Annotated in this window: 104 protein-coding genes, 1 tRNA gene and 1 pseudogene (1 of these 106 running past the window's edge); 96 read left to right on the top strand and 10 right to left on the bottom strand. The window is 42.6% G+C overall.

The window, feature by feature from the left end; translation table 11 throughout:
- The 11 genes from nrdD to DUK53_RS06140 all read left to right on the top strand — a co-directional run.
- Positions 1-1,951 carry the 3' portion of an anaerobic ribonucleoside-triphosphate reductase gene (gene nrdD, locus DUK53_RS06190; RefSeq protein WP_036090327.1) on the top strand. The gene continues 200 nt to the left of window position 1, outside the view, so only the last 1,951 of its 2,151 coding nucleotides appear in the window; the start codon falls outside the window, past its left edge; it ends in the stop codon at positions 1,949-1,951.
- A complete protein-coding gene (gene nrdG, locus DUK53_RS06185) occupies positions 1,944-2,492 on the top strand; it encodes an anaerobic ribonucleoside-triphosphate reductase activating protein (protein WP_036090329.1) in 549 nt (182 codons plus the stop codon). Before nrdD ends, nrdG begins: the two co-directional genes overlap by 8 nt.
- Before the next feature lie 206 nt (positions 2,493-2,698).
- Positions 2,699-3,646 (top strand): N(5)-(carboxyethyl)ornithine synthase, encoded by a 948-nt coding sequence (locus DUK53_RS06180; protein WP_036090332.1) that lies wholly within the window; start codon positions 2,699-2,701, stop codon positions 3,644-3,646.
- Positions 3,647-4,033: 387 nt separating this feature from the next.
- Entirely contained in the window at positions 4,034-6,460 is a 2,427-nt protein-coding gene (locus DUK53_RS06175; protein WP_036132607.1) for a metallophosphoesterase, read from the top strand.
- Positions 6,461-6,625: 165 nt separating this feature from the next.
- Positions 6,626-7,744 carry a M20/M25/M40 family metallo-hydrolase gene (locus tag DUK53_RS06170; protein ID WP_036132609.1) on the top strand — a complete coding sequence of 373 codons (1,119 nt, stop codon included), beginning with the start codon at positions 6,626-6,628 and terminating at the stop codon, positions 7,742-7,744.
- A gap of 87 nt (positions 7,745-7,831) precedes the next feature.
- Positions 7,832-8,671, top strand: a complete 840-nt coding sequence (locus DUK53_RS06165; protein ID WP_036090339.1) for a YitT family protein — start codon at positions 7,832-7,834, stop codon at positions 8,669-8,671.
- A gap of 35 nt (positions 8,672-8,706) precedes the next feature.
- Positions 8,707-9,870 carry a hypothetical protein gene (locus tag DUK53_RS06160; protein WP_124892629.1) on the top strand — a complete coding sequence of 388 codons (1,164 nt, stop codon included), beginning with the start codon at positions 8,707-8,709 and terminating at the stop codon, positions 9,868-9,870.
- A 117-nt stretch (positions 9,871-9,987) separates the two neighbouring features.
- A complete protein-coding gene (locus tag DUK53_RS06155; RefSeq protein WP_052164985.1) occupies positions 9,988-10,716 on the top strand; it encodes a pyridoxal-dependent decarboxylase in 729 nt (242 codons plus the stop codon).
- 288 nt (positions 10,717-11,004) lie between these two features.
- Positions 11,005-11,077 (top strand) — tRNA-Asp (locus DUK53_RS06150).
- A gap of 218 nt (positions 11,078-11,295) precedes the next feature.
- Positions 11,296-14,022: a toxin Cry1Ac domain D-VI-related protein gene (locus tag DUK53_RS06145; RefSeq protein WP_036090344.1), complete on the top strand. Its 2,727-nt coding sequence runs from the start codon at positions 11,296-11,298 to the stop codon at positions 14,020-14,022.
- 241 nt (positions 14,023-14,263) lie between these two features.
- Positions 14,264-16,510 (top strand): SpaA isopeptide-forming pilin-related protein, encoded by a 2,247-nt coding sequence (locus DUK53_RS06140; RefSeq protein WP_036090348.1) that lies wholly within the window; start codon positions 14,264-14,266, stop codon positions 16,508-16,510.
- Between the two features lie 57 nt (positions 16,511-16,567).
- Here DUK53_RS06140 and DUK53_RS06135 read toward each other — a convergent pair whose 3' ends face one another.
- Positions 16,568-17,506 carry an L-lactate dehydrogenase gene (locus DUK53_RS06135; protein ID WP_036090351.1) on the bottom strand — a complete coding sequence of 313 codons (939 nt, stop codon included), beginning with the start codon at positions 17,504-17,506 and terminating at the stop codon, positions 16,568-16,570.
- A 261-nt stretch (positions 17,507-17,767) separates the two neighbouring features.
- Between DUK53_RS06135 and DUK53_RS06130 the strand changes: the two genes are divergently transcribed.
- The 50 genes and pseudogenes from DUK53_RS06130 to DUK53_RS05890 all read left to right on the top strand — a co-directional run bounded on the left by DUK53_RS06130 (position 17,768) and on the right by DUK53_RS05890 (position 64,709).
- Positions 17,768-18,397 (top strand): 50S ribosomal protein L25/general stress protein Ctc, encoded by a 630-nt coding sequence (locus DUK53_RS06130; protein WP_036090354.1) that lies wholly within the window; start codon positions 17,768-17,770, stop codon positions 18,395-18,397.
- Positions 18,398-18,640: 243 nt separating this feature from the next.
- A complete protein-coding gene (locus DUK53_RS06125) occupies positions 18,641-20,401 on the top strand; it encodes a right-handed parallel beta-helix repeat-containing protein (RefSeq protein ID WP_036132611.1) in 1,761 nt (586 codons plus the stop codon).
- Positions 20,402-20,792: 391 nt separating this feature from the next.
- Positions 20,793-21,071, top strand: coding sequence for a hypothetical protein (locus DUK53_RS06120; RefSeq protein WP_036132613.1), 279 nt, complete (start codon positions 20,793-20,795; stop codon positions 21,069-21,071).
- Between the two features lie 207 nt (positions 21,072-21,278).
- Positions 21,279-22,625, top strand: a complete 1,347-nt coding sequence (locus DUK53_RS06115; protein WP_036132615.1) for a hypothetical protein — start codon at positions 21,279-21,281, stop codon at positions 22,623-22,625.
- Between the two features lie 7 nt (positions 22,626-22,632).
- Complete coding sequence (locus DUK53_RS06110) at positions 22,633-22,869, top strand: hypothetical protein (protein WP_036090367.1); 237 nt, start codon at positions 22,633-22,635, stop codon at positions 22,867-22,869.
- Positions 22,870-22,880: 11 nt separating this feature from the next.
- Positions 22,881-23,441 carry a DUF3885 domain-containing protein gene (locus DUK53_RS06105; RefSeq protein ID WP_036090368.1) on the top strand — a complete coding sequence of 187 codons (561 nt, stop codon included), beginning with the start codon at positions 22,881-22,883 and terminating at the stop codon, positions 23,439-23,441.
- A 472-nt stretch (positions 23,442-23,913) separates the two neighbouring features.
- On the top strand, positions 23,914-24,150 hold the full coding sequence (locus tag DUK53_RS06100) for a CxxH/CxxC protein (RefSeq protein WP_338087317.1): 237 nt from the start codon (positions 23,914-23,916) through the stop codon (positions 24,148-24,150).
- A gap of 56 nt (positions 24,151-24,206) precedes the next feature.
- Entirely contained in the window at positions 24,207-24,686 is a 480-nt protein-coding gene (gene rlmH, locus DUK53_RS06095) for a 23S rRNA (pseudouridine(1915)-N(3))-methyltransferase RlmH (protein ID WP_036090372.1), read from the top strand.
- Between the two features lie 349 nt (positions 24,687-25,035).
- The gene (locus DUK53_RS06090) at positions 25,036-27,045 is read left to right on the top strand and encodes a glycosyl hydrolase family 28-related protein (protein WP_036090375.1); all 2,010 of its coding nucleotides are present in this window, start codon (positions 25,036-25,038) and stop codon (positions 27,043-27,045) included.
- A 29-nt stretch (positions 27,046-27,074) separates the two neighbouring features.
- Entirely contained in the window at positions 27,075-27,851 is a 777-nt protein-coding gene (locus tag DUK53_RS06085) for a hypothetical protein (protein ID WP_036090378.1), read from the top strand.
- The gene (locus DUK53_RS06080; RefSeq protein ID WP_036090381.1) at positions 27,841-28,623 is read left to right on the top strand and encodes a LicD family protein; all 783 of its coding nucleotides are present in this window, start codon (positions 27,841-27,843) and stop codon (positions 28,621-28,623) included. The genes DUK53_RS06085 and DUK53_RS06080 overlap by 11 nt, the downstream gene beginning before the upstream one ends.
- A gap of 154 nt (positions 28,624-28,777) precedes the next feature.
- Entirely contained in the window at positions 28,778-30,151 is a 1,374-nt protein-coding gene (locus tag DUK53_RS06075) for a lipopolysaccharide biosynthesis protein (protein WP_036090384.1), read from the top strand.
- 103 nt (positions 30,152-30,254) lie between these two features.
- Positions 30,255-30,560 carry a TIGR04197 family type VII secretion effector gene (locus DUK53_RS06070; protein ID WP_036090387.1) on the top strand — a complete coding sequence of 102 codons (306 nt, stop codon included), beginning with the start codon at positions 30,255-30,257 and terminating at the stop codon, positions 30,558-30,560.
- Positions 30,561-30,570: 10 nt separating this feature from the next.
- Positions 30,571-30,933, top strand: coding sequence for a DUF3958 family protein (locus DUK53_RS06065; protein WP_036090390.1), 363 nt, complete (start codon positions 30,571-30,573; stop codon positions 30,931-30,933).
- Positions 30,930-32,504 (top strand): T7SS effector LXG polymorphic toxin, encoded by a 1,575-nt coding sequence (locus tag DUK53_RS06060; protein ID WP_077917816.1) that lies wholly within the window; start codon positions 30,930-30,932, stop codon positions 32,502-32,504. Before DUK53_RS06065 ends, DUK53_RS06060 begins: the two co-directional genes overlap by 4 nt.
- A 17-nt stretch (positions 32,505-32,521) precedes the next feature.
- Positions 32,522-32,995, top strand: a complete 474-nt coding sequence (locus DUK53_RS06055) for an SMI1/KNR4 family protein (RefSeq protein ID WP_036090393.1) — start codon at positions 32,522-32,524, stop codon at positions 32,993-32,995.
- Between the two features lie 318 nt (positions 32,996-33,313).
- The gene (locus DUK53_RS06050) at positions 33,314-34,519 is read left to right on the top strand and encodes a recombinase family protein (protein WP_077917817.1); all 1,206 of its coding nucleotides are present in this window, start codon (positions 33,314-33,316) and stop codon (positions 34,517-34,519) included.
- The gene (locus tag DUK53_RS06045; RefSeq protein ID WP_036090396.1) at positions 34,500-34,925 is read left to right on the top strand and encodes a hypothetical protein; all 426 of its coding nucleotides are present in this window, start codon (positions 34,500-34,502) and stop codon (positions 34,923-34,925) included. Before DUK53_RS06050 ends, DUK53_RS06045 begins: the two co-directional genes overlap by 20 nt.
- A gap of 106 nt (positions 34,926-35,031) precedes the next feature.
- Positions 35,032-35,328 carry a hypothetical protein gene (locus tag DUK53_RS06040; protein ID WP_036090398.1) on the top strand — a complete coding sequence of 99 codons (297 nt, stop codon included), beginning with the start codon at positions 35,032-35,034 and terminating at the stop codon, positions 35,326-35,328.
- A gap of 44 nt (positions 35,329-35,372) precedes the next feature.
- Positions 35,373-35,708 (top strand): hypothetical protein, encoded by a 336-nt coding sequence (locus DUK53_RS06035; RefSeq protein WP_036090402.1) that lies wholly within the window; start codon positions 35,373-35,375, stop codon positions 35,706-35,708.
- Positions 35,692-35,991: a DUF960 family protein gene (locus DUK53_RS06030; RefSeq protein ID WP_036090403.1), complete on the top strand. Its 300-nt coding sequence runs from the start codon at positions 35,692-35,694 to the stop codon at positions 35,989-35,991. The genes DUK53_RS06035 and DUK53_RS06030 overlap by 17 nt, the downstream gene beginning before the upstream one ends.
- Before the next feature lie 129 nt (positions 35,992-36,120).
- Entirely contained in the window at positions 36,121-36,408 is a 288-nt protein-coding gene (locus DUK53_RS06025; RefSeq protein WP_036090406.1) for a Mor transcription activator family protein, read from the top strand.
- The gene (locus DUK53_RS06020) at positions 36,405-36,785 is read left to right on the top strand and encodes a hypothetical protein (protein ID WP_036090409.1); all 381 of its coding nucleotides are present in this window, start codon (positions 36,405-36,407) and stop codon (positions 36,783-36,785) included. The genes DUK53_RS06025 and DUK53_RS06020 overlap by 4 nt, the downstream gene beginning before the upstream one ends.
- A 9-nt stretch (positions 36,786-36,794) precedes the next feature.
- Entirely contained in the window at positions 36,795-37,229 is a 435-nt protein-coding gene (locus DUK53_RS06015; RefSeq protein ID WP_052164986.1) for a hypothetical protein, read from the top strand.
- Between the two features lie 129 nt (positions 37,230-37,358).
- Positions 37,359-38,840 (top strand): TIGR02677 family protein, encoded by a 1,482-nt coding sequence (locus tag DUK53_RS06010; protein WP_036132616.1) that lies wholly within the window; start codon positions 37,359-37,361, stop codon positions 38,838-38,840.
- Positions 38,841-40,025, top strand: coding sequence for a TIGR02678 family protein (locus DUK53_RS06005; protein ID WP_036090414.1), 1,185 nt, complete (start codon positions 38,841-38,843; stop codon positions 40,023-40,025).
- 16 nt (positions 40,026-40,041) lie between these two features.
- A complete protein-coding gene (locus tag DUK53_RS06000; protein ID WP_036090416.1) occupies positions 40,042-44,169 on the top strand; it encodes a TIGR02680 family protein in 4,128 nt (1,375 codons plus the stop codon).
- On the top strand, positions 44,162-45,445 hold the full coding sequence (locus tag DUK53_RS05995; protein WP_036090420.1) for a DUF2399 domain-containing protein: 1,284 nt from the start codon (positions 44,162-44,164) through the stop codon (positions 45,443-45,445). The genes DUK53_RS06000 and DUK53_RS05995 overlap by 8 nt, the downstream gene beginning before the upstream one ends.
- Position 45,446: 1 nt before the next feature.
- Positions 45,447-46,523 carry a threonine aldolase family protein gene (locus tag DUK53_RS05990; protein WP_036090423.1) on the top strand — a complete coding sequence of 359 codons (1,077 nt, stop codon included), beginning with the start codon at positions 45,447-45,449 and terminating at the stop codon, positions 46,521-46,523.
- Between the two features lie 166 nt (positions 46,524-46,689).
- Entirely contained in the window at positions 46,690-48,369 is a 1,680-nt protein-coding gene (locus tag DUK53_RS05985; RefSeq protein WP_036132617.1) for an alpha/beta hydrolase, read from the top strand.
- Positions 48,370-48,448: 79 nt separating this feature from the next.
- Positions 48,449-49,120 carry a response regulator transcription factor gene (locus DUK53_RS05980; RefSeq protein WP_036090429.1) on the top strand — a complete coding sequence of 224 codons (672 nt, stop codon included), beginning with the start codon at positions 48,449-48,451 and terminating at the stop codon, positions 49,118-49,120.
- Positions 49,117-50,166: a HAMP domain-containing sensor histidine kinase gene (locus DUK53_RS05975; RefSeq protein ID WP_036090431.1), complete on the top strand. Its 1,050-nt coding sequence runs from the start codon at positions 49,117-49,119 to the stop codon at positions 50,164-50,166. Before DUK53_RS05980 ends, DUK53_RS05975 begins: the two co-directional genes overlap by 4 nt.
- 142 nt (positions 50,167-50,308) lie before the next feature.
- The gene (locus tag DUK53_RS05970; protein WP_052164987.1) at positions 50,309-50,821 is read left to right on the top strand and encodes a hypothetical protein; all 513 of its coding nucleotides are present in this window, start codon (positions 50,309-50,311) and stop codon (positions 50,819-50,821) included.
- Between the two features lie 29 nt (positions 50,822-50,850).
- The gene (locus DUK53_RS05965) at positions 50,851-51,444 is read left to right on the top strand and encodes a hypothetical protein (protein ID WP_124892627.1); all 594 of its coding nucleotides are present in this window, start codon (positions 50,851-50,853) and stop codon (positions 51,442-51,444) included.
- 214 nt (positions 51,445-51,658) lie between these two features.
- Positions 51,659-52,675 carry a zinc-dependent alcohol dehydrogenase gene (locus tag DUK53_RS05960; RefSeq protein WP_036090438.1) on the top strand — a complete coding sequence of 339 codons (1,017 nt, stop codon included), beginning with the start codon at positions 51,659-51,661 and terminating at the stop codon, positions 52,673-52,675.
- 82 nt (positions 52,676-52,757) lie between these two features.
- A complete protein-coding gene (locus DUK53_RS17775) occupies positions 52,758-53,135 on the top strand; it encodes a hypothetical protein (RefSeq protein WP_236637274.1) in 378 nt (125 codons plus the stop codon).
- Positions 53,128-53,553 (top strand): AAA family ATPase, encoded by a 426-nt coding sequence (locus tag DUK53_RS17770; protein ID WP_236637273.1) that lies wholly within the window; start codon positions 53,128-53,130, stop codon positions 53,551-53,553. The genes DUK53_RS17775 and DUK53_RS17770 overlap by 8 nt, the downstream gene beginning before the upstream one ends.
- Before the next feature lie 15 nt (positions 53,554-53,568).
- Positions 53,569-53,853, top strand: a complete 285-nt coding sequence (locus tag DUK53_RS05950) for a hypothetical protein (RefSeq protein ID WP_036132619.1) — start codon at positions 53,569-53,571, stop codon at positions 53,851-53,853.
- 14 nt (positions 53,854-53,867) lie between these two features.
- A pseudogene (locus DUK53_RS05945) lies at positions 53,868-54,041 on the top strand (GNAT family N-acetyltransferase); the annotation flags it as partial.
- Between the two features lie 44 nt (positions 54,042-54,085).
- On the top strand, positions 54,086-54,589 hold the full coding sequence (locus tag DUK53_RS05940) for a hypothetical protein (RefSeq protein ID WP_036090440.1): 504 nt from the start codon (positions 54,086-54,088) through the stop codon (positions 54,587-54,589).
- Complete coding sequence (locus DUK53_RS05935) at positions 54,586-55,095, top strand: hypothetical protein (RefSeq protein WP_036090443.1); 510 nt, start codon at positions 54,586-54,588, stop codon at positions 55,093-55,095. Before DUK53_RS05940 ends, DUK53_RS05935 begins: the two co-directional genes overlap by 4 nt.
- Positions 55,096-55,117: 22 nt before the next feature.
- Positions 55,118-57,031 (top strand): BglG family transcription antiterminator, encoded by a 1,914-nt coding sequence (locus tag DUK53_RS05930; RefSeq protein ID WP_036132622.1) that lies wholly within the window; start codon positions 55,118-55,120, stop codon positions 57,029-57,031.
- 312 nt (positions 57,032-57,343) lie between these two features.
- Positions 57,344-58,639, top strand: a complete 1,296-nt coding sequence (locus DUK53_RS05925) for a PTS sugar transporter subunit IIC (RefSeq protein WP_036132626.1) — start codon at positions 57,344-57,346, stop codon at positions 58,637-58,639.
- A 12-nt stretch (positions 58,640-58,651) separates the two neighbouring features.
- On the top strand, positions 58,652-58,957 hold the full coding sequence (locus DUK53_RS05920) for a PTS sugar transporter subunit IIB (RefSeq protein ID WP_036132628.1): 306 nt from the start codon (positions 58,652-58,654) through the stop codon (positions 58,955-58,957).
- A 4-nt stretch (positions 58,958-58,961) separates the two neighbouring features.
- Positions 58,962-61,232, top strand: coding sequence for a glycoside hydrolase family 3 N-terminal domain-containing protein (locus DUK53_RS05915; RefSeq protein WP_036132629.1), 2,271 nt, complete (start codon positions 58,962-58,964; stop codon positions 61,230-61,232).
- Positions 61,233-61,541 carry a PTS sugar transporter subunit IIA gene (locus tag DUK53_RS05910; protein ID WP_036090452.1) on the top strand — a complete coding sequence of 103 codons (309 nt, stop codon included), beginning with the start codon at positions 61,233-61,235 and terminating at the stop codon, positions 61,539-61,541.
- 119 nt (positions 61,542-61,660) lie between these two features.
- Positions 61,661-61,993, top strand: a complete 333-nt coding sequence (locus DUK53_RS05905; RefSeq protein WP_036059077.1) for a PadR family transcriptional regulator — start codon at positions 61,661-61,663, stop codon at positions 61,991-61,993.
- Positions 61,994-62,011: 18 nt separating this feature from the next.
- Positions 62,012-63,004, top strand: a complete 993-nt coding sequence (locus DUK53_RS05900) for a pentapeptide repeat-containing protein (protein ID WP_036090454.1) — start codon at positions 62,012-62,014, stop codon at positions 63,002-63,004.
- A 14-nt stretch (positions 63,005-63,018) separates the two neighbouring features.
- Positions 63,019-63,951: a daunorubicin resistance protein DrrA family ABC transporter ATP-binding protein gene (locus tag DUK53_RS05895; protein ID WP_036132634.1), complete on the top strand. Its 933-nt coding sequence runs from the start codon at positions 63,019-63,021 to the stop codon at positions 63,949-63,951.
- On the top strand, positions 63,948-64,709 hold the full coding sequence (locus DUK53_RS05890) for an ABC transporter permease (protein ID WP_036090458.1): 762 nt from the start codon (positions 63,948-63,950) through the stop codon (positions 64,707-64,709). The genes DUK53_RS05895 and DUK53_RS05890 overlap by 4 nt, the downstream gene beginning before the upstream one ends.
- A gap of 46 nt (positions 64,710-64,755) precedes the next feature.
- On the opposite strand, the gene DUK53_RS05885 is transcribed toward DUK53_RS05890, so the two are convergent.
- On the bottom strand, positions 64,756-66,285 hold the full coding sequence (locus DUK53_RS05885; protein WP_036090460.1) for an AMP-binding protein: 1,530 nt from the start codon (positions 66,283-66,285) through the stop codon (positions 64,756-64,758).
- A 181-nt stretch (positions 66,286-66,466) separates the two neighbouring features.
- Here DUK53_RS05885 and DUK53_RS05880 point away from each other — a divergent pair, with 181 nt between their 5' ends.
- The 3 genes from DUK53_RS05880 to DUK53_RS05870 all read left to right on the top strand — a co-directional run bounded on the left by DUK53_RS05880 (position 66,467) and on the right by DUK53_RS05870 (position 73,716).
- The gene (locus tag DUK53_RS05880; RefSeq protein WP_036132635.1) at positions 66,467-71,647 is read left to right on the top strand and encodes a DUF4011 domain-containing protein; all 5,181 of its coding nucleotides are present in this window, start codon (positions 66,467-66,469) and stop codon (positions 71,645-71,647) included.
- Positions 71,648-71,716: 69 nt separating this feature from the next.
- A complete protein-coding gene (locus DUK53_RS05875) occupies positions 71,717-73,366 on the top strand; it encodes a DUF2075 domain-containing protein (protein ID WP_124892624.1) in 1,650 nt (549 codons plus the stop codon).
- Positions 73,366-73,716 (top strand): nucleotide pyrophosphohydrolase, encoded by a 351-nt coding sequence (locus DUK53_RS05870; protein WP_081964451.1) that lies wholly within the window; start codon positions 73,366-73,368, stop codon positions 73,714-73,716. The genes DUK53_RS05875 and DUK53_RS05870 overlap by 1 nt, the downstream gene beginning before the upstream one ends.
- 44 nt (positions 73,717-73,760) lie before the next feature.
- Here the strand turns inward: DUK53_RS05870 and DUK53_RS05865 are convergent, their stop codons facing one another.
- Positions 73,761-75,173, bottom strand: a complete 1,413-nt coding sequence (locus DUK53_RS05865) for an MFS transporter (protein ID WP_036132639.1) — start codon at positions 75,171-75,173, stop codon at positions 73,761-73,763.
- Positions 75,174-75,285: 112 nt separating this feature from the next.
- Between DUK53_RS05865 and DUK53_RS05860 the strand changes: the two genes are divergently transcribed.
- Entirely contained in the window at positions 75,286-75,675 is a 390-nt protein-coding gene (locus tag DUK53_RS05860) for an ester cyclase (RefSeq protein WP_036132640.1), read from the top strand.
- A gap of 181 nt (positions 75,676-75,856) precedes the next feature.
- Here DUK53_RS05860 and DUK53_RS17915 read toward each other — a convergent pair whose 3' ends face one another.
- Both DUK53_RS17915 and DUK53_RS05855 read right to left on the bottom strand, forming a co-directional pair.
- Positions 75,857-75,967 carry a putative holin-like toxin gene (locus DUK53_RS17915; protein WP_221640900.1) on the bottom strand — a complete coding sequence of 37 codons (111 nt, stop codon included), beginning with the start codon at positions 75,965-75,967 and terminating at the stop codon, positions 75,857-75,859.
- Between the two features lie 199 nt (positions 75,968-76,166).
- Positions 76,167-76,886 (bottom strand): YebC/PmpR family DNA-binding transcriptional regulator, encoded by a 720-nt coding sequence (locus DUK53_RS05855; RefSeq protein ID WP_036132641.1) that lies wholly within the window; start codon positions 76,884-76,886, stop codon positions 76,167-76,169.
- Between the two features lie 479 nt (positions 76,887-77,365).
- Between DUK53_RS05855 and DUK53_RS05850 the strand changes: the two genes are divergently transcribed.
- The 12 genes from DUK53_RS05850 (at position 77,366) to DUK53_RS05795 (ending at position 92,519) form a co-directional block, all read left to right on the top strand.
- Entirely contained in the window at positions 77,366-82,141 is a 4,776-nt protein-coding gene (locus DUK53_RS05850; RefSeq protein WP_052164988.1) for a SpaA isopeptide-forming pilin-related protein, read from the top strand.
- 137 nt (positions 82,142-82,278) lie between these two features.
- Positions 82,279-82,599, top strand: coding sequence for a hypothetical protein (locus DUK53_RS05845; protein ID WP_036092184.1), 321 nt, complete (start codon positions 82,279-82,281; stop codon positions 82,597-82,599).
- Positions 82,596-82,919: a type II toxin-antitoxin system RelE family toxin gene (locus tag DUK53_RS05840; protein WP_052164989.1), complete on the top strand. Its 324-nt coding sequence runs from the start codon at positions 82,596-82,598 to the stop codon at positions 82,917-82,919. The genes DUK53_RS05845 and DUK53_RS05840 overlap by 4 nt, the downstream gene beginning before the upstream one ends.
- Before the next feature lie 43 nt (positions 82,920-82,962).
- Positions 82,963-83,301 carry a zinc ribbon domain-containing protein YjdM gene (locus DUK53_RS05835; RefSeq protein ID WP_036078022.1) on the top strand — a complete coding sequence of 113 codons (339 nt, stop codon included), beginning with the start codon at positions 82,963-82,965 and terminating at the stop codon, positions 83,299-83,301.
- Positions 83,302-83,320: 19 nt separating this feature from the next.
- Entirely contained in the window at positions 83,321-83,509 is a 189-nt protein-coding gene (locus DUK53_RS05830) for a hypothetical protein (RefSeq protein ID WP_036092185.1), read from the top strand.
- Positions 83,510-83,649: 140 nt separating this feature from the next.
- On the top strand, positions 83,650-84,639 hold the full coding sequence (locus DUK53_RS05825) for a LacI family DNA-binding transcriptional regulator (protein ID WP_036092188.1): 990 nt from the start codon (positions 83,650-83,652) through the stop codon (positions 84,637-84,639).
- A gap of 185 nt (positions 84,640-84,824) precedes the next feature.
- Positions 84,825-86,105: an ABC transporter substrate-binding protein gene (locus DUK53_RS05820; RefSeq protein WP_036092191.1), complete on the top strand. Its 1,281-nt coding sequence runs from the start codon at positions 84,825-84,827 to the stop codon at positions 86,103-86,105.
- A 90-nt stretch (positions 86,106-86,195) separates the two neighbouring features.
- Positions 86,196-87,053, top strand: coding sequence for a carbohydrate ABC transporter permease (locus DUK53_RS05815; RefSeq protein ID WP_036078035.1), 858 nt, complete (start codon positions 86,196-86,198; stop codon positions 87,051-87,053).
- Positions 87,050-87,874: a carbohydrate ABC transporter permease gene (locus tag DUK53_RS05810; RefSeq protein WP_052164990.1), complete on the top strand. Its 825-nt coding sequence runs from the start codon at positions 87,050-87,052 to the stop codon at positions 87,872-87,874. Before DUK53_RS05815 ends, DUK53_RS05810 begins: the two co-directional genes overlap by 4 nt.
- Positions 87,875-87,892: 18 nt before the next feature.
- Positions 87,893-89,881 (top strand): beta-galactosidase, encoded by a 1,989-nt coding sequence (locus DUK53_RS05805; RefSeq protein WP_201740716.1) that lies wholly within the window; start codon positions 87,893-87,895, stop codon positions 89,879-89,881.
- A 15-nt stretch (positions 89,882-89,896) separates the two neighbouring features.
- Positions 89,897-92,086 carry an alpha-galactosidase gene (locus tag DUK53_RS05800; RefSeq protein ID WP_036132643.1) on the top strand — a complete coding sequence of 730 codons (2,190 nt, stop codon included), beginning with the start codon at positions 89,897-89,899 and terminating at the stop codon, positions 92,084-92,086.
- A gap of 76 nt (positions 92,087-92,162) precedes the next feature.
- Positions 92,163-92,519, top strand: coding sequence for a DUF805 domain-containing protein (locus DUK53_RS05795; protein ID WP_036092195.1), 357 nt, complete (start codon positions 92,163-92,165; stop codon positions 92,517-92,519).
- Positions 92,520-92,569: 50 nt separating this feature from the next.
- Here DUK53_RS05795 and DUK53_RS05790 read toward each other — a convergent pair whose 3' ends face one another.
- Entirely contained in the window at positions 92,570-92,935 is a 366-nt protein-coding gene (locus DUK53_RS05790; protein WP_036132645.1) for a MerR family transcriptional regulator, read from the bottom strand.
- Positions 92,936-93,031: 96 nt separating this feature from the next.
- Here DUK53_RS05790 and DUK53_RS05785 point away from each other — a divergent pair, with 96 nt between their 5' ends.
- From DUK53_RS05785 to DUK53_RS05775, 3 genes are all read left to right on the top strand, one after another.
- Positions 93,032-93,799 carry an SDR family NAD(P)-dependent oxidoreductase gene (locus tag DUK53_RS05785; RefSeq protein ID WP_036132647.1) on the top strand — a complete coding sequence of 256 codons (768 nt, stop codon included), beginning with the start codon at positions 93,032-93,034 and terminating at the stop codon, positions 93,797-93,799.
- A gap of 63 nt (positions 93,800-93,862) precedes the next feature.
- Positions 93,863-94,093, top strand: a complete 231-nt coding sequence (locus DUK53_RS17995; protein WP_368656503.1) for a type II toxin-antitoxin system HicA family toxin — start codon at positions 93,863-93,865, stop codon at positions 94,091-94,093.
- Positions 94,094-94,105: 12 nt separating this feature from the next.
- Positions 94,106-94,516 (top strand): type II toxin-antitoxin system HicB family antitoxin, encoded by a 411-nt coding sequence (locus DUK53_RS05775; RefSeq protein ID WP_201740715.1) that lies wholly within the window; start codon positions 94,106-94,108, stop codon positions 94,514-94,516.
- Between the two features lie 43 nt (positions 94,517-94,559).
- Here the strand turns inward: DUK53_RS05775 and DUK53_RS05770 are convergent, their stop codons facing one another.
- The gene (locus DUK53_RS05770) at positions 94,560-95,423 is read right to left on the bottom strand and encodes a hypothetical protein (RefSeq protein ID WP_052164991.1); all 864 of its coding nucleotides are present in this window, start codon (positions 95,421-95,423) and stop codon (positions 94,560-94,562) included.
- A 575-nt stretch (positions 95,424-95,998) separates the two neighbouring features.
- Here DUK53_RS05770 and DUK53_RS05765 point away from each other — a divergent pair.
- From DUK53_RS05765 to DUK53_RS05745, 5 genes are all read left to right on the top strand, one after another.
- Positions 95,999-96,982, top strand: coding sequence for a mannose/fructose/sorbose PTS transporter subunit IIA (locus DUK53_RS05765; protein WP_036132650.1), 984 nt, complete (start codon positions 95,999-96,001; stop codon positions 96,980-96,982).
- Between the two features lie 25 nt (positions 96,983-97,007).
- On the top strand, positions 97,008-97,814 hold the full coding sequence (locus DUK53_RS05760) for a PTS mannose/fructose/sorbose transporter subunit IIC (RefSeq protein ID WP_036092207.1): 807 nt from the start codon (positions 97,008-97,010) through the stop codon (positions 97,812-97,814).
- 22 nt (positions 97,815-97,836) lie between these two features.
- Positions 97,837-98,754, top strand: a complete 918-nt coding sequence (locus DUK53_RS05755; RefSeq protein WP_036092210.1) for a PTS system mannose/fructose/sorbose family transporter subunit IID — start codon at positions 97,837-97,839, stop codon at positions 98,752-98,754.
- A gap of 117 nt (positions 98,755-98,871) precedes the next feature.
- Positions 98,872-99,261, top strand: a complete 390-nt coding sequence (locus tag DUK53_RS05750) for a DUF956 family protein (protein WP_036092212.1) — start codon at positions 98,872-98,874, stop codon at positions 99,259-99,261.
- A gap of 153 nt (positions 99,262-99,414) precedes the next feature.
- Positions 99,415-99,744 (top strand): DUF2200 domain-containing protein, encoded by a 330-nt coding sequence (locus DUK53_RS05745; RefSeq protein WP_036132717.1) that lies wholly within the window; start codon positions 99,415-99,417, stop codon positions 99,742-99,744.
- Positions 99,745-99,809: 65 nt separating this feature from the next.
- Here the strand turns inward: DUK53_RS05745 and DUK53_RS05740 are convergent, their stop codons facing one another.
- Positions 99,810-101,027 carry an RtcB family protein gene (locus DUK53_RS05740; protein WP_036132651.1) on the bottom strand — a complete coding sequence of 406 codons (1,218 nt, stop codon included), beginning with the start codon at positions 101,025-101,027 and terminating at the stop codon, positions 99,810-99,812.
- Positions 101,028-101,115: 88 nt separating this feature from the next.
- Between DUK53_RS05740 and DUK53_RS05735 the strand changes: the two genes are divergently transcribed.
- From DUK53_RS05735 to DUK53_RS05720, 4 genes are all read left to right on the top strand, one after another.
- Positions 101,116-102,360, top strand: coding sequence for a WYL domain-containing protein (locus tag DUK53_RS05735; protein WP_036092214.1), 1,245 nt, complete (start codon positions 101,116-101,118; stop codon positions 102,358-102,360).
- Positions 102,347-103,276 (top strand): WYL domain-containing protein, encoded by a 930-nt coding sequence (locus DUK53_RS05730; RefSeq protein WP_036092216.1) that lies wholly within the window; start codon positions 102,347-102,349, stop codon positions 103,274-103,276. The genes DUK53_RS05735 and DUK53_RS05730 overlap by 14 nt, the downstream gene beginning before the upstream one ends.
- A 92-nt stretch (positions 103,277-103,368) precedes the next feature.
- Positions 103,369-104,871 carry a phosphohexomutase domain-containing protein gene (locus tag DUK53_RS05725; protein ID WP_036132652.1) on the top strand — a complete coding sequence of 501 codons (1,503 nt, stop codon included), beginning with the start codon at positions 103,369-103,371 and terminating at the stop codon, positions 104,869-104,871.
- Between the two features lie 22 nt (positions 104,872-104,893).
- A complete protein-coding gene (locus tag DUK53_RS05720) occupies positions 104,894-105,655 on the top strand; it encodes a tyrosine-protein phosphatase (RefSeq protein ID WP_036092219.1) in 762 nt (253 codons plus the stop codon).
- A gap of 378 nt (positions 105,656-106,033) precedes the next feature.
- On the opposite strand, the gene DUK53_RS05715 is transcribed toward DUK53_RS05720, so the two are convergent.
- A complete protein-coding gene (locus tag DUK53_RS05715; RefSeq protein WP_036132654.1) occupies positions 106,034-106,264 on the bottom strand; it encodes a hypothetical protein in 231 nt (76 codons plus the stop codon).
- A gap of 82 nt (positions 106,265-106,346) precedes the next feature.
- On the opposite strand from DUK53_RS05715, the gene DUK53_RS05710 reads away from it, so the two are divergent.
- From DUK53_RS05710 to DUK53_RS05680, 7 genes are all read left to right on the top strand, one after another.
- A complete protein-coding gene (locus DUK53_RS05710) occupies positions 106,347-106,937 on the top strand; it encodes a hypothetical protein (protein WP_036132655.1) in 591 nt (196 codons plus the stop codon).
- A 428-nt stretch (positions 106,938-107,365) separates the two neighbouring features.
- Entirely contained in the window at positions 107,366-107,920 is a 555-nt protein-coding gene (pth, locus tag DUK53_RS05705; RefSeq protein WP_036132656.1) for an aminoacyl-tRNA hydrolase, read from the top strand.
- Between the two features lie 233 nt (positions 107,921-108,153).
- Complete coding sequence (gene mfd / locus DUK53_RS05700; protein ID WP_036132659.1) at positions 108,154-111,699, top strand: transcription-repair coupling factor; 3,546 nt, start codon at positions 108,154-108,156, stop codon at positions 111,697-111,699.
- A gap of 38 nt (positions 111,700-111,737) precedes the next feature.
- A complete protein-coding gene (locus DUK53_RS05695) occupies positions 111,738-113,309 on the top strand; it encodes a putative polysaccharide biosynthesis protein (protein ID WP_036132661.1) in 1,572 nt (523 codons plus the stop codon).
- Between the two features lie 243 nt (positions 113,310-113,552).
- Positions 113,553-113,816, top strand: a complete 264-nt coding sequence (locus DUK53_RS05690) for an RNA-binding S4 domain-containing protein (RefSeq protein WP_277619741.1) — start codon at positions 113,553-113,555, stop codon at positions 113,814-113,816.
- A 69-nt stretch (positions 113,817-113,885) separates the two neighbouring features.
- Positions 113,886-114,596 (top strand): sirohydrochlorin chelatase, encoded by a 711-nt coding sequence (locus DUK53_RS05685; protein ID WP_036132662.1) that lies wholly within the window; start codon positions 113,886-113,888, stop codon positions 114,594-114,596.
- The gene (locus DUK53_RS05680; protein WP_036132668.1) at positions 114,593-115,051 is read left to right on the top strand and encodes a precorrin-2 dehydrogenase/sirohydrochlorin ferrochelatase family protein; all 459 of its coding nucleotides are present in this window, start codon (positions 114,593-114,595) and stop codon (positions 115,049-115,051) included. Before DUK53_RS05685 ends, DUK53_RS05680 begins: the two co-directional genes overlap by 4 nt.
- Here DUK53_RS05680 and DUK53_RS05675 read toward each other — a convergent pair.
- The coding region (locus DUK53_RS05675; RefSeq protein ID WP_143813220.1) for an IS3 family transposase at positions 115,048-115,343 on the bottom strand (296 nt) is incomplete at its 5' end. The two genes, DUK53_RS05680 and DUK53_RS05675, sit on opposite strands and share 4 nt — an antisense overlap.

Here is a 115,343-nt window from a genome sequence, read left to right as displayed (position 1 = left end):
TCAGCATGTGGTCGAGAATCAGCTGATGAAATCTACATATCCAGATGTGGCGCGGGCTTATATTGAGTATCGGCATGACCGGGATTCGCAGCGGGCGAACATGACGGACTTAACGACGAGTGTGCAGAAGTTGCTGGATCGGGATAAAACGGTGGTGAACGAGAACGCTAATAAGGACGCGACGGTTTTTAATACGCAGCGGGACTTGACGGCGGGCGCGGTGGCGAAAAGTTATGCGTTGAAATATATGCTGCCAAAACATGTGGCGAACGCTCATTTGAAGGGGGATATTCATTTTCACGATCTGGATTATAGTCCGTATCACGCGATGACGAATTGTTGTTTGATCGATATTGCGGGGATGCTGGCGAACGGTTTCACGATTGGGAATGCGAACGTGGAAAGCCCGAAATCGATTCAGACGGCGACGGCTCAAATAGCGCAAATTATCGCGAATGTGGCGAGTTCGCAGTATGGTGGTTGTTCGGTGGATCGGATTGATGAAGTTTTAGCGGCGTATGCGAAACGGAATTATGAGAAACACGAGAGCGAGGCGGAAAAATGGGTTTTGGCGGAGCGCCGGGAGGAATTTGCGCGGGAACGGACGCGAAAGGATATTTATGACGCGATGCAGAGTTTGGAGTATGAGATTAATACGCTGTACACGAGTAATGGCCAGACGCCGTTCGTGACGCTGGGCTTTGGGCTTGGCGAGGACTGGTTTGCGCGCGAGATTCAGATGGCGATTTTGAGGGTTCGGCTTGGTGGGATTGGCAAGGATAAGCAGACGGCGATTTTTCCAAAATTGGTTTTCTCGGTGAAACGGGGGACGAATTTGGACGCAGAGGACCCGAACTACGATATTAAGCAGTTGGCGCTGGAATGTTCGGCGAAACGGATGTATCCGGATGTGCTGAATTATGATTCGTTGGTGCGCTTGGCGGGTGATTTCAAGGTGCCGATGGGTTGTCGTTCGTTTTTACCGGCGTGGCAAGATGCGGATGGTGAATTTGTGAATGCTGGGCGGAATAATTTGGGTGTTGTGACGCTGAATGTGCCGAGAATTGCGATTCAAAGTGGCGGTGATAAGGAACGATTTTGGGAAATTTTCACGGAAAGGATGCAAACGATGAAGGACGCGCTACTTTTCAGATTGGAACGGGTTCGGGAGGCAAAACCGGAGAACGCGCCGATTTTGTATAAGCATGGGGCGTTTGGAAAGCGGCTCGATGATGGGCAGGATGTGGATCAGCTGTTCAACAAGGAGCGGTCGACAATTTCGATTGGTTACATTGGCTTGTATGAGGCGGCGACAATGTTTTATGGCGGTGAATGGGAGACGAATCCTGAAGCGAAGGCGTTCACGATTGAGATTTTGCGAGAGTTGAAGGAATACGCGGATGCTTGGAAGGCGGAATATGGCTATTGGTTCAGCGTATATTCGACGCCGAGCGAGAGTTTGACGGATCGCTTTAATCGCTTGGACCGCGCTAAATACGGCGATATTAAAGACATCACAGACAAAGAATACTATCAAAACTCGTTTCATTATGATGTCCGCAAAAAAGTGACGCCGTTTGAAAAGCTCGATTTTGAGATGGAATATCCCGAATATTGCTCTGGTGGCTTTATTCATTATTGTGAATATCCGAAGTTGACGCATAACCTGAAAGCTTTGGAAGCCGTTTGGGATTATGCATATGATCGTGTCGCTTATTTGGGAACGAATACACCGATTGATCGTTGCTATGAGTGCGATTTTGAGGGCGAATTTGCGCCGACCGCGGAAGGGTTTAAGTGCCCAGCATGCGGAAATACGAACCCAGAAACGGCGGATGTGGTGAAGCGGACGTGTGGATATCTTGGGAATCCGATGAAACGGCCAATGGTGCATGGCAGACACGAGGAGATTACGCAACGGGTGAAGCATCTGGAGTCTTCCGATGAATAATCCGAAACCGCAAGAATGGCGCGCTGAGGACATGTCCGCAAACTATGTCGCTGATTATAAGCCGTTTAATTTTGTCGATGGCGAGGGCGTGCGTTGTAGCTTGTATGTATCTGGTTGTCCATTCCATTGTGAAGGTTGCTACAACAAGGCGGCGCAGTCATTTCGCTATGGCACGCCGTACTCGGAGGAGCTCGAGGACCGGATTATCGCGGATTTATGGCATGAAAGCGTGCAGGGTTTGACGCTGCTTGGCGGGGAGCCGTTTTTGAATACGGGTGTGTGTTTGCCGCTCGTGAAGCGGATTCGGACGTTGTTTGGCGATGCGAAGGATATTTGGTCGTGGACGGGTTACACGTGGGAAGAATTGATGCAGGAAACGCCGGATAAATTGGAGCTGCTTTCTTATGTAGATGTCCTTGTCGATGGGCGTTTTGAACAGGATTTATTCGATGTAAAACTCGCATTTCGAGGCTCGAGTAATCAGCGGATTATTGACGTGAAGGCGTCTTTGAAAGCAGAACAAATCGTTATGTATAAGTGAACAAAGAAAGTGGCCTGAAAATAGGAGGGTCGCTTTTTTGTTTGTAAAAATTTCACATAAATTAGCATCGTATCATTTTTATGTGTTACTATTAAGTAGCAAGGAATATTGCAGACATCACACGGATTATTAGTCGGAAAAGTCGGTATAAACAAAAAAATGCTGGACTAAACACCTATACCACAAATACAATGGAGGTAAAAAAAATGTTAGAAATGAAGAAAAAGACGATGGGTTTTGTCAATAGTCATAAGGAAAACGAGAAGAGAATTGCGTTGTTACCTGAACATATCACGACTATTACGAATGCAGATCAGCTTTTTTTCGAAACAGGGTATGGTGAGGTTTTGGGGATAGAAGATGGGGAATACATGGCGCTTGGCTGTCATGTTCAGTCGCGAGCGGACGTGCTCCGTCAAGATATTATTTGCGAGCCGAAGATCGGTGACTCCGAATTTCTAAGCCAATTACAAAAAGGTCAGACGATATTTGGCTGGGTGCACGCGGAACAAAATAAGGATATCGCGAATAAATTGGTGGAATCAGGGGTGAAAGCCTACGCTTGGGAGAATATGGACTACATGAATCGCCATTGTTTCTGGATCAATAATGAGCTGGCAGGCGAGGGTGCGATTATGCATGCGTACCAACTGATTGGCGAGATGCCTTACAATACAAAAGTGGCGATTTTGGGGCGTGGTAATGTATCTCATGGTGCACAGAAAATACTGCAAAACTTAGGCGCCGAAGTTCATATTTATAATCGTAATCAAGAAGCCTTATTTCAAGAGGAATTACCGCAATATGATGTGATTATCAATGCGATTTTATGGGATTTGAAACGAACAGATCATATTATGTATCGAAAAGATTTACAGCGTTTGAAGAAAAATGCAATTATTATCGATGTGAGTTGTGATCGGGCGGGCGCCATTGAAACGAGTATTCCAACGACGATTGCGAATCCGACATATACGGTCGACGGGATTTTACACTATGTAGTCGATCATACGCCGAGCCTACTTTACAGAACCGCGTCGCATTCGATTTCCACAGAAATAGCGAAATATGTAGATGATTTGATCGAAAGTAGAGCCAATGCCACGCTTGAAGCTAGTGTTGTTACGGTGGTGATGGACTCAATTTATAGATAAATAAATGCATAAACCCCGATTATAGGCCCTGATTCATAAGGTGGGCGTTATAGTCGGGGTTTCTGTTTGTTTTGATTAGCCAGCACGGTTAACTTCCTTAGCCATTTTTGCAGGGTCTACAAGTGTCTCGCCAATCGCTGTAATTACTTGCCAGAATTTTTTCATATTCAACAGCTCCTTTCCTAATTCCATTATAGCCTGTGCGCATGGGAGTTTCCCGCGATTTAAATAACAATTTACTAAGAATATCTTACAGTTTTATCATAATTATTGTAAGGATTGAAAATTTACATGCAAAATACAGGATCGATACACATTCTCAAACAACGCTTAACATTGCTGCGCTAAACTGGTGTGGTAAGTGAAATGGAGGGGGATTGAGAAACGGTGAAAAAGTGGAAATCAGGGTTTGTTTATTTATTGGTGGCGCTTATATTGGTTCAAATCGGGGTTAGTTATATCCCATTTGGAAATGTGGTGAAGGCGGAGGGCGTTGCGGGAGAGACGCTTATCGCGAAAGAATCTAGTTGGAAATATTGGGATCAGGGTACATATCCAGGTGATACGTGGCGTGACGGGACGTTTGATGATACTGCTTGGAAATCTGGAAAAGGGGCGCTGGGTTACAATCCGAAAAATGCGGATATTAAGATAAATACAACGATTTCTTACGGTACGGATGAGGACAAGAAATATCCAGTTTCCTTTTTTAGAAAGAATTTTGAGGTGAAGGGTTCGGACAAGTACTTGCGTGCGAATTTGGCGCTGAAAGCTGATGATAGTGCGGTTGTTTATATGAACGGGAAAGAAGTGAAGCGGGTGCGACTCGCGGATGGAGCGATTAATTTCGTGGATTATTCGGGGCAGCAGAGTTCGGATGCGGTGGAATATGAGGGAATTAAGCTCGGCGCGATTCCGCTTGTGGAAGGGACGAACACGATTGCCGTTGCGGTTTTTCAGCAGAAGGGAACGAGCTCGGATGTGACGTTTGACGCGGAGTTGACGGGATTTGTGACGCCGGATGAGGTTGTGGCGGACGCGGATTATACGCCGAGCAAGATTGCGGTGACGTTCTTCGGGAACACCCAGACGCAAAAAGGTGTGACGTGGCATACGAAATCGGACGCGGGCTCGGACTTGCAATATGTGAAGGCGGTCGGGACGGGGGTTCCGAGTTTTGCGGGAGCGCAGACGGTGACGGGTAAAAGTGAGGCGAATGACGCTGCGATCGGCGGGTTCTCGCATCAAGTCGCAGCGAAGTATTTGGATTCGGGCACCACGTATTGGTATCGTGTCGGTGATAAGACGCGGGATAAATGGAGTGAGCCGGCCAAGTTTACGACGCAGAAACGGAATACGAAGGCTTTTGATTTTTTATATGTGACGGATTCGCAGGGAAGTAGTGAGGAGGAGTATAGTTGGACGGACGCGACGCTGAATAAAGGTTTCGCGATGTATCCGAACGCTGAATTTATTCTGCAAACGGGGGATTTGGTGAATACGTCATCGAGTCCAGCTGAATGGGGCTGGTTATTTGGCACATCGCAAAAGTTGCTCAGCAATACGACGATAGCGGCGGCGACGGGGAACCATGACGCGTTCAACAATTCGTTCCGCCAACATTTCTACTATGATCATCCGGCGAATGCGAATAATTTGAATAAAGGCGTGTACTATTCGTTTGACTATGGTCCGGCGCATTTCATGATGCTAAACACGAACGATCAGGATTCGCGGGCGCTTGATCCGACGCAACTTGCTTGGCTGAAAGAGGATGCTAAAAAAGCGCGTGCGGACGGTGCAAAATGGCTGGTTGTCGCGTTTCATAAAGGGATTTATACGGTGGCGAGTCACATGACGGATACGGAAATCGTGACGCTGCGTGATCAATTAGCGCCAGTTTTTGATGAGCTGGGTATTGATATTGTGTTGCAGGGCCACGATCACAGCTATTTCCGTTCGCAGCAAATGGATGGTAAGATGCCGATCGCGACGGATACTATTGGCAAAGTGGAGGATGACGGGATTTCGCGCGATGTCGATCCGGGCGGACAGAGCTACCATGTCATCAATACGAGTGGGTACAAGTTTTATCAGCCGCAATCGGAAAGTAATATGAGCGCTGCGGGCGTGTATCCAGCGAAGTACGCCCAACCGATGTTGCAAATGTTTGCTGGGATTAGTTTTACAGAGGATCGGTTCACGTATAAAGCCTACACGTATGACGCGAAATCGGCTCAAACTGCTCGTGCCACAACTGATGCGACGCTTTTCGATACGTATGGCATTTTGAAAACGGACAAGGCGCAGGCGGTCACCGCGGAAATCGATGCTTTGCCGACGACGATAGCGCTCACAGACGAGGCAGCCATTTTAGCCGCAAAAGCTGCGTACGATAATCTGGACGCGACATTGCAAAAATACGTTACGAATTATGCCGTTTTAACTGCAAAGTTGGCTGATTTGGAGGCCTTGAAAGTAGAGGAACCAACGCCGGAGCCGGAGCCGGAACAACCAGATCCAGACCCAGAAATTCCGACGCCAGAAAAACCGGTGAATCGGGAGCAACCAGAAATCCCGACATCACCAGAGACACCAACTGCGTCAGAGCAACTGACCGTCGTACAACCATTACCAAATCAAGTCGGCGCGGAATCTAAGCCAGTTGAGGCTAGCGCCGTTTCTGATGGCGATGCGAGTGAGCCCAATTTACCAACGACGGGAGATACAGACACGATGTGGGCACTTGTGGTCCTCGGCGGAAGCCTCCTCGTTTTAGGCTCAGCGATTTTATGGCGACGCAAATTAAAATAAGGATAAATCAAGAGTTGGCGCCGATTGTGGTCTGCCAACTCCTTTTTTAATACTAATAAATGTAAAACTAGGTTTAAGGCAAAAATATAACGGGAAAATCTCAAGTATATATCAAATTACCTATTTTTAATGATCGACAAAATCAGCAAAAGGGAGGAATCAACAATGGTGAACAGCAAACGATTAGTGGACACGTTTATCGAGCTTGTCCAAATCGACTCAGAAACGAAACATGAAGGGAATTTTCAAGCATTTTTAAAAACACGATTTCAGTCGCTAGGCCTTGAGGTAAAAGAAGATGACACGATGTCAAAAACGGGTTTTGGCGCTAATAATTTAGTATGCCGACTACCTGCGACTACCGACGCCGACGCGATTTTCTTTTCTTGTCACGTGGATACGGTTACACCAGGCGTGGGTATCAAATCGCAAATCAAAGATGATATTATTTATTCCGATGGCACGACGATTTTAGCGGCCGATGATAAGGCTGGTATCGCGATTATGCTGGAAACCATCCAGTTAATCAAGGAAAATAACACCCCCCACGGCACGCTCGAATTTGTGCTGTCAGTCGGGGAAGAGAGCGGTTTAATCGGCATTAAAGCCTTTGATATGAGCGCACTTACCGCGAATTATGGTTTTGTCCTTGACACAGGTGGCCCGGTCGGAAGCATTACAGTTGGCAGCCCGACGCATGCAGGCCTGGAAATCGAGATTCACGGAACCGCGGCACACTCTGGAATCGAGCCTGAAAAAGGAATCTCAGCCCTTGAGATCGCCGCAAAAGCAATTTCTCAGATGAAACTAGGCCGTATCGATTTTGAAACGACCGCAAATATTGGTATAATTAAAGGTGGAACTGCGACGAACATCGTGATGGAACACGTGCGGATGGTTGCAGAAGTTAGGTCGATCAACAGCAAGTCCTGCGAGACGCAAATACAGCACATGAAAGACTTATTCGAAAAAACGACCGCAGATTTGGGTGGCGCGATTACAATAAAAGTAGAGATGAAGTACGGCGGTTACCACTTCGATGCCGAAACGAACGTCGTCAAAATCGCAACGCAAGCGATGGCAACGCTCGGTATGACAGCAAAGCACGAAACAAGCGGTGGTGGCAGTGACGCCAACATTTTTAACGAACAAGGAAAAGAAACAACCAACTTATCGATTGGCTATGAAAAAATTCACACCGTTCACGAGTATATTCCTATTCGCGAACTAGAAAAAGCGACGGCATTAGCATACGAAATTGTGAAACACGTGGCATCGAAATAATTGCCCACAAGCTAGGAAGTCGCGACATAAACAGCACCTTTCATAGACGAAAATCACGGTAAGACTAATCAGATAGAAGGTGTTTAAATGAAACATTTAGTGAAACAATTTTTACTCGTAGCAGTTTCCATTGCGCTTATCGGTGCAAGTATTAATCTTTTTCTCGCGCCGCATCATATCGCAGCGGGTGGCGTGACGGGTATCGGGATTTTGGCCGAACAAGCACTTGGAATTCCAATCGCGATGACCGTACTCGTTCTAAACGTCATCATGCTTATCCTAGCCTTTATTTTCTTAGGACGCGCCGTATTTGTCCGCTCATTCCTTGGAAGCCTACTTTTGCCACTATCCTTGGCAGTTATTCCAGAAGTTATGCTAGCGCAAGATCGCCTGCTATCCGTTATTTTCGGTAGTATGATTTTTGCGATTGGTGTTGCGATTCTGTACCGCATCGAGGCTTCTAGTGGCGGGACAACGATTCCACCGCTGATTCTCAAGAAATATTTTAATCTGAACACATCGCTTGGCCTCTTTTTAGTCGATACGATTATTGTTATTTTCAATATTTTCATATTCGGCGTCGAAGAGTTTCTATTCGCCATACTCTCACTTATTTTAGTTGCCATTATTATGAATTATTTAGAAACAGGCCTCAAGAAACGCAAAGCCGTGATGATTATGAGCGATCACAAAATAGAAGAAATCAAGGAAGGCTTGCTAAAAGAAATGGGGCGTGGTGTCACTGTTTTCAATGTGTCAGGGGGATACAGTGGTAGCGAAAAAACGATGCTGATGGTCGTTTTGGAAACACGCGAATATCAAACCATCCTGAAAGTTATCAATTCTTTAGACAAGAAAGCTTTTGTCATTGCTTACACGGTATCTGAAGTACACGGACTCGGCTTCAGTTATCATACAATTGAATAAAAACTAAGTGTATAACAAAACGGGGGGGATTAATCATGAATCCAGTTACAGCTTTTACGATTATTATGCTCATTTGGGCGATCAGTGATTTCGTTTCCAAAAAAACCAAGTCACTTATTTCATCACTACTTGTAGCATCCATCATTTTCTTGGTGGGCTTTAAAACAAATATATTTCCAGAAGACCTACTTAGCAGTTCATCACTACTCGCGCTAGGCCAGACGGTTGTCGGATTTATCATCGTTCATATCGGAACCATGATTAGCCTCGACGAACTCAAAAAACAATGGAGAACCGTTGTGATTGGCGTCGCTGCAGTACTTGGTATCGCCGCATTCCTTTTCCTCATCGGCTCGTTTTTCTTAGACGAGAACTTCGTCATTGCTGCCATTGGTGCGATCAGCGGCGGAACCATTTCGGTCATTATTGTACAAGAATCCGCGCTAGCATCAGGCTTACTACTTGTAGCCGTTTTCCCAGTTCTGATCGCTGCGTTCCAGGGCTTAATCGGTTTCCCGCTGACATCCCTTATTTTGCGCAAAGAAGCCAACCGTATCAAAGGAGAATATCGGGCTGGGAACATTCAAACAGAAAAAGCAGAAGTCCATCATGATGAAGCGAAAACGATGATGCCAAAAGCGTTACAAACAACGGCAGGAACCCTATTCGTAGTCGGCGTTGTCGTGATGCTGTCCATCTACATTGATACCATCACAAACGGCGTTCTAAACACGTTCGTAGTCGCGCTATTATTCGGTATCGCCCTACGCGCATTCGGCGTCATCAAACCAAACATCCTAAGCGGCATCGATGCATACGGCCTAATGATGCTGTCCATCCTAATCATCATTTTTGGCCCACTAGCTACATCTTCCGTCGATGACCTCGTTGCCCTTATTGGCCCACTTTGCATCGCATTCGCAATCGGCGTAAGCGGGAGTGTCGTATTCTCAGCTGTCATGGGAAAAATCCTTGGCTACAGCGTTTCGATGTCGATCGCAATCGGCCTCACGACGCTATACGGCTTCCCAGGAACCATGATTTTGAGTCAGGAAGCCGCGAGAAGTGTTGGTGAAAACGAACAAGAAATCGCGGCAATCGAAGGCCAAATTTTACCGAAAATGATCATCGCAGGTTTTTCAGCAGTAACGATAACCTCCGTCGTGCTCACAAGTATTCTAGCGGAACTGATTCACTAAACACCCAAAACAGAGAAGGCCACGCGGTTCTTCTCTGTTTTTACGTACTAATTAAGTTTGCCAGCATCCAAAAGAGGCTATGGTGCAAAGAATATATTAAAAAGAAGTTGGATAAAAATGGCGTTACTTGGTGGTAATAAAAAAGACTCGAAGCACGATGGAATAGGATTATTTTACGGAGAAGGATTATCCGAACAGTCACTTCCGCGTTACGTAATACCAGCAGATACGATAGACGAGAACGCCGATCAACGCGACGAATTCATCGGTACATCGACAGTCGGTTCCTCCGAAGCCTGCATGCTAGGCGGAATGGCCGCACTTTTTCGTTGGAAACAACAAGCCCGCAATCTCGGCTTAGATATGAGCAAGCGTCCAAACATGATTATTTCATCCGCATATCAAGTCGTTTGGGAGAAATTCGGCGTCTACTGGGATATCGAATTACGCAAAGTTACAGTGACCAAAGAATGCCTCGCGCTCGATCCCGATAAAGCAATAGCTCTCATCGATGACTACACCATCTGCGTCGTCGGCATCATGGTTTTGACTTATACCGGCCGTTACGATGACATCAAAGCGCTAGACGCCGCAATCACGACCTATGATAAAACAAGTAAGGTAAAAGTCTATATCCACGTGGACGCCGCGTCAGGAAGCTTATACACCCCGTTCATGGAAGCAGAGCTAGAATGGGATTTCCACCTCGATAACGTCAAATCCATCAACACATCCGGCCACAAATACGGTCTCGTTTACCCCGGCGTTGGTTGGGTAGTGTGGAAAGACAAAGCATGGCTATCAATTTTTAACGTCCAGCCATTCTCATCGTCGCTTGGCCCCTAAAAGAAGGCACCGATGTCAAATGGGACTTATACGATCTATCCGATTTCCTACGGCTTCACCCACTAAGCGCCCAGCAGCCTGATAAATACTCATTAGCGTCGTTAAAAGTTCCGCTCCGGTACTCGCTTTTGCCTAGCTACTAAGCATTTGTCGGGCTGCTGGGGTTAGGTATTCCAAATCAGGATTTTATAAGGAGTCGTGTTTTTTTGAGAAAAAACTCGAAATCGCTTGACGCGGGGGCTGAAACATGTTTTAATAAGGGAGTGCCAAAAATGGTGCAGCTTGAAAGGTTCCGTGGTGTAGGGGTTAACATGCCTGCCTGTCACGCAGGAGATCGCGGGTTCAAATCCCGTCGGGACCGTCAAATAAGAATCGCGTTTTGTTTAGGATTTCATATCCTAGACAAGACGCGATTTTTTATTATGCCAACGTTTAAAAGACACAAAATGTTCAACTGGATGCCGTGAGAATTCCGTATTTATAGAACATTAGCCTAAATTTCTGCTTTATACTTGCAATTAAGCAGTTTGGTTGAGATATGCGAACCATCCTGTAAACTTAATGAGAGTAGGAATAGAATTGAAAAACAAGAAAGTAAAGAAGTTAGTAAGTGTATTAACTATTGCAACAGTACTAGGAACAAGTGTAGTAACACCGCTTAATACGATGGCTACACCAACACAAGCAGCGACATCAGCGACAGCTCCAAAATACGTGGCGCCAGGGTATACAACATTATACATGTCAAATATCAATGCATATTTTCCTTCAGCATCACTCGACGGGAACTACCTAGTTATTGATATGATAAAAATACACAAGGGTTACGGTATAGATGTTCTATTTCCAAATGGGCAAAAAATTCAGGTATATAAGCAACTTGCTTCCAATGTTGCTGAAACAGCTCGGATTTATGTAGGAAATACGAATCTTCAGTCCGCACCTTATCGGGTTTTCTATGTAGATAAAATTAACCCAAATGGAACATCATATCTTAGCGGTAAATATTCATTTCAAGTAGATACGTCCAGATTTTATAAATACGATACCAACTTTGGACAAGCGGTATACAATTTATTTACTAGCTCAAGTTTGACAACAATCGGTGCAGAAGTAACGCAAGCGGACATTGATATTGCAAAAAATACTGCGAAAAACGCTGTAACTTCTCCAGAAAAAACAAGATTGGAAAATTTAATTAATCAAGCACAGACGCAGCTAACAAACAATACAACTGTGAAAGAAACAGAAGCACGCAATGCCGTCAATGCTTTATTCAGTAATAACGATCCAAAATCGGATGCAATTAAAGCTACAACCGATCAAGCGGCGATCGATGTGGCGCAAGGACTTGTTAATTCAGTCAGTAACCAGACGATACGAGAAGAACTACAAAAGGATTTAAACAAAGCCCAAGAATTGCTAAACGCACGTCATGCAGCTGAATTAGAAGAAGCCGCCAATAAATCAGTCAAAGAATTATTCGTAAACGACACAGTAGCAAGCAATGCAATCAAGAACGCAACGAACCAAAAAGCCATTGATGATGCACAAAAAACAATTGACATCGTAACAAATGGAACGGTAAAAGATGCACTACAAGCCGATTTAAATAAGGCGCAAGAATTACTAGATGCACGTAACGCAGCCTTAGAAGCGGATAAAAACCAACAAGTTATTGCAGATCATCTAGTAAAGCAACTTTTCGTAAATAACACGCCAACAAGCGATGCCATTAAAGATGCAACGAACCAAGTGAAAATTGATGAGGCACAAGAACAAGTAAGTTTAGTGAAAGACCCGACAGTCAAAGCAACGTTGCAAGCCAATCTAGACCGCGCTCAAGAATTGCTAGATCTACGCAACAAGACGGACCAATCTGCCAAACAAGCTGAGGCAGAAAAAGCAGTAAACGAGCTATTCACAAACAACAATCCAGAGACAGGCACAATCAAGGATACAACTACACAAAAAACAATTGATGATGCGCAAAAATTAATAGATGAAGTAACCGATGCAACTAAAAAAGCAGAATTGCAAGCGAGCTTAGACAAAGCCCAAGAACTTTTAGATGCTAAAAACGCAGCAATCCAAGCGGAGAAAGATCGCCAAGTTGCAGCAGAAAAAGCAGTAAATGAGCTATTCACAAGCAACAATCCAGCGATAGATAAAATCAAAGAAACAACCACACAAAAAGCAATTGATGATGCACAAAAATTAGTAAATACAGTAACAGACGCAGCGAAGAAAGCCGAACTACAAAAAAACTTAGATCGAGCGCAAGAACTTTTAGATGCTAAAAACGCAGCAATCCAAGCGGAGAAAGATCGCCAAGTTGCAGCAGAAAAAGCAGTAAATGAACTGTTCACAAGCAACAAGCCAGCAACAGATAAAATCAAAGAAACAACCACACAAAAAGCAATTGATGGTGCGCAAAAACTAGTAAATACAGTAACAGACACAGCGAAAAAAGCCGAACTACAAAAAAACTTAGATCGAGCGCAAGAACTTTTAGACGCTAAAAACGCAACAACAGGAAAAATCACACCGAATGATTTTACCATTGGTACAGACAAATTTATTACAGGTAGCTACACAGGAGACGTTGCCAAAGTATCCATCGTCCGAGGTTTTGACGAATACACTGGAGCAACAGTCAAAAATGGCGAATTTAGTTTCTATACAGTCGGCAAAGCAATCAAGAAAACGGATCAAATTTATGTAGTAGCATACGACAAAAATGGCAAAGAGTTATCACGTGAACTAGTGAAATTCGTTGTCGTGACAGAAGGAAAAATCACACCAGTTGAAATGACTATTCCAGGTGACAACAACATTACAGGAACTTACACAGGAGACGTATCCCGCATTGAAGTAAGTGTGAACGATGGCGAATTCAAAAAAGGCGGAACAGTAGCCAATGGAACCTTCAAATTCTACTCTTATGGCTTGGTAACGAAAGCAACAGATAAAGTAGTTGTGAAAGCATACGATAGCGCAGGAAAACTACTCGACACAAAAACTGTTAAAATCAAAACAACCATTCCAACTGCGGGAACAGTTACGGTGGCAGATTACACGCTAGGCACAAGTAACATTACAGGTGTTTTTACAGGTGATGTGAAGTCGCTTAAAGTAACAGTAGGCACAACCGTTTACAGCGGTGGAACAATCAACGGCGATGGCACATTCAAATTTTACATCCTAGGTAAAATCGCATTTGTAACAGACACAGTAAGCATTGCAGCATACGATAAAACGGGTAAATTCTTAGATAGCAAAGTTATTACCGTATTACCAAAATAAATAACGAAAAAAGATGGTCCGCGCAATGCGAGCCATCTTTTTCACGTATGAGATTAGGAAACATTTAGTTAAAGAAAAATTAGCACGTCATAAAATTGTCACAAAATAGTGGTGAAAAACAAATATTTCGTGAATTGAGACTCGTTATCCATATGTTATAGTCAAAAATAGCGTTGCTTGAATGAAATTATATGCTGTACAGAAGTAAATATTTTTATAGAGAAGAAAAGGGGATTAGTTGATGAAGATAAAGAAATATACGGCAATTTTTATGATTATGTTACTGAGCGTACAATTAGGAATGTTATTTCTAATTGTAAAAAAGGATCAGGTTATGGCTGAAGGCACAGGTGTCAACACAACAATATCAGTGGCTTCAGGTACGATAAAAAGTCGCCAAGAAGTCAACTTACACGTCAATGTTTTTGGCAGTGCAGGGGATTTTTTGGGTGAACATGGGAAAATCATTGTGACAATACCGAGAGAAATCGTTTATAATGTGAATGATTTTGATACTAAGATGCTTATTCCAGAGCCGTTTAAGTATGAAGGGATAGAAAGAGATACTACAAATTTTAAACTTACTTTCTCAGTAGATACCAAGCTGATTGGCGAAAATGATGCATTTAACGGTTTATTCCAAATAAAATTTGGAGCTCCAATACTAAAAGTTGGCGGAGCGCAAGCGAGTATTCAAAATTTCACAGTAACCTATGCTGGTAAACAACAGCAAACAAGTGCTGAAATCCAGAGACAAAATACGCTACATTTACCAGTGTTTGATAAATGGTATAAAGGGGATTTTGATCAGAATGGAGTCGCCAATTTAAATACAATGGCACCCGAAGGAAATCGCTTTCAATTGGTGGTGAACTACCGCGGCGTAGAATTAAAGGATGTTGTTGTTTCGGACACGTTACCTCAAGGGACCAAACTTATTCCGGCGGTCAGCAGAGTTTCAACCCCTGGGAATCCGATGACAAAAGATAACATTCGGATTTTAAAGGTCACCGATTTTGATGAGGAAGGAGAGGCGATACGTTATGCGTATGTGACGGAAGAATTCAAAGATAAGATTGCATATAATGACGTAACCAAGCGCTTCACCGTGGACTTTGGGGATATCGCAGCTGACACGACCTATTTTGTGGAGTATGCCCTAGAAATAGAGGACACCAATCTAGGAATAAAGGCGAATGTGGCGAATCTGACGGCGAGTAATCGACAACCTATCGAAAAAACAGTCTCCGTGCAGGCGATTAAGCACTATGGAACAAGCTATATTTTAAATAAAAGTGTCGATAAAACAGCCTTAAATTATGATGAAAATGAATTGACATATACGTTGCGTTTGGTACCTTTAGATGGTGACGCGATTCCAGCGGGCACCGTTGTTACAGATCCATTAAGCGAAAAAATGGTAGCTCCTGAAATTGGCGCTTACGACGAAAAAAAGTTTGATATAAAGGTAGAAAACAATAAATTGGTCATCAAAATGTTGCAAGATTTACCAAAAGGCGACTTAGCAGAATGGCATTTTAAAGTTAATGTTGCGAGCCTGAAAATGGGTGAGACGCTATCCAATCAAGCATTTCTGATATTGCCAAACGATATGATTTACTCCAATTCGGTTTCAACCAGAAAATATGACGGTAGAATTCAGATTAAAAAAGTAGATAATCTGAATAATCCAGTTTCTGGTGCGATGTATGAGATTTTGAACGATAAAGATGAGCGCGTTTTTGAAGGAATAACAAATGCGAAAGGTCTCCTCGTTTCGAATGCGTTACAATTAGGAAACTATACAGTGAGGGAGGTCCTGGCACCAGTGGGATATATATTGGATAACACACCTCATTATGTGGTCGTAAATGATGGAGACACGGTGCCGATTATTCTGGGGACCGAGAATATGCTTCGATCAGGAACGATAGAGCTGACAAAAGTAGATGCAGATAATCCTTCGATGACGCTAGCCGACGCTATTTTTGAGTTGCGAGATAATGAGGGAGAGATTCTGCTCCAAGACATGACGACGGATATCAATGGAAAAATAGTCATTTCGGGACTAATTCCAGGCAAGTATTCCTTTATAGAAACAAAAGCACCAGCAGGGTATATACTAGATAACACACCAGTTCTAGTTACGGTTGAAATTGGAGAAAATGACACACAAGTTCAGGTCATCAAGGAAAACCGTCGCGAAGTATCAGTGGCACCAGAAAAACCACCAGTTCTTCTCGATCCACCAGATAGAATCCCGGAAATCACTTTACCGGAAACCCCGGTTACGACTCCAGTGAAAAAATTAATGAAAATCCCTGTCAATCCAGTGATAAAGCCTATAACTAATACGGTAGAAAAAACAACACCACCCCAAATAAAATTGCCGAAAACAGGAGATAGTCTAGCGAATCAAGCTGTTTTTTACGGGTTGGGTATGCTGTTGCTAGGTGTAGTATACCTCGTTAGAAGAAAAAGTGCATAAATAAAAAAGTGATGGGCTTCCTGAATCGGAGGCTCATCACTTTTCCTACGTTATAGATTAATAACCTTTCATCGCATCATCCAACACTTTTTTCAAAGTTGCTGAAGAATGCGCCATTTGTTCTTTCTCTTGATCATTCAGCTTCATCTCAACAACATGACGAACACCTTTCCGGTTCACGACAGCCGGTGCGCCGATATACACGTCATCCAAGCCATAATGCCCATCCATATACACAGACAATGGCAAAATCGCGTTTTCGTTGTTCAAAATCGCTTTTGTAATCCGGGCAAGTGCCGCTGCAATCCCGTAAAACGTTGCGCCTTTTTTGTTGATGATTTCATAGGCCGCGTCACGAACACTCACGAAAATCGTATCCATCGCGCCTTGCTCGTCTTCCTCGATCCATTCCATGATTGGCAGTCCACCAACCGTTGTATGGCTCCAAGCCGGGAATTCCGTATCGCCATGCTCACCAAGAATGTAACCATGCACATTACGCGCATCGACTTTCAAGTAATCCGCAATCGACATCCGGAAACGCGCCGTATCAAGACTCGTACCAGAACCAATCACGCGCTCTTTTGGCAAACCGGAGAATTTCCAAGTTGCATAAGTAAGAATATCCACAGGGTTCGACGCCACCAAGAAAATACCGTCAAAACCGCTCGCCATAACCTCGTCCACAATCGATTTCATAATACGTATATTACGGCTCACAAGATCAAGTCTAGTTTCACCAGGTTTTTGCGCCGTACCAGCCGTAACAACAACGATATCCGCATCGTGACAATCACTATAATTCGCTGAGTAAATTTTCTTAGGCGCTGAAAAAGGTACCGCATGGCTTAAATCCATCGCGTCCCCAATCGTTCTGTCCTTATCTATATCAATGATTCCGAATTCTTGCCCGATATTTAAATTCACACAAGCAAATGCATAACTAGAACCAACTGCTCCGTCTCCAACCAAAATGATTTTTTGATGATCTTTCATTTTTAAATTCCTCCTTCAAAAATACGATCTACTAGTACAGTATAACACGTAATCTTCATTTGTGAAACCTTGAACTACTTGAATTTAAAAAAGTGTTATACTAAAAACATGTAAGCGTTATGATACAGTTTTTACTAAAAAGGATTTCTCCTATCTTTAGCCTTAAATAGCGCAACGTAAACCCTTATTGTTTCATTTTTTTTCGGAAAGGGTATATGATGGAGGTGTACAACATAAATTGAATGAGTGGAGTGATTTTTTATGGCAACAACATTAGAGGTCCAGAAAAGAGAAACAAAACCGCATTCGAACATAACGTCTATCCGTAATGCAGGTAGAATTCCAGGTGTTATATATGGTTACAAGGCAGAAAACGTGCCAGTTTCCGTAGACTCTTTAACATTTATTAAAGCAGTTCGAGATAACGGCCGAAATTCCGTATTTTCAGTATCGGTTGACGGAGCAAAATTAAATGTACTATTACATGATTACCAAATAGACCCGTTAAAAGGGGACATCGAGCACATCGATTTACTAGCGGTAAACATGTCTGAAGAAGTGGAAGCAGCGGTGAGTATTAACCTTGTCGGCGAGTCCAAAGGCGTTAAGCTAAGCGGCGTACTGCAACAAGTTCTTTATGAAATCACAGTTTCTGCAACACCAGACAAATTACCAGAAGTAGTCGAAGTTGATATCACAGATCTTGATATCGGTGACGCGATTACGGTAACAGATATTCCTAAAAATGGCGACTACGAAGTGATTACCGATGGCGAAGAAGTCATTGCGACAGTTTCTGCACCGCGTACTAGTGACGAGCCAGAAACAACAAGTAGCGCAGTAACAGAACCAGAAGCGTTACATGGTTCAGATGAAACTCCTGACAAATAAATTTTAATATGACGGAAACCGAGTAATGAGGGCGAGCGATTCGCCTCCACTGCTCGGTTTTTTTGTCGTGTTCACAATTTCGACACATTTGTTCACAATTACACGAAGGTTTACATAAGTTTTGGAACGGGGAAATAGACTTAAGTAAGAAGACAAGCCGTTTTAAGAAAATGTAAGGAAAAAATTAGAAGTATGAAAAAAGAGGTTAAATTCACGTTTTTAGAAAATTAGGGGGTAGTGAAGATGAAAAAAAGAATTTTACTGCTTCTCAGTTTTGCGATGGTCTTGATGGGCGGATTACTTATCCAAGGCGCGAACTCAAAAGCAGCGACATTAAATCTGAAACCAGGGGCAACGACGGAAATCAAGGCTCATAATACACAAGCCCTTCAAAACGCAATCAATACGTCAAAAACACCTATCACGATTCCAAAAGGGAATTTTGAAGTAGTGGGAAGTATTATTTTGAAATCAAATGTCACGTTGGTTGGAGCAACTACGAACCCAGCCGATTCCAAAATCACGCTCAATAACGGGCCGATGACGACGGAAACAGGCAAGGGCGTAACGACTGTGAACAACCTGCAACTGCGGAATTTCACGCTACAATATAACGCTAATATGCCAAAATACGATTTTCAAAAACATAATGTACACGTGTACCAAAGCAATTTACTCGAAATCGGCGCGGTACCAAAAGCAGAAGCTGGCGCAAATTATCACGCGGTGTACAAAAAGCCGACAAAAAACAATATTCAGGTTCAAAACATGATTTTAAACGCTAATCAAGTAGGTTCCGCGGCATTAAGTATCGCCAAGGCGACGAACGTAAATATTGCTAATAATCAAATACTTAATTCAGGACTACAAAGTGGAATCACTGCAAGTTATACAGACGGACTACGAATCGATGGCAATACGGTGAAGAATTCCGGACGTTCTGGCATCAGTTTGTACCAAGGAAACGGCTCAGCCAAAGCCCCAGTGTACATTCGCAACAACAAAGTCATCGATTGGATGGAGCGCTTCGGCGGTTATCACTATAACGCGGCCAAAGCAGCTAAAATCGCGCCCGACATGATGCTTGACGGCGGAATCGACAGCTATGGTCCGGCCAACAACTACGTCTACACTATTGGCAACACTGTCTCCCTACAAAAAGAAAACAATAAACGCATCGCTGACAACCAAAAAACCGAACAAAAATGGGGTGTGAAAAACGCGCGTTACGTTGGCTACACAGGCATTCGAGGCAGCGGCATCGCGCACGCCGTCTACCAAAACAATACCGTCACCATCAACAGTCCCGACGCGATCTCCTTCATGACCTTCAACCTGCGACTCCGCAACACGTACACCGCACCAAAATACATTTTAGTCGAAAAAAACAAATTTACCGCCCAAAATATCAGTTTTCCGATACGAATTTTCGGCGGAGAGAGCGACGGCAGTTTGGCATCCGGCATTACAATCCGCCAAAACACGTTCACGATTAACGGCGACATCCCAACCTACTACAAAACCCTGATCGACGTCCGCGAGAAAACCGAGACCATCAGCGGCAAACTAACCTATTTCGGCACATCGCTCGTGACAGTCACCGGCAACAAGATCACCAGCAAAAACGTGAAGCAAATCGTCGCCGGCACCCCGATCCGCAAGCTACCAGTCGTGGATACACTATACATTGGCCAAAATACGCTCAACGCCAAGCCGTTTCAAAAAATCGGAGGCTATCTCGACACCGTGATTCAGCTCCCGACGTATAAAAAAGGCATCATCAGCGGCGGCATCATGCGTTCGTTCACCGACACAGCGACCAAGACAATTCAGCTGAGGGACACAGCCGGAAAAGCCCTAACAAAGCCAATCACGCTTAAAAAAGGCCCCCTAGTGAATTTCGTGCTGAAGCCAATTTACAGTCCAAAACCGAAAGTTCTGTGGATTACGAATAAAGTCGGAACGAAGAGCGTGACGAAGAAAGTACCGTTGTATTTGTTTTAGAAATAAGTCATGAAAAGTAGAACCAGGAATGCGTCGCGATGCATTTCTGGTTTTTTCATTGTTTTCGGGACGCGGTTTTATGTTAGAATTTGAGAATGGGGTGGGATCTATATTTGGCGAATACATACACGATAGAAGAAAGTCAATATCTCCGCCAAATCGATAAAAGGCTATTTGCGCTGGTGGGTGTGGTTATAATTATCATCGGAATTCAATATGTATATCAAGATTGTATAACAGGAACAATCCTCAAAAGCTGTCTTGTTATCATTATACTATGCAATATATCAAAGTTCGCGGAGATTGCAGAAGACTTTGGCTTTAAACGGATTTGGCGCCATTATCATATCACTTCTACTACTCTAAATACATAGCAAAGGCGGCGAAAATTTTGTCTTCAAAAAAGGATCAGGAAAGAAAAGAGAATCGTTTTAAATACATCCTAATCAGCATTTTTATAGCTGTGCTAGCGATACAGTTTTTCTTCCAAGATTTTATAACGACCGGAGTTCTTGAAGTTGTAGTAGGCGTCGCGGTGTTTGCTAATATATTTTTCATGATTGAGCTAGTTGAAAAATTAAAGCTACGAAAACCGTGGAAAGAGGGACTTCAAACGTTGAGCATCGTGCTGTTAGTGTTAGCGATTGTCACATCGTACTTATTATACTGAAAAGGAGAGGATTGCCAAGTGTTACTAATTTTATTAGCATTCAATATCGTCATACTAGTTTGCCTGATACTCCTAGGAAAACGGGCGAAAAAGACCCAATATAAAAAATTATTTACCGTCGTTGGACTATTATTAATGCTTGCTTCGTTCGATAGCTATGTATACTACGCGATTGTTGAATTATTCGCGAGCTAAGGGGAGAATCTCATGAAGAAAAACTGGACGGAAACCCAAGAAACAAACTCGAATTTCAAACGAATCGCGATAAATGGCACGCATTTAGAGGTTGGAAATACAGAATATCCGAGTTATTGCATCGATGAATTGAGCCGAATTTTGCCGTCAGAGCTGCATTATTTTGCACTGATAACGCGTGAAGTTGAATTCCCGACGCGGATTGATTACTACCGAAAGTTGTGGAAGGCTTATGGAGATGTGTTGCCATTTCAGGATAGCATTTTATCGAGAGAATACGTAGAACAAGCGGGGCACACGACTTTCTATGGCGTTATCGAGTTCAAAGCAAACATCGCCAGCCATATTTTTGATATTATCAGCCAATTTCCAGAAGCCCTTGTATTCGGCGATGAGAGGCCACTTGATGCGTTGGATATCCCGAGTATTTTCAGGCAACACAAGGCCGATCCCGCGATAACCAATGGCCAGCACCCGATTCAATTTCGATTTCTCGACGCTGGTTTTGAAGCGTGTCTGTATGTTGTGATTTCCGAGATGAGTAAAGTGAAAGCGATCAACTTTCGAAAAATTGGCGAGCTGGAACCAAACGGATTTCTAATTCCAACTGATGGCTCGGTGATGATTGCGAGCATGTATTTAGAAGAGAACCAATGCATTATCAAAAGCGAGACGCGGCAGGCGATTCGGAATCTAGATTTTATCCCAGAAGTTTGGCAGTGTATCAGAATAGCCGAAGACGCGCTACTTCTCTGGGTTTGCCCGTTTGTCATGGACAATGAAGAGAAGAACATCATCATAATCAAAAATAGCCTAGCAAAGTTTGCATTTTGGGGCGATGGACTGGCAGGAATAGAGCAAGTCGGTGACGATTTCTGGCTACTTTTTCATGAAGAAGCGACTACCGATACGACTAGTAATGAAGGTTTAGCGGTAATTGAGAAAAATGGCACGAGGCGTTTTCCATTGCACCAAACGGCGAGTGGACTTATTTTTGACGGTACGGCGATAGCTTATGATAGCCAGGCCAAGGAGATTTGGCTTTTTCAATATTCGTGGGAAGGCAAAAATCAGTGTATTTGTATTGAGCCGAGTGGCAGCATTCAGAGGATTATAAATTGCGGCTACAGCCCAGTTACCGCGACGATAACGGGCAACATTATATGGAGTTGTAATCATAAAAACGTCATACGGCATGATGTGATACAAGAAACGGTGAATCAATTTGCGATCACAGATGAGAACGGTAAAGAAATAGAAGTTCAGCATTGTTACGCGTTTGATGGGAAAATCGCAGTAGTGAGCAAAGAAAACATCGTGTATTTATTTCAAACGGATAATATACACAGTAAGGGGTGAAAAAGTAGTGAAAGCTATTCAAAAAAACTTATTATACTATGTTTTAGAGCGTTATCAGAGAGGCCAATATATAGAAATTATTGAAAAACAAGGCGAAGATGCACTAGATTCTGAAGCTGTCGAGGATATATTAGATGTGCTGTCATCTCTTTTTATGGAGATCGGCCTAAAATCGAATGACGAACCTAACAAAATCGGTCTAGATTTAGAGGATTTGATAGATATTATTAACGATGCCGAGTAAGGAGGAAAAACGTGAGCAAAAGCTTTGAGACCTATTTCAGTCATAATTTTGGGAAATTACAATTAGAACCACCACTTTTCTATCATGCTCCTGTTGGAATTCGTTTTGAATTAGGTGATCCAGCAGAAATGGATGAGGAAATCTACTTCAAGCGGGTAAACTACCGAGCAAAACGACTTTTTCAAGAGATATTCGAACCCAGCGACCTGATTTATTTAGTTGTGGATAAAGATACAGACTCCATTCGACGCTATTTGAAAAATAAAAACTTGAAATACAGCCTGAGTATGGATTCAAACAGCAGAATAATTCTGAAGTGTAAAATAGAAGATTTACGTTGTATCCGGATGCTACAAGCCATTTTGAATGTAGATTTAATTCGCAAACCGCGATTGCGAGGTCAGTGCTGGTTTATTAATACGAGGACAAATATTATTTTTCATGCATATGATGACAGAGGCCTCGATATTGTGGGCAACGAGGCGAGTTTGCTTAGATCACTTTATACACAATACCAAGACTGGATATTAGATTATGATAGAGCGCAAATAGATCATTATTTTATAGAGTGAGCTTTATTGAAAAAGTTATCCACAGAAAAATGAGTGGTTGTGAATAAAATTTAAATAAAGATAACTAGATAACTCATTATGTATTGCAATATAAGGATTTGTTGATAAGTTTTCAATAATAATGATATTTAAAAACATGTGGATAACCTGTGCATAAGAATATTAGTGAATATCAATATGTCGTAGAGAACGTGTATTCGGACACGAAATGTAGAAATGCTTGTGGATATATATATTAAAGATGGGGATAACTTGTGTGTAACAACTTAAAAATCTGGGGATAAGTTAAAAAGTAAAAAATTATAGCTGAAAACCGAAAAAATAAGGATTAAAATATACAAAAAATAGATATTTGGCTAAAAATCGATAAATAAATTAGAAAAATTCGAATTAAATTGGATGTTGGTTGACGCCCAACCGGATTACACCTATCATAATAAGTAATGTAAGTGGATAAATACATACACAAAGTGTGGTTATCCACAGTTTGTGTCATAAGAAAGAAGGAATAGCAGTGGGAAAGCCAATTTATAGTTGTGAAGAACATATCGAAGAAGCGCTAGATGACTGGGTTTACGGAGTGGAAACGGTTCCTGAGTTCACGCTAGTGGATAAGTCGGAAAATCTGTGGATAACCTGTGGATACTGTGAAAATAGAGCGATATATATGGTAGGGAACGAATGTTCAGACACAAAATGTAGAAGTTGATTGTGGATATGTGGATAATTTCTGTGGATAAAATGTGAGTAAGGGGTGGATAAGCTATGAATATACAGATTTTAACGGTAGGAAAATTGAAAGAGAAATACTTGATTCAAGGGATTGCGGAGTATACCAAGCGTTTAGGTCCGTATGCCAAGGTGACGATTGTAGAAGTGCCAGATGAGAAAGCTCCAGAAGTGTTGAGTGATGCCGAAATGGTGCAAGTGAAGAACAAAGAAGGGGAACGGATTTTAGCGAAGATTGCGGATGATGTTCATGTGATTGCGCTGGCGATTGACGGGAAGCAGAAGAGTAGTGAGGAATTTGCAGAAGGCTTGGATCGATTGGCTACATATGGAAAGAGCAAGGTAGCGTTTGTGATTGGCGGTTCGCTGGGGTTGAGTGATGCGGTTTTGAAGAGGAGTGATGAGAAATTGTCATTTGGCAGACTGACTTTGCCGCACCAGTTAATGAGATTAGTTTTGGTGGAGCAGGTTTACCGGGCGTTTCGGATTAATCGTGGGGAACCGTATCATAAATAATGATATTTTTTTGATGGGAATGGCTTTATAGAGCTGTTTGCGGAAGTAGGTATTTAGATTCGTTTTTTCGGGGTTAAGTGAGGCTGTATCGGGAGTGACTGGTACGCCTTGTTTTTGTGTTCTCAGAATGTAGTAGACAACCAGTATGCAAATGATATCAAATACTAATCTAAAAAAAGATTGTCCCTTTTTCGAGAATTTGTGTATAATCTATCAAAGTTCATAAATTTGTCATATTTAAAACCTGAATAGTCAAGATATATCAGATTAGACGACAACTAAAATGCAAAATTATATGCTAGACTGTCCTTATCGCATAAAAAAATTTAATTTAAAGGAGAAAAATATAATGATAGAGATGAAAAGAAATAACGTAAAAGATTTTGGTGCGTTAGGTGACGGAAAAACAGATGATACATTAGCTATACAGAAGGCGATTGATGATTTGTACAAATCACCGATTGAAGGTAATTCCAATTTGTTCAAGGAGGGTGGAATTGTATATTTTCCTGCAGGACAATATGTGGTTAGCAAGACGATTTACATAACAAAAGCAGGGGTTTCTTTGGAAGGAGATACGGCTACTACAAGTGCAATTATTCCAAAAGGTGAGCTTAAAGATCAAAAAATTTATTTTGATAATAAATTAACAGGAAATTCAGTATTTGATTTTGTCTACTATAATATGGCTGGAACGACAGGAAGCAGAAGTTTTATTCGTAATATTAGTATGAAAAATTTGAGTTTTAACTTGTCAAATATAGACAAAACAACAATAATACGCATTTTAAGACCATATGATTTATGCATATTTGAAAGTCTAATATTCACTAATATCAGAGGTACAGCAATCGAAGCTATTAGTGAATATCCTGATAATCCCAATCCTCCAGCAAAAGGGTTGGGACAAGGCCTTATATTACGGGATATTCATGTAGATAATAGTAGTACAGTATTAGACTCTTTAAAAGATGGAAATTATGTCACTTTTAATAAATTACTAGATAAAGGGCGTCCACAAGATGCAGAGGCTCCTGTTATCCATTTAGAAAATATAAATGAAAGTAGTTTGACCAACGTTAAAATCATTACTTGTGGTGTAGAGGTTGATTTAGAAGGAAACGTAGTGAGAGAGGATGGGAAAACTAAAGTTGCTCACACATCACGTATAGGTGTTTTAACAGAAGGGTGTCAAGGAATTACAATTAAAGAATCCGCCTTTGCTCAATTTTCTAAACCTAGTATTCAAATTCAAAGAGGAACGTACGGTAAACAACAGGCTAGCTTATTTCACTTTATTCAAGGAAATACATTTGAAGAAATAACAGGTGGTGGAATTAAGATTGATGGGGGAAACGAGTCGGGAAGGAAAGGCGTCAGCGAAATAACCATTTCTGAAAACAGGTTTCTAGGCAATAGCAAGTCACAGTATTTTTATATGATTGACAACTGCGATTTAATAACCATCCGTGATCGTTGTTCTGTTTTTATTGGAGAAGGTGCTATGAATACTACGGTATATGCTGTGGATATCAATCGCTTAGAAGATGATCCTAAAATATTAGACAAAGGTATCCGTAGTATTATTATGGGACGTAAATATAATTTTATAGATGGCACGGATGCCTATACTTTTTCTACAAGGGTAGTGCCAAATCGATTTACTGTTCCAGTGATTGAAAAAATGTTGCTCATGAGAGAGGAATCACAAAAAATACTGGGAGATATGGTACTCATTCAAGATAAGCAAAAAGGGACAGAGCAGTTAGCTGTATTGAAAACTTGGAAAGATGGGTCTTTAAGATGGGTAAATATGCAAGACGAATTAATTTTCGCTTCCAAAATTGTTAGTATAAACGATTTCTATGCGACTGCTAATTCTATTAAGGGTTCATGTAATGGAATAGAGAATATCGCAAAATTACGTATTACAGCCCACTATAGAAGTGGTAAAGAATCAACAATTGTGTTAGGTGGGAATATCAATCTGGATGGGGTCTTTGATTTTTATATTTTGGGTAAAGGAATTGATGTTCTTGATTGCTCTTTTTTGATACTAGACGTCTTGGATCGTGATAACAATATTTTGGATAGCAAGGAAATACAAATACAATTCAATGAAAGCATTACAGTAGATCCCTATTCTTTTAAAACCTCATATATCACAGGAACTTACTCAAGCCTCATCAAGTCAATAAAATTAGTATCGACAAAAGTTACAGCAGGAGGAACGCTAACAAACGGTACATTCAAATTCTACGCGATTGGCAATATGGACAAAGCTGTTACATGTGTTATAAAAGGTTATGATGCTAACGGAAATGAACGTGCTAGTACGGTTGTACCAATAGTAGATTAGTTACAAATGGTTTTAACAGGGGGGAAATTATGAGAAAATTACTTAGAGCAAAAGTGAAAGATCTTTATTTCACTTTTGCTCAAAGGAAAAAGAAAATGTCAAATGGAATAGAATTAACCTATTTACATCAAGGAAGACACTCTAGTAAGCAATTGATAGTGGTTTTTAGTTCTCTAACTAAAGAGCGTAAATATACCTTTAATTACATTCGAACACTAAAGAATGTTCCTTGTCAGCGCTTGTTTATTCTTGATAACTTTGGCTTGGATAAGAGAGGTGTATTCTATCTTGGAGAAAATGGAAACATGGAGGTAAGAGATGCAGTAGAAGAATTGATTCGACAAATTATAAGAAAGAATAAAATCAAAAACACCGCCTTCTCAGGATCATCAAAAGGAGCATTTGCAGCGTTATACTTAGGTATACGTATGGGTGTTCAAAATATTATAGTGGGCTCTCCGATTGTGCATATTAGAACATTTTTAGAAGGAATTGCAAATGAAAAATCCCTGTTTAGAGTTATGTCACAATCACAAAATAAGTTAGACATGTACGATAAATTGTTAATAAACACTATTGCTAATTACGATTATAAAGGTAAGGTTTATTTGCAGTACTCATTGAATGAAGAGATTTATAAATTGCATATTCAAGGTCTGATAACACAGTTAAAGCAACATGATTATGAATTAGTATTAGACAAACAAGCCTATCCTATGCACGAGGATGCACGTCTATTTTTTCCTGATTTTCTCAAAGAAAAAACAGAAATATGCATCAATGGAGGGGGATTACATGATTCATAAGATTAGAAAAGTCCAATTGGAAATTTTAGATGAAATTATAACTATATTAGAAGAGCATCAACTAGTTTATACTCTAGACGGGGGAACTCTTTTAGGAAGTTTTATCAATGAAGGATTTGGGAAGTTTGACGATGATATAGATATAGCTATGCCAAGAAAAGACTATGAAAGATTAGTGGAAATATTTCATGGGGTGGTTAGCTCAAATCTTTATGGGGAAGAACAGCGACTGGTTAAAGGATATCATTTGGTTTTTATGAAAATAAGGAAGAGAAATACCCATTATACACTAGATGATTTTGAAACAGCAGAAGAAATATTTATCGATATTTTTCCCTTAGATTATGTTTCATCAGATAAAGGTTTATTACTAAAGTTCAAGCAGTTTGTTGTACAAAAATTGAAAGCAATCATTTTCTTTAAAAGAAGCAGCAAGTTGAGTTTTGGCTCCAAGAAAAGGAGAATGAAGCAGATTGCTGTGAAAATACTAGTACCAATGAGTGCTTTCGCAGCATATAAACTATTTCGAAGGATAACCATTAGATGGGAAACTGGATTTTTCACTAATTATGCTGGTAAGAAAGGTAAACAAGGAGGTATCCCTTTTTCTATTGATGATTATTTTCCATTAAAGAATGGATTATTTGAAGGGAAAATCTATAAGATTCCTGCTAACTCCCAAAGAGTGATAGAAAAAGTCTATGGTTCAAAGGGTATACAGTCGTATCGAGAAAAATATAAATACCAACATTTAAACAATAAAATAGATTAGGCGAGTGAATGAAGATTTGATATTTTGGGAGAACGTATAGAGCCGACTATGCAAGCGAAGCTTGTTCAAGCAAAGAGAAATAGGTTATACCAACCAATTTCAAGAAAGGCAAGCCAAAGACTGTTGGTAATAAACAAACCTTGGCGGTGATATAATGAACAAAGACATGAAAAAAAACATACTTATCGGCGTCGGGATGCAGAGTGTATATTTGTTAGCATCTTTTGGAATTCGGACTTTATTTATTCACACACTAGGTGAGGTATATGTGGGAATGGACAGGTTGTTTTCCAATATTCTAACCTTGCTTTCTTTCGCAGAGCTCGGAATTGGCGAGGCGATTATATTCCAGTTGTACAAGCCTGTTGTTCAAAAAAATTATGATAAGGCTAGGGATTTCCTACTTTTTTATCGGAAAATTTATCGATGGATTGGGAGCCTTATTTTTGTTTTGGGATTGTGCTTGGTTCCTTATATTATGAGTCTCTTTTTACTAGGTGAGGCGGGAAACGTTGAGGTTGGGCTAATCTTTATCCTATATGTTGCTAATACAAGCCTTAGCTATTTCTTTACGTACCGGAAAGCCTTGTTTTTAGTACAGCAGCAAGAATATATTAATGTGCTCTATAAACAAGGCAGTTTTTTAGTTCAAGCTGCGTTGCAAGGGGGTTATTTGTATGCGACACACGACTTGATTGGCTTTTTGGTTATTCAAATCTTGTGTACTTTGTTGTTTAATGTATTTCAATCTATGTATGCTTATCGAAAGTTTCCAGAGTATTTGGAGGGGCGACCAAATCTGCTTGAAAAAGTAGAAATCCAGGCTATTGTGGAGAATGTGAAAGGGATAGTTCTTTATATGGCGAGTGGTGCTTTGGTTCTTGGTACGGAGAGCATTTTTATCACGTATTTTTTAGGGTTACAAATGACGGGGATATACTCAAACTATACACTTATTTTTACTGCGGTTGTAAGTATTCTTGCAAAGGCTATACGAGGCTTGCTCGGTTCCCTCGGACAAATAAATGCTAAAAATGACTTGGCGCAATCGTATCGTATCTTTAATAAGTTATATTTGGTAATTGGACTTGTCTATGGTGTGATAGGGTTATTGCTGTTCTTCCTTGTGAATCCGTTTATTGAACTGTGGATTGGAGAAGGCTTTATTTTACCGCAATATGTGGTGCTTGTCCTTGTCATTCAATTTTTTATCAATGGTATGCAGTATCCCGCGTATTTATACAGGACAACGCTAGGGTTATATACGAATGGGCGACTCTCACCCGTGTTCTTAATTTTAATTTATGGGGCATTATCAGTCTTGTTAATACCGCAGATTGGTGTGGCTGGGAGTGCGATGAGTATGTTCGTAGCACGGCTATGCACGACGACGTGGGTGGATCCATATCTTGTGTTCCACGATTTTTTCAAACGCAAAAGTGGTAGATTTATAGGGCGGCATTATGGTATTATCATGGGAAGTGTGGTTATTTTTGGTTTGCTGACAATCACTATTTGGGGTATATGAGAGTGTATTGAGAACGATTGGTGCGCTCTTTTTTGTGTTGAGAGGCTGTACACTTGGGGAAATATTGCATATAATAGAAGAATACAGATATGGGAGGGGTTACATGAGTCAGATAAAAAGTAATCTTGGACGGGCGAATCAGGTGGCGACTTCGATGGGACATGCGGGAGATGCGATGCGGCAATCGGGTTCGAAGCAAGTGCAATTGGCGAATCGGACGAGTGTGAAGGTGAGTCATGACGCCAAACAGAGCTCGGATAAAGCTAAGCAATTGATGATGCAATTGGGTAAGAGTTTTGGGCGAGACGTGGCGCATATTCGTTCGGTCGCGCAGGAGTTTGAACGGGTGGATCGCGAAGTTGGGAACGGGCTTGATTTTTCGGGGACAGCTCCACGTATTGGGAAATGAGGGATGGCAGATGCATGATAAGGACAGAGAAATAGATAGTTGGAATCAGCGGTTGCGGAATGTCGCAGATGACCAGTATGCGAAGGAACGGGAGATTCGAAGGCAGAAGCAATTGTTGGATGAAGTGGACTATGTACATAATCGGAACAATCGGTTGTTTCATGAGCTTGGTAGTACATGGCATCGAGACCGAGAAATGGCGGTATTTTTGGATACGCAGCGACATGAATATCAGCGGCAACATTTTCATGTGGTGGATGGCATGGAGGAAGAACAAACGAGAATGGAACGTGAGAAGCGTGTATTGATAGAAAAGGAATCGGACTATTATGCGGCTCGTCGAAAAGTAGAGTTAGGCGGTGAGCAGGGATGAGTTTGAATGTCTTTTTGGGTGAAATCGAAGCGCAATCGGAGAGCATGGTGGCGTCGTATCATGATATGATAGAGGCAATGGAAGGCTTGATGCGTGCGGTGAATGAGTTTGCGTTTGACCAGGAGTTGCAGGGGAAGACGTATGACAGCGCGAAACAGTATTTTGCGGCGACGTATCGACCATTGGCGCAGGGCATGATTTGTTTGTGTGAGGAATTGATACGGCAAAATCAAGCGTTTCCGAGGCAGTTCCAAGCCGATGTGGCGACGACGGATGTGATAGAAGATGAAATTCGGAATCAGATTCGGCAATTGGATGGGCAGATTCAGGATATCGAGAGGTTGAGCAATAATGTTGTAGGGATGGCGTTAATCACGCCGATCTTTGTGGATTTGAAGCGGAAATTGCAGGAGAAGTTAGAGGCTTTATATCGGTTTGATGCGGAAACAGCGACTTCGTTTGATCGTGCGATGGATTTGACGGCGAATATTGTTCGAGGGCTGGCGGAAATCGATAGTGATAAAGCCTTCCAAGCCAAAACTGGAACTTTTCATATGATGGGCTTGAATATGGCGTGGCGTTCGGCATTGCAGAAACAATGGACAGCGCGTGAAGAAGCGATGGCGAAGTTGGCGAAAGATAATGAGACGGCAAGACTGATTAAAGCAGCAGAAGATGGGCCATTACCCGTGATACCAGAAGGCAATGTGGCTGGATTTGTCACGAAAGACGGGAAGCTAGATGGGAAAGCGACTTATGACAATGCGAAATGGCAACAAGCGCATGTGTTGGCAGGGATGAAAAATGCGATTTTTTTGATTGATATGGTGACGCCTATTTTTGATATCTATCGTTGGAGGACGGGACTTGATCCGATTACAAAAGAACAGCTAAGTGAATTTGAGCAATCGACAGCAGCTGGATTCACAGTATTGAACTTCATTCCGTTTGGTAAGTTAGGGAAAGCGGCTAAAGCTATTAAAGCATCTACGCGAACAGATGAGTTCAAGTTTATATTTGAAGGTGTTGGCGAAATTAAGCAAGCAACGAATACGGGCAAACTAGGAGAACGAGCGAGTAAGTTAACTTTTAAGAATATTGAAGGATATGTAAAAGGAAGTAAATCATTTGATAGTGTTATAGATGATTATGCTAAAGTATATGCAGATAAGATACAATCGAATCAACCATGGTCTTGGGGAGAAGATATTGCTGGTTCTGAGGCTTTAACACTTAAACAAAAGAGGCTTATCAAAGAACAGGCAACAGCGAATGGCTATATACCAAAGGTTGAAGTAGTGAAGACCGATGGACTTAGATATGGGTATGCTGATTTTGCTAAAGCGGGAGTTGTAGAGAAAACAGTATATTTGCCAGAAGACCTATGGAAAATGTCAGATAGAGAACAATTTCAATGGTTGGATAATTCAATTGGTGGGCATAGAGAAGGTGTAACATGGCACCATACAGAAACTCCAGGGAAAATGGAGTTGGTGGAATACGGAATTCATAATATAACTCCTCATAATGGAGGACGAACAACAGGTATGTGGGCTGATGCGCCTAGATAAAAATTAGGAGGGTAAAAATGTTGATTCAAAAAGATACAATAGTTTTTCCATTGCCAACGGAAGAGTTATTCAAAAGAAAAGAAGGATTTTGGAGAGTAAGTTTACCGCTGGATTTTGTCGAATTTTTAAAAGAGAATAACGGTGGCATTCCAGTAGATGGAGCGTTCGTTTGCAATAATCATGAATACGTTATTGACAGATTTTTATGTTTACTAGATGTGCCTAGGGACAATGAATTTGGAATATATGATATAGATGTGACACTGACACAGTTGGAAGATAGGTTGACCGATAATGAGGAGCTAATTGGTGCGGATATTCTTCCCGTTGCTGTTTTGTTTGCTGGAGATTTTCTGTGTTTGGATTTCAGAGAAAATAGAGAAAAGCCTGTAGTGTGTGTGTGGAACCACGAAGAATCTGGGGAATTAGATCCAGAGACCTATTTTGTAACAAATACATTCGAAGAGTTTCTCAATATAAATAGAAGATAATAATTGAGTAGTATTCACAGAACGATGAAAGAGCTTAAGACATTTTGCTGTCTGGGCTCTTTTTTTGAAGAAACAATTTTAAAGTTCGCAAGTAGGTTTTAAGTTCAGGGTCATTAGATAGAAAAAAATAAATTTAGTAGTAAAAAGGTCTAGCGAAAAGGCTGTTAATAGTGTTAAAGTATAATGCGGAGGTGGTAGTATGTCTGAATGGATATAAATTATAGAGAATTAGTAATAATGTATCGGATTTAGGTGTTTGTAAGTGACTTGAATTCACTAGATAAAATGCTTAAAAAATAAATGGAGTATGAGAACTAGATGGATAAATTGAAGCACATCAAGGTGGACAAGTGGTCAAAAAAGAAAAATGTGGTTGCGAAGAATAAGCGTGAAGCAATCCGAGAGGCATTTGCTAGTGATCTGCAAGTAGAAGTGATACCCGCAATAAATACTGAAAATCCATTAGTCCATAAGAAATTGAGAGTAGCGGCTTATTGCCGAGTCAGTACTTTTGAAGAAGCACAAGCTGGGAGTTTTGAACTGCAAATTCAATCCTATAGTGAAAAAATTAGGAAGAATTCTAAGTGGTCGCTAGTTGATATTTATGCAGACCAAGGCGTATCAGGGACGTCGACGAACAAACGAGAAAATTTTAATCGTATGCTAGAAGATTGCCGTATGGGAAAGATAGATCTAATCATTGTGAAAAGTATTAGCCGATTTTCAAGAAATCTACTGGATTTTACATCTATCAATAGAGAATTGAAAGCACTGGACAAGCCTGTAGGGATATATATAGAAGATGTTAATCTGAATACCCTGGATAGTAACAGTGAGTTGTTGCTAGGCTTAATGAGTCTGATTGCACAGAGTGAGAGTGAACAAAAAAGTGCGTCAATAAGATGGGCGCTTATTGAAAAATTCAAAAAAGGAATTCCGATATTTCCTACACATAATCTTCTGGGCTACACAAAGAGCCAGTTTGGGAAGATAGAGATAGTGGAGGAAGAAGCGGAGATTGTTCGTTATATCTATGACGGTTACTTGGCAGGAAATACGGTAAAGGAAATTGCGCAGGCACTAACAGATGCTAGTATTCCTACCGTTATGGGGAAAGCAACATGGAGTTCTGCGAGTATCTATAGTATTCTCAAAAATGAAAAGTATTGCGGCGATATCCTTATGCAAAAGACCTATACCGTAGACTGTTTCACACATAAGACTCGTAAAAACACGGGGCAAAGACCACAATATCGAGTGACAGATGGAATGCCAGCTATAATTTCTAGAGGAAATTGGGACGCAGTACAGAAACAATTAAAAGAACCACATAAAAGAAGAGCGAGAGCAGATATCAAACCTGTAGAGAAAAAAGTGCATATTAGAAGAATAAAATCTGGCTTTTTCAAAGATTTCATGGTTATTAATACAAAGTGGACAAAAGAAGAATTGCAAGAAGTATACAAATTAGAAGGTATTATCAGTGAAAAGGAGACGGAGAAAGATGGAAGAAATGAATTTTGATGATTTTGATTTTGAGGTAATTACAGTTGAATCGATGGGAAACCCTTCCATGATGGTCAATTTGAATGGAACTACGTTTAACAGAATATTGCTGGAAATAATGGGGTACCCAGCATATGTCGCGCCACTTATATCAAAAAAGCGTAATGCATTTGCTATACAAACCTGTAAAGCTGGTGGGGAGAGAGCTATTAAATTTTCAAAACCTAAAAATCAGCAGAAAGGTGGAGTAAAACTTAGCTCTACTGTAATAAATGACTATTTGCGTTCTATCATGAAGGATGAGTGGAATGAAAAAAATAGATATCAAGTAGAAGCGGTATATCATCCTGATAAAAAAGCGATGGTATTCGATTTAAATTCAGCTACAGAATTTGAGCCATTTCGGATTAATAGTAGGGATTGATTTTAAGCATCCGTGAAACAAATCGTATTATAAATAAATATTATATTCAAGAGTCAATGTCTCACACAGGCATTGGCTCTATTTTTATTTAGAAAGGAGGAAAACTATGTCGATTTTCACGAAAGAACGCTTTCAAGAAACATTGTGGTTAGAGGGCATAGGCGCTATTCCAGAAGAAGCGATACAAGAGCGGATGCAGTTGCTACATCGTCAAGCATTGGACAACAACTACAGCCAACATCTTCCTGAGAAAAAGCTACCAGACTTGCTCTTTGTCCGAACGTGCCAGTATGAAGCATGGAAAATGGTTGTCATTTCAGATGGAGACACGGATAGCCCGCTCTATTCCTTGCTATTTCAACATCAAAAATTACACAGCTTCACAGATTTGGAAGAAAACTAAATATATCACCAAATTCAAAAGGAACATAGAAAAGAGGGGAAAATATGCAAGAAAACCTGCATTGGTTTCAAGAACAAATGAAACAGCGCTATCAGCTTTCTCTTTCTATAGAAGAGATTGGTTATGAATCAATCATGTTAGCTCTGGAGGAAACGATACCTGAGATAGCGAGAAGCTTCCAAGAGCTACAAATGACAGCACACGAAATCAGTTTTCTAACCATGCAATACCTACAAAATGACATGGAATACACCGCCAGTATCAGTCAACATCCAGAAACGCAGAAAAATGATCTCGTAATTTGGCAAGTGAATGGCGAAGTCGAAGCTATTTTGCCATGGAAAACGAAGGGAGAGTCACAAGATGCCACCGAAGTATAGAACCAGAGCTATCGATGCAGAAATTCCATTTGAGATTCAAGACATTCTCTGGCAACTTTTCACGATTCTGAAACAAAGTCAAAAACCAATCGACTATCTCCATGTATTTGAACTAAGCATCGAGCCGGAAACACAAAGACAAACCATCTATCATCGTCAAGAGGTACCAGCCTATAAGAAAACGGTGCATGCGACATTGACAACGACCAAGCCAATTCATCACACCATCTGGATTATCGAAGAAGCAGACTACCTTATGATGTTGTTCCCATCCGATTATTAGATCGCTAGAAGCGATGATTTTTCATAGTATGTCAAAGTACACGCAAATTTCGTGTGACACGCCTTTGGAATAGTTTTCAAAAATTGGTAAGCTAAGGAAGTAGGTGACAAGGGAGGAGTGAAACGAACGATGTATCCACAACAACGCATTCACCAGGACTGTTTGGCGGAGGTCTACAAAGAGATGGTGGAGGCTGTAGGAATTGAGAGCATGCTGAAACTGTATCCACTTTTGCGTGGGCAACAAATCAATTTTCCAGTCCGCTTATATGCCAAAGACAAAGTCAGCATGAAAATAAGCCAAGAATATAATGGGAAGAATGTGCATGTCCTATCGCGAGAATACGGTTATAGTTCACGTTGGGTACAGAAGATTATTAAAGAGAACCAAGAATTAGAGGGAGGAGAAGTGACATGAAAACATTTTTTGTGAAAGATTTGGATGGGTGGCAGCGGGTGCAAGAGGAATTGCTTTTGTTTTGTCAACGCTCCAATATGCAAACGAAAATTATGGAAGAAGAAAATCTGTGGTGTATCAAAATGAAGCGAAAAGGTATCACAAAATCAACGCTAACCGTCCGCATGACATTACTGGAAGACAGCATGCTGGTAGAGGTAGGTAAAACAGCTTGGAAAGGCAAGCTAGCAACACTTGGTATATTGAGTGTTCCCATATGGAACGTTATCTATATTGGGGGCGCAACGGTAGGTGGGATTGTTCAGGTAAAAATGTATCGAAAAGTAGCTCAGATGGTACAAGAACATTTAGAAAAACAAAAAATACAGGGATTGTGAGGATGAAACATGAAGAAACTAAGTCTAGTCGTATTAAGCTTCCTACTTTTGTTAGCGGGTTGCGGACAAGCGGATACGGAGGATGCGTATAATACAGCGATACAAAAAGGGCTCGATGCGATTGCCAGTGAAAACTATGACAAAGCAGAAGCGGCTTTTGAATTAGCATTGGAAGATAAGAAATCCGATGACAAAGCAAAGGCTTATCTTGTGCAAACAAAAGCTATGCAAGAGGCTACAGATGCCTACGCTAAAAAAGACTATAAGAAAACCAAGAAAGAAGTAGCAAATGTTATCCAAGAGAAAAAAGGATCAGACGCGCTTGTTCAAAAAGCAACGGAACTACAAGCAAAAGACTATGACACAGCATCCACTTTACAGATTTGGAAGAAAACTAAATGCATCACCAAATCCAAAAGGAACGGCGCTATCTGGATTGATTGAAAAACTATAATGTACATTTCTAATGTTATCTTCGTTTGAATAGGTCCAAATATGTTATAATTAGTCACAAGAAGTCATGCTAAGTTATTGAGGAGCAGACCCAAAATAAGCTAGAAGAAGGGATATTTGATGAATAATCAGGACTTTTCCAAGTTGAGTGAAGCTACCTATGTAACAGCGGAAAATTACAAGCGATATCGGCTAATTATGAGGTATTTTTATGACCAACATCGTAGTATGAATGATTTATTGTATCGTGGTGATATTCTTAAATTTATGCAAGAAGATATTAAATTCCCAAACTACCAAGAAAAAGAATTGGATCAGGATTTAAATAGTTTGATTTCGTGGGGGAATCTCGAGCAACGCCAAGAAATGAGCCAACCTAAATCCATTGAGGAATATAAAAATCGGCATTTTAGATATCAAATTTCGGAGACAAGTGTTGTGATTGAAGATATGCTAGAAAACATCGCAAACCTACATAAAGGAACTCGTGGCTCGCTAGATAAAAATATATTTGAACGATTATTAGTTTGCCTTACAAGATTAGAAAAGGAAACGCCAGAAGGACAACAATTGTTGGATATTTGGGAGGATACGGTTACACATTTTAGCAGAATTAGCAAGAATACGACAGACTATATTGGATATCTAAATAGTGAAAAATCTGAGCTTCAAATGCAGACGGAAGTTTTTTTAGTATATCGTGACAAGTTTATTAATTATTTAAGGGATTTTATTATCGCCATGCAAAATAAAGCCTATCAAATCCAACATAGCTTTGAAAACGTTTCGGAGGCTTGTTTGGAGCGAATTTTTCAACAGATTTTAAAGAAGGAAAAAGAAATCCCTCGTTTAGAAATACTGACTATAGATGAAAATCAAGTCAGAAAAGAATTTTTTGAGAAGTGGAACAATATGAAATCATGGTTTATTGATCAACCTCATAAGGCGAGTGAATATAGTTTATTGCTAAATCAAACGAACCATGCTATTCGAAAAATGACACACTTGATGCAGCGGTTTAGTGATCAAATGCAACAGTATCATAGTCGGAAAAAGGATTATATGCTGTTGGCGAAATGGTTTTTAGATTGTGAAAACTTAGATGAAGCGAATGAATTATCGGCGTATTTGTTTGGGTTTGAAAAGACGAAGCATTACTATGTGAAACCGTGCTCTTCTGATAATAAATATGAGGATATGTGGGAAATAGATCCGACTATTCATGAAACAGTACCAAGAATAAGGTCGTATTCGAGGAAAACCAAGTCTGATTCATTTGAGAGAAAGCAAGCCGAAAAAGACGAGTTGCGAAATAAGCATTTGCGGGAGAATAAGCAACTAGAAAACGGGATATTAAGTTACATTAAAGATAATAAAATTGATTTGAAAGATGTGGGATTTGTAGAAAAAGATGTGCGAAAAATTCTATTAAAGTGGCTAAGTCTATCTTTCCAAAAAGAGGATAATATCATTCAAACGGAATTTAATATGTCCATTAAAATAACGGTGGATACGGCTGAAATAATAACACTTTGCTCGGAAGATGGCGAACTAACAATGCCTAGGGTAGTATACAATATCCTGAAAAAGGAGATAAGTTAAATGGTTGCTAGCAATGAGGAAATAGCTGAGGCAGTTGGTGTTTTATTTGAAAACTATTGGATTGTTCGAGAACGGCAAAGGTATGAATATCATTTAATAAAAAGCAATGAGCGTGAATTGATAAGACATTTGATGGAGAACTATGGTTTAAAACTCATTGTACGTAGTCATTTTATCAAGTTAGAAAAAATTCCGATTCAAGCGAAAAGCTGGATGGGGATGGCGGATTTTAATACTTTGATGGAATATGCTCTCTTTTGTTGCGCTATGGCCTATACGGAGGAAAAAGGAGAAGGCGAGCCATTTCTGTTAAATGAGTTGGTAGAGGAGATTGAGCTTTTTTATCCTGAAAAAGAAGGGCTGGATTGGACTAATTATAGACATCGAAAAAGCTTGGTCAAAGTATTAAATAAAATGGTGGATTTGCAACTGATTGAAATAATAGAAGGAAATACGAATACTTTTGCGGAATCGAAAGAGCAATATGAGGTACTTTATAGGATTAGTAAATACAGCAGATATTTTATTCGAACATACCCAGAGGATTTTCAAATTTATAATAGTGGTAGGGACTTTATTTCGAATGAAAGAAGAGAGAAGCTGGCGGATTATGAAAATAGAGTGAAAATTTTCCGAACCTTATTGATGGAGCCAGCTATTTTAAGAAATGCAGATAATGAATCCGAATTTTATTATTTACGAAATCAGGAGGAGAACATACGTCATTTTTTTGAAAAATTCACACCATTTTCTTTTGAATTAACAAAAAATGTGGCGATGTTGACTCTCCATGATCGAAAAGCACAATATGATACATTTCCGTCGCTAAAATCACTAGATGACTGCTTTCTTCAATTGGTAGACTACGTTCGAGGAGATGGGTTGGAGTATAATGCGTATGGAGAAATGATATTGACTTCAAATCAGTGGAAAACATTAGTTGGAGATCATGCTGCTAGAAACAGAGGTGGATGGTCAAAAAAGGATCAGGAATTATCGTTGGATAAACTTGCGGCTGTGTTATTAGAAATCGGAAAAACGTGGGGAATGTTGCGTGAAAATAAGTTGGGGAATATAACTATTATGCCTAATTTTGCTAGAAATATAGGGCGTTATCCAGCAGGTTTTGACTCGTTGTATCCAGAGGCATATAAAGAAAAGATGAAAACTCAAATTGATGACTAACAACGGAGGTAATAGTATGGCGATTAATGATTCGAAATGGGAAGTCAACCGAGTAGGCTTGATTAATTTTTGGTATTATGATGAGGAATATTTTGAATTTGCTGATGGAAAGATGCTTTTAAGAGGATCAAATGGTTCGGGGAAATCTGTTACAATGCAGAGCCTGTTTCCTGTATTATTGGATGGGAAAACTATCGCTAATAGACTGGATTCATTTGGTAGTCGTGCCAGAAAAATGGAAGAGTATTTGCTAGGTGAGGAAAATGTTACGAAATTAAATGATCGGACAGGTTATTTATTTATTGAGTACAAGAAGAAGGACCATGATATCTACATGACGACAGGTATTGGTTTGAAGGCAAAGCGTGGAGGAGTCTTGACTAAATGGTATTTCGCTTTGATAGATAATCGCCGAATTGGGCATGATTTTAGTCTTTTTGACGAGGTGAGTGGGGATAAGCTACAGCCACTTTCTAAAAGGCAACTTATCAATCGAGTGGAGAGCGGCGGAGTTGTGCTAGACACACAAAGAGAATATCAAGAGCTGGTCAACCAAAGAATTTTTGGTTTTGCTACAATCAGTGATTTTGATAATTGTATAAATTTGCTTATTCAACTGAGAAGTCCAAAATTGTCAAAAGAGTTTAATCCTACTGTTATTTTCGGGATATTATCTAATTCATTGCCGACATTAAAAGAAGATGATTTACAAACGATTTCTAATACATTGGATCAGATTGATTCGAGTAGAATGAGATTAGAGCAGTTTGAACGGGAGAAACAGGCATTAGAAGGCTTAAATAGTGTATATACCGATTTTTATGATGAAAAATTGCGTATTATTGCAAAAAAATGGCTAGACAGTATAGAGTATACTAAGATAAAGCGAATAGAGCTTGAGCAACATCAAGCCGAGCATTTAATTTTGAAAGAAAAACTACTGGATTTAGAGTCAGAAGATCATGATTTGGATATGAACTTGGCCGTTTGGCGAGATGAAAATGAGGAATTGAGTCATCACAAGGATTTTCAGTTAGTTGCTCAGGGGCAAAAAACAAAGGAACATTTAGAAAAACAGTCTGAGGTAGTGAAAAAGCTTCATAGCCAATTGAAAGCAAAGGAGAGTTACATCAAGGAAATTAAAGGCCGTTTGCAAGAACTGGAAGTGGAGCATGATAATCTGGAGAAAGAGAAGCATGATTATTTGGACGAGATGGTTGATCATGCCGAGTCTGGCGGATATGCTATCAAACACTTGCTACATTTAGATAGTAGTAAGCGGCAGGATGAGAAGTTGGTATTGAATTTTTGGAGTGCGGATATTAAGGCATATGTAAGCCATTTACAAGAAGGGATCGAGCGTTTAAAAGAAATTCATCGTGAGCAGATATATTATTCAAAATTAGATAGTGAGCTTGGTGAATACTTGGAAAACCGTGATTTGCATCAGAAAAATCAGCTTCATTGGCAACAGACTTACAGAGAAGAGCGTGAAAAACTAGCAACGAAATTGCATGAATGGAAAAATCAGTTGCCATTCTTTCTAGATGTAGATGTTTTTAAAGGCGTATTACGTGATTTAGAGGGACTATATGATGAAGTGACTATATTTGAATTTGCAATAGAGCCTTTGTACCGGGCTGTAAAATTAGAAATAGAAAGACTGGATAGATCGTTATTGCCACTTGAAGCTGAAATGAACAGTTTGGAAGTTGAGATAAAGCATCAAGAGTCAGAGCGACAAGCATGGCAGGAGCAACGCGAGCCTGAGCCACTAAGGAGCATTGCTAGTACTAAGTTTCGAGAACAGTTAGTTGCGAATGCCTCTCCATTTTATGATTGTGTGGATTTTAGGGAGGAGCTTTCGGAGGAGCAACGGAATAGAATAGAGGGCGCATTATTAGACAGTGGAATACTGGATGCATTAGTGACGGAGGATTTTTTAGCTTTGGAAGGAGATCGGCAACTGATCCCTGTCCCGTTAACGCCTGATAAGAAGGCTTTAACAGAGTATTTAGTGGCGGATTGTGATGGGCTAAGTCGACATAGTGATTATATAACGCAGATTTTACGTTCTATCGAGGTCTCGGATGATTGTAATAATGACGTAGGAACTTGGAGGATTAGTACGGAAGGTAATTATCAGATGAACTTACTACGAGGTGTAACGGCGAGTGATTACAAGGCGATGTATATTGGGAAGGCTAGTCGGGAGCGTTATCGAGCAGAGCAGATAAATAAGATTAATAACGAGTTAGATTTATTGAATGGGGAATATATGAATTTAAAAGAAAATAAAATGATATTAGTGAAGAAAGTGGAAGACGCAGAGCAAATGGTGAATAACTTACCAAGAGATGATGAGTTGAAAACCACGTATGAGGAGAGTAAGAAGGAAGGGAGAAACGTGCAGGAATGGAATGAGAAATTATCTAAAAAACAGGAAGAGATGAGAGAAAAAAAGAAACATATGGATAGCTTAAAGTGGGGATTAACCCAATTTACAACGGAGGATGATCTTGAGTTGAATCTAGAGAGTTACGAGGGTGCGTACAAGGAGATGATAGATTATCAAGACGCTTTTTCTGACTGGAAGGATCGGTTGACAGGATTACAATATGTGATGGCAAAACAAAAAGATCAGCAACAGCAACTAAGCATTCAAAGCGAGGAAATGGATGAGAAGCAGCTGGAATCTGATGAGGCTCAGGATTCTCAGGATCTTTTAGAAAAACAGTATGATTCTATAATGGCACGACAAAAGTTGAGCAAGTTAGATGATATTAAAGCCCAGATTGGGCAAGTTAAGTTGAACATTCAAGAAGGTGAGAAGCGCAAAAAAATGATAAGTAGGAGCACGCTTGAGTCTCATGGACGTAAGGTTCAAGTTGAGTCTAAGATAGAACAGTTAGCTGGGAAACTGGATTTTGATGTTATATTTGAACAACTGTTAGCGAGTACTTTTACTCAGGAGTTTAAGCGTTATCGGGTAGTGAATAATGAATTGGAGATGGAGGATGAGGCAAAAGGGATGATTCAGGGTTGGGAGTATAATGATAGCCATTTATATCAATTTGAAAGGAAATTAGATAAAGTATTTTCTGTATCTGAAAGTAATCTTCTAGAGTATCGGCCATCCGTGAAGAGAGCTGTTATCTTGTCTGAACCGGATTATTTGGAAACTTATACGGATGAGAGCGATATGTCTATGATTGAAAATTGGCGAACATTAAACCAACAAAAAATTCTGGAAGTGAACTCGGAAGGCGCTTGGATTCATCCGCAGTTGCTGATAGATCGTTTGAATTCTCAGATTGAACAGGCCAATTTGATACTGCGAGAGAGTGATGAGGAACTTTTTGAGCAGATTATTTTTCATTCTGTAGGCAAAATAATTAGACAGCTCATTCAAAAGGCGCAACGATGGGTGATACAGATGAACGCAATTTTAAAGGATCAGGATAATTCGTCTGGACTAACGTTATCGATTAATTGGGTTCCGAATACTGGTGATAGTGATGATGAGCTATCGACGAAGGAATTAGTGCGACTGTTGAAGAAAGATACTTCTATTTTAAAAGAGAGTGACACGGAGTTAATGAAAAGGCATTTCCAGGCAAAAATAGCACACGCGAAAAAAGAACAGAAAGAGGAAGATAGCGGGGATAGCCTGTACCAGATTTTGCAACAAGTATTGGATTATCGGAAGTGGTTTCAATTTGAAATGAAGTATCACAGGGTGAATGAAGGAGTGTCTAAGCTAAATAATAATGAGTTCAATAAATTTAGTGGCGGTGAGAAGGCTATTTGTATGTATCTCCCTCTTTTCACGGCGGTATATTCGAGATATGAGGATGCGAGCGCTAATGCACCCTATATTATTTCGTTAGATGAGGCTTTTGCAGGGATTGATGAATTAAATATCGCGGAATTATTTAAGGCGACGGAACAATTGGGCTTCAACTACATCATGAATTCGCAATCTTTACAAGGAGAATTTGCTACTGTTTCCAGTTTGAATACGTATGAGTTAATTCGACCAAGAAATGCCGCAGTGGTAGGGACATTGCAGTATCATTGGGATGGATATACAAAGAAACTTATTTTGCCTAAAAATGGTGACGAGGAACTAGTGCATGAATAGGAATGAGTTATATGAAGATGCTATTCATTATTTTAATAATCGTGTAGCTTTAAAAATCTTTTTTGAGGAAATGGAGCGGAAATATAAATCTTATGGTCGCTTTCAAGGAAATGTTTCGAAAAAGGGATTTCATAATGTTGATGTGGAGCCGTTGTTGCAGTTTATGGGGATAGATCCTTGGGAATGGGATGAGGTGAAACATATTAAAATTGCTACTTTCATTAAACATTATGAGAGTAGTAAGTTTGAGGAAATCCCTTTAAAGGATGTTGTGGAGGCAGTTTTAGGGCGGAGATTGGTGTCGAACAAAGAGAAGCAAGAGCGTGAAGAAGAGTTGTTGCAAATTTTTGTGAGTACGGTAGAGAATATTTCATCTGTCTATCTGGAAATCCCTTTAAAACCTTTTTATAAGTGGTATTTAATAGATGGAATTGATTGTTTGAACGGTTTTTCTCAAGTTAAGGAAGCTTTGGGAAACATGCCAAAAGAATACACGAAACTCCCGGTATTCGCATATCAGCAGACAGGGAATCCGCACGCTTTTGATAGTACTACGTACAGAGGTCAGCTATTATTGGCGGTACTAGGAGTGTTATCATTAAATAAAGAACAGATTTATACGTCGCGAGTAGAGAGAGAAAATGAAATATATGCTGGATTTCACTTGATTAAAGATGATATTATGAATTTTGCAGCGATAAATGGTTTGGTTGCTTTTAAGAAGAGCGAACCAATGGCGATGTGGCGGAGTGCGTGCGAGAGTAATAGTCCGTGGAATGTTCCTGTGAGGCAACTAATCGAGATTACCACAATCAGGCCGAATAAGGGGAAGAAAATTATACTGATAGAAAATTCAGGTGTTTTTTCAGTGTTACTAGATAAATTTCCAGATCTACCTATTATTTGCACAAATGGTCAATTTCGATATGCGATTTGGCTATTGTTAGATAGGTTAGTGAATCATGATGTTCAACTGTATTATTCGGGTGATTTCGATCCTGAGGGTATTGAGATGGCATCCAAATTAAAAAGTCGATACCAAGATAAGGTCTTTTTTTTAGCGATGGATGCAGTAGCTTATTTGGAGAGCAAACCAAGTGTGCCACTGGATGGAGACCGTTGTAAGAAATTGCGAAACGTTATTGTTGTGAATGAATTAAATGATGTTAAAGAGAAGATATTAGAGCTCGAATTGGCAGGCTATCAAGAGGGAATAATTGAGCGTATAGCTACAGAAATTAGGCAGAAATTTTATAATGATAAGGGGTTATTATGACATGGTAACAAATAGATTATTAAAGGATTCATTCAAAAAAACGACGTACAAACTTTCGCAACATGGGCCGCGTAATGCTAGTGTTTTGAAAGAGGCTTTTGAATCGGTTGATGCGGATTTGGAAAGTGATATTTACGGGGAAGGTGCAGTTATCGAGAATTTTCAGGACAAAATCGCGGCGTTTTTAGGGAAGGAGACGGCTGTGTTTTTCCCAAGTGGGACGATGGCGCAGCAAGCTGCATTGCGGATTTGGGCGGACGAGAAGGGGAACAATAAAATCGCGTATCATCCGCTTTCTCATCTCGAAATTCATGAGCAGGATGCCTTGAGGGAGTTGCAATCGATGGAGCCGTTATTGCTCGGGAAGGCGGACCGTGTGCCGACGCTGGATGATATTCGCAATTTAAATGAGCCGGTTTCGTGTATTTTACTTGAGTTGCCGCAACGTGAAATTGGTGGGCAGCTGCCAACGTTTTCGGAGTTGGAGGAGATTTCGGCGTATTGTCGCAGCAATGGGATTAGGCTTCACCTTGATGGCGCGCGGTTGTGGGAAGTCACGCCGTATTATCAGAAGTCGGAAAAAGAGATTTGTGCGCTGTTTGATAGTGTTTATGTTTCTTTTTACAAAGGACTTGGCGGTATCGCGGGTGCTATTTTGGCTGGCGATGCGGATTTCACAAAAGAGTCGAAGGTCTGGAAACGCCGTTATGGCGGTGATTTGATTAGTCTGTATCCGTATATTGTGTCGGCGGATTATTATTTCGATAAACGAATTGGCAAAATGGGGCAGTATTATGAGGCGGCGAAGGATTTGGCGCGTCGATTTAATGCGTGTGATGGTGTGCGTACGGTGCCGGAAGTCCCTGTTTCCAATATGTTTCATGTGTATTTTGAGAAATCGGCAGAAGCCATCGAACCAATTTTAGCAAAAATTCATGCGGAGACAAATGTTGGGTGTTCTGGATACTTGCAGGCGAAACCGGTTGATGCGTGTGGGTTTGAGCTGTCGATTGGGGATGCAGTGGCGGAAATTCCTGCTGAAAAACTGGATCAAGTCTTTGAATTGTTACAAAAATAGTTAAATAAGTGGAGACGGGTCAATGCTGCGAAATCAGTATTGGCTCTATTTTCATGGAGAAATTTTGCGAGATATTAATAAAACGCTTTATTTATCGTAATATTTGTATTATAATTGTAATATAAGAAATGAATAAGAAACAAATCTATTGAAAAAGGAGAACAAGATGAAAAACAAAAAAATTATCCCGTTGTTTTGTGTCGTAGTAGCAGTCATCATAATCATCATTATCTGTATATTCCCAATGTCCGCAAAAGGTCCGCAAGCTATGGTGTTACCAACGACGAGCCAGCAATCGATGCCAATCCAAAAAACACCGATAACCACGGTAGATTACAATTTAGGCAAAGGATTCTTAAAAACACCAGGAAAAGTGGATATGCCCTATATGAAGCAAGGCGTACTCTCAATCCCAACAGGAAAAGGTGGTCCATATCCGCTCGTTGTTATCATTCATGGACGCCACGGCATCCGAGATTATGAGCATATATCAGAAGCTGAAAAGTATTACAAGGGCTTTACTTACTTGACCCAGTCACTAGCAAAAGAGAAATATGCAGTCATTAGCATTGATGTGAACCCTGAGCAATACGAGGTTTATAAAGAATCAATCGAGGATGGCGCTATTGATTATGGTAATTCTAAAAATTATGAGCGTTTAATCAGCATCTACAAAGCGCATCTTAGCGGATTAGCCAAGGCCGTGAAAGGAGAAACTTCGAATTTTAAAGTAGATTTGAAAAATAAGATTAATCTTAATGACGTGACACTTATTGGTCATTCGCGTGGTGGGCAAGGCATTGATTTTCTTGCTACAAGTTTGAAAAAAGAAGGGAATAAATCGATTAAGGGCATGATTTCGCTGGCACCATCGAAGAATCTGCCAAATGCGCCGTATACGGATGTTCCTCATGGTTTTATTATTCCAGAGTACGATTTTGACGTGGATACATTGGAGGGGCAAATTTCTTTCGACGAACTAAAGGTGAAAAAGGGCCGCAAGTCATGGGCGAATGATGTTTTTTTAAGAGGCGCGAACCATTATTACTTTAGCAGAAAATTGGACTTGGGCTTCACGCCGAATGTGCCTAGTGACAACGTTTTGGATAAAAATACAATCAATAGAAAACAGCACGAAACTTTTCTTACAAATTACGCGGCTGAGTTTCTAGGTATTATTCACGGTAAGCAGAAGCCAAAAGCTAATTTTAACGCGAATGGTGTGGCTCCTCAAAAAATGTACGGATTGAAAGTAATGAGCTCCATGTATACCCCGAAAACAAAGCAAATATTCACGGCGGATAAGAAGATTCAGGTGAAAACATCGGACATGAAGAGTAAATATGTCGTGGAATCTGTGGATAAGAAGCGAAATACAGCGGGTTATTTTAAACATCCGATTGAGACAGAGTTCAATTTGAATGGGCCGAATTTGAATTTGCTCAATATGCAGTGGACGAATAAAAAAGGAAAAGCAACGTTACCAATGGCTACAAAGGACTTTTCTAAATTCAGAACAGTGCGTTTGCTGATAGCGCAAGATAGTACCAATAAAATAAATCGTGGAAAGGATCAGGCGTTTACTCTTGTTTTCACTGATAAAAAAGGAAAGCAAGCAAGAATTATTCTGAGCAACAATACACCGGCGCTTAGTTATTTATATGGGGTTGAAGAAACGTCATATACAACAGAGCCGTTTTGGTTAGGATACACGCCACTGATGGATGTGAGAATTCCGCTCGCTTTGCTAACAAATGTGAATAAGAGTGAGATTCAAAGTATTGGTTTTGAATTCAATCAGACGAATGCAGGCTCGATTATGCTACGGGAAATGGTGTTGCAATAGGGAAATTTTTTCTAATAGAAACAATTTATCAACATTTTAGGTGTATAATATAATCAAAATGGTGAGGGAGTTGCGGATTTTGATTAATATATTAGTGGTGGAGGACGATGCGAAATTGAATCATATTACGTGCGCGTATTTGGCTAGCAATGGTTATGCGGCGAAAGGGTGCGCGGGGCCACAAGAGGCGTATGATTTAATGTATAGCAATCGATATAGTTTAATTATTTCGGATATTATGATGCCAAAAATAGATGGGTTCGAATTCGCGGAGACGGTGAGGACGCTGGATAAGGATATTCCGATTTTATTCATGTCGGCGAGGGATGATTTGGCGGCGAAACAGCGCGGTTTTCGGATTGGTATCGATGATTATATGGTGAAGCCGATTGATCTTGATGAACTGGTTTTGCGGGTGACGGCGTTGCTTCGAAGGGCGAATATTGCGACGGAGCAAAAATTGGTGGTCGGTAGTTTGACAATGGACGCGGCGGCAGTGAGCGCAACGGTTAGCGATGTTGATGTGCCGGTGACGGTTCGCGAATTTAATGTGCTCTACAAATTGCTGTCTTATCCGAATCAGGCTTTTTCGCGGGCGCAGTTGATGGATGAATTCTGGGGAATCGAGAGCCAGACGAGCCTGCGCGCGGTGGATATTTACATCACAAAAATCCGCACGAAGTTCTCAGATTGCACCGATTTTAAAATTGTCACCGTGCATGGCATCGGGTATAAGGCGGTGTTGGCATGAATGACGGCAGCTTGAAAAAAATGAGTCGCTTTTCTTGGTGGGAATATATCGCTGTTTTGCTGGCGCTCGGCGGGCTCGCAATGCTTCCGGCGTTGATGTTTGGCGCGGATATTTTGAAGGAATCGGGGCCGTATCTTGGTTGGTATATTTTATATTGGGCGATTATTGCGGCGATTTTCTGTATTTTCACGGGGTATCAAAAATATATCGCGTTTGATAAGCCGATGCGTGAGTTAAGTCAGGCGACGAAGCAAGTGGCGGAGGGGGATTTCACGGTTTATTTGAAGCCGCTACACCGGGTGGACAAGCATAATTATATCGATGTCATGTTCCAAGATTTCAACAAAATGGTGGAGGCGCTGGGATCGCTCGAAACGATGAAAACGAACTTTATCGCGGATGTGTCTCATGAAATCAAAACGCCATTATCGATTGTCCAAAATTACGCGACGGCGCTGAAAAACGAGGATATAGCGCCAGAAATACGCAAAGAGTATGTAGAAACGATTATTACAGCGTCGCAGAGTTTATCGGTTTTGGTGACGAATATTTTGAGTCTGAACAAGTTGGAAAATCAGAGTATTCCGTTGCTGGACGAGCCGTATGATGTTTGTCGCCAGCTTTCTGATAGCATTTTGGCGTTCGATGATTTACTGGAGCGAAAGGGTATACGCCTGGTGGTTGATATCGAGGAGCAGGCATCGATTTACGCGGATCCGGATTTAATGGAAATCGTATGGCGGAATTTGCTGTCCAATGCATTGAAATTCACGGAACCTGGCGGGGTCATCACGTGTACGCAAACGTCGACGGCAAATTCGGTGCGTGTCGCGATTTCTGATACGGGTTGCGGAATGAATGAGGAAACGAGGACGCGGGTTTTTGAGAAATTTTATCAGGGAGATTCGTCGCATTCAAAGGATGGAAACGGCTTGGGCTTGGCGCTTTCGCTACGGGTGATTGAGCTTGTGGGCGGGACCATCGAGGTGACGAGCGAGCTTAGCAAAGGTTCGACGTTTGTCGTCACGCTAAAAGCTGGGTATTAAAAATAGCAGTCTTGGATTCGAAACTGGAATCGGGGCTGTTTTTTTTGCGTGCGAATTAACATTTCAGAAACATTTTAGATGCAAATCGCAAACATTTGTTTATTAAGATAGGTATATCAAATGAGGCGAGGGAGAGATGGACATGAGTGGTAGAGCGGATTTTGTGGGGTATGAGTACAAGGATATCACGATAAATCAGGAGCAAGAATCGCTGTTTATCGATGGCTACACTAATTTCGGCTGGGATTTGGACAGTGTGTCAAAATCGGTGACTTCGCTGAAAATCAAGTTTAAGCGGGATCGGAAAATTCGTAATAAGGCGGAATTGACACGGTTACAGCGACAATTCGACGCGTGTGTGGATGAGATGGAGCAACTGGAGCGTTCGAAAAAAACGACGGCGCGAATCGTGGCTTACGGCATCGCTTTGGTGGGAACGATTGGCATGGCGTGTTCCGTGTTTGCCGTCACGAGCGGGCTCATCACGCTTTCCATCATTTTCGCCATTCCAGGCGTTCTCGGCTGGTTGATACCATATTTTAGCTACAAAAAATTATACCAGAAAAAAACCGCCGAAATCACGATTTTGATGGATCAGAAAAACGAAGAGTTGTACGAAGTGAGCAAGAAGGCGAATGGTTTGTTGCCGAAGTAATACCAATTTTGAAAAAGGGGCGCGGGAATGTGAGGGACAGATATACAAGGTGCATGTATTTTACAACGATTGCCGTGCCGTTTAACGCGATGCTTGCGATTGGAAAAATTGTTTTAGGCGTATTTTCGCTATCTTTTATTCTCGTTATCAACGCTTTTTTCAACATTGGGATGGCGGTCGCGAAATATTTGGCTGTTAAAACGCATCGTACGAGTAGTGTCACCGAGAGGGATCAGCGGAAATCGTATCGCAGCATCGGTTGGATGATTTTGTTTTCGAGCATTATGTTTATCGTGTTTTGCAGCGTGCTGACGATCTCCAATACGGCGATTAAATACGATCCGCACATCGCTGTTATCATTGCGACTGTGACGTTTACAGAATTGGTGTTGTCGATTCATGGGATTATAAACGCGCGAAAAGATAAGAAATTAATCATGGAAGCGGTGAAATTGACCAATTTTGCGTCGGCTTTGATATCGTTGGCATTGACGCAAGCCGCGCTCTTGTCTTTTGCATATGATGGCAATGTGGTTGGCTATAATATGATTTCTGGACTACTTTTTGGGACAATTTCAGGTTTTATCGGCATATATATGATTTTGAAGAGGAGGTTGGCGTGATGTTAGGATTCCAAATTACATTATTGATAGTTGGCGCGGTGATACTCTATATTTCCATCGCTAATATATTTGAGATGTTAAATAAAAAAGCGCAGAGGAAGTGACAACGATGAAAAAGATAATCATAGGTATTGCAAGTGTTTTAGCCGTTTCTGGCACTGTTTTAGCATATAAAAAGCTTCGTAAATAAAATAAGAAATGAGGAGAATGTCATATGAAAGCAGCAGTTTATTATGGAAAAGAAGGAATTCGAGTAGAGGAAAAAGCGGTGCCGCAAGTTGGTGAAAAAGATGTTTTGGTGAGGAATCTTCGAGCTGGGATTTGTGGCACGGATATTAATATTGTGCGAGGCGGAGCTGGGAATCGCGGTATTAGCATTGGCGCTGAGTTTGGCCATGAGATGGTCGGTGAGGTGGTTGAGATTGGCGCGGCTGTAGCGAGTGAAGTTGCGAAAGGGATGATTGTTGGGATTAATCCTGTGACGGCAAAACGAGCGGGACGCCGGCAGTCGCTGGAAGCATCGGGATTCTCGGAATATGTGCTGATTGAAGACGCGGCGCTGAACTATAATTTATACGATATGGGCAAGGATTGTTCGCTAGAATCGGCGGTATTGATGGAGCCGATGAGCGTTGGTCGACACGGTGCATTCCGCGCAAATCCGAAACCAACTGATAAACTTGTCGTGCTGGGCGCGGGACCAATCGGGATGTCTGCGGCGGCGAGCTTGATTGCAGAAGGGTTTCCGAATGTTTGTGTGGTGGACACGAATGACTGGCGATTGCAGAAAGCGGAACACCTTGGCGCGAGCGTTTTAAACACGATGAAGCAGGATTTGGCGGCAGGATTAAGCGCGCATTTTGGGGAAGTAAATGTGTACGGGCAGGTCGTTCCGGACGTGGATCTTTTTATCGATGCAGCGGGCGCACCAATTTTGTTCAAGCAAGTGATGGCAATCGTGAAACCAGGCGCAAAAATCTCGATTATCGCGGTGTATAAAGATGAAGTGCCAGTGAGCTTGGCGCAAGTTATGTCAAAAGAAGTGAGCATTCAAGGCGCGAGCGGTTACACAGACGGTGATATTCGCAAAGTTGTCGATCATATTATCAACAAGAAAACCGATATCGCAACGATGGTTACACAAGTTTTCAAATTGGTTGATATCGAAAAAGCGTTTGATGTCGCGATCAAAGGAGAAGGCACGGTGAAAGTGATTGTCGATTTGACGTGAAAAATGGATAGGAAGGAGCCACTCGGAATTCGGGTGGCTTTTTTGGTATAATGGGCTTAAAGCTAAAAAAGGAGGGCCCACTATGCAATATGTCAGGTGTTTTGAGTTGTCGAGTGGTTCTGTTACGAATCCGAATATTTATCCGTACAATATTTTGCGTGGGAAATCGGGCGAGATATTTATTTTTGATACGATTACTATTTTATATGGGAACAATGGCTCTGGGAAGTCGACGTTGCTGAATCTCATGGCGACGAAGCTAGGTGTGGCAGGCGCTGAGCAGAACAAGGCGTGGAGTAAGATGGATTATTTTTCGAACTATGTAGCGGAAAGTAAGGCGAGCTTTGGAACCACGGAAGATGGTGTTCGTGAGCTTGCGATTCCGGCGAATAGTCGCTATATTAAGAGTGAGGACATTAATCCAGCAAGAGGCGATTTTGCGGGAGGGTTATGTGTATGAGCGTGGTCGTCTGGGGCAAACAAAGGAGGAAATCGCAGAGCATCAAGGGTCTTATGCGATGAAAAAGGAGATCAAACGCCTTCAGTTTGCGCAGGAGAAATATTCTAACGGTGAAACGGCGATGCAGGTTTTTGAGGATTATATTGTGCCGGACGGGTTTTATTTATTGGATGAGCCGGAAAGTTCGCTGTCACCGGAAAATCAAATGAAGTTGGCGGAAATCATCAATCAAGCCGCGCGATTTTTAGATTGTCAGTTTGTGATTGCGACGCATTCGCCGTTTTTACTGGGAGCGCTATCAGGGACGATTTATAATTTGGACCGGGATGGTTTGCAAACGTGTGCTTGGACGGAGCTTGAGAATGTGCAGTTGTTAGAACGGTTTTTTCATGAACGGCAGGATGCATTTCGAAAATAAGAGAGGAGATTTAAAATGATTATAATAATGGTGAGTCACGGCTGGCGTGTGCATTCGGATCATCGTGTGCGCATTTATCAAGAGAGCGAGGGGAATCTGGCAATTTTTCTGGACATGAAGGAATTCGGCGATCCAGCGCCACTCTTAATTGATTTGACCGAGCAATCAGCAAGCATCACATCGACGCCGCATTTGGTTGAGAAAATAGAGGTAACATTGACAAAAGAAATCGTGATTACGTGGAACGCCGAGCCTTTCCAATTGTCCGCGACGGAAGGCATTTACGAAGACAGCGAATAAGAGGAGGTTCCGCCATGTATCAGATAACGACCGCATTACCGGCCGCATCCGAATTTGTCCAATTGCGGGTGGACTGCGGGCTGAGCTTCCGAGACATTGAAACTTCTGCAAAAGCACTGCCCCAAAGTGAGTATTTCATCGGTTTGCGAAATGAGGAGAATGGTGATCTGATCGGTATGGGCAGGATTTATCGGATGGAATGAAAGAGTAATCAAGAAAAGGAGAAAATCCAATGCAACCACCTAAAACCCAAGATTCTGTCATCAAAGTAAGCAGTTGGCTACTCATCGTTTACTCCATTATCGAGATAATAATTTACCTCGTATTCTTTATTCTGAGCAAAATTGCAGGCAAATATTTAAGCGGATTCATCGACCAGCTAGCGACGAACTACATTGATTTCGCCTTTCACGAGCAAGTTTCTAAGTTCGCCAGTTCATGGACGATCAACCTGATTCTAGATTCTTTCGTCTTCACAACGGAAATATTCCTACTGTTCAGCATCATCCGAATCATCACGGCTATCTTGATTCTGAAACAAAAGAAGTTCTCATTTTTGCTAATCATCGCGATGATTATTTGGGGAATCTGGGTTTCTTTCACGGCGATTATTTTTGTACCATTGCTCACGATGATCACATTAATCGGTAATGTCGGACTGTTTCTCCTGATTATATCTAGAAAAGAATATCGACTACTCGTGTTTAGTGGTTGGAAACGAGGATTTAGGAAATGAAGAAAATAGCCCTGATTGTTCTGAGTTTATTTCTGCTTACCAGCTGTGGGATGGTGCCTAGTAATGATGAGCAGATTCAGAAAACAACGCCTAAAATTACGTTGAAGTCGTCGCCAGGCACAGAAATCAAACCATCGAGAACAGATTATAGCTGGAATGGAGAGCAAACGAAAGCTTATTTTCCTGCACCAGAAGATTTTTTGAATAGCAAAAAATTAGTCCAGACAGATAACACGGATAAAGTGCAAATCACGATTCAACAAAAAGTGAAAACGGGTATTTTAAAAGCCTCACATCTGAATTCAATTACGCTAGAAATGGTTCCTAAGTCAGGCGATGACTTTCTGCAAGTCGATGTAAAGAAACTAGAGGATGGAACTTGGCAATATAACGTTCCATCTGAGTTCGGTAAGTATATGTATATTCTCAAGGAATTATACGATGGCGATGGGTACGAAGACGGTTACTATGTCACTTACTATTTTGGCTTGGAAGTAACGGAATAATGAAAGAAAGGAGGAGGTCCAGATGAGTGAGTCAATGATTCCGGTGCCGAGATGGCGCGATTTGCTCCAACTACTATACGTAAAAATGGATTTTGTCAGTGGAAAAGAACTTGGCGAGCAGCTTCATGTGGATCCGCGGACGATTCGCAATGATATAAAAGCGCTTCACGATATTCTGGGGCCATCGAAAAATGAAATCACATCTGTGCGTGGCGTTGGTTATAAGCTAGTTGTGGAGGATGAAACGGCGCTACGAAACCTGCTTCTCGTCTACACTAGCGAGCGATCTAATCTCCACATCACTCCGATGCTCGCCGAAGATCGCACAGATTACATCATTCGCTACCTCCTTCTGAAAAATAAATATGTCAAACTGGACGAAATCGCGGATGAGCTTTATGTCAGCAAGTCGACTATCAACGCGGCTATCCCAGAAGTGAAGAAAAAACTGGCGGAATTTGATTTGAAGCTTGGCAAAAAGGCGGGATATGGGGTTAAAATACTCGGAACGGAGCTCCATGTCCGTTTTTGCTTTTCGCATTATTTGTTAACAGAATCACGAAGTTTGCTCATAAGTGAGGCGGAACAAGGCTTTTTCGAAGAGGTTGATTTGGAGGGGATTCAGCGTATTGTCGCGAAAAGTGTGTCTAAATATGAGATTCATATGACCGATATTGCGCTGAAAAACCTGATTATCCATATTGCAATCGCGATTTGTCGGATTCGGGATGATTGTTATGTTGCAGCGGATGAGCTTTTAAATATTGAATTTAACATGCAGGAATTGCGGGCATCGCAGACGATGATTCGGGAAATTGAGGCGCAGGAAGGTGTCGTGTTTCCTGAAACCGAGCTGTCCTATTTGTTGCTGCATCTCAGCGCAAAACATATCGCGACGGATTACGACGATTATCGGGAATTTATGTTAGTGAACAAAATGCTTGAGCGGATCCAAAAACGTTATGGTTACGCGTTGCTTGGTGATCAGGCGCTCATTTCCAACTTGATACTCCACTTAAAACCAGCGATTAACCGCATAAAATTTCAGATGAACATCCAAAATCCGTATTTGTCGAATTTGAAGCAGAACCATCCGTTGGCGTTCGAGTTGGGTTTGACGGCGAAAGATGTGCTGGAGGAGGAGCTTGGCACGAAGGTGAATGAGGCGGAGGCTGGGTATTTGGCGATTCATTTACTGTACGCGCTGGATAAAGTACAGGAAAGCGTTAAAAAACGGGTTTTGATTGTATGCGCGTCTGGATTGGGAACGTCGCAACTTTTGCAGTCGAAGGTGAAAAAGGCGTTTGCGGAGGAATTGGAGGTTATTGGCGTGTACTCGTTTCATGAATATGAGAGTCGACCGGTAGCTTGCGATTTCGTCATTGCGACGGTACCATTGCGCCATCAAAGCCATCCGTACGTACAGGTTTCGCCGTTCTTGATGAAGTCAGATATGCGGGCGATTGAAGCGATGTTGGGAAGTGGCTCGCCGTTTCAGATGGAAAGCGTGTTTTCGGAATCGCTGTTCGTTGTTTCGGAAAAGGATTGGGATAAGGAGCGGGTTTTACGAGAATTAGCGGGGCTTTTGATGAAGCAGGGGTATGTTGGCGAGGACTATTTGCCGTCGATTTTTGAGCGGGAATTGGTAGTTCCGACGTTTCTCGGAAATGGACTGGCAACGCCGCATCCGATTCAAGCAGATGTGGCGCGGACGGCGATTGCGGTGTGTATTTGCGAGGCACCAGTGTTGTGGAATGAGGAAGATTGCGCGCAAGTGGTGTTTATGCTGGCCGTGAAAAACAAGGAACAGTCGCAACTTACGACGACGTATGAATTAATTAGTGACATCGTTGAAAATCCGAAAGTCATGCGGCAACTGAAGGCAATTCGTGATTTTGACGGTTTTATGCATATTTTGAAAAAAAATAAGACATAATCCAAATAAATCGGCGGCAAGCGTTCGCATTCAGGGGATTTGGCGGACTTCCGGTTCTCACATACACCAGTATGCTCCGCTTCCGGCTTCCACCAAATCCCCTGAATACAAACGCTTTCGCTCGATTTGTGTGAAGCATTATTTTCGTCTTACCCAAAAATGAATGGCAAGGCGATTTTATCTTGTTTGGAATTAGTCCTAGCTGATTTTTGCGGATTTCCTTTGTGAGTGGAATCTTGCGGAAAAAGACTGGCTTTATTTACAGAAAAGAAAGCGCTACACTTGAGGTATAATGAAGAGGAGGTTTGCAACATGAAGAAATTTGTTGAAAAATTGGGCTGGGTTTCGCAAAAGTTGGGAAATCAGATCCACCTTAAATCAATGCGTGACGCGTTTGCCACGATTTTACCGTTTATTATGCTCGCGGGTTTTATGGTGTTGATCAATAACGTCATTATTAAACCGGATGGCTTTATGTCGAATGTGATTAGTTCGGCGACGTTGACTACTTGGCAGGAGCTGGGGAACAGTATTGTGAACGGGACGCTGGGGATTATCACGATTTTGATTGGGGCGTCGGTTTCTTATTTTCTAGCGCAAAACCGGAGATTCGAAAATCCGTTCGCGCCGGCTTTGCAAACGATTGCACTGATTATCATTTTTATCCCATTGGCGACAGAAGTGATTCCGCTTGGCGCGACGAAAGCTGTGGAGGTTGCGGGTGTTATTCCGACGGCGCTTACTGGCTCGGCTGGGATGTTCGTGGGGATTGTGACGGCGCTTTTGTCTACAGAACTGTTTATTTATTTTTCGAAAAGCGAGAAGTTGAAAATCAAGATTTCGGGTGAAAGTGTTCCGCCTGCTGTTATTAAATCGTTTAATGTGTTGATTCCGACGATGTTGACGGTGCTGGTGTTTGCTTTTGTATCATTCTTGTTGACGCAACTGTTCGCGTTGAATATTTATGCTTTGATAGGAACGATTATTCAAAAACCGCTGACATTCTTAGTGACGAGTGTTCCAGGATTCTTAGCGTTGATGACGATTTCGCAGATGCTGTACTCGATTGGGATTGCAGGAAGTGGAATTTTGGGACCGATTATGGATCCTGTTTTGCTTGCGAATATGCAAGATAATATGACGGCTTATGCGAGTCATGCGGCGATTCCGCACATTATTAACACGACTTTCCGTGACATTTTCGGTGTTATGGGCGGCGGCGGAAATACGATTGCGCTGCTGATTGCGATTTTCATATGGAGTAAGCGGAAAGATTATCGCGAAATCGCGGCGCTTTCGTCTGCACCAGGGCTTTTCAATATTAATGAACCGGTCGTTTTCGGACTACCGATTGTGTATAATTTGAGCTTGATGATTCCGTTTATTATTTCGACACCGCTTTGTTTGCTACTGGCCTACATTGCGACAAAAATAAATATGATTTCAGAGGTCGTCGTGATGGTTCCATGGACGACACCCGTTGTTGCATCAGGATTTCTAGCGACAGGCGGAGATTGGCGAGCAGCAGTTTTTCAAATTTTCTTAGTTGGCGTTTGTGTGCTGTTGTACCTGCCGTTCTTGAAAGTCAATGACCGGATTAAAGTGTAAGGAGAGTTCGCGATGAAAAAATTAATGTTGATGTGTAATGCTGGCATGTCTACAAGTGTGCTCGTTCGAAAAATGCAAAATATAGCGGATGAGAAGGGAATCGCGATTGATATTTGGGCGATTTCGGAGATTGATTTTGAGAAGAATTGGCGTCTGGCGGATGCGATTTTGTTGGGGCCACAGGTGAGCTATATGCAAGACAAGGTGAGTGAGGCGGTCGAAGGTTCGATTCCAGTTGGCGTGATTGCGATTGTGGATTATGGCCGGATGGATGGTGAAAAGGTTCTGGCGCAGGGCTTAGCGCTGTTGGAGGAGTAGTAGTATGTCGCGATATTTAGATGATAGATTGGATACGGAGGAGCGAGTCGCGGATCTTTTGGCGCAAATGACGTTGGAGGAAAAATGCGGGCAGCTGAACCAGAGACTTTATGGCTGGCAGGCGTTTGAACGTGTGGGCGAGTCGTTTGACGTGACGCCGAAGTTCCAAGATGAGGTCGCAAAATTTGGCGGGATTGGCGCGCTATATGGCCTTTTTCGGGCGGATCCGTGGTCGGGAATGAATCAGGAAAATGGGATTAGTCGGGGGAACTCGGCGCGGGTGGCGAATCAGTTGCAAAAGTACGTGATGGAAAACTCGCGACTGGGCATTCCGATGCTATTTTCGGAGGAGGTTCCGCATGGACATCAGGCGCTGGATAGTGAGTCGTATCCGGTGAACTTGGCTCGCGGTGCGTCGTTTAATACGGCGTTGCAACGAGAAATTGCGGAGGCGATTGCCGCGGAAATTAGCGATAAAGGTGTGCATCTTGCTTTGGCGTCGGCGCTTGATATTTTGCGTGACCCGAGATGGGGACGCGCCGAAGAGTGTTTTAGTGAGGATCCATTTTTAGCGGCGGAATTCACGAAGGCAATCACGACGGGTTTCCAAGCGAGTGGCCGGGTTGCGGTAATTCTGAAGCATTTTGCAGCACAAGGCGAACCGATTGGTGGTCATAATTCTGGCCCAGTATCAATTGGGATGCGCGAGTTGCGAGAGATTTTCTTACCGCCGATGGTTGCTGCTGCTGAGGCAGGCGCGCTTGGCGTGATGGCGGCGTATAATGAAATCGACGGCGTACCGTGTCACGCAAATGGGGAATTATTGACGGGGATTTTGCGGGAGGAGCTGAGCTTTGACGGCATTGTGATGGCGGATGGCTGTGCATTGGATCGCTTGCTGGCGATGAATCCTGACGTGCGAGAAGCTGGTGCCATGGCACTTGCGGCGGGCGTTGACTTGAGTTTGTGGGACGAGGTATTTCCTAATTTGGCGGCAGCAGTGACCTCTGGCGATTTGGACGAGGAAGTACTGGATGTAGCGACAAGTCGGATTTTGCGATTGAAATTCCAACTCGGCTTATTTGAAAATCCGTACGTATCGGAAAGTGTGCCAGATCACGCCGAATCGTGGCGTGCTTTGAACGTAAAAGCGGCACGCGAATCTATCTGTTTACTGGAAAACCGCAGCGTTCTACCACTTAAAAACCCGCAACGTATCGCGGTTATCGGGCCGAATGCGGATGCCTTATACAATCAACTTGGCGACTACACAGCCCCGCAAAATTTAGCGGATGGCGTCACTATTTTGCAGGGAATCAAGCAATTCGCGCCTGAAAATACGATAATCAGCTATGAAAAAGGCTGCGATATCCGTGAAAAAGTAGCAGGTGGCATCGAACGCGCGTCAGAACTCGCAAAATCAGCCGATACCGTCATCCTTATTTTAGGAGGCTCGAGCGCGCGGAATTTTGATATGGAATTTTTGAATAATGGGGCGGTGAGCTCGAAGGGTCCGAATATGGATGCAGGCGAGAACGTGGATTTGGCGGATTTGGCATTACCAGCCGTCCAATTGGAGCTATTCCAAGCGTTGAAAAAGCAAGGCAAACCGGTCGTTGTCGTACTCGTGCAAGGGCGTCCGAATGCAATTCCAGAGCTCAGCGAACAGGCAGATGCGCTACTCACGGCTTGGTATCCCGGCGCACAAGGCGGAATCGCGGTCGCCGAAACCCTATTTGGCATCGTGAATCCATCCGGAAAACTGCCAGTCAGCATCCCGCGCTCCTCCGGCCAACTCCCGGTTTACTACAACCAAAAAGCCGGCGAATACAAAGAAGATTACTTCGATGAACGAGGCGCGGCGCTGTATCCATTCGGGCACGGCCTGAGCTACAGCGATTTCGCGTATCAAGAAATCCAAGCAACACATCAAAGCCGAACAGTTGCCGAGTTAGAATCAGGCGAGAAGTTCCGCTTCACAGTAACCGTGCAAAACCGCGCCAAACGTGCCGGCTCCGAAGTCGTGCAGCTCTATATCCACGACCAAGAAGCCAGCATTACGCGACGCAAAAAAGAACTAAAAGCATTCCAAAAAGTCAAAATTGGCGCGAACGAAACAATAGAAGTAACACTCGAAATCGGGCTGGCTGAACTCCAAATTTGGTCCATCCGAAATCGATGGGAATTAGAACCAGGCACCGTGCGAATTTTTGTAGGTGGAAGTTCGGTGACGGCGCTTGAGACAGTGATTGAGATAACAAACGGGGTGAGGTAAATGGAAGGAATGGAGCTAGCTTCTTTTCAAATTATCGGGGCTGTCGGCGGTGCGCGAAGCAAGATTACAGAGGCATTGCAACTTGCGAGACAGCGAAAGTTTACAGAAGCATATCGAAAAATCGATGAAGCCAACCATTATTTAAGCGAAGGACATAAAAATCACGTAAACCTTATTCAAAAAGAAGCAAATGGCGAGAAAATCCCGATGTCGATGTTATTCATACACGCCGAAGATCAGTTTATGACGACGTATTTACTTCGGGATATTGCGTATGAGATGGTGGAATTATGGAAAGCAACAAAATAATTTTTTGAGCGTATACCTTGATTGGTATGCGTTTTTTGATGTGTAATAGTAACTTGTTGAATCTATTACCTTGACTGTCATAGTAATGTGGTGTATATTATACGTATGGAGGCGATCACATGGCTGATAAGAAACTTTCCTCTGATTTGCTGAGAGGACATACGGATACGATTATTTTGAAGTTACTGATGAGCGGCGATAAATATGGATATGACATTTTGAAGTTGATTCATCTTAATTCGGACGGGGAATATGAACTGAAAGAAGCCACGATGTATTCCAGTTTGAAGCGTTTGGAGAAAGAGGAATGTATTGCTTCATACTGGGGCGACGATGCTACCAAGGGCGGACGGCGAAAATATTATACATTAACTGAAAAAGGCGAGGAACTATACGCAGAAAATAAACGGCAGTGGGAATCAGCAAAACGCATTCTCGAGCAATTATTATGAGGAAAGAGGTTAGGAAAAATGACGGAGAAATTAATTGGGTACATTGATGGGCAGTTCAGCGCATACGAGGATTCAGCGGAAATTAGCGAGCTAAAAGAAGAGCTCGTGCATGATTTACAAGAGAAATACGGCGAGTTAGAAGAGCAAGGTTACGATGCCGAGGAAGCATACGAGTTGACGATTCATTCGCTAGGTGATATTTCAGAAGTCATCGAAAGCATTGGCGTGAAGCGGAAGATGTCCTTGGAAGATAATCCTGCTTGGCAAGAAATTGAAGAAGCGAAGCAACGTGCGGCGAATAATGACGGAACAGTCCGAAGAAGAGTAGTAGAAGGCTTTAATTTCAGTAATTCTGACTTGAGAAATAGCCGATTTGACGAAGGCGAGTTTCGCAGTGTGAATTTTAAACATTCCAACTTGGCTGGGGTTAATTTTGATCATCGTGTGTTTATTGATGCGAAATTGGATTATGTGAATCTAACTGGCGCTTCTTTTGAGCAGGCGGAATTTCATAACGGTTCTCTAAAAGGTGTATACGCAAAAAAAGGTGAGGGTTCGCCGAGCTTTAGAGGTGCTTTCATGCAAGGTGTGAATGTCTCGGTTGCGATGTTAAAAGGCGCGGATTTTAGCTATGCGAACTTAGGAAACTCGAAATTTAACGCTTCTGAGCTTACGTATACGTCGTTTGAAGGCGCGGATTTGACGTTTGCTGAAATGAAACAATCAGCTTTAAGCAAGACGAATTTCACAAATGCGATATTTGACCAAGCGGACTTCAGTTACTCTGATTTATCAAAAGTGAATTTTGACGGCGAGGTATTTAAAGGCACTAATTTCAGAAGCACGGGGCTTGTTGGCGCGAGTTTTCGAGATGCAACGTTTGAAAATGTTTCTTTCAAAGGAAGTTACGTAAAACGTGCGGATTTCACTGGTGCAGTCATGGATTTGGCGTCTTATGAAAGCTTGAAAACGAATCGGAAAGCCAATCTTGACGGAATAATTCTAATGTAAAGGAAGCGTGTAAAATGGTACAAAATACGATTTCAGTCCATAATTTGGAGAAGTCTTATAAAAATGTAGAAGTGTTGAAAAAAATCAGTTTCACCGTTGAAAAAGGCACAGTTTTCGCGCTGTTAGGGTCAAACGGTGCCGGGAAAACAACCACAATTCGGATTCTAGCGACGCTTTTGAAGCCAGATGGTGGCGATGCGCAGATTTGTGACGCGGACGTTGTGAAGCAGGCGAATTTGGTGCGCGCGGCGATTAGTTTAACGGGGCAGAATGCGGCGGTCGACGAAATTTTGACTGGACGCGAAAATTTGCGATTGATTGCGAAATTACGGCATTTGCCAGATGCGAAGGGGATTGCGGATGAGTTGTTGGCGCGGTTTGGCTTGACGGATGCGGCGGATCGGGCGCTTTCGACGTATTCTGGGGGGATGAGACGTAGGCTTGACCTTGCGATGAGCTTGGTCGGGAATCCCGAGGTTATCTTTTTGGATGAGCCTACGACTGGGCTTGATCCGCAGAGTCGTTTAGCAATGTGGAAAATTATTCGGGAGCTCGCAAGCAATGGGACGACGGTGTTTTTGACGACGCAATATTTGGAAGAAGCGGAGCAATTGGCGAACCAAATAGCGATTCTGAACGATGGGAAAATTGTCGCGAATGGCACGGTTGCTGAATTGAAGCGGATGTTGCCGAACGGTCATTTGGAATTGCGTTTTGCAGAGGAAGCCGAGGTTACGGCGGCACATGCAGCGCTGGCTGACTTTGAGCCGACTTTGAATGTGGATGAGCAGTTGGTGACGGTGACGATTGATGGTAGCACGGCGCAATTGATGGCGATTTTAGGGGAGTTGGAAGCGGCGAACGTTGCGGTACTTGAATTTTCGCAAAAATCGCCAACACTGGAGGACGTATTCCTCACAATTATCGATAGAAAGGGTGAAGCATGATGCGGAATTATTGGAATGATATGCAGGCAATGGTTGGGCGCAACATGAAGCATGCCTTTCGTAGTGTGGATACAATCATTACAACTATTGCGATGCCGTTGATGATTATGTTGATGTTTGTATATGTTTTTGGAGGTTCGATTGATACTGGCTCGGAAAATTATATTAACTATGTCGTCCCGGGGATCATGTTTTTATGTATCGCGATGGGGACGGCGTACACGGCAGTAAGGTTAAGTCAGGATGTTACGACGGGGATTATTGACCGCTTTCACTCGATGCCTATTGCGAAATCGTCCATTTTGACAGGGCATGTCGTGACGTCAGTTGTGTTCAATTTGATCTCGACGCTTGTGATTGTTTTGGTCGCGTTCCTATTAGGATTCAGGCCAGAAGCAGGATTCGCTGGCTGGCTCGTCGTGATTTTGATTTTACTACTGTTCACGTTAGCGATGACTTGGATTGCTGTGATATCAGGATTGCTCGCGAAAAGTGCAGAAGGATCAGCATCGTTTAGCTACCTCATCCTATTGCTACTATTCATCAGCTCGGCGTTCGCCCCAACAGATTCGATGAACAAAGTCGTTCGAGCATTTGCGGAAAACCAGCCGATGACGCCGATTATTGAAAGTGTCCGTTCTCTGCTAGTTGGAAACGTGAACACCGGCGAAGTCTGGACGGCAATCGCCTGGTGCGGAGGGATTTTCATCGTCGCGATGATAGCTTCGATGCAAATTTACAAACGTAAAACGGAATAGCGAAAAAGGATAACCATCTGAGCGAGGCGGTTATCCTTTTTTGCGTCTACATTTCGCTATTTTGAAGCGAGCGTTCCAATTCCAAACGCTGAATTTTCATCGTCGCCGTCCGTGGCATTTCGTCGTATTTCATGAGAATTGGTTCATTGAGATGCGGTAAATCGGACACTTTTTTCCACCACAAATCCCAATTCATTTCCGCGCTCTCATTCACCGCCACAATCGGCTGCGGACTCCCATTTTTGCCCCGAATAATCACGACTTCATCTAGAAAAGTCAGTTCATCAAGCAAGGCATCCTCAATCGCGAGTGTGCTGTCAATTTTATCAACGAGATCGACTTGGCGGTCAAGCAAGGAAAGGCCCCCGAGCCGACTTTTGACACCGTAATCACCGCTGTCCCACCAAGCACCGTAGACATTTTCCTCGAAGCGCGGCGTCTCTTTGTAGTACGTCAACGCTCGACCTTTTGAGAACATCTGGATATTGCCACTAGTCCCAGCCGCAACCGGTTTCCCGTCCTGGTCCACAATCCGAGCCTTCGTCAAGCCAGGCATCCCAACGCCCATCGCGCGCGCGTTCGTCCGCTTAAGCGTAGATTTCGTATGGAAACGCATAATCATCGGACCACATTCACTCTGCCCATAAACCTGCAAAAACACCGGCAAGCGATACTCCGAGCACCGCAAAAATGTTGCCATCGTCTCTTTGTTAATCGCGTCAAACGTGGAATGATAATACTTCACACTTTCAAAAACGCTAGGTTCTTCGCGAGCAAGCGACGCCCACTGCACAAAATGATTCGGATGTGTTTCCAGAACCAACGGCGCAAACTCCGTGAGAACTTTAGTAATGTTGGCGCGGCTCGGATTCGCAATAGGAAGTAGCGGAAAACCCTTCGCCATCAGCGACGAAATCCCGATATTAAAGCGCGAATGCACCGGCGAAATATGAAATGCGACCAAACCACGCTTGCGGATGAGACTCAAAATGTTCTTTTGCCACTTCGTACGCCACCCCATCGAGTTCGCCGAGTGCGCAATAAGCTTCGGAACCCCAGTCGTCCCAGAAGTATGCGTCATGTAGGAAATCGCGTCCGGCGTGAGAAAGTCCTGCTCACAAAGCTGATCAAAAGTCGTTGCGAGAATCTCCTCGACCGCGATTAATTTCGAAGCAGGCAGGTTTTTCAGACTCTGCGCTTTTGCCGCCGTATCCCCATCGAAAACCATCCAAGGATTATCCAGCCGCGCGACAAGGATATCCATTGTTTCAGCAGGAAGATGCGCCGAGATCATGATTGGCACCGCGCCGAGATAAGAAACAGCAACAGCCAAGAGGTACGTATCGAATTTAGCCGACTTATAAACGATGACCTTCTCGCCTTTTTTGACACCGATTTTGCGCAATTGCGTCGCTTTTTGGATAAGAGCATTTTTGGAATCCGCGTATGTAGTGTGCAATTGAAGTTCGGGGAAAGCAGTAAGTGGCTCGTCGAAGTAGATCGCCTGGCTCGGAAAACGCTCCGCAGCCTCCGCGAAATTGGTATAGAGGTTTAGTGGTTTGTATTTGTTAAACATGGATGAGTGGTCAACTCCTTTTTTGGTGATGGGGTTATTATAGCATTATTGTGATGTGATTTACAAAGTGTTAGTGAAATATTATTGTGGAAAATGTAGGATAATATTTCTTTTTTTGGTATAATGAGAATAAACGATGCCCATGATGGCAACTGGGCGGGAAAATATAGGGGGATAAGTCATGAAACTAGCAGAACCAGTCGTACTTGAAGCATTAAGTATTGAGATTAATTACTCCAGCAAAATAAATTATGGTCTACAACAAAATGGTGTCAAAGTGATCGATGAAATAATTATTACTAATAATACAGCTCAGGATTTGCGTGATATAAAGCTAAGTATTACTACGGATCCTTTGTTTATTGATGTGTATAAACAACATATTTCTTTACTTCCAAGTGAGCAAGATATTTTGATAAGGCCTGATATAGCTATTTCTGCTGAATACTTAAAAAGCCAAACGGAGGGTGAGCGGGCTCAATTAAGCGTGTCCCTTTCCATCAATGAAGAAGAGAGTTTAAGTCATATGTATCCGATTGATATTTTAGCTTATAATGAATGGTCTGGAATTAATTATTTACCAGAAATGACAAGTGCATTTATTCTACCGAATTCAAAATACTGTCACGAAATCCAATCAAAGGCAGCCACTATTATCGGCAAATTGAAAAATGATGCTGTTTTCGATGGTTATCAATCAGGTAATAAAAAATATGTAACATATCAAATACAAGCTATATATGAAGCACTTAAGCAAGAAGAAATAGCGTACTCAACTCCACCAGCTAGTTTTGAACGGAGTACTCAAAAAATACGGTTTCCACAAACGATAAAAGAATACAAATTAGGAACCTGTCTAGACTTAACTCTATTAATGGCAGCGTGCATAGAATTGTTGGGTTTACGTCCTATTATTGTGTTTTATAAAGGCCATGCCAATCTCGGTGTGTGGCTCAAGGAGTATTGTTTTGAGGATGTTATTTCAGATGACTATGCATCTATTGCAAAACGAATTACAGAGAAAATATCAGATTTAATTTTGATTGAGACTACGTACATAACGCAGAAAAATAAGAGCTTTCAAGAAGCAGTAGATTCTGCAAATCAAAATTATACAAAATCGAATTTTGAAGTATGGATAGATATTTATCGTTGTAGAATTTCTTCTATAAAACCAATTTCTATTGAAAAACTACTAATTCAAAATAATGAAATAGCTGAAGATAGTGACCCGATTGTCTTCAATATTCCAGAATCAGATGAGGTAGTTAACAATAATGATGAATTTATGAATCATTCTGTTGAGAAGTTAGAGAAGATGGAGCTATGGCAAAGAAATTTACTAGATTTTACATTGCGAAACCCTCTATTGAACTATAATATTAATAAAAAAGGTATTGTCTCAGCCTCAACCAAATTGGCTAAATTAGAGGATTTGATCCAATCTGGGCAGAAGATAGGGATAGTACCAACTCCAGAGGATATTATTGCAAATAGACGCAGTACCCCAAGCGAAAAGAATGAAATACTAAAATCACTTGGCGATGAAGATTTGAAAAATAGTCGTTTAAGATCTGTATTAGGCGAAGGGGCGTTACGAAAAGAACTGGTGAAAACATACAGAAAAACAAAAGATGATCTGGCTGAAAATGGGGCTAATTCTTTGTTCTTAGCAATTGGCTTTATTGAGTGGTATGAAACTACAAAAAGTGAAACAGTAAGGTATGCACCGCTTATTTTACTGCCAATCAATATAGTGAGAATATCTGTGGCTAAAGGATACTACATCGAAAAATATGATGAAGAAGTGCAGGTCAATATATCCTTAATAGAGTATATGAAGCGGACGTTTAGTTTGGATTTGAGTTTTTTATACGATTTACCAAAAGATGATTTTGGAATAGATGTTGACTTGGTTATAAATATGGTTAGAAGAAAGATTCTAAATATTGAACGTTGGAATGTTATAGAAAAAGCTGCAATAGGAAATTTTTCGTTTTCCAATTTCATTCTGTGGAACGATTTGGTTACTAATAAAGAACTCTTGTTAGGAAATAAGGTTGTAAAAAGTTTAATAGATGGTAAAAAAAGTTTTAGCGATGAGCCAGAAACGATGTCTCATATTAATCTAGAGGAAGATGAAACAAGTATAATTTATGCGCCGTTAAGTGCGGATAGCACACAACTAAATGCGGTTATCTCTGCGGTAGATAAAAAACAAAGCTTTGTACTGCATGGACCACCAGGATCTGGGAAGTCACAAACGATTACGAATATAATTGCACATGGTTTAGCGAACGGTCAGAAAATACTTTTTGTTGCTGCGAAAATGGCAGCGCTAAATGTTGTCTACCAGCGTTTAAAGGATGTAGGATTAGCTGATTATTGTTTAGAAATACATTCAAACAAGAGCCAAAAGAAAGAAGTGTTAGGCCAATTTAAAAATATATTTGGAGAGAATACATTAGTTCCTACTAATAATTGGGAAGAACACATGGCAAAAATAAAACTAAGTAAGCAAGAACTAAATAAGGTTACTCAGCTTTTGCATGAAAAAAATCATATTGGATTTTCAATTTTTGATATGATAAATAGGTATAGTGATATTGATAATTCTATCCATCCAATAAAAATAGATGCACAGTTCTTAAGTTCATTAAATAAAGAGCAACACTATGAGAATATAGAGTTATTGAAAAAAATTGATGCGGCAGCGAGCCCTATTGCGCCGTTAGTAAGTTCGCCTTGGTTATTTGTTACAGATAAACGGTATAGTCGTGAATTAGAGGATAGTTTGTCGAGTTGTCTAATAGCAACCGTGGAAGATATTACTCAGTTAGATATATGCTTAAAAGCTAAGTTGGGAACATTGGGCTTAGATATAGAATTTAAAAACGCTGAGTCAATGAAGAACTTAGTAGATGCATTAATACGATTGGAAGAAATAGGGTATACGGATTTAACGATAATAGATGATACATTTAAAGAACACTATGACACCTTAAAAACTGGGCTATACAATGGTCAAAATGCAGAACGCTATCGAAAGAATATTTTAGCGGATTATGATGAATCTATACTGACAGTAGATTTGCTGGAACTTAAAGCGCGCCTGAAGGATGTCGATAATACCTGGTTTTTACCAAAGTATTTCAAAATGAAAAATTTGAAGAAATCTATTATTCAGCATAAAAAAGAGGCTGATATGCTAGATGATAAAATTGCAGGTTTACTTGAAGAACTAGAGCAATATCATGATAGTTTTACTAAGTACACAACCGAAACAAACGTATTGTCTAAAGTTTTTGGTAAAGATTTTAAAACTGGAAATGAAGACTGGGGATTATTGAATAAAAAATTAGACTTGCTGTTAGACGTACACACGAATCTGCATGATTGTATTAGTAAAAATAATCCAAGTGTCGGGACACGTACTATAGACCGAGATATGAAAAATATAATTGACACACTTGCGGTAAACCTTGACCAGCTAGATAGTGAAGAGGCTAAAGTTCAGAACAAGATCCTAAAAAAATATATAGTAAATATTAGTGGGAACATGAAAATATTAGATAGTCTGACTAATAGTGACAGGTACACATCAGAAATTGAATGGCTTGTCAGCTTGAAACAAGTTTTAGAAACACAAATATCAAAATTGGGAACACTAAGAAATGCTTTGATTTTCAATGAAACTAGAAATGCAAAAAATGCAGATGTATTGGATTTTGTACTAAGCCCGTTTTTAAATAGTGATATTTATAACTTAGATTTGGTAGATACGTATTTAAAATCCGTATATTATCACTTAATTGATTTAGATATTTCATCTAAGCCAGAATTAGCGAATTTTTCTAAAGAGAAGATAGAAGACAGCGTAAAAGAATTTATTCAATTAGATTGTGAATATCGTAGTATGGTTGATGATGTTATTAAGGCACGTGTAAATACTACAATTCCTAATATAGCAGAGCTTGCAAAAACAGATGACAGTGTGGCTTATTTGTCTAAAGCTATAAAAAGTAATGGTAGAGGCATCTCTATCCGCAATCTATTCAACAAGGTGTCATCTTTGATATCGCAAGTTAAGCCAGTGATGCTAATGAGTCCGATTTCAGTTGCTCAATATTTAAGCCCAGATTTTGAGCAATTCGATTTAGTTATTTTTGACGAAGCATCACAGCTACCAACGAATGAAGCTGTAGGGGCAATGGCTAGAGGCAAAAATGTCATTATAGTCGGAGATCCTAATCAACTACCACCAACCTCGTTTTTTAAAGCAAAATCAGAGGAAACTGATTTCGAACAGATGGAACTAGATAGTGTTCTGGATGATTGCCTGACACTGCACTTACCTGAAAGTCATTTAGAATGGCACTATAGAAGCGAACATGAGAGTCTTATTTCATTTTCTAATTCTAGATACTATGATAATAAGCTCGTTACCTTCCCATCTGTTGATAACCAAAGATCTAGAGTGTCATTTAGAAAAGTGGATGGTGTATATGATCGTGGAGGTACGAGACAAAATAAAATAGAGGCAATGGCAATAGTGGACGAGATATTTGCACGTATCAGAGATCCATACCAAAGTAAGAGTATTGGAGTTGTAACTTTCAATCAACAACAACAAAATTTGATACAGGATATCATAGATGAAAGGTTGACGGCTTCACCAGAATTGGAGATGTATTTTAAGGACGATATTGGAGAACAAATATTTGTTAAAAACTTAGAAAATGTCCAAGGTGACGAACGAGAGGTCATTCTGTTTTCTGTCGGATATGGTCCGGATAATGATGGTAAGATGACAATGAACTTTGGCCCTCTTAATAGTAGTAACTCGGGATGGAGAAGATTAAACGTTGCTATAACACGTGCAAAAAAAGAGATTGTTATTTTTGCCTCAATCGAACCAGATGTTATTGATACATCAAAGACAAAAGCCCAGGGAGTTCATGATTTGAAATCCTTTATGATGTTTGCTAAACGTGGGAAACAGCCGTTAACATTGATGGAAGATAGAAAATATGGAACAAATAACAAAGCTATTTTAACAGAAATTATGGATTTTCTTGTGATGCAAGGCTATGCTGTAGAAACGGGTATTGGGACATCGTCATTTAAAATAGATCTTGCAGTTAAGAGTGACCAAAATTCAAAAGAATATTTATGCTACATCGCTTTAGATGATGAGAACTACTTGGCGAATGATACGGTATATGACAGAGAAATCGGTACATCCTCTATCCTAGGGGATTTAGGTTGGAAAAAGATATCTGTGTGGACTATTGATTGGTGGTTTAACAAGGATAGGGCAAAAGAAAATTTGATTAAGCAAATAGAAAGGATAACTAACTGATGTTGCAAGAATGGGTGGTATCGCTAAATATGATACCGCCCAATCAATAATTCAATAGGGGAAATGAACATGACTTCAAAACTAATCCAACTCACAAAATTTGAAAAAGAACCAATTCAAGAAATCGACTCGGCGTATTTCAACAACTATCCAATCGTCTACATTCTCTATAACGAGTCCAAAAAACCAGCCGCATACATTGGGCAGACAGTTCATTTGCAACGAAGAATGAAACAACATTTAAGTGATACACAACGCAAGCCATTAAAAACCGCCTTGTTCATTGGTAACGAAAAGTTCAACCAGTCGGCAACCTACAATGTAGAAACGAATCTAATCAACTTTTTTATTGCTGAGAAAAGATATAATCTTCAAAATGTCAGTCAAACCTTGGATAATAAAATGCACGATTACTACAACAAAGAATATTACGATCAAACGTTTTTCGACTCCATTTGGGATGAACTTCGCGAACAAAATATTGTCAGGGAGTCTCTTGAAGATCTGCGGAATAAGGATGTTTTCAAAATATCGCCGTATAAAGAACTATCCGCAGAACAGATGGATTTGAAGCATCATATTATTGACTATTGCAAACGGCATATTGACGATGATAAGCACAGTATTTTTTTCATTGAGGGGGACGCGGGCACTGGGAAAAGTGTCGTCCTAAGTTCGACTTTCAATACTATACAAGATCTCTCACAAGACAAAGGTTCGAAATTATATGGTGCGGAAAATTATTTACTCGTAAACCATCAAGAAATGCTGAAAACATATAAAGAAATTTCAGAGACATTACCAAATTTAAAGAAAAAGAATTTCATGAAACCAACAAGTTTTATCAATAGAAAAACAAGTCCAGAGAAGGCTGTAGCTGATATTGTATTTGTTGACGAGGCTCATTTACTACTTTCGAAAAAAGATAGCTACAATAATTTCAATCAAGACAATCATTTGGAAGAAATCATCAAGCAAAGTAAGATTACAATTGTCGTATACGATCGAAAACAAGTATTAAAATTCAAGAGTTATTGGGATGATAAGCTAATTGATTATGTTAAACATGGCATTCATAGTGAAGTACTCATGCTAACTAATCAATTCAGGATTCGAGCAGAAGAGGAAATTCTAAATTGGATGGACGCATTTACGAATAAAAAAGTTCTACCGTTGCCAAAATCGGTCACGAACGCAAGAAAAGATAGCTTTGAACTTGAAATTTTTTCAGATGCTGGCGAAATGTACAAGAAAATTCAGCAAAAAAATAAGAAATACGGCCTGTCTAGATTAGTATCTACGTTTGATTACCTACACAAAAAAGATAAGAAAGACTATTTTATAGAGGAGCCTAATTTCAAACTCCCTTGGAATCGTACTCACTATAAAAAAACATGGGCGGAAGTTGAAGAAACGATTCATGAAGTAGGTTCGATTTACACGATTCAAGGCTTTGATTTGAATTACGTCGGCGTCATCCTAGGTCCATCGGTATCCTACAATTTTGAAAAAGACGAATTGGAGATTATAACCGCCAACTATAAAGATTCGGAGGCATTCAAAGCCCGTGAGGATATTCCTGCTAATCAGGCAGAAGAAGTAAAAACACAAATAATTTTAAATTCTATTAATGTCCTGATGAAGCGAGGAATTCATGGCTTATATATTTATGCGACTGATCCAAAACTGCGTCAGAAACTAGATTCATTAAACGATTAATTTTTAGGAGGGATTCTGAATTGGATGATATATTGGCTAAAATAAACGCCTTTAGGGAAGAACGTGATTGGCGGCAATTCCATAACCCGAAAGATTTATCCATTTCGATTTCATTGGAAGCTGCGGAATTACTAGAAAATTTTCAATGGAAAACAAGTGAAGAAGTCCTAAATGGTGACATGGAAAATGTAAAGGAAGAGATTGCGGATGTGCTTATATATTCGCTGATGTTAGCGTCAGATTTAAACATGGATGTTGGTGAGATAATCGAGGAAAAGCTGCACAAGAACAGTTTGAAATATCCGGTAGAAAGCAGCAAGGGGAGCAGTAAAAAGTATACAGAGTTATAAAATAAAACGGTTCATTCGCATCTTGGAATGAACCGTTTTTCTGATCATATCTTCTTCGGCAATCTAAAAACCAACACAAAACAAACCACCAGTAGCGCAATATTCACGTACATACTCGTCTGCAAACCGTCTGAGAATGCTTTGGCTTGCGATACGCCGGTAGCATCGCCGAGCGTTCTGAAAAATACCGAACCGACAACCGCAATCCCAAAAGAGGAACCAACACGTTGCGCCGTATTAAACATTCCGCTGGCACCACCGCGCTCTGGCCCAACTACCGTCGAAAGCGTAAAACTGTTCAGAGGCGCAATAATCAAACCACTTCCAAGTCCTGCAATCAACAACGGAAGCGCAAGCCACCACGCTGAAAAAACACCATCATGCATCTGAAAAACAACGGAAACCGCTGACAATCCGATTATCACCAACGTCACACCAAGATGCAAAAGCCGGCGCCCGATTTTCATAATAAACCGATTACTGTTCGCCGCGGCAACGACACTCCCAATCGCAAATGGTGTAATAGCAAGCCCAGATGCAATCGCGGACTGGCCAAAACCAGTTTGCCATGTCACCGAGAGAATGAAGAAAATACTCGTAAATGCTGCAAAATAAACTAACGAAAGCACCATTCCGGATACAAATGGTTGATTTTTAAGCAAGTTCGGTGAAATTAACGGCTGATTCCCGCGTTTTGCTTGGCGGACGCTCCACCAATACAACAATAGGAAAAACGGTATAGAAGACGCCATCCACATATAATCGACGAATCGGAACCCGTCAGAACCGCGCGATATAACGGGGTATAGTAATAGCATCAAGGCGAGCGTCAACCCAAATACGCCTGGAATATCAAATCGCACTTTCTCTTTAGGCGCTTGGTGTTTCGGCAAGTACAGCATCGCCAGCACCAAGGTCACTAAAACAATCGGTACATTGACGAAAAACACAGCGCGCCAACCATTATCAGGTCCAAATAACTCAATCAAAAGTCCGCCTGCAAGTGGCCCAATCGCCGTTGCCACACCAATCACCGAGCCCAGTATCCCGAATATTTTTCCGAGTTGTTTGCCGTGATACATGTCCATAATGACCGCGTTGATTTGCGGGAAGAATAATCCCGCCGCAAGCCCCTGTATTACCCGGGAAATAATCAAGCTTTTCTCCGTCTGCGCGTACCCGGCCGTGATACTCATAATTAAAAATAGCAAAATCCCAAAGATATAAATATTTTTCCGACCGAAGCGATCACCTAATCGTCCCGCTAAAATAAGGACGACCCCAAACGCCAATGCGTAACCCGAAATAATCCACTCAATCGACTCACTTGTTGCATGAAGCGCAGTTGTGATGTCAGGTAGGGCGACATTGACAATCGTTGTATCAAGTAATGATATAAAAGCACCAAGCATGATAGAAACCAGTGCTAACGTTCTTCGTCTATCCGTCTTTTCCATTTTTGAACCCCCTCGTCTAACTAGTCTATTTCCTCCAAGCCAAATTCTAAACGCCTACTCGAAAGTATATGCTATAATCGGTAGAAAATCCAATCTGTGAAGGAGTTTTACGATGCCGAAAAGTGGAAAAGAGATTGTAAGCGAATTTTTCAAGATTGTGCGGTCTGGGAAAGAAATAGAACGTGCGTCGGAGTTCATGGCAGAGACGGTTGTTGCGCATCAAGTCCAAGCTGAAAATGAATATAGTGTCACGCGCTCACCGCAAGATTACGCGGATCATGTTCAGGAAATGCTGGATGAGTATGGCGACTTTTCGCTCGAGGTTCAGGAGATTCTTGCTGATGGGGCGAAGGTGTATGTGAGATGGCGGCAAATTGGAGAGAATGAAAATGGGGAAGAGGTCATCGAGATTGCCAGTGCTGTTTATTTGGTGAGGGATGAGAAAATTGTTGCGTATTGGATTCAAATTGATCGTAAAGGGTTGGAATTGCAAAAGGAATAAAAGCTCAATTTGAATGGAATGTATTTTAGTGTTGCAAAAAGAAGGAGAAGTTGTTATAATGATATTGAAAAGAGAGCTATGCTACCAACACAACTCTCCTAACAAGATCATGTTAAGGATGATCAGCTATTTTTTATTATTGATAAACTATTCAATAGCCTCTCAAAAGCAGATGAGTAGTTTATTTTTTTCGATCATTTTTCATGTAAGTCAACAAGGCAAGGGTGTACATTCCGAAAAGGAGCATTAATTCTATTGCCGTACCAACGTCCACAGTATCACCTCCACTCATATCGAATCGAATGAAGGGACAAACAATCATAGGCATCACCACGCAATCTTGCAAGGATTTAGCCAACTACTCAAAACATTCACTTGTTAAGCTCTATTCTACATTAAATACTAACTAAAAACAACCCCTTTTGAGTTGGTATAGAAATAAATAAACGCGTTGTCTCGAGTAATGGACATCGCGTTTATTTTTATAGAGATTACTCCCCTAAATCCACATTATGATACACTTTCTGCACGTCTTCTAAATCTTCCAGCGCATCCAGCATCTTCTCGAATTTCACTAAATCGTCGCCATCCAATGTTACTTCATTCTGTGCAATCATTTCAATCTCGGCTACTGAAAACTCTTCAATCCCAGTGGCTTTGAGCGCTTCTTGCACGCTGTGGAAATCTTCTGGTTCTGCGTAAACGATCGCTTGACCATCTTCATCTACCACGTCGCGAACATCGATATCGGCTTCCATTAATGATTCCAACAACTCATCGGCATCTTTATCGGGAATTCCGAAAATCGCGGTGTTGTCGAACATGTATGCCACAGAACCACTCACGCCCATGTTTCCGCCATTTTTGCTGTAAGCGGCACGGACGTCTGATGCTGTGCGGTTTACGTTGTTTGTTAAGGCATCTACAATAACCATCGAGCCGTTTGGGCCGAAGCCTTCGTAACGTAGCTCGGAATAGTTTTCATCGCCGGTTCCTTTTGCTTTTTCGATGGCGCGGTCGATGATGTGTTTTGGTACGTTGTATGTTTTGGCGCGTTCAATAACGAAGCGCAGTTTTTGGTTGGAATGGGGATCTGGATCGCCTTGTTTGGCGGCTACGTAGATTTCAACCCCGAATTTTGCGTAAATACGACTGTTATTTGCGTCTTTTGATGCTTTCTTTTCTTTAATATTTGCCCATTTGCGGCCCATATTACCACTCTCTTTCTGATTAGGAGTTTCGCTTACTCTGTTTCATTATAAATGTATTAGCGCGATTTGTTAAGTGGGGACGTGGAATTAATTCCTTTTTGTTAATTTAAGGATTGAAAAAATTGGATGTAAGCGTTGATATGAGGGCGTTCAGGTTCATTGTGGATATTGTAAGTCCATATACCCAAATTTGAAAAAGGAGATTTGGGATGTAATCGTGTACAATGTGGAAATGAAAATGAGGAATGGCGTTTTGACGCGGTTTGCTCTTGATTCTGTCGCTTTATCGGATTGACGTGTAAAAAACATTACAATACTCACATTTTTGGCTATACCACTAGTTTTTGAGGGTTTTTAAGTGTAGACTTACGGTATTAAGAAGGACGAATGCTTTCTTTATTCATGCGGTTTTTTTAAGTACATAGCAAGTTGCTTGGTCATGTGTAAGTGGGGATTGGTTCGTTGGAAGGGGTATTAGGATGAAAAGGATTTTTAGTCTTTTCGCCGCTCTTCTCTTGGTACTACAAATGATTTTACCGCAAGTGGTTATGGCACAGGCAACGAATGATAAAAAAGAGGGAAATGGCGTTACGTTGACGGATGTGGTTGTGAAAGAGGGAACAAATGATTATACGATTGCTGGTGAGGCGAAAAATGATACGGAGGACGTGATTCCAGCTCGCATTACTGTTTCGGATAATGTAGCGTTATCTGTGGCTTTGGATGGTATTATTTTGGATGCGGATCAGCAAGAGATTGGGAAATATGAGTTGGATGGGAATGTGATTACATTTTCGATTCCGGCTAAAATGAGTACAGTTTTCAATTTTCAAATCAAAGGTGTGTATGATGGGAAAGCGGGTAAGGCAACGTTTTCGGATGGTGTGCATGTGATTTCGAAGGATGTTGGGAAGGCGGATGTTGTGCCGAAGCAGGAGCCTGTTGTTACCCCAGATGTTGTGAAGACGCCGGTTTTGAAGGATGGACCGCGGGATTTGAAGGATTTATTTGCGTCGCTTGGCTATGAGGATAAGGAGCAGACGATTTTAACGGATATGCGTGTGACGTATACGAATAAGGACGGCGAGGTTGTTACAGAGCCAACCGTGGATGATAAAATTCATTTTGCGTTTGATTGGAGTATTCCGGATGATGTTGGGGCGCTGGTCAATGCGGGTGATTATTATACGTTTAAGTTGCCTGATAATGTGATGGTTAACCAAAATATGACGATCGATTTGGGCGAGTACGGAAAGGCTGTTGTGAACAAGGATGGCACGGTGACGATTACGTTTACGGATGCGGTCAAAGGTAGCTCGGATGTGCATGGAACGCTGCATTTTGAGGCTGGTTTTGATGAGCATGCGATTGATGGGCCTGGTGATACGACGATAAAAGTGCCGGGTGAGGAGAATTTGCCGAGTACGGAAGTGATAATTAAGCCTGAAGTGGGCGCTACGATTGATAAGAACGGGCATTTTGATAAGGCGAAGAATCCGGATCGGGTGATTTGGAATGTGGATATTAATAAGGGCTTGGACACGATTGAGAATGCGCGCGTGACGGAGGCTTTTCCGGATGGCTTGACGTTTGACTCGGTGAAGGTTTATACGGTGGATGTTGATTTGCGTGGGAACGTGATTCCGGGCAGTGAAAAATTGGTGACGACGGGCTATACGCTGGATGCGGACGGGAACGTGACGTTTACGAATCCGATTGATGGCGCGTACCGACTTGTTTATGATACGTCGATTCAGGATGATAAAAAGCCGCTGGATGGTGGTACGATTAAGTTTGAGAACCGTGCGACGTTGAGTGGTGACGGGGTTGATGATGTGACGGCTTCGGCAACGGTTGACGCGAGTTACGGGAAAGTTTTGGCGAAATCATCGACGAATTATGATCCGGATAAGCAAGTTTTTGAATGGACGATTAAGTATAATTATGGCGAGAAGCATATTGATAAGGACGATGCGGTGCTGATGGATACGTTCGGATCGGACAAAATGGTGTTGCTGACGAATTCGGTGAGATTGTATAATGTGACGTTTGATCAGAATGGGAAAGAGGTTCAGGGCGCGCCACTTGTTGCGGGAACGGATTACGAGTTGTTGGAGACGGAGAGGGGCTTCGAGATTCGTTTTTTGCATGATGTGGACGGGGCTGTGAAAATCAAGTATAAGACGGGAATCGATGGTATTATTACGGATGATATAGATGTGTCAAATAGTGTGGATGTGAGCACAGGGCAACACGGTGGCTCGACGGGGACGATGTATCAGCAGAATTTGGTGAAGAAACTGGGTGCTGTGGATTATGATAATAAGACGGTTTCTTGGGATATCGATGTGAATAAAAACCATTATGTGATGAAAAATTGGAAAATGACGGACACGTTGAGCGATGGTTTGACGTTGATTCCAGATTCGATGGTTGTTTATGATGTGGATGCGAAACGGGAGCTGGTTGCGGGCATGGATTATGCGCTTGTTTATGATGGGGTGGCGAACGTGTTCACGATTGAATTTTTGAATGGGTATAAGACGGAGACGAACCACGCGTTCAAGATTTCGTACAGCACGACATTTGATATGCGCAATGTGAACAGCAAGGATTCGGATAAGCGTTTCAAAAATAATGCGTCTTCTACTTGGCAGGATGAGAATGGTAATCCGCATAGTAGCAAGGATGACGCGACGTTTGATCCGAATCAGCCTGCGAAATATAACGGTTTTAAAAATGGTTCGTATAATGCCAGAACGCGTCTGATTACGTGGGAAATTGGCATTAATTATGATGGGGCAGATTTGGATAATGCGCAGATTGTCGATCCGATTTTAGGGAATCAGAAGTTTGTGAAAGGCTCTGTGAAAATTTATACGTATACGGTGAATCCGGATGGTTCTGTCAAAAAAGGGAAGGAGATTAGCGATTACTCCGATTTTGTGATTAATGAGCCTTCGAAGCGCAATAAAAATACGCTGACGGTGAACTTCCCGCACGGAAAATCCGCGATGTATTTGGTGACATTTGATACGAGTGTGGAGGGTGAACTGGTTTCTACGAATTACAAAAACGATGCGGTTTTCAAAAATAATAATTATCCAGATCATACGCTGAGTGCGGACGTTTCGGTGACACATGGTGGCAAATTGGCGATGAAATCTGGGAAACAAGATGAGGATGGCTTTGTGAACTGGGAAATCATGGTGAATCCTAGTTTGTCGCAACTCGATGATGTTGTTGTGACGGATCGCCCATCTACGAACCAATCGATTGATCTGGATTCGGTTGCGATTTATCATACGGTTGTGAACGAAGATGGCTCGCTTGAGACGAATCAACGGATGCCGCTTCTAGAAGGCCTGGATTATACGTTGGAGCTGACGACGGATAACGCGACGGGGCAACAAGAGTTGAAAGTCATTTTTGCGCATCAATTGAACGAGGCATACGTGATTCAATACCGCACGATGGTTCTGATGACGGGCGCCAAAGATACCGTTTCAAACGATGTCAAAATCACCGGGAACCACGAGGAGCAGGTCACAGGTGGCGATGATACGACGGTGGATGTGATTGTCTCAGAAGGCGGCGGTACAGCGGTTGGCACGAAAGGCAGCATCTCTTTTGAAAAGGTGAGCGATGATAATAGGCCACTTCAAAACGCGAAATTTGAGCTGCGGGATAAGAATGATCAGCTGGTTATTCGCACAGGAACAGTCGATAAAAACGGCAAACTCACATTCGGCAATTTGCCATATGGAACGTATATTTTGAAAGAAGTTGAAGCACCAGATGGATACAGCGTTTCTGAGGAACTTGCTAACGGGAAAAAAGTGACTATTTCTAAAGAGAGTAGTCGCGCAAATAACTTCGAAAAACTCGTAAACAGTCCTAATAAAGTGACGCTTACCAAGCAAAATGAGCAACAGGAAGCTTTAGCGGGAGCCATTTTTAAATTGCAGTGGCGCGTTGGGGATGACTGGGCCGATATTCGTCCAGATGAGACATATACAAGTGATGCTAGCGGAAAGTTGGAGGTTAGTGGGCTTATTCCAGCGCATTACCGATTCGTCGAAATAGCGGCGCCAAATGGGTATATTATCAACACGGATCCGATTCCTTTTACGGTTGAAAAAGAGGCAACGGGCGTGATTCCAGATGTCACAGTCGGAGCATTTATTAACTATCAAGGAAGCGCGCAGCTGGTGAAAAAAGGCGATGACGGGAATCTGTTATCTGGAGCGGTATTTAAAGTGGTAGACGCGTCGGGCGAAACGGTGCAAGATCGCCTTGTGACGGACGATACAGGGCGAATCGAGGCAACCAATTTAGCGCCAGGTGATTATCAGTTTATCGAAATCGAGGCGCCATCAGGATATATTTTAGACACGACGCCAATTGGATTCACGGTAGAAAATAGCGCGCAAGGCAAGCCCGAAAAAGTCGAGGCAGGCGAAATGGTTAACTATCAAGGCTCGGCCGTATTGCACAAGCAAGATGCAGCAGGAAATGCTTTGGAAGGAGCGGTTTTCAAACTCGTTGATGGAGCTGGAAATGCGCTACAAGAAGTGACGTCAGATAAAGATGGTACGGTTAGCGTGGGGAATCTCGAACCTGGCGCGTACCAATTACTAGAGATTGAAGCACCGCGCGGGTATCTTTTAAACGGGCAAGCGATCAAGTTTACGATTGAAGCCAGCAGTGTTGGGAAACCGCAAGAGCTGGACTTGGGCGTATTTGTGAACTATCAAGGTTCGGTGACGCTAACCAAAACGGATACAGACAAGCGACCGCTCGCCGATGCACAGTTCGATTTAATGAATCAAGACGAGGAGCTAGTTTTGAGCGGCTTAACATCTAATCGTGACGGCAAAATAGAAGTGCCTCATTTAGCGCCAGGGGATTACTATTTCGTGGAAACAAAAGCGCCGACAGGATACGAATTAGACAACAAGCAGATTCCTTTTACGATTTCTAACACTGCGAACGGCAAACCAGAAACGATAGAAATCAGCTTTGAAAATCATAAAACCCCTGCGGAAATCACACCACCAGACAAGAAAAAACCAACGATAGAAGAGAAAATAACAGGCAAGAAAACAGAGTTGCCGAGTGAAAAAGTGGTACCAGACAGGATAACCGCCACTTCTAAACTCCCTGCAACTGGTGATACAGGGGCAGAATCAGGCTGGCTAGTCGTTATTGGTTTAACGATGATTGCGGGTGTCGTACGATTTGGCCGGAGATAACATATACGAAGTCGCGTAGCTAACAACTATGCGGCTTTTTTATTTTTCGAGTCAATTTAATCATTAATTTTAAAATTGATTTATACTATGATTTTAAAGTTAATCGTGTTATACTCTAATAGAGGAGCGTGATTCAAATGATGTTTGTAGAACCGTCATTGAAACCAAGCCAGCTTGTGAGTACAAGCGAAGTAAACAAAGAATTTAGCAAAATTAAGAAGCAAGCGCGGAGTAATCCAATTTTTGTATCGAATAAGAATCAAATTGACACGGTGATTTTAAGTTATGATGATTATCTAGCAATGTACAACTTAGCACTGGAGGCACAAGAAATGGAATACTATAAACAGGCAGGAGTAGAGCTACAGACAATCCGAAATGGGACGAGTGCGACGGTAGCACTAGATTTATCTGGAATCACAGACGATGGAACGCCGGATGCGGAGCTTTTTGAATGAGTTACGACATCGAATTAACCAACTTGGCGGCGAAACAGCTTAAGAAAATGGATGGCTCGGTGAAACAAATGCTTTTAAAAGGTATCAAAAGATTGGCTGAACGCGGCGATACGATTGGCAAACCGCTAGGTGGAGAACTTGCAGGATGCCGGGAGTTGAAATTTCGCGCGGATGGCTTGCGTCTCATATACACGATTGATAACGGCAAGATTGTGATTACAATTTTAACGATGGCGAAGCGGGAAGACGATGTTGTTTTTCAGATGGCATTGAACGAGTTAAAGAAAGAAATCGCCGCGGCATGGAGTTCCTCGCGATAATGTACTATAATAGAAGTATTAAATCGAATGGAGGAACGAAAATATGGCTGATTTGCCAAAATGCCCAGAATGTAATTCAGAATACACGTACGAAGATAGAGGTCTATTTATTTGTCCAGAATGTGGTCACGAATGGTCTGCTGACGCGGCCGAAGCAAGTGATGACGTGAAGGTTGTCCGCGATTCTAATGGTAATGTTTTAACAGATGGCGATTCTATCACGGTGATTAAGGACTTGAAAGTAAAAGGAAGTTCATCCGTGGTCAAAATCGGAACCAAAGTAAAAAACATTCGCTTAGTAGACGGCGATCACGATATCGACTGCAAAATTGATGGTTTTGGTCCGATGAAACTGAAATCGGAGTTTGTTAAGAAACTTTGATTTACGAAGGGAATAGAAAATGAGATATATTAAATCACAGATGAAGCAGTTAGTGCGAGAAGATGTGAGATTGCAACAGAAGCTGAAACAGTTGATGGAGGACCATGATTTGGAGAAGGGTTATGCGTTGAAGGCGCTGTATCATGCGGAAGTTGCGGATAGTGGAAAGTACATGGAAGCGTATCGTGAACTTGATGATCTAAAATAAGTATGTTAACCCGATTCTACTGCAGAGTCGGGTTTTTAGTAAAATAAATAAAAAAAGTTGAGTATTTTACTGTTTTGTCTGGCGATTTTTTTACTTTAGCTCTATAATAAGGCTATTAAATACTTTTAAAAGGTGATAAAATGGCGACGATGACAGATATTGCGAAATTGGCGGGGGTTTCGATTGCAACGGTTTCTCGGGTGTTGAATTATGATGAGACGCTTTCGGCTTCAGAGGAAACGCGACGTAAAATTTTTGAAATTGCAGAGAGTTTGGATTATACGAAACATAAGCAGAAATCGACGAAAAAGGTTGGCAAAATTGCGATTGTGCAGTGGAATACGGAAGAGGAAGAGTTGAATGATATTTATTATATGTCGATTCGGATTGGAGCGGAGAATCGGGCGCGGGATCACGGGATTGAGATTTCGACGTTGTATGAACTAGGGAAGATTTCATCGGCGACTATTGATGGGATTTTGGCCATCGGTAAATTCACGTGGCAGCAAGTGGAGCAGTTGCAGGCGATTCATAGCAATATTTGTTTTGTGGATACGGATTATCGGCTGAATAAATATGATTCGGTTGTGATTGATTTTCGGCAATCGACGCGTGATGTGATCGATTACTTTATCCAAGGTGGGCATACGAATATCGGTTTTATAGGGGCTGAGGAGCGCAGTGAAATAGATGGAAATATGAATGATCCGCGTTCTGTGGCTTATGTGGCGTACATGAAGGAACACGGATTGTATGAGAAGCAGAACATGTTTGTGGTTGGCGGGCGTTTTGATGTGCCATCGGGTTACGAACAGATGAAGCAAGCGATTCAGCAACTGGGAGAAGATTTACCGACTGCTTTTTTTGTGGCGAATGATCCGATGGCGATTGGTTGTCTTCGGGCACTTGCGGAACACAATATTTCAGTTCCAGAGCGCGTAAGTATTGTTGGATTCAATGATATTAGCGTTTCTCAATATGTTTCCCCGGCACTCAGCACGATTCGTGTCTACACCGAGTTCATGGGTGAGGAAGGCATGGACATGTTGTACGAGCGCATGAACGGACGAAAAATTGCGAAGCGTACGATTTTAGAAACGGACTTAATTATTAGAGAAAGTTCCAAATAACGCTATAAAATTCCGATGAGGTCAGGTATTCCGCTGATTTTATCGGCTTTTTTGTCGTTTTTAGTAAACAAAAGGTAAAAATCATTGACTTTTAACTAAAAACTTGATATTCTGTTGGAGAAGTACATTAAAGCTTTTCACAAACTAACGAAATGTTAGCGATTACAAAAATGGAGGGGTAAGGAATGAAGAAACGTTTTACGATTTTGTTGATGGTCAGTATGGTAGCCATGCTTGCTTTAGCAGCTTGTGGAAGTGGTTCCAAGGATAGCGTGAATGAGAACAAGAAAGAATTGACGGCTTGGGCTTGGAATGTGAATGTCAAAGCATTAGAGGAAGCTGCGAAGGAATATGAGAAGGATAATAAGGGATTCAAGTTAAAAGTTGTCGAAATGAGTAATACGGATGCATACCAAAAAATCACGACGGGCCTTCAAGCTGGGGGAAAGGGCTTGCCAGATATTCTGCTAATTGAAGATGACCAAGTGCAAGGTTACTTAGAAAATTTCCCGAAAGCGTTTGTTAATTTGTCTGATAAGGGATTTGACGATGAGAAAAGTAAGTTCCCAGACTATAAAATTAGTCTTTTAAGTAAAAAAGATAAAATTTATGGATTCCCGTTTGACGCTGGTCCTGCAGGCGTTTTCTATCGTACGGATATTTTCAAAGAGGCTGGTGTAGACCCTAAAGCGATTCAAACGTGGGATGATTACATTGCAGCAGGTAAAACTATTAAGCAAAAAACAGGTAAAGATATGATTGGTATGGATTATAACAATGATGATGGTCAATATCGTATTATGTTGAATACGCTTGGCACGTTCTATTTTGATGACAAAGGGGACATCGCGTTTACGTTGGATGAGTCTGTGAAAGCGATGAGCACGATTCAAAAAATCAAGGATGCTGGCATTTCGAAAAATACGTCTGGCTGGGATCCGTGGGTGAGCGCGCTTGCAAATGGGGAAGTCGTGACGGCACCAACTGGGGCTTGGTTCTCGGGTTCGCTGATTCAACAAGCGCCTGACTTAGCTGGGAAATGGAGCGTTTTCCCGATTCCATCCGTTGAAAAAGGTGGTAGTCATGCGGCGAACAATGGTGGTAGTAATTTCATGATTCCGACCGCGAGCGAAAAATCGGATGAAGCTTATAAGTTCTTGAAATATTTCAGTACTTCCAATGATGTGCAGGAGTTGGCGATGAGCGAAGGCGGACTGTTCCCATCGCTTAACACTGTATATCAAACAGATACATTCAAAAATGCAGGGGATTACTTCACGCAAGATAACATTTGGCAGTTGTTTGCGGCTGAAATGGACGAGATTAAACCAGCGAATTATACTGGGAATTTCTCCATCGCAAAAGATGAGGCAGTGAAGGCGCAGTCGAAAGCACTTGAGGGCGGCGATGTGAAAGATGCATTGGAAGCGGCTAAGAAAAGTCTAGCCAACCGAATCCAACAGTAAATTCGATGCGGCGGAAGGCCTGGGTATTGTTATAAAGAAAAGGCAGGGGAGGAGATTTCTTCTTCCTTGCCTGATAGGAGAATGGACATTATGAGTAGAAGTAAGGCGTTTCCGTATATTTTTATTTTGCCATCGGTATTATTATTTGTTGTTTTTATTTTATATCCGATTATTTCGTCGTTTGTGCTTAGCTTTCAGACAAGTGATGGTGGGGAATTGTCGTTTGCGGGATTGGCGAATTATGAACGGTTGTTGCATGACGAGATCTTTTGGAAAGCTTTGAAAAATACGTTTATTATTTTCATTTTCCAAGTGCCGATTATGTTATTTTTGGGGCTTGTTTTGGCGACAGTGCTGAACAATAAGTTGCTGAAATGGAAAGGGTTTTTCCGAGTTGGGTTTTATTTGCCTGCGGTGACGTCGTTGGTAGCGTATTCTTTGCTATTTTCGATTATGTTGCAAGATTCGGGATTGATTAATAATTTGTTGTCGTACATAGGGATTGGACCGATTCCTTGGCTGTCTTCGGCGAGTTGGTCGAAGGTTTCGATTATTTTAGCGATGATTTGGCGTTGGACGGGGTACAATATGGTTATTTATTTGGCGGCGTTGCAAAATATTCCAGAGGACACGTATGAGGCGGCGGATATGGATGGCGCTGGGAAAATACGTCAGTTCTTCAGTATTACGATTCCGCAGTTGAAACCGGTGATTCTGTTTACGGCGATTCTGTCGACGATTGGGACGCTGCAACTGTTTGACGAGCCTTTCAACTTAACCAAAGGTGGGCCGGCCGATTCGACGATGACGCTTGGTTTGTATATTTATCAGAACGGATTTAAGTATTTTGACTTTAGTTACGCGTCGGCGGTTGCTTACGTTGTCGTGATTATCGTTGCGGTGCTGTCCTTTATCCAATTCAAATTTACGGGAGCTGAGAAAAAATGAGTGAGAGAATGATGGGAAGAACGATTGGTAGATATGTGTTGCTCTCGATTTTTATGGTCATTTCGATTTTTCCGTTTTATTGGATGTTGATTGGGGCGACTAACCATTCGAGTAAGATGTTTTCGAAGCCGATTACGCTTTTGCCGGGTAAGGAATTTATTACGAACTTGGTGAATTTGAACGATAATATCGGGATTTATCGGGTGTTGTTTAACTCGCTGCTCGTGTCGGGGGCTTATGTGCTTTTGGCGCTCGCGATTAGTACAGCAGCGGCTTACGTGCTCGCAAAATTTCGATTCCGTGGCGCGAATTTGATTTTCTTATTGTTTATGCTTTCGATGATGATTCCGTCGCAGGCAACAGTGATTCCGCTGTTTAAATTGATGTCGAATTTTGAGTTGTTGAACACGTATTTTGCGTTGATTGTGCCGCAACTTTGCTACCCGTTTGCGATCTTTTTAATGCGGCAAAATTTCATGGCGTTTCCGAGTGAATTGTTGGAGTCGGCGCGATTGGACGGGGCGGGGGAATATCGGATTTTCTTCCAAATTGTGTTGCCGTCGATGAAGCCAGCGCTTGCCGCGACGTCGATTTTCTTGTTTATGACGCAGTGGAATAACTTCATGTGGCCGCTCGTTGTGACGACTTCGAGTGAGATGTACACGTTCCCAGTTGCGCTTTCGAGCTTGATGGGCGTGTCGTTTACGGATTATGGACAAGTGATGACGGGGATTACTTTTGCGACGATTCCGATCATTATTTTCTTCTTGATGTTGCAAAAACACTTTATTTCAGGAATGTTGGGCAGTGCGCTCAAGTAATTTTAGGAGGTTATGGGAATGTTGCGTGAACAGCAGAATTTTTATTATGGTGGGGATTACAATCCGGAGCAGTGGGATGAGTCGGTTTGGCTTGAGGATATGCGCTTGATGAAGAAGGCGGGCGTGAATTATGTCAGCGTCAATATTTTTAGTTGGGCGAAGTTGCAGCCGAATGAGGAGACGTATGATTTTACGACGCTGGACAAGATTATGAATATGCTTGCGGAAAATGGCATCGGGGCGGATTTGGCGACGGGGACTGCGGCGCCGCCTGCTTGGATTGCGCGGAAATATCCGGAGTCATTGCCGGTGGATGTTGCCGGGACGCGTTTGTTGCCGGGATCGAGACAGCATTACTGCCCGAATAGCGTGGATTATGCGCGTTTGGCGGGGGCGTTGACGCGAAAAGTGGCGGAGCGGTATCATGACCATCCGGCGCTTGTGATGTGGCATATAAATAATGAGTATGGTTGCCATATTGGCGAGTGTTATTGCGAGAAATGCCAAGCTGATTTTCAGGGCTGGTTGAAGGAGAAGTATGGCACGACCGAGCAGTTGAACGTGAGTTGGTCGACGGATTTTTGGAGTCAGCGGTACTATGAATGGGAGGAAATTTTCTTGCCTGGGAAGACGCCGACGTACGCGAATCCGAATCAGCAGGTGGACTTTAAGCGTTTTATGAGTGATTCGTTGCTGAATTTGTATAAAATGGAGCGGGATATTTTGCGGGAGTTTTCGACGGATATTCCGATTATGACGAATTTGATGGGGCTGCATAAGCCGATTGATGGCTTTAAATGGGCGCCGGAGATGGATTTGGTGTCTTGGGATGCGTATCCGGATCCGCATGATGTGATTCCGTACGCGCAGTTTATGGCGCATGATTTGACGCGGAGTTTGAAGAAAAAGCCGTTTTTATTGATGGAGCAGGCGGCGAGTGCGGTGAATTGGCGGAGTCAGAATGGGGTGAAGACGCCGGGCGTGATGCGGTTGTGGAGTTATGAGTCGATTGCGCATGGTGCGGACGGGATCATGTTTTTCCAATGGCGGGCGTCGCAAGGTGGCGCGGAGAAGTTTCATAGTGGAATGGTGCCGCATTCTGGTGACGAGGAAAGCCGGAATTTTAGAGAGGTTGCAGAGCTTGGGCAGGAGTTGCGGGGGCTAGACGAGCTCGTTGGTTCGGAGTTTGATGCGCAAGTCGCGATTGTGTTTGATTGGGAAAATTGGTGGGCGCTGGAGCTGGACTCGAAACCGTCTGATTTGGTGATGTATATGCGCCAGTTGTTGGCTTACTATAAAGTGCTGCATCGCTTGAATGTGCGCGTTGATTTCGTGCATCCGAGTGAGGATTTGACGGGGTATAAAGTGGTGTTTGCGCCGGCGAGTTATCAGGCTTCGCAGGATTTTGCGGCAAAAGTGACGGAATACGTGAAGGCGGGCGGTCATTTTGTGGCGAACTTCTTTAGTGGTATCGTGGACGAGAATGAGCGTGTGTATTTGGGCGGTTATCCGGGCGCGTATCGCGATGTGCTGGGGATTTATGTGGAGGAATTTGCACCGCTAAAACGTGGAGTGAAACACGGTATTCAGACGCAGTATGGTGATTTTGATATTGTGGTTTGGGAGGAAGTGATTCATTTGCGTGGCGCGGATGCGATTGCATCGTTTAAGGACGGGTATATGAAGGATATGCCGGCCGTGACAGTGAACAAGTTTGGCGCTGGGACGGCGTATTATATCGGGACGCAGCCGGATGCGGGTTACTTGGAGCGGTTGTTGCGAGATTGTTTGGAGGCTGCGGACATTGCGCCTGCTTTTACTGTGCCGGATGGTGTGGAAGTGACGGTGCGCCGCAAAGGGGACGTGACGTATTACTTCTTTTTGAATCATACAGACGAGACGCGAGTTTTCCCGATTGGTGGAACTTTTGTGGAACTGATTGGCGGCGAAACGGTCGCGGATTTTATGACGTTGCCTGCGCGTGATGTGAAAATTTTAAAAGGATAATGGAGGTGCGCGCAAATGGGAATTTTTTATGATGAGGCGCAGCGGGTGTTTCATTTACGCGGAAAAGATGTGAGCTACGTGCTCGGCGTGGTGCGTGAGGGGTATTTGGCGCATTTGTATTATGGGAAAGGGATCCGTGAATTCGCGGGTTCCAATGGTTTGACGTTCATCAAGCGGGATTTCTCGCCGAGCGTGGGCATTGGGGACGAGACGTTTTCGCTGGATTCGTTGCCGCAGGAGTACCCGCAGTATGGCAATACGGATTTTCGGAAACCGGCGTATCAGGTGAAGGGTGCGGACGGGACGACGATTTCGGATTTACGCTATGATTCTCACCGCATTTTTGCTGGAAAAGTGGGGCTGGACGGGTTGCCGGCGACGTATGTGGAGCGCGATGGTGACGCGGATACGCTTGAAATTACGATGGTGGATGCGGTTCTCGGATTGCGCGTTATTTTGCAATATACGGTTTTTGAGGCGGAAAATGTGATTGCGAGGTCTGCGCGATTCGTAAATGAGGGACAAGAAGCTTTGCAAATTTTGAAGGCGGCTAGCGCGAGTGTGGATTTCAAGGATAGTGATTATGATTTGCTGACGTTGCCGGGTGCTTGGGGAAATGAGCGACAAGTGGAGCGTGCGCCGTTGCGCCACGGGATGCAGAGTGTGGATAGTGTGCGTGGTGGAAGTAGCCATCAGCAGAATCCGTTTGTGGCGTTGCTCGGGAAACATGCGACGGAGGACGCGGGCGAGGTTTACGGTTTTAACTTGGTGTACAGCGGGAATTTCGAAGCATCTGTCGAGGTGGATCAGTTTGCGACGACGCGGGTTATTATGGGACTCCATTCGTTTAATTTCGATTGGAAACTGGAATCGGGTGCGGAATTCCAAACGCCAGAAGTGGTGATGGTATACTCGGACACCGGGCTTGGTGGCATGTCGCGCCAGTATCACCGTTTTTATCAGAAGCATTTAGTACGAGGCGTTTACCGCGACCAGACCCGCCCTATTTTAGTAAACAATTGGGAAGCTACTTATTTTAATTTTACCGAAGAAAAGATTTTAGACATCGCAAAAGTCGGCGAGAAGCTCGGAATGGAACTGCTCGTGCTAGATGACGGCTGGTTTGGCAAACGAAATTCCGACAAATCCTCACTTGGAGATTGGTTCGTAAACGCTGAAAAACTACCAAACGGCCTGAAAAATCTCGCGGAAAACGTGAACAATCTTGGAATGAAATTCGGATTATGGTTCGAGCCAGAGATGGTCTCGGTAGACAGTGACCTTTACAGAGAGCATCCGGAGTGGTGTATCCATGTGCCAAACCGAGCGAAATCGGAGAGCCGCAATCAGTTAGTTCTCGATTTTTCACGCGAGGATGTTCGCGCAGAAATTACACGCCGGATGGTCGCGATTTTGGAAGAAGTTCCGGTCAGCTATGTGAAGTGGGACATGAATCGGCATTTGACCGAGGTTGGTTCCGCGCATTTTCCGAGCGATCGGCAACAGGAGATCGCGCACCGTCATATTCTGGGCGTTTACAGCGTCATGGATGCGATCACAACGCGATTCCCCGATATTTTATTCGAAAGCTGCTCTGGCGGCGGCGGGCGTTTCGATCCTGGCATGCTCTACTACATGCCGCAAACGTGGACGAGCGACAATACCGACGCCGTTTCCCGCCTAAAAATTCAATACGGCACGAGTCTCGTTTATCCAATCGTCACGATGGGTTCCCATGTTTCTAGCGCGCCGAATCATCAAGTTGGCCGTTTCACCTCACTAGAAATGCGCGGAAACGTTGCAATGTCAGGAAACCTAGGTTACGAACTCGATTTAACAACACTAACCGATGACGAACAAAAAATAGTAAAGCAACAAATCACGACATACAAAGAAATTCGACAACTCATCCAATTCGGCGATTTTTACCGCTTAAAAAGTCCTTTTGAAGGAAATGAAACCGCATGGATGTTCGTCGATGAGGCTAAGACAGAATGCTATGTATTTTACTTCCAAGTCTTGGCGTCACCGGCGAGACCATTGCAATTCGTGAAATTAGCAGGTCTAAATGTAGCAGCGCAATACCAACTACGCGGAACAGAACAAATTTTTGGCGGCGATGAACTGATGTATGCGGGAATCAAAGTCCCAACAGCACTCATCGGGGACTTCCAAACAGTAAGCTGGCACTTCCAACTAAAATAAGCATTATTTCCCCAAATGCGAGCCCACCTATGGTAAAATAAATGTGTAACAGATTACAAAAAAGGAGGGGCTTAAAATGGGATTTTCAGAAGCATTCAAAGCATTTTGGGGAAATTACATTAATTTTAGCGGGAGAGCAAGCCGTTCAGAGTATTGGTTTGCACAATTGGCACTTTGGATTATTTTCTTCGTACTAGGAATCTTTAGTTATGTTAGTGAATTTATTTATTATTTAGATGGGCTTTTCGCGTTGATTGTTATCCTTCCAATGCTAAGTCTAGCGATTCGTCGCCTGCATGACACAAACAAACGCGGTTGGTTCATCCTACTGGGGCTTATCCCGCTAGTTGGTTGGATTATCATGCTTATCTTCTACTGCACAGCGGGAGACAGAGGTTCGAACCGTTTTGGCGAAGACCCGCTAGCAAAATAATACAAAAAAAGTTTGAAATTCTGCGTCAAAAACAGAATCTCAAACTTTTTTTATTTCACCGAAGTCGCAATCAATTTTTCATAATTCTCAATCTTATATTGCAGTTCGCTCTCTACACTCGCCAAATTTTGCAACTGCTCTCGAATAAAGGCTTGGTGGTTCCGCAAAAGCTCAACTCGTTGTGGTGCCGTGTGTTCGCCTGCTAAAAATAGCTCTGTATACTCTCTGATCTGAGCAACTGGCATTTGCGTAGCTTTTAGCCGAATCACGAACCTTAGCCAAGCGATATGCTGCTCGTCAAATTCCCGCTCGCCATTCGCATTTCTATGAGGCGCGATGATTTTCTCTTTTTCATAATATCGCAATGTATACGTGCTCAAACCAACCAATTTTGCCGTTTCTCCAATAGAATACATCGAAATCCTCCTAAATACTTGACTTAGAGTTTACTATAAGGTCTATACTTGCGACTATACCATAAATATCCGGCGAAAGCCACTGGAGGAATGAAGATGAAATATACAGTCATTACGGGAGCAAGTTCAGGAATTGGGTACGAAACGGCGCTAGCCTTTGCCGCGAGAGGTAAAAACCTAGTCATCGTTGCTCGCCGCGAAACAGAACTGGCGCAACTAAAAGCAGAAATTGCGAAAACCCAAGCAGATGTGGATGTACAGATCAAAATAGCCGATTTGACAGTAGCAGAAAATGTTTACGGCTTGTATGAAGATTTAAAAGATTTAGAGCTGGAAACGTGGATAAATAATGCCGGATTCGGTAATTTTGATACAGTAGGCGAACAGAAATTATCCAAAATTGAATCGATGCTACATTTAAATATCGAAGCCTTGACGATTCTTTCGTCGCTTTTCGTCCGAGATTACGCTGATGTAGCCGGCACACAGCTGATCAATATATCCTCAGGTGGCGGTTACAGAATCGTTCCCAACGCCGTCACATACTGCGCGACCAAATTTTACGTTAGCGCCTTTACGGAAGGTTTGTCACACGAACTAAAAGCCAACAACGCAAAAATGCAAGCCAAAGTGCTAGCCCCAGCAGCAACAGAAACCGAATTTGCCAAACGCGCGCGTGACGAAGAAACCTTTGAGTATAAAGGCGCGGTGGCGAAATACCACACAGGCAAAGAGATGGCAGGCTTTCTATTAGACCTCTACGACAGCGAAAAAGTACTTGGTATCGTGGAAACGGATAATTATACGTTCCAACTGAAAGATCCGCAATTCAATTATGCAACCAGAGCCCAAACTTCTAAATAATCGAAAAAAAACAGGTCGTTCCTAGCGATCTGTTTTTATCTGTACATACGTGTTAGCATATAGATGCAGAGAAAAGGAGGTATGAGTATGCCGATAACTCCTAAGAAAATGGCAAGGATATTGAAAAAGAATGGGTTCAAGCACATCAGGACGCAAGGCTTGCACATGTTTTTCAAAAATCCAGTATCGAACAGGGCGACGACAGTACCATACCACAGCAAGACACTAGGAAAAGGGCTTAGAACAGGCAATTTTAAAACAGGCAGGATTAAAGTAGTAGATATCCAACAATGAGAGGAGGAGTGTATGATGGAATTCCCGAAAAAAGTATATTATCCAGCGATTTATCATCCTGAAGAAGATGGCGGTTACTGGGTTTCGTTTCCTGATATTCCAGAAGTACTATCTGGGGGCGAGGATATTGCTACAGCAACAGAAATGGCGGAGGACGCATTAGGTATTTATTTGTATGATCTGGAGGAGAATGGGGAGTCTCTTCCAACTGTGTCAAACCCAGGATATGTTTCTGTAGATGAAGAAGGTGCATTTATCGCGTTAATTGATTTCGATTACTTGGCTTACAAAATAAAGAACGGCAACCAAGCGGTAAAAAAGACGCTTACAATCCCGTCTTGGCTAAATAGTTTAGCGGAAAGAGAGAATATCAATTTCTCACAAACACTGCAAGAAAGCTTGAAAGAGAAATTAAACGTATAGAAAAAACGCTAGTTCGCGAAAAGTGCTGAACTAGCGTTTCGTTTTATTCGAATTTACATTTTGTAAGACCACGTGACTGTGCATCGGATAAAGTGACTTGTGTCTCACCGTTAGAATTATTGAGTCCACGGCAATTTTGGTCGAAGTGATAACGTTTGCCGGTAGCCGTGATATACACCATCTCACCTTGATTATCAGCTGGCTGTTGCTCCTCGGCTTGTTTTCGTTGTGCGGCTTCTCTTTGTTCAGCGGCTTCCCGCTCTTTTTGTTTGGCAGCTGCGATACGCGCTTTTTCCGTTGCAGCTTCTTGATCGGCAACGCGTTTTTCTTCCGCAATTCGAGCAGCCTCAACTCGCTGTGCTTCCGCAATGCGCGCTTGCTCTTGTTTCTCCGCTTCCACTCGTTTTGCCTCAGCGACTTGTTTTTCCTGCTCTATTTTCGCGACTTTTGCTTTGTATGTCGGGTTGGCCTGGTATGTAACATCTTTTGACTTGTTTTGGCCTTCCCACGTGGTCGTGAGTACTGCTGTTCCATCATTGGGCACCTCTGTCATCTCAAATGAGAAGTTCCCATCAGAATCCGAAGTTGCTGTTTGGTCGGACTGACCGCTTGCCACGAGCGTTAACTCCGCGTTAGGCGTCGTTTTCCCTGTAATGGTGACGGTTCCATTTTCATCAGATTTAAAAACGCTTTCAGATTTCAAGACAAGTTTCGGCGTTTTTTCTTTCTGCACCGTAGTTGGTTCATCTTCCTTTGTTAATTCGTCACTGGCAGCACCACAACCCGCTAGAATAATCCCAACCAGACTAATAGCTAAAAATAGTGACATCCCTTTTTTGAAGCTTTTCTTCTTAACAAAAAACGCTAGTAAGCCAATAAAAACACAAATCAAAGCTAATTCTATCATTTTCATCTCCCTCCCTATATATGTAAGTATACAACATCACAAAATAAAAGCAATATCTGGAAGTATAATAAAACTAAAAAATTATTGGTTGCATTTCCATGGAGTATGGTATAATATCCTACAGTAATACAACGCTTCTATACAGTATCAATCCTAAAATAATATACTATATCAGAAGTGGTGATAGCGTATCGAGAAATAATACACTATCTCTTCTATCGCTTGTTATCGCGCCTTTTTTACTGGTACATAGCTGTTTCTTTGACGATACACTAAACTTGGCACGAAAATTGCTTTATATTAAACCGGTAACAGATAATGAAAACTAACAGGATTGAAAGAAGCAAATATTGGGTATTAATTGGTATCCAAGCAGGCGCGGTAGGTAATACTAAACCTGTAGCTTTTCAAAATTTTAAAATAGCCAGGGGATTGGGCTTATAACGCGCGCAGAGTTTGATGGAGGCTCTGACAATTTGAAAGGGGGAGAGGGATTTCGAGCTTATGAAGAGGCATAACGAAAGACGTCTCTAAATGTTGAGAAAGTAAAGTTTAATTATTTAGGAGGGAAAAAGATGGTAGGAATTATCCTCGCAACTCACGGCGAATTTGCTGAAGGTATCTTGCAATCCGGAACGATGATTTTCGGAGAACAAGAAAACGTCAAAGCAATCACATTGATGCCAAGCGAAGGCCCAGAAGACATCAAAGCCAAGATGGAAGCCGCAATCGCATCATTTGATAGCCAAGATGAAGTACTATTCTTAGTTGATCTTTGGGGAGGCACCCCGTTCAACCAAGCAAACGGTTTGTATGAAGAACATAAAGATAAGTGGGCAATTGTAGCAGGCCTGAACTTGCCAATGTTGATTGAAGCTTTTGCATCACGCTTCTCAATGAATTCTGCGCAAGAAATCGCTACAAGCATCTTGGCACCAGGTCAAGAAGGCGTACGTATCAAGCCAGAAGAATTACAACCGAAACCACAAGAAGCAGCAGTTGCTGAACAACCAAAAGGGGAACTTGCTCCTGGAACAGTTGTTGGCGACGGCAAAATTAAATTTGTGTTAGCACGCGTTGACTCTCGTTTATTACACGGTCAAGTGGCCACTGCATGGACAAAATCAACAAATCCAACACGTATCATCGTTGTATCTGACGCGGTTGCCAAAGACGATCTTCGTAAAAAATTAATCGAGCAAGCAGCACCACCAGGCGTTAAAGCCAATGTTATTCCAGTTGACAAAATGATCGAGATTGCAAAAGATCCTCGTTTTGGGAATACAAAAGCACTTCTTTTATTCGAAAACCCGCAAGATGTTCTCCGTGCTGTAGAAGGCGGCGTAGAAATCGAGCAGGTAAACGTTGGTTCTATGGCCCACTCTGTTGGGAAAGTAGTTGTAAGTAAAGTACTTGCAATGGGACAAGACGACGTAGAAGCTTTTGATAAGTTGAAAGAAAAGGGTATCAAGTTTGATGTTCGTAAAGTTCCTAACGATTCGAGCGCAAACATGGACGACATTATCAAAAAAGCAAAAGCTGAATTAAAAGCACAGTAATACATTCAAAATAGGAGGTATATTTATGTCTGCAATAGCAATAATTTTAGTAATACTCGTTGCCTTTCTAGCTGGTATGGAAGGAATCTTAGATGAATTCCAATTCCATCAGCCGTTAGTAGCATGTACGTTAATTGGACTAGTAACTGGTAACTTAACAGCATGTATTATCCTTGGTGGGACACTGCAAATGATTGCACTTGGTTGGGCAAACATTGGAGCAGCCGTAGCACCCGATGCAGCACTTGCATCTGTAGCATCAGCAATTATTTTAGTATTAGGTGGACAAGGCGTTGCAGGTATTCCTTCTGCGATTGCTATCGCGATTCCACTTGCAGTAGCAGGTCTTTTCTTAACAATGATCGTTCGTACTTTGGCCGTTCCTATTGTACATTTAATGGATAGAGCCGCAGCAAAAGGAAGTTTCAGAGAAGTAGAATGGTTGCATATCGGTGCAATCTGTATGCAAGGTATCCGTATCGCGATTCCAGCAGCAGCACTTTTATTCATTCCAGCAGACAGCGTACAAGCTTTCCTAGAATCAATGCCTGCATGGTTAACAGAAGGTATGGCAATTGGTGGAGGAATGGTAGTAGCAGTAGGTTATGCACTTGTTATTAACATGATGGCAACAAAAGAAGTATGGCCATTTTTCATCATCGGTTTTGTCGTAGCAGCAATTACTCAATTAACACTTATCGCAATTGGTGCTCTAGGTGTTGCGTTAGCTCTTATTTACCTTAACCTTTCTAAAATGGGTGGCGGTAATTCAAACGGTGGCGGAGGCGGTAATTCCAAAGATCCGCTTGGCGACATTCTAAACGACTATTAAACCTAAAAAGGAGGAGAAAAGAATGGCAGAAACAGAAAAAATTGTCTTATCGAAAAAAGACCGCTTGAGTGTAGCTTGGCGTTCTACGTTTATTCAAGGTTCTTGGAACTATGAGCGTATGCAAAATGGTGGTTGGGCATTCTCAATGATTCCAGCAATCAAAAAATTATATAAATCAAAAGAAGACCGTTCAGCGGCGATGAAACGTCACTTGGAATTCTTTAATACACATCCATATGTAGCATCACCAATTCTAGGGGTAACGCTTGCACTGGAAGAAGAACGTGCAAATGGAGCGCCAGTTGATGACGTAGCAATTCAAGGGGTAAAAGTTGGGATGATGGGACCACTAGCTGGTATCGGGGATCCGGTATTCTGGTTCACAGTTCGTCCGATGCTTGGTGCGCTAGGTGCTTCCCTTGCAATTAGTGGAAATATCCTTGGCCCAATCATTTTCTTCGTAGCATGGAATATTATTCGTTGGAGCTTCATGTGGTATACACAAGAGTTTGGTTACAAAGCAGGTTCTAAAATCACGGACGATCTATCTGGTGGTCTTTTACAAGATATTACAAAAGGCGCGTCGATTCTCGGGATGTTCGTGCTCGCCGCCCTGGTTCAAAGGTGGGTATCTATTGTCTTCAAACCAGTTATCTCTGAGGTTAAATTAGATAACGGTGCCTATATTGATTGGAATTCCCTTCCAAGTGGTATTGACGGCGTTAAAATGGCATTTGAACAATACACACAAGGTTTGTCATTATCTCAAGTAAAAGTAACAACACTACAAAACAACTTGGACAGCTTAATTCCAGGTCTTGCAGCATTACTACTTACATTCCTATGTATGTGGTTGCTTAGAAAGAAAATTAGTCCAATCATCATCATTCTAGGTCTATTCGTAGTTGGTGTAGTTGGTCACGTCATCGGACTTCTGTAATAAATAAGCCGATAAAAAAAGAGGCTGGGCAATCATCGCTAGCCTCTTTTTGTTTGTATATGGCGTGAAAAAACGTATAATGAAGAAAACACGTGAAAAGAAATGGAGCGAAAATAGTTGGTTCAATCGATTAATACAAAGGTAGACATGAAAATAGATGCCACTGCTTTTACAGGGCTTACAGATTACGGAGAAATCATGATCGGAGACAACGGTTTTGAATTTTTCAACTCGCGTGATGTTCGTAAGTTTATCCAGATTCCTTGGGAAGAAGTCGATCAAGTTATCGTTTCCGTGATGCTTAAGGGAAAGTGGATTCCGCGTTATGCGATTAAGACAAAGCGCAACGGGACATTTACGTTTGCTTCTAAAAAACCGAAAGACGTCCTCCGAGCGATTCGCGTATATGTAGATCCGGCCAATATGGTGACTTCTCTGAGCTTCTTCGACGTACTAAAAAACGCTTTTCAATCGATGTTCAAGAAGAAACCGAAAAAGAAGAAATGAGCGTTATTTTATGCATAGCGAGATCTGAAAGTGCTTCCCTTGCGATGTAGGGCGAAGTGCTTTTTGCTGTGCAAATGTAAGCGTTATAGGTAGAATGGAAGGTATGGGGAATAGGAGGAGAAGTTTGTGAAGAATAATGAACGGGTTTTTGCGATGTCAGTTGCTAGTGTGTACCCGCTTTACATACAAAAAGCAGAGAAGAAAGGGCGAACGAAGGCGGAGGTCGATACGATTATTTTTTGGTTGACGGGATATGACGAGGCAGGTTTGCAGCGCGTATTGGATCAGAAAGTGGATTTTAGGACATTTTTTGGTGAGGCGCCGGCGATGAATCCGAATGTATCGCTGATTAAGGGCGTTATTTGTGGGTATCGGGTGGAGGAAATTGAAGATCCGTTGATGCAGCAGATTCGGTATTTGGATAAGTTGATTGATGAATTGGCGAAAGGCAAAGCGATGGAGAAAATATTGAGACAGAATTAAAAAATACGAAGCCTAGAAGTGGAAACCATGATGGTGGTTTAGCTTCTACGCTTCGTATTTTGTTGCTAGCCTTTAACGACGCCTAAAGTTGTGAGTGTTTTAATGGTTTCGACAAGATCGGTTTGGTTATGCATGACTTCATCGATATTTTTGTAGGCGAAACGGCTTTCTTCGGCTACGTCTTGGAGGTTTTTCTTGCCGATTGCGATGTTATGTTCGTTTAGGTCTTGTAGTACTTCCTCCATCGGAAAATTGCTTTTGGCGCGGGTTCTGGAAAAGTTTCGTCCGGCGCCGTGCGAGGAGGAGTGGAAGCTTTCGGGATTACCGAGGCCGCGAACGAGATAGCTTGTTGCGCCCATCGCGCCTGGAATGATGCCGAGTTCGCCGGTTCTTGCTCGTGTGGCGCCTTTACGGTGAACCCAGACGTTTTTGCCGTAGTGGTTTTCGAGTGATGCGTAGTTGTGGTGGCAGTTGATTTTGTCGGTGAATTCGGGTGTTTTGCTGAGCTTTTTCTTGCTGTGTTTCGCAAAAATTGTCATCGTGGCGCTAAGCATGGCTTCGCGGTTTTCGAATGCGTAGTCGAGCGCGAGATTCATCCATTCGATGTAGGCCTTTCCTTCTTGTGAATCGGTTGGTAGGAAGGCGAGCGGGTTGCGTTCGGGTGTGTCGCTGAGCCATTGCTGGTTGCGCTTGACGGCAAGTTTTTGAAAGTGTTGACAAATTTGAGCGCCGAGATGGCGGCTTCCAGAGTGGAGCATGATGCCGAGATAGCCGTTTTCGTCTTTTTGGAACTCGATGAAATGGTTGCCGCCGCCGAGTGTACCGACTTGATAGTAGGCGTTTTCGAGTAGTTCCGCTGCGTTTGGCAGGAGTTCGTAATGGTCTTTTTGTGCGAATGCCATATCGATGACGGCGGATTTTTGTGGTTCGCGGTGACGGGCTTTGCCGACGGGAACGGTGAACAGGGTTTCGTTTACGACGCTTTGGATGAAGTTCTTGGTTAGTTCGCTTTCGTGGATGTCGGTTTGGATATAACACATGCCGCATCCGATGTCCATGCCGACTGCGTACGGGACGATCGTGTTTTTCGTGGCGAGAACGCCGCCAATTGGCATGCCTGCGCCGAGATGGGTGTCAGGCATGAGGGACAGCCATTTATAGACGAATGGGAGGTTTGCGATTTGTTTTGCTTGCTCGAAGCACCCGTCTTCGATTGCTGATTGGTCGGAAAGCCAGATTTTGATTGGTTTCGCGGTTTCATTTTTTTCGTAGTAAGTAAACATTGTTAATTCTCCTTTTTTGGTTTATGGTTTTAGTATAGAGAAGTTGCGCGGGTTTATCTTATAAAAAAAGGTGCGAACGGGGGACATTATGGCAAAATCGTTTAATGAGTTGATTAAAAATTTCGCGGTGATTCGGAATTATGTGCGGGAATTTTATGTGTATGGGTTTAAGCAACGGGAGGATTTTACGGCGAAAAGTGGTCGGAGTTATGATAATGAGCGGCGGCGGATTGAGAGTTATTTGCGAGAGTATGTGGAGGTGGAGCAGCAGGGGAGCGGGAAGGCGTTGCGGTTGTTTATTGATCCGAGTGAGGTGACGGAGAATCCGATGTTTGCGGTTTGGCAGGCAAAGAGTTTTACGAAGAATGATGTTTTTCTGCATTTTGTGTTGATGGATATTTTTCAGGTGGGCGAGGCGTACTCGGTGAATCAGGTGCTGGCGCGGATTGATGCGGATTATTTGGTGCATTTTCAGGATGGGTTCATGGTGGAGGCGCTGACGTTACGGAAAAAATTGGCGGAGTATGTGACGCTGGCTGTGTTGCGACGGGAAACGCGTGGACGTGAGATTTATTTTTCGCGGGTGGCGAGTGTGGCGCTGCCGGATCGAGCGTTGCGGGCGGTACAGTTTTTCAAGGAGATGGCGCCGCTTGGTGTGTTGGGGCATTATTTGTTGCAGCAGGAGCGCGGATTGGATGCGGTGTTTCGGTACAAGCATTATTTTGTGATGCATACGCTAGAGGAGCAGGTTTGTTTGGATTTGTTGACGGCGATTCGGGAGGAGCGTTGGGTGGCGTTGACGCGGTTTGGGCGGGAGCGGGCGATGCGATTTATGCCGGTCAAGGTGCTTGTGAGTGCGCAGTCTGGACGGCGGTACGTGGTTGGAAAATCGAAACAGGGACAGTTTTTTGCGTTTCACAGGTTGGATCAGATTGAGCGGGTGGAATTGGCGGAGATTGCGACGGATTTTGAGCTGGAAAAGGAACATTTTGATGAGGTGCGAAAATTTATGTGGAGCGCTGGATTTGATCGGCGGGTGGTGCATACGCTTCGTGTGACGCTTGCGATTGATGAGATTCGTGAGGCGTATATGTTGGATCGGATTCGGATGGAAGGGCGGCACGGGACACTTGAGCGGTTGACGTCGAAGCGATTTGTTTTTCGGATTGAGACGTATGATTTGAATGGGATGAAGCCGTTTTTGCGGACGTTTGTGGGACGGATTGTGGCGCTTGATTCGGGGGATGAGGCTTGGGAACGGCAATTTTTTGCGGAGCTCGCGGATATGTATCGACTTTATTTTGAGGAGGGGACGACGGTTGGAGATATTTAATGAGCTGTATGGGACGTATTACCGGATTGTTCTGGAGATTTTGACGCAGCGGCGTGGGCTGACGAAACAGGAGATGGCGGGGATTGTGCAGGAGCTTGGTTTTGATGAGAGTGGCCTGCATTTATTGCCGCAATTGACGGAGCAGTGGCATTTGTTGGCGGAGCGAGATGGTGCGTATGTGTCGCTTTTGAAACGGGATTGGATGCCGGTGCAGGGTGTGCTTGAAAAACGGTGGTTGAAAACGGTTTTGCGGGACCCGCGGATGGGATTGTTTTTGACGGATGATGAGATTGGGGAATTGGAGCGGGAGCTTGCGGATTATGAGGTGTTGTTTGATGCGGATTCGATTTGGTGTTTTGACCAGTTTCGGGATGGGGATGCTTATTTGGAGCTGGGATATCGGACGCGTTTTAATGTGATTTTGCAGGCTTGTGAGGAGAAACGGGAGTTGGAATTAGTGTATCGGGCGCGGGAACGGGACGTTTTGCAGGGGACATTTTTGCCGTATCGGTTGGAGTTTTCGCAGAAGAATGATCGGTTTCGGTTGCTTTGTTTTCGAAAAACGGATTTGAAGCCGTTTACGATGAATTTGGGGAAGGTGATGGAGGCGCGGATTGGTGCGTTTATGGATGTGGAGCTGCCGGAGCATCGGGCGGAGCTGGTGATTGTGACGTGTCATGTGGTGAACCATCGGAACGCGGTGGATCGGGCGATGATTCATTTTGCGGATTATAAGAAGAAGGCGTTTCGGACGGATCGTGAGCATGTGTTTGAGCTGAAAATTCATTGTCCGCGTGGGGATTTGACGGAGCTTGTGATTCAGTTGTTGTCGTTTGGGCCGATGATGCAGGTTTTGGAGCCGACGAGCGTGGTTGGGGATTTGAAGGCGCGATTGGCGAGGCAATTGGCGTTATAAAACAAAATTGGGAAGGAACATGCGTCGCTATCGGGGCGGATTTTTGGTACAATGGACGAGAGAATATACATAGAAATTGGAGGAATGGGATTATGGCTTTGAAGGACTTGCAGAATGGCTCGGATATTAGAGGAATTGCGATTGAAACGGAAAAACACGATGTGACGTTGACGGATGAACATGTAAGTGCGATTGCGACTGGTTTCGCGGCTTGGTTGCGTGACGTGAAAAAGACGGGCGACAAGCCGACTGTAGCGATTGGGCATGATAGTCGTTTGTCTGCGGAGCGCGTGAAGGATGTGCTTGTGGCGAGCTTGACGCGGTCTGGGATTGATGTCGTGGATGTTGGTTTGGCGACGACGCCGGCGATGTTTATGGCGACGCAATACGAGGATTACCAATGTGATGCGGCGATTATGATTACGGCGAGCCATCTTCCTTATTTCTACAATGGCTTGAAATTGTTCACGCGTGACGGTGGCGCGGAGCATGAGGATATTGATTATATTGTGGAGCATGCGGACGCGGTTGTCGTGGCGGGAGTTGCGGGAACGGTGACGCACAAACCGTTATTGCAAAACTACGCGGCGGACTTGGTCGACAAAATTCGCGCTGGGATTGATGACCAGGAGGGTTACGCGAAACCGCTTGCTGGAAGCCATATCGTGGTAGATGCGGGAAATGGTGCTGGTGGCTTTTTTGCGACGGAAGTATTGGCAAAACTAGGCGCGGATATTACGGGGAGCCAGTTCCTTGATCCTGATGGGAATTTCCCGAATCATATTCCGAATCCGGATAACAATGAGGCGATGGCGAGCTTGAAGGAAGCGGTGCTGGTGAATAAGGCTGATTTGGGCGTTATTTTTGATACGGATGTGGACCGGGCGGCGATTGTGAACCGTGAGGGTGAGAGTTTGAATCGGAATCCGCTGATTGCTGTGATTTCGGCGATTATTTTGGAGGAGCATCCGGGAACGACTATTGTGACGGACTCGACAACTTCGACGCATTTGGAGCATTTCATCGAAGGGCTTGGCGGGAAGCAGCACCGATTTAAGCGTGGGTATCGTAACGTGATCAATGAGGCGATTCGGTTGAATGAGGCTGGGACGCAGAGTGAGATTGCGATTGAGGTTAGTGGTCATGCGGCTTTGAAGGAGAATTATTTCTTGGATGACGGCGCGTACTTGATTGCAAAAATCTTGATGCGTTATGCGAAATTGCGCAAAGAAGGTAAGGATTTGGCGGATTTGACGCGGGATTTGAAAGTTCCGGCAGACAATGACGAGATTCGTTTATCGATTTTGGCAAGTAATTTTAAGGCGTACGGTTTGGCTGCTTTGGAAGATTTTAAAGGATTTGTGGCGAAAACGGATGGCTTGGAATTGGAGCCTGTAAACCAAGAGGGCGTAAGGGTCAACACGAGTGGCGCGTTCGGAAATGGTTGGTTCTTGTTACGTATGAGTTTACACGAGCCGGTTATGCCAGTAAACTTAGAGAGTGATGAAATAGGCGGAGTCGATAAAATCAAGGCGGTATTGCAAGAATTCTTCGGCAAATACGAGGAAATCGATAGCGGAAGCCTGCAAAAATAAGCCAATAGAAGGAATGAGAAGTATGATTGATATACATTGCCACATCTTGAATCAGTTGGATGATGGGCCAAAAACGGAAACGGGCAGTCTTGCCATGGCACAACAAGCAATAGCAGAGGGTTTCACGGATATCATTGCAACACCGCATCATTTGAAAGGTGATTATTTTAATCTACGGCCTTCTGTGGCAGAACATGTGGCGGAGCTGAACGAGGCGATTAAGGATAACGGAATGGAGCTGCAAGTGCATGTGGGTCAGGAAGTGCGCTTGCACGGCGAAATTATTGAAGGTTTGAAAAATGGCGATTTGGCGTCACTTGCGGGTAGCCGTTACGTGTTGATTGAGTTCCCGACGCAGAGCATTCCGGTTTTCACGGAGCAATTATTTTACGATTTGCAGATGGCCGGATATGTGCCGGTGATTGCGCATCCAGAGCGGAATTTTGAGATTATGGAAAATCCAGAGCGGTTGTATGAATTCGTGTCGCATGGTGCTTTGGCGCAACTTACGTGGTCGAGTTTGGACGGGAAGTTCGGGAAAAAGTCGAAGAAATCGAGCGAGATTTTGCTGGAAAATCAGTTGGTGCACTTTTTGGCGACGGATGCGCATGATACAGTTCGCCGACCACTTTTGCATAAGGAAATTGAGCAGCGATTGGTGAAGAAGATTGATCCGCGTTATGTAGATTATTTGAAAGAAAATGGCGCGAAAGTACTTAAAAATGACGTGATTATTGCGGAAGATTATACGATGCCATCGCAAAAACGGTTTTTCTTGTTTTGAGTAAGGCAAACGAGATATGAAAAATGGATTTTTGCTATAATAGCAAAAGCGTCGCTAGATGAATCCGATTTTATTATAAACAAAAAAACGTGTATAGGTACAGAGTAATCTGTGTCCATACACGTTTTTCATGTAGTGGTCGGTGAAGATGCGATTAAATGCTGTTTTTTGTATAGTTTTTTATTTTTAAGATAATCTATTAGCAACATGAGTAAAAAGGCCATGATACCAGCGCCACTGACCAGTAGAAAAATTGGCTTGTAAAGCTGACATATGTGAATATTATGATAAAGTAAGTTAGAGCAAGGATACAGAGGTAGTTCGATTTGAAAAATTTCATACAAATCCTATATTTCTGTACACTTCAAGTGAAAATTTTTAATTTTTTATGTGTTTATTATTTTCTTCTTGTTTTATCTTATCTCTTATCTGTTGCTCGTACACACCAAGCAGTGAGTATCCGAGCATCCTGACACCGATACTAGCAAATAAAACTAAAATAATCATCCACCAACTCATTAGATTATTCATGACTAAATATATCAAAGTGATTCCTAGGATAAGCATAACAAAAATGTCGAAAATCCGAACTTTTGTATTCGTTTTCATTTTATAACCTCCTAGCTATTTGTATTTGTAATACCTATAGTATATACTATAGGTATTACAAATACAAATAGGGGGAGTTAGGATGAAAAGAATATTAAGCGCTTTCGTAGCGCTGATTCTTCTTTTGAGCATGGTTCCAGTGAATGCTTGGGCAGAAGAAGCGGAGACAACCAGTACAGAAGAAATTCCTGTTGAAGTTGAGAACTATTCTATAATGGGTGATGGTTCAGTAGAGTTGTTAACGAGTGCAGAAGCATTTGAATTGGAGACTAAAAATACCCAGGCTAAACCTTTACTACGAGCAAATGTCTCAGACGGTTATTCTGATGGATGGACATACAAATTGACTCAATATAAGTTGGGAGATACTAAACAATTTTCACAATGGGCCGAGATAGCTAGTTATTTCTACGCGTTTTGGGTTGGTGGTGGTGCTACCAAAAATATAGTCACACAGCGTTCTGCTAAAAGTATGACGGACTCAGCTGGAAAGGTATCAGCAGGTATTATTTACAATAAAACATCTTCTTTTGTAGAATACTATAAAGTTGCGACATGGTGGGGATATAAAGGAAAACAGAATAAATTGCAGACCATTCATTTAGTTTACAAGGATCCGGCTAGAACAAAAAAAGTAAGAGAAATTTATAAAAATTATTATTATAACCTATAGATAGGTATTTGTTATGTATGAATAATGATATTCTAAATATTAATCGATTAATCTAAATTTGCTGAATAGCGAAAAGATGTTTCCGTAATCTTAAGGAGACATCTTTTTGTATTCTGAATGATTTCATAATTCAAAATCTGTGCAGCGCGATGATTCTCAAATCATCAAAATGCCTACCTCTCTATGCCTACGCTATTTTTAAATGAAATGGGTTATTATTCCTCTGGAAATAAAAAGTGACTTATAAAATTGGCTCACAGAATTTACATGTGTAGTTTTGTTTAGTAGTGTTTATTTCTATGCACTCCTATTTTGCTAAAAGACATCCCTTTCTTACAGCGCCAAATCGTGGTATAATCAAACGAAGCGTATAGCCGTAAACAACCATTTCATTAGTGAAGTGGTTTAATTCATTGAGGAGAGTCGTTATGAAGATGATTGTTGGGCTCGGGAATCCGGGTAAAAAATATGAACGTACTAGGCATAATGTCGGTTTTATGGTCGTCGATGAGCTTAGTTTTAGATATCAAACGCCTTGGAAGAAGTCGAAGTTTAATGGGATGACGAGCAGTATCGTTGTGAATGGCGAGAAAATGTTACTCGTGAAACCGTTAACTTTTATGAATCTTTCTGGGGAATGTGTGCGTCCATTAATGGATTATTATGATATTTCAGTCGATGATGTGATGATTGTTTATGATGATTTGGACTTGCCTACTGGGAAAATTAGACTTAGACAAAAGGGTAGCGCGGGTGGTCATAATGGGATGAAATCATTGATTCAACATCTGAAAACGCAGGAGTTTAATCGGATTCGTGTTGGTGTGGATCGACCTGCGAATGGTGATATTATTAATTACGTGCTTGGGGATTTTCCAAAGTCGGAGCAAGCGGATATTATCGGCGCAATCAAGAAGAGTGCGGATGCTGTGGAAGCCTGGTCAAATAAGGGTTTTGCAGAGGTTATGAATCAATTTAACTAAACTGTGGAATAGAACGCGAAATAAAGCGATAATGTTCTTTTAGGTAAGGCTAACATTATGCTTTAAACAAATCGAGCGAAAGCGTTTGTATTTAATCTGTTTGGTGGAAGCCGGAAGCGGAATGTACGACTGTACATGAGAACCGGAAGTCTGCCAAACAGATTAAATGCGAACGCTTGTCGCCGATTTATTAGAAATATGCAACATATCAAGGAAATAAAGGAGGCCTTTTAGTGAAGGGATTGCAACAGCTTGTCTATGAACAAAAAGATATTCGTGGCGTTATCAAAGAATTGGATGAAAAGGGGAAATCGCAATTAGTAACGGGGCTTTCGGGTTCGAGTCGGGCGTTATTTGCTAGTGTTATTGAGGGTGGGACGCAGCGACCGGTTATTTTTGTGACGCATAATTTATACCATGCTCAGAAATTATATGATGATTTGTCGGCTTTGGTGGACAGCGATCGTCTTTACTTATATCCTGCCGATGAGTTGATTTCGTCGGAACTTAGTATCTCAAGCCCAGAACTTCGGGGGCAACGTGTGGAGGTACTACAATTTCTGTTGTCTAGAAAACCGGGAATCGTGATTGTACCTGTTTCTGGTATGCGCAAAATTTTGCCGCCGGTTTCGATTTGGGAGAAGTATAATATTTCGCTGATTCAAGGTGCGGAAATTGAGCCTGAGGTGTTGCAGAATCAGCTCGTGACGATGGGGTATTCGAGAAGTGATATGGTCAATACGCCGGGTGAGTTTAGTATTCGTGGCGGGATTATTGATATTTATCCGATCACGGAGGAGCACCCGATTCGGATGGAGTTATTCGATACGGAAGTGGAGTCGTTGCGCTTCTTTGATGTGGATTCGCAGCGGTCGATTGAGACGGTGGAGGAGTTCCGCTTGGTGCCTGCGACGGAGATTTTGCTGGAGCCGGCGTTTTTCCCGGATTTGGTGACTCGGATTGAGAAAAAGTTAGCGCAGACGCTGAAACAGATGGCGGGCGAGAAGGATAAGCAACAATTGGTCGAAAACTTGGAAGAGGATTTGGAGTTGCTTCGTGACGGCCAAAAACCGGACATGTTTTTCAAGTATATCGGGATGTGTTATCCGGATCCGGCTTCGTTACTGGATTATGTGCCGCAAAACTCGATTTTGCTGTTTGATGAATTTGCGCGGATTCAGGAGACGGATGAGCGTTTAGAAAAAGAGGAAGCGGAGTGGCAAACGGAGACGCTGGAACGGTTGGAGACGGTTCGTGATACGAAAATGAGCCATAATTTCCGAGCGCTTTTGGAAACGGATCGCTTGTCTCGGATTTATTTGTCGTTGTTCCAAAAGACGCCGAGCAGTGTGCGGATTGCGAAGATGACGAATATTGTGTATAAGCAAATGCAGCAATTCCACGGTCAAATGAGTGTTTTGAAGACGGAGATGGATAGCTGGTCTAAAAATAATTACGCGGTCGTGATTTTGGCGCCGTCTATTGAGCGTGCGGAGAAAATGAAGCAGACGCTCGCGGATTATGAGATGGAAAGCGTGATTTTGAAGGATGAGTCGGAGGTTCCGAAATTTGGCCAGACGCAATTTGTGCTGGGGAGTTTTCAGAATGGCTTTGAGTTGCCGCTTGCCAAGGTTGTTTTTATAAGTGAGACGGAACTTTTTAACAGTAAGAAGCAGCAGAAGCCTAAGAAGCGGCAGAAATTGTCGAATGCGGAGCGGATTCAGAGTTATTCGGAGCTGAAGGTTGGCGATTATGTGGTGCACGTGAATCACGGGATTGCGCGCTATGTTGGGATGGAAACGCTGGATATTAACGGTGTTCATAAGGATTACTTATTGTTGATGTACCAAGGCGATGATAAGTTATTTATCCCGGTGGAGCAGCTGGAGCTCGTGCAAAAATACGTTGGCTCGGAAGGCAAAGCGCCGAAGTTGAACAAGCTTGGTGGCGCGGAGTGGAAACGTGTGAAGACGCGGGTTCAGGCTTCTGTGCAGGATATTGCGGATGATTTGATTAAATTGTACGCGGAACGTGAGGCGGAGCGTGGTTATGGCTATAGTCCTGACGGCGAAATGATGCGTGAGTTTGAGGATGCGTTTCCGTACCAGGCGACGGAGGATCAGTTGCGTTCGATTATGGAAATTAAGAAGGATATGGAACGCGAACGGCCAATGGATCGCTTGCTTGTCGGGGACGTTGGTTATGGGAAAACGGAGGTCGCGCTACGTGCGGCGTTTAAGGCGATGATGGACGGGAAACAGGTGGCGTTCCTTGTGCCGACGACGATTCTGGCGCAGCAACATTATGAAACAATGAAGGAGCGGTTCCAAGGATTCCCGATTGAGGTTGGATTGCTGAGTCGATTCCGGACGCGTAAACAGCAGAATGAGACGCTAAAAGGTTTGAAATCGGGTCACGTGGATATTGTAGTTGGAACGCATCGCCTGCTTTCGAAGGATGTGGAATACCATGATTTGGGCTTCCTTGTTATCGATGAGGAGCAGCGTTTTGGCGTGACGCATAAGGAGAAGATTAAGCATATCCGGTCGAAAATTGATGTGTTGACGCTGACTGCGACGCCGATTCCGCGGACGCTGCATATGTCGATGCTCGGTGTGCGTGATTTGTCGGTTATTGAGACGCCTCCAGCCAACCGTTTTCCAGTGCAAACCTATGTGGTGGAGCAGAATAACGTGTTGATTCGGGAAGCGATTGAGCGGGAGCTTGCGCGCGACGGTCAAGTTTTCTTCCTGCATAACCGGGTGGATTCGATTTTGCAAAAGGCGGATGAGATTAAGATGCTCGTTCCGGATGCGCGTGTTGCTGTGGCGCACGGTCAGATGACGGAAACGGAGCTTGAGTCTGTTATTTTGAGTTTCTTAGAAGGGGAATATGATGTTCTGGTGACGACGACGATTATTGAAACGGGTGTCGATATTCCGAATGTGAATACGCTATTCGTTCAAAACGCGGATCACATGGGACTTTCCCAGCTGTATCAATTGCGCGGTCGTGTTGGTCGTTGGAACCGGATTGCGTATGCGTATTTTATGTACCAGAAGGATAAAATTTTGCGGGAGGAAGCCGAGAAAAGATTGCAGGCGATTAAGGAATTTACAGAGCTCGGTTCTGGGTTCAAAATTGCGATGCGCGACTTGTCGATTCGGGGTGCGGGTAATATTTTAGGATCGCAGCAGCATGGCTTTATTGACTCGGTCGGCTTTGATTTGTATTCGCAAATGTTGCAAGAAGCCATTGCGGCACGTCAGCCTAAAGAGGATCATGAAAAAATCGTGCCGGTGGAGATTGATATCACGGTGGATGCGTATATTCCGGAGCATTATATTCAGGATGGACGTCAAAAAATCGAGATGTATAAACGTTTCCGGACGGTTCTTGATATGGATGACTTGGAGGAATTGCGTTCGGACATGATGGACCGTTTCGGCGAATATCCAGAGCAAGTGGAATATTTATTCACGATTACGGAGTTGAAAGTGTACGCGATGCGAGTTGGCATTGAGTCGGTGAAGCAGGATGCGACGAAGATCACGATTCAATTCTCAGAAGAAGGCACGCAAAATATGCGCGGCGACATGGTGATGCAAGTCATCGGCGAATATGGTCGTTCGATTGGCGTTGGTATGGACGGTCAGCAGCTTAGAATCACGGTGAACGTTGGCACGAAGCCACTTCAAGAATGGCTATTCGAACTGAAAACATTGACGGACAAACTTTCCGAGGCGAAAAAAGAAGTCGCGGAATCGAAGGCAGAGTAAGTTGATACCAAATTTTTAGAAAAGGCGGTGGCGTACAAATGGCTCAAACAACAATCAAGAACTTAATGAAGGGCGCGGTTTGGTTAACACTTGCGTCACTCCTTTCTAAAATCTTAAGCGCAGTATACCGAATCCCTTTCCAGAACATGGTTGGGGATATTGGTCTTTACATATTTCAACAAGTATATCCAATCTACGGAATCGCGATGACGCTAGCTTTAGCAGGATTTCCAATCATTGTTTCGCGTCTAATCGCGGAGGAAAAAGACGTCACAAAACGCGAAGAAATTTTTCAATCGGCATTGCAAGTCATGATCGGCGTCGGACTCGTCTTTTTCTTCGTTATTTTCTTTGGAGCCGAGTTCATCGCCCGCGTCATGGGTGACGTCCACTTAACCGTGCTGATTCGCGTCATCAGTTTTGCATTCCTATTAATGCCGTTTCTAGCCAGTTTGCGCGGCTTTTTCCAAGGGCATGAGCAGATGATCCCGACCGCCATCTCGCAAACCATCGAACAACTCGTACGCGTCGTCATCATTATCGCTGGAGCAACAGGCGCCGTCGCGCTCGGCTGGAACCTCTACATGACTGGCGCTGTAGCCATGAGTGGCGCAGTCGTCGGCGGATTCGGCGCACTCGGCACACTCCTCTATTTCTACTGGCGCAAGAAACCCGAAACCATCAAATTCACCAGAAAATGGGCTAGCGCGAAGTTCGTCAAACGCTTCCTAGCACAAAGCATCGCCGTCTGCACCACAAGCGCCATGCTCATCCTGTTCCAACTTTTAGACTCATTCCAAGTGTACCGCCTCATGCGCGAATCAGGCATCGACGCCACCACTGCAAAAAGTCTAAAAGGAGTCTATGATCGCGGTCAGCCATTGCTACAACTAGGCTTGGTGCTCTGCATGGGCCTCGCGCTCGCCATCGTACCCATGATTACATCCGCAAAAGCACGCGGTGAAACAAAAGAATTACGGCGCTCTGTCCTGCTTATCATCAAGCTCACCATCCTACTTTCAGGCGCAGCAACACTTGGACTCATCGCGATTATGCGTCCAACAAACCAGATGCTTTTCGAAACCGCAGCAGGAACCGGCGTATTGCAAATTTTCATCCTATCGCTGTTTCTAAGCTCGCTAATCGTGACGATGAGCAGCATTCTACAAGGATTCGGCAATATGGCAGGCCCAGCCGTCGCCGTGTGCGTCGGACTCGCCGTCAAGGTCGCAACAAACGCCATCCTAGTACCGCGATTCGCCACATACGGCGCCTCCTGGTCCACCGTCATTGGCCTCACAGCAACGCTCATCATGTGCTACATCCTGCTAAAACGCCAACTCCCAGTCCCTTTCATCCGAACACACATGATTGGCTGGGCCCTACTCGCGTTCGCTGCAATGATCATCGTCCCAGTCACATGGGAAGCGTTCTGGCCACTCACAAGCCGCACCGGCAGCGCGATCCAAGCCCTATTCGGCGCACTAATCGGAGGCACAATCTTTTTCTACTGCATCATCAAATTCCGGCTACTCACGACCCGCGACCTCGTCTACATGCCATTTGGCTCCAAGCTATTATGGCTCGCCAACAAAATCCATAAGAGGTAGTTAAATCAGAAAAATAGTTTTTAGGACATACCGCCGAGCCTCAGCGTGGCGACAAATGCTCATTTTCGTCGTTAAAAGCTCCGTTCCAGTGCTCACGTACCCCAGTACGCTCCGCGCTGGTACTCGCTTTTGCCTAGAAACTAAGCATTCGTTGCCACGCTGAGATAGTTGCAATTTCGCGTTAATCATGCGAAGATAAAGATAAATTTTACAAACAAAGGATGGATGAACATGGCAGTAACAATGCGTTTAGATAAATTTTTAAAAGTATCCCGACTAATCAAACGGCGCACTGTCGCGAAAGAAGTCGCTGAAAAAGGCCGTATTTCCGTGAATGGCGTTGTCGCAAAACCCGGCACGAATGTCAAAGTAGAAGACGAACTTGTCATCAAATTTGGACAAAAAACCGTGACGGCGCGCATCGACCGTTTAGAAGAAAACGCCCGCAAAGAAGTCGCGACAGAAATGTACACGATTTTAAAAGAAGAACGCAAAGACGAAGAATAAATGAAGATTTGAGTTTGAGACGCACGACTGGTTTCAAGCTCTTTTTTCACATTTCAAGGAGGAAAACGAATGAAAGCCATCATGTACGTTGCCCACGGAAGCCGTTTGCCAGAGAAAAACCGCGAATTCCGCGCTTTCGTAACGAAAATCACCCGAAAAAGACCTGAAACCTGCCAAAAAATCGCTTTTCTAGAAAAAGAAGACGAAACGATGCTACTCGTGGGTGAAGCGATGATGGAAGAAGGTGCCACCGAGATTACAGTCGTGCCGATGCTCCTATTCCCAGCGATGCACGCCACAAAAGACATCCCAGAACACGTTGCCAACTTGCAAGCCGCGCACCCAAATGTGGCGTTTCGAATCGCGGACACATTCGGCGCCGAACCGGAAACAATCGCCACGGCAACCGCACGAATCCGCGACGCCAAACCCGAGCCAGACGCGACAATCCTCGTCATCGCCCACGGAAGCGCATCCTACGACAAGCCGAGAGACCAAATGCAAGGCGTCGTCGCAGAACTAAACGCTCAACTTGGCCGCAAAGTAACCTTAGGCATGCTCCACGGCGAGCCGAACTACAAGCAAGTCGCCACCGAATTAGTCGCGACAAATGAAAATGTCTACTGGATGCCCTATTTCCTTTTCACAGGCCAACTTGTCGACAAAATTCGCGCAGGCATCACCGAAATCAGCCCAACTTGGCGCGAAACGAACTGTCTTGAATTAGATGAAAACCTCGCAGCCGCAGTCCTGCGCAAAATCGAGGAGGCCACAATATGAGCTACCCCGTCCTTCTACAACTGACTGGCAAAAATGTCACCATCATCGGCGGCGGCAAAATCGCAACAAGAAAAGCACGAGGTTTACTCACAACTGGCGCCAACATTACAGTCATCGCACCAATTTTCACGGAAGAACTACAACAAATGCCCATTCACCGAATTCAAGAAAACTACCAAGCCGCGCATCTAAACAAAGCCTTCCTCATTTTCTGCTGCACAAATGATCCAGCGGTGAACACACAAATCATCCGAGACGCAGCCCCGCACCAACTAATCAACGACTGCACCGACAAATCAAGGTCTGACTTTTTCAATATGGCAACGCTGCAACAAGACGACCACCTCATCGCGATTTCGACAAATGGAAACGACCCAACACGAGCCAAAGAAATCCTTCAAAAAATCCGACAGGGGGCTGTACTGAACCCCAAAAGTTGGACCAAATTTAATTAGACTTCTTGGCTGGCCTGAAGACGGTATTCTACCGGACTCAAGCCAGCCAATTTTAATTTGATACGCCGATGATTGTAGTAGTCAATATACGTATCTATTGCTTGTTTTAATTCCTGATAGGTTTGAAAAACACACCCATAATACATCTCTTGTTTTAATAAGCCGAAAAAATTTTCCATAGGAGAGTTATCTAAACAATTTCCCTTACGGGACATGCTTTGGTAAACCTTATTCTTCTTTAAAAGAGATACCCATTTCTTATGCTGATAATGCCATCCTTGATCAGAATGGA

The organism is Listeria sp. SHR_NRA_18, from assembly GCF_003856515.1.
In the GTDB taxonomy this organism is placed as follows: domain Bacteria; phylum Bacillota; class Bacilli; order Lactobacillales; family Listeriaceae; genus Listeria_A; species Listeria_A newyorkensis.
This window is presented reverse-complemented; position numbering and strand designations above follow the sequence as displayed.

Coding starts and splice junctions, on each gene's coding strand:
- DUK53_RS06020 (WP_036090409.1), top strand. CDS start 36,405: ATGAAAACATTTTTTGTGAAAGATTTGGATGGGTGGCAGCGGGTGCAA.
- DUK53_RS06045 (WP_036090396.1), top strand. CDS start 34,500: ATGGAAGAAATGAATTTTGATGATTTTGATTTTGAGGTAATTACAGTT.
- DUK53_RS06055 (WP_036090393.1), top strand. CDS start 32,522: ATGTTGATTCAAAAAGATACAATAGTTTTTCCATTGCCAACGGAAGAG.
- DUK53_RS05835 (WP_036078022.1), top strand. CDS start 82,963: ATGGCTGATTTGCCAAAATGCCCAGAATGTAATTCAGAATACACGTAC.
- DUK53_RS06035 (WP_036090402.1), top strand. CDS start 35,373: ATGCAAGAAAACCTGCATTGGTTTCAAGAACAAATGAAACAGCGCTAT.
- DUK53_RS05950 (WP_036132619.1), top strand. CDS start 53,569: ATGATTATAATAATGGTGAGTCACGGCTGGCGTGTGCATTCGGATCAT.
- nrdG (WP_036090329.1), top strand. CDS start 1,944: ATGAATAATCCGAAACCGCAAGAATGGCGCGCTGAGGACATGTCCGCA.
- DUK53_RS05915 (WP_036132629.1), top strand. CDS start 58,962: ATGTCGCGATATTTAGATGATAGATTGGATACGGAGGAGCGAGTCGCG.
- DUK53_RS05795 (WP_036092195.1), top strand. CDS start 92,163: ATGGGATTTTCAGAAGCATTCAAAGCATTTTGGGGAAATTACATTAAT.
- DUK53_RS05770 (WP_052164991.1), bottom strand. CDS start 95,423: ATGATAGAATTAGCTTTGATTTGTGTTTTTATTGGCTTACTAGCGTTT.
- DUK53_RS05890 (WP_036090458.1), top strand. CDS start 63,948: ATGATGCGGAATTATTGGAATGATATGCAGGCAATGGTTGGGCGCAAC.
- DUK53_RS05855 (WP_036132641.1), bottom strand. CDS start 76,886: ATGGGCCGCAAATGGGCAAATATTAAAGAAAAGAAAGCATCAAAAGAC.
- DUK53_RS05680 (WP_036132668.1), top strand. CDS start 114,593: ATGAGCTACCCCGTCCTTCTACAACTGACTGGCAAAAATGTCACCATC.
- DUK53_RS05825 (WP_036092188.1), top strand. CDS start 83,650: ATGGCGACGATGACAGATATTGCGAAATTGGCGGGGGTTTCGATTGCA.
- pth (WP_036132656.1), top strand. CDS start 107,366: ATGAAGATGATTGTTGGGCTCGGGAATCCGGGTAAAAAATATGAACGT.
- DUK53_RS06015 (WP_052164986.1), top strand. CDS start 36,795: ATGAAGAAACTAAGTCTAGTCGTATTAAGCTTCCTACTTTTGTTAGCG.
- DUK53_RS05905 (WP_036059077.1), top strand. CDS start 61,661: ATGGCTGATAAGAAACTTTCCTCTGATTTGCTGAGAGGACATACGGAT.
- DUK53_RS05875 (WP_124892624.1), top strand. CDS start 71,717: ATGACTTCAAAACTAATCCAACTCACAAAATTTGAAAAAGAACCAATT.
- DUK53_RS17995 (WP_368656503.1), top strand. CDS start 93,863: ATGCAGAGAAAAGGAGGTATGAGTATGCCGATAACTCCTAAGAAAATG.
- DUK53_RS06040 (WP_036090398.1), top strand. CDS start 35,032: ATGTCGATTTTCACGAAAGAACGCTTTCAAGAAACATTGTGGTTAGAG.
- DUK53_RS17915 (WP_221640900.1), bottom strand. CDS start 75,967: ATGAGTGGAGGTGATACTGTGGACGTTGGTACGGCAATAGAATTAATG.
- DUK53_RS17775 (WP_236637274.1), top strand. CDS start 52,758: ATGCAATATGTCAGGTGTTTTGAGTTGTCGAGTGGTTCTGTTACGAAT.
- DUK53_RS06125 (WP_036132611.1), top strand. CDS start 18,641: ATGAAAAAAAGAATTTTACTGCTTCTCAGTTTTGCGATGGTCTTGATG.
- DUK53_RS06065 (WP_036090390.1), top strand. CDS start 30,571: ATGCATGATAAGGACAGAGAAATAGATAGTTGGAATCAGCGGTTGCGG.
- DUK53_RS06050 (WP_077917817.1), top strand. CDS start 33,314: ATGGATAAATTGAAGCACATCAAGGTGGACAAGTGGTCAAAAAAGAAA.
- DUK53_RS06155 (WP_052164985.1), top strand. CDS start 9,988: ATGGCGTTACTTGGTGGTAATAAAAAAGACTCGAAGCACGATGGAATA.
- DUK53_RS05910 (WP_036090452.1), top strand. CDS start 61,233: ATGGAAGGAATGGAGCTAGCTTCTTTTCAAATTATCGGGGCTGTCGGC.
- DUK53_RS06010 (WP_036132616.1), top strand. CDS start 37,359: ATGAATAATCAGGACTTTTCCAAGTTGAGTGAAGCTACCTATGTAACA.
- DUK53_RS05695 (WP_036132661.1), top strand. CDS start 111,738: ATGGCTCAAACAACAATCAAGAACTTAATGAAGGGCGCGGTTTGGTTA.
- DUK53_RS05745 (WP_036132717.1), top strand. CDS start 99,415: ATGTCAGTTGCTAGTGTGTACCCGCTTTACATACAAAAAGCAGAGAAG.
- DUK53_RS05940 (WP_036090440.1), top strand. CDS start 54,086: ATGCAACCACCTAAAACCCAAGATTCTGTCATCAAAGTAAGCAGTTGG.
- DUK53_RS06025 (WP_036090406.1), top strand. CDS start 36,121: ATGTATCCACAACAACGCATTCACCAGGACTGTTTGGCGGAGGTCTAC.
- DUK53_RS05930 (WP_036132622.1), top strand. CDS start 55,118: ATGAGTGAGTCAATGATTCCGGTGCCGAGATGGCGCGATTTGCTCCAA.
- DUK53_RS06090 (WP_036090375.1), top strand. CDS start 25,036: ATGATAGAGATGAAAAGAAATAACGTAAAAGATTTTGGTGCGTTAGGT.
- DUK53_RS05815 (WP_036078035.1), top strand. CDS start 86,196: ATGAGTAGAAGTAAGGCGTTTCCGTATATTTTTATTTTGCCATCGGTA.
- DUK53_RS05985 (WP_036132617.1), top strand. CDS start 46,690: ATGAAAAACAAAAAAATTATCCCGTTGTTTTGTGTCGTAGTAGCAGTC.
- DUK53_RS05820 (WP_036092191.1), top strand. CDS start 84,825: ATGAAGAAACGTTTTACGATTTTGTTGATGGTCAGTATGGTAGCCATG.
- DUK53_RS05710 (WP_036132655.1), top strand. CDS start 106,347: ATGAAAAGAATATTAAGCGCTTTCGTAGCGCTGATTCTTCTTTTGAGC.
- DUK53_RS06080 (WP_036090381.1), top strand. CDS start 27,841: ATGATTCATAAGATTAGAAAAGTCCAATTGGAAATTTTAGATGAAATT.
- DUK53_RS05720 (WP_036092219.1), top strand. CDS start 104,894: ATGATTGATATACATTGCCACATCTTGAATCAGTTGGATGATGGGCCA.
- DUK53_RS05790 (WP_036132645.1), bottom strand. CDS start 92,935: ATGTATTCTATTGGAGAAACGGCAAAATTGGTTGGTTTGAGCACGTAT.
- DUK53_RS05810 (WP_052164990.1), top strand. CDS start 87,050: ATGAGTGAGAGAATGATGGGAAGAACGATTGGTAGATATGTGTTGCTC.
- rlmH (WP_036090372.1), top strand. CDS start 24,207: ATGAATATACAGATTTTAACGGTAGGAAAATTGAAAGAGAAATACTTG.
- DUK53_RS06135 (WP_036090351.1), bottom strand. CDS start 17,506: ATGAAAGATCATCAAAAAATCATTTTGGTTGGAGACGGAGCAGTTGGT.
- DUK53_RS05830 (WP_036092185.1), top strand. CDS start 83,321: ATGAGATATATTAAATCACAGATGAAGCAGTTAGTGCGAGAAGATGTG.
- DUK53_RS05920 (WP_036132628.1), top strand. CDS start 58,652: ATGAAAAAATTAATGTTGATGTGTAATGCTGGCATGTCTACAAGTGTG.
- DUK53_RS06160 (WP_124892629.1), top strand. CDS start 8,707: ATGAATCCAGTTACAGCTTTTACGATTATTATGCTCATTTGGGCGATC.
- DUK53_RS05775 (WP_201740715.1), top strand. CDS start 94,106: ATGATGGAATTCCCGAAAAAAGTATATTATCCAGCGATTTATCATCCT.
- DUK53_RS06060 (WP_077917816.1), top strand. CDS start 30,930: ATGAGTTTGAATGTCTTTTTGGGTGAAATCGAAGCGCAATCGGAGAGC.
- DUK53_RS06085 (WP_036090378.1), top strand. CDS start 27,075: ATGAGAAAATTACTTAGAGCAAAAGTGAAAGATCTTTATTTCACTTTT.
- DUK53_RS06115 (WP_036132615.1), top strand. CDS start 21,279: ATGAAGAAAAACTGGACGGAAACCCAAGAAACAAACTCGAATTTCAAA.
- DUK53_RS06000 (WP_036090416.1), top strand. CDS start 40,042: ATGGCGATTAATGATTCGAAATGGGAAGTCAACCGAGTAGGCTTGATT.
- DUK53_RS05990 (WP_036090423.1), top strand. CDS start 45,447: ATGGTAACAAATAGATTATTAAAGGATTCATTCAAAAAAACGACGTAC.
- DUK53_RS05845 (WP_036092184.1), top strand. CDS start 82,279: ATGATGTTTGTAGAACCGTCATTGAAACCAAGCCAGCTTGTGAGTACA.
- DUK53_RS06140 (WP_036090348.1), top strand. CDS start 14,264: ATGAAGATAAAGAAATATACGGCAATTTTTATGATTATGTTACTGAGC.
- DUK53_RS05995 (WP_036090420.1), top strand. CDS start 44,162: ATGAATAGGAATGAGTTATATGAAGATGCTATTCATTATTTTAATAAT.
- DUK53_RS05935 (WP_036090443.1), top strand. CDS start 54,586: ATGAAGAAAATAGCCCTGATTGTTCTGAGTTTATTTCTGCTTACCAGC.
- DUK53_RS05860 (WP_036132640.1), top strand. CDS start 75,286: ATGCCGAAAAGTGGAAAAGAGATTGTAAGCGAATTTTTCAAGATTGTG.
- DUK53_RS05785 (WP_036132647.1), top strand. CDS start 93,032: ATGAAATATACAGTCATTACGGGAGCAAGTTCAGGAATTGGGTACGAA.
- DUK53_RS06070 (WP_036090387.1), top strand. CDS start 30,255: ATGAGTCAGATAAAAAGTAATCTTGGACGGGCGAATCAGGTGGCGACT.
- DUK53_RS05960 (WP_036090438.1), top strand. CDS start 51,659: ATGAAAGCAGCAGTTTATTATGGAAAAGAAGGAATTCGAGTAGAGGAA.
- DUK53_RS05900 (WP_036090454.1), top strand. CDS start 62,012: ATGACGGAGAAATTAATTGGGTACATTGATGGGCAGTTCAGCGCATAC.
- DUK53_RS05850 (WP_052164988.1), top strand. CDS start 77,366: ATGAAAAGGATTTTTAGTCTTTTCGCCGCTCTTCTCTTGGTACTACAA.
- DUK53_RS05880 (WP_036132635.1), top strand. CDS start 66,467: ATGAAACTAGCAGAACCAGTCGTACTTGAAGCATTAAGTATTGAGATT.
- DUK53_RS05805 (WP_201740716.1), top strand. CDS start 87,893: ATGTTGCGTGAACAGCAGAATTTTTATTATGGTGGGGATTACAATCCG.
- DUK53_RS05740 (WP_036132651.1), bottom strand. CDS start 101,027: ATGTTTACTTACTACGAAAAAAATGAAACCGCGAAACCAATCAAAATC.
- DUK53_RS05735 (WP_036092214.1), top strand. CDS start 101,116: ATGGCAAAATCGTTTAATGAGTTGATTAAAAATTTCGCGGTGATTCGG.
- DUK53_RS05755 (WP_036092210.1), top strand. CDS start 97,837: ATGGCAGAAACAGAAAAAATTGTCTTATCGAAAAAAGACCGCTTGAGT.
- DUK53_RS05685 (WP_036132662.1), top strand. CDS start 113,886: ATGAAAGCCATCATGTACGTTGCCCACGGAAGCCGTTTGCCAGAGAAA.
- DUK53_RS05690 (WP_277619741.1), top strand. CDS start 113,553: ATGCGTTTAGATAAATTTTTAAAAGTATCCCGACTAATCAAACGGCGC.
- DUK53_RS05765 (WP_036132650.1), top strand. CDS start 95,999: ATGGTAGGAATTATCCTCGCAACTCACGGCGAATTTGCTGAAGGTATC.
- DUK53_RS06170 (WP_036132609.1), top strand. CDS start 6,626: ATGGTGAACAGCAAACGATTAGTGGACACGTTTATCGAGCTTGTCCAA.
- DUK53_RS06130 (WP_036090354.1), top strand. CDS start 17,768: ATGGCAACAACATTAGAGGTCCAGAAAAGAGAAACAAAACCGCATTCG.
- DUK53_RS06075 (WP_036090384.1), top strand. CDS start 28,778: ATGAACAAAGACATGAAAAAAAACATACTTATCGGCGTCGGGATGCAG.
- DUK53_RS06165 (WP_036090339.1), top strand. CDS start 7,832: ATGAAACATTTAGTGAAACAATTTTTACTCGTAGCAGTTTCCATTGCG.
- DUK53_RS05840 (WP_052164989.1), top strand. CDS start 82,596: ATGAGTTACGACATCGAATTAACCAACTTGGCGGCGAAACAGCTTAAG.
- DUK53_RS05715 (WP_036132654.1), bottom strand. CDS start 106,264: ATGAAAACGAATACAAAAGTTCGGATTTTCGACATTTTTGTTATGCTT.
- DUK53_RS05800 (WP_036132643.1), top strand. CDS start 89,897: ATGGGAATTTTTTATGATGAGGCGCAGCGGGTGTTTCATTTACGCGGA.
- DUK53_RS05865 (WP_036132639.1), bottom strand. CDS start 75,173: ATGGAAAAGACGGATAGACGAAGAACGTTAGCACTGGTTTCTATCATG.
- DUK53_RS05885 (WP_036090460.1), bottom strand. CDS start 66,285: ATGTTTAACAAATACAAACCACTAAACCTCTATACCAATTTCGCGGAG.
- DUK53_RS05975 (WP_036090431.1), top strand. CDS start 49,117: ATGAATGACGGCAGCTTGAAAAAAATGAGTCGCTTTTCTTGGTGGGAA.
- DUK53_RS06005 (WP_036090414.1), top strand. CDS start 38,841: ATGGTTGCTAGCAATGAGGAAATAGCTGAGGCAGTTGGTGTTTTATTT.
- DUK53_RS05970 (WP_052164987.1), top strand. CDS start 50,309: ATGAGTGGTAGAGCGGATTTTGTGGGGTATGAGTACAAGGATATCACG.
- DUK53_RS05760 (WP_036092207.1), top strand. CDS start 97,008: ATGTCTGCAATAGCAATAATTTTAGTAATACTCGTTGCCTTTCTAGCT.
- DUK53_RS05895 (WP_036132634.1), top strand. CDS start 63,019: ATGGTACAAAATACGATTTCAGTCCATAATTTGGAGAAGTCTTATAAA.
- DUK53_RS06030 (WP_036090403.1), top strand. CDS start 35,692: ATGCCACCGAAGTATAGAACCAGAGCTATCGATGCAGAAATTCCATTT.
- DUK53_RS06180 (WP_036090332.1), top strand. CDS start 2,699: ATGTTAGAAATGAAGAAAAAGACGATGGGTTTTGTCAATAGTCATAAG.
- DUK53_RS05725 (WP_036132652.1), top strand. CDS start 103,369: ATGGCTTTGAAGGACTTGCAGAATGGCTCGGATATTAGAGGAATTGCG.
- DUK53_RS05925 (WP_036132626.1), top strand. CDS start 57,344: ATGAAGAAATTTGTTGAAAAATTGGGCTGGGTTTCGCAAAAGTTGGGA.